The 114,944-nt window shown below is 62.7% G+C and carries 100 protein-coding genes (2 of these 100 only partly in view); 38 read left to right on the top strand and 62 right to left on the bottom strand.

Translation table 11 applies throughout. The features are described from left to right. The 8 genes from JAB6_RS15665 to JAB6_RS15635 form a co-directional block, all read right to left on the bottom strand. Positions 1-1,208 carry the 5' end (the start) of a FimV/HubP family polar landmark protein gene (locus JAB6_RS15665; RefSeq protein WP_254671648.1) on the bottom strand. Its footprint begins 1,255 nt before the window's first position, so 1,208 of the gene's 2,463 nt are visible here — the first part of the coding sequence; its start codon is at positions 1,206-1,208; its stop codon lies beyond the left edge, outside the window. A 244-nt stretch (positions 1,209-1,452) separates the two neighbouring features. Then, the gene (gene asd, locus JAB6_RS15660) at positions 1,453-2,580 is read right to left on the bottom strand and encodes an aspartate-semialdehyde dehydrogenase (protein WP_072452459.1); all 1,128 of its coding nucleotides are present in this window, start codon (positions 2,578-2,580) and stop codon (positions 1,453-1,455) included. 45 nt (positions 2,581-2,625) lie between these two features. Beyond that, the gene (leuB, locus tag JAB6_RS15655) at positions 2,626-3,696 is read right to left on the bottom strand and encodes a 3-isopropylmalate dehydrogenase (RefSeq protein WP_034750539.1); all 1,071 of its coding nucleotides are present in this window, start codon (positions 3,694-3,696) and stop codon (positions 2,626-2,628) included. Between the two features lie 11 nt (positions 3,697-3,707). Next, positions 3,708-4,355, bottom strand: a complete 648-nt coding sequence (gene leuD, locus JAB6_RS15650; RefSeq protein ID WP_070303554.1) for a 3-isopropylmalate dehydratase small subunit — start codon at positions 4,353-4,355, stop codon at positions 3,708-3,710. A 51-nt stretch (positions 4,356-4,406) separates the two neighbouring features. Continuing rightward, complete coding sequence (locus tag JAB6_RS28495) at positions 4,407-4,529, bottom strand: entericidin A/B family lipoprotein (protein ID WP_010400408.1); 123 nt, start codon at positions 4,527-4,529, stop codon at positions 4,407-4,409. A gap of 68 nt (positions 4,530-4,597) precedes the next feature. Then, positions 4,598-6,001, bottom strand: a complete 1,404-nt coding sequence (gene leuC, locus JAB6_RS15645; protein WP_070303553.1) for a 3-isopropylmalate dehydratase large subunit — start codon at positions 5,999-6,001, stop codon at positions 4,598-4,600. A gap of 277 nt (positions 6,002-6,278) precedes the next feature. Then, positions 6,279-8,174 carry a chemotaxis protein CheA gene (locus tag JAB6_RS15640; RefSeq protein WP_070303552.1) on the bottom strand — a complete coding sequence of 632 codons (1,896 nt, stop codon included), beginning with the start codon at positions 8,172-8,174 and terminating at the stop codon, positions 6,279-6,281. After that, positions 8,174-9,031, bottom strand: coding sequence for a protein phosphatase CheZ (locus JAB6_RS15635; protein ID WP_034750552.1), 858 nt, complete (start codon positions 9,029-9,031; stop codon positions 8,174-8,176). The genes JAB6_RS15640 and JAB6_RS15635 overlap by 1 nt, the downstream gene beginning before the upstream one ends. A 467-nt stretch (positions 9,032-9,498) precedes the next feature. Between JAB6_RS15635 and JAB6_RS15630 the strand changes: the two genes are divergently transcribed. The 6 genes from JAB6_RS15630 to JAB6_RS15605 all read left to right on the top strand — a co-directional run bounded on the left by JAB6_RS15630 (position 9,499) and on the right by JAB6_RS15605 (position 14,039). Next, the gene (locus tag JAB6_RS15630; protein WP_034750554.1) at positions 9,499-9,966 is read left to right on the top strand and encodes a universal stress protein; all 468 of its coding nucleotides are present in this window, start codon (positions 9,499-9,501) and stop codon (positions 9,964-9,966) included. A 155-nt stretch (positions 9,967-10,121) separates the two neighbouring features. Further along, complete coding sequence (locus tag JAB6_RS15625; protein ID WP_034750556.1) at positions 10,122-10,766, top strand: response regulator transcription factor; 645 nt, start codon at positions 10,122-10,124, stop codon at positions 10,764-10,766. A gap of 337 nt (positions 10,767-11,103) precedes the next feature. Beyond that, on the top strand, positions 11,104-11,910 hold the full coding sequence (locus tag JAB6_RS15620; RefSeq protein WP_070221155.1) for a Crp/Fnr family transcriptional regulator: 807 nt from the start codon (positions 11,104-11,106) through the stop codon (positions 11,908-11,910). A gap of 251 nt (positions 11,911-12,161) precedes the next feature. Next, the gene (gene hemP / locus JAB6_RS15615; protein ID WP_034750559.1) at positions 12,162-12,359 is read left to right on the top strand and encodes a hemin uptake protein HemP; all 198 of its coding nucleotides are present in this window, start codon (positions 12,162-12,164) and stop codon (positions 12,357-12,359) included. An 85-nt stretch (positions 12,360-12,444) separates the two neighbouring features. Continuing rightward, a complete protein-coding gene (locus tag JAB6_RS15610; RefSeq protein WP_034750562.1) occupies positions 12,445-12,771 on the top strand; it encodes a hypothetical protein in 327 nt (108 codons plus the stop codon). A 38-nt stretch (positions 12,772-12,809) separates the two neighbouring features. Next, positions 12,810-14,039 carry a DUF2325 domain-containing protein gene (locus JAB6_RS15605; protein ID WP_083292745.1) on the top strand — a complete coding sequence of 410 codons (1,230 nt, stop codon included), beginning with the start codon at positions 12,810-12,812 and terminating at the stop codon, positions 14,037-14,039. A gap of 14 nt (positions 14,040-14,053) precedes the next feature. Here the strand turns inward: JAB6_RS15605 and JAB6_RS15600 are convergent, their stop codons facing one another. The 5 genes from JAB6_RS15600 to JAB6_RS15580 are packed head-to-tail and all read right to left on the bottom strand — an operon-like array spanning position 14,054 to position 18,516. Continuing rightward, on the bottom strand, positions 14,054-15,418 hold the full coding sequence (locus JAB6_RS15600) for a sulfite reductase subunit alpha (RefSeq protein ID WP_070303551.1): 1,365 nt from the start codon (positions 15,416-15,418) through the stop codon (positions 14,054-14,056). A gap of 12 nt (positions 15,419-15,430) precedes the next feature. Further along, positions 15,431-16,459, bottom strand: coding sequence for an FAD:protein FMN transferase (locus tag JAB6_RS15595; RefSeq protein ID WP_070303550.1), 1,029 nt, complete (start codon positions 16,457-16,459; stop codon positions 15,431-15,433). Between the two features lie 26 nt (positions 16,460-16,485). Then, a complete protein-coding gene (locus JAB6_RS15590) occupies positions 16,486-17,310 on the bottom strand; it encodes a DUF4198 domain-containing protein (RefSeq protein WP_070303549.1) in 825 nt (274 codons plus the stop codon). A 10-nt stretch (positions 17,311-17,320) separates the two neighbouring features. Next, complete coding sequence (locus JAB6_RS15585) at positions 17,321-17,836, bottom strand: DUF2271 domain-containing protein (RefSeq protein WP_070303571.1); 516 nt, start codon at positions 17,834-17,836, stop codon at positions 17,321-17,323. 26 nt (positions 17,837-17,862) lie between these two features. After that, positions 17,863-18,516: a PepSY-associated TM helix domain-containing protein gene (locus JAB6_RS15580; RefSeq protein ID WP_070303548.1), complete on the bottom strand. Its 654-nt coding sequence runs from the start codon at positions 18,514-18,516 to the stop codon at positions 17,863-17,865. A gap of 263 nt (positions 18,517-18,779) precedes the next feature. Here JAB6_RS15580 and JAB6_RS15575 point away from each other — a divergent pair, with 263 nt between their 5' ends. After that, on the top strand, positions 18,780-19,277 hold the full coding sequence (locus tag JAB6_RS15575; protein ID WP_070303547.1) for a pyridoxamine 5'-phosphate oxidase family protein: 498 nt from the start codon (positions 18,780-18,782) through the stop codon (positions 19,275-19,277). 84 nt (positions 19,278-19,361) lie between these two features. After that, the gene (locus tag JAB6_RS15570; RefSeq protein WP_070303546.1) at positions 19,362-19,955 is read left to right on the top strand and encodes a DUF2239 family protein; all 594 of its coding nucleotides are present in this window, start codon (positions 19,362-19,364) and stop codon (positions 19,953-19,955) included. Positions 19,956-19,970: 15 nt separating this feature from the next. Here JAB6_RS15570 and JAB6_RS15565 read toward each other — a convergent pair whose 3' ends face one another. The 12 genes from JAB6_RS15565 to JAB6_RS15510 all read right to left on the bottom strand — a co-directional run bounded on the left by JAB6_RS15565 (position 19,971) and on the right by JAB6_RS15510 (position 35,228). Then, positions 19,971-20,234 (bottom strand): hypothetical protein, encoded by a 264-nt coding sequence (locus JAB6_RS15565; protein ID WP_139091562.1) that lies wholly within the window; start codon positions 20,232-20,234, stop codon positions 19,971-19,973. Positions 20,235-20,454: 220 nt separating this feature from the next. After that, entirely contained in the window at positions 20,455-20,814 is a 360-nt protein-coding gene (locus tag JAB6_RS15560) for a KGG domain-containing protein (RefSeq protein ID WP_070303570.1), read from the bottom strand. A gap of 205 nt (positions 20,815-21,019) precedes the next feature. Next, complete coding sequence (pdeM, locus tag JAB6_RS15555) at positions 21,020-21,709, bottom strand: ligase-associated DNA damage response endonuclease PdeM (RefSeq protein ID WP_070303544.1); 690 nt, start codon at positions 21,707-21,709, stop codon at positions 21,020-21,022. Further along, positions 21,706-24,171 carry a ligase-associated DNA damage response DEXH box helicase gene (locus tag JAB6_RS15550; protein ID WP_070303543.1) on the bottom strand — a complete coding sequence of 822 codons (2,466 nt, stop codon included), beginning with the start codon at positions 24,169-24,171 and terminating at the stop codon, positions 21,706-21,708. The genes pdeM and JAB6_RS15550 overlap by 4 nt, the downstream gene beginning before the upstream one ends. A gap of 7 nt (positions 24,172-24,178) precedes the next feature. Next, positions 24,179-25,810, bottom strand: coding sequence for an ATP-dependent DNA ligase (locus JAB6_RS15545; protein WP_175444551.1), 1,632 nt, complete (start codon positions 25,808-25,810; stop codon positions 24,179-24,181). Beyond that, positions 25,803-26,843, bottom strand: a complete 1,041-nt coding sequence (locus JAB6_RS15540; RefSeq protein ID WP_070303541.1) for a ligase-associated DNA damage response exonuclease — start codon at positions 26,841-26,843, stop codon at positions 25,803-25,805. Before JAB6_RS15540 ends, JAB6_RS15545 begins: the two co-directional genes overlap by 8 nt. 89 nt (positions 26,844-26,932) lie before the next feature. Then, positions 26,933-28,606: an ATP-dependent DNA helicase RecQ gene (locus JAB6_RS15535; protein WP_254671646.1), complete on the bottom strand. Its 1,674-nt coding sequence runs from the start codon at positions 28,604-28,606 to the stop codon at positions 26,933-26,935. A gap of 112 nt (positions 28,607-28,718) precedes the next feature. Beyond that, positions 28,719-29,117: an MAPEG family protein gene (locus JAB6_RS15530; protein ID WP_070303540.1), complete on the bottom strand. Its 399-nt coding sequence runs from the start codon at positions 29,115-29,117 to the stop codon at positions 28,719-28,721. A 50-nt stretch (positions 29,118-29,167) separates the two neighbouring features. Beyond that, positions 29,168-32,566 carry a PAS domain S-box protein gene (locus JAB6_RS15525; protein ID WP_070303539.1) on the bottom strand — a complete coding sequence of 1,133 codons (3,399 nt, stop codon included), beginning with the start codon at positions 32,564-32,566 and terminating at the stop codon, positions 29,168-29,170. Further along, entirely contained in the window at positions 32,563-33,687 is a 1,125-nt protein-coding gene (locus JAB6_RS15520) for a hybrid sensor histidine kinase/response regulator (RefSeq protein ID WP_175444550.1), read from the bottom strand. The genes JAB6_RS15525 and JAB6_RS15520 overlap by 4 nt, the downstream gene beginning before the upstream one ends. Positions 33,688-33,793: 106 nt before the next feature. Continuing rightward, complete coding sequence (locus JAB6_RS15515) at positions 33,794-34,402, bottom strand: chemotaxis protein CheB (RefSeq protein WP_070303537.1); 609 nt, start codon at positions 34,400-34,402, stop codon at positions 33,794-33,796. 1 nt (position 34,403) lies between these two features. Next, positions 34,404-35,228 carry a protein-glutamate O-methyltransferase CheR gene (locus JAB6_RS15510; protein WP_200873008.1) on the bottom strand — a complete coding sequence of 275 codons (825 nt, stop codon included), beginning with the start codon at positions 35,226-35,228 and terminating at the stop codon, positions 34,404-34,406. A gap of 230 nt (positions 35,229-35,458) precedes the next feature. Here JAB6_RS15510 and JAB6_RS15505 point away from each other — a divergent pair, with 230 nt between their 5' ends. Continuing rightward, a complete protein-coding gene (locus tag JAB6_RS15505) occupies positions 35,459-36,427 on the top strand; it encodes an IS1595 family transposase (protein WP_070303535.1) in 969 nt (322 codons plus the stop codon). A gap of 7 nt (positions 36,428-36,434) precedes the next feature. Here JAB6_RS15505 and JAB6_RS15500 read toward each other — a convergent pair whose 3' ends face one another. Then, a complete protein-coding gene (locus JAB6_RS15500; RefSeq protein WP_070303534.1) occupies positions 36,435-37,421 on the bottom strand; it encodes an aldo/keto reductase in 987 nt (328 codons plus the stop codon). A gap of 89 nt (positions 37,422-37,510) precedes the next feature. Between JAB6_RS15500 and JAB6_RS15495 the strand changes: the two genes are divergently transcribed. Next, on the top strand, positions 37,511-38,401 hold the full coding sequence (locus JAB6_RS15495) for a LysR family transcriptional regulator (protein WP_070303533.1): 891 nt from the start codon (positions 37,511-37,513) through the stop codon (positions 38,399-38,401). A 68-nt stretch (positions 38,402-38,469) separates the two neighbouring features. Next, the gene (locus tag JAB6_RS15490) at positions 38,470-38,979 is read left to right on the top strand and encodes a GAF domain-containing protein (protein WP_070303532.1); all 510 of its coding nucleotides are present in this window, start codon (positions 38,470-38,472) and stop codon (positions 38,977-38,979) included. On the opposite strand, the gene JAB6_RS15485 is transcribed toward JAB6_RS15490, so the two are convergent. Together JAB6_RS15485 and JAB6_RS15480 are read right to left on the bottom strand one after the other, a co-directional pair. Next, positions 38,980-39,567 (bottom strand): O-methyltransferase, encoded by a 588-nt coding sequence (locus JAB6_RS15485; protein ID WP_070303531.1) that lies wholly within the window; start codon positions 39,565-39,567, stop codon positions 38,980-38,982. It lies immediately after the preceding gene. A 38-nt stretch (positions 39,568-39,605) separates the two neighbouring features. Further along, positions 39,606-40,496 carry a DMT family transporter gene (locus JAB6_RS15480; protein WP_070303530.1) on the bottom strand — a complete coding sequence of 297 codons (891 nt, stop codon included), beginning with the start codon at positions 40,494-40,496 and terminating at the stop codon, positions 39,606-39,608. Between the two features lie 101 nt (positions 40,497-40,597). On the opposite strand from JAB6_RS15480, the gene JAB6_RS15475 reads away from it, so the two are divergent. Together JAB6_RS15475 and JAB6_RS15470 are read left to right on the top strand one after the other, a co-directional pair. Then, the gene (locus JAB6_RS15475; RefSeq protein ID WP_070303529.1) at positions 40,598-41,377 is read left to right on the top strand and encodes a helix-turn-helix transcriptional regulator; all 780 of its coding nucleotides are present in this window, start codon (positions 40,598-40,600) and stop codon (positions 41,375-41,377) included. Positions 41,378-41,458: 81 nt separating this feature from the next. Continuing rightward, positions 41,459-43,921 (top strand): SEL1-like repeat protein, encoded by a 2,463-nt coding sequence (locus JAB6_RS15470; RefSeq protein WP_070303528.1) that lies wholly within the window; start codon positions 41,459-41,461, stop codon positions 43,919-43,921. Here JAB6_RS15470 and JAB6_RS15465 read toward each other — a convergent pair. From JAB6_RS15465 to JAB6_RS15450, 4 genes are read right to left on the bottom strand one after another with little or no spacing between them, the layout of a single operon-like run. Beyond that, positions 43,918-44,565: an FABP family protein gene (locus JAB6_RS15465; protein ID WP_070303527.1), complete on the bottom strand. Its 648-nt coding sequence runs from the start codon at positions 44,563-44,565 to the stop codon at positions 43,918-43,920. The two genes, JAB6_RS15470 and JAB6_RS15465, sit on opposite strands and share 4 nt — an antisense overlap. A 59-nt stretch (positions 44,566-44,624) precedes the next feature. Continuing rightward, entirely contained in the window at positions 44,625-45,149 is a 525-nt protein-coding gene (locus tag JAB6_RS15460; protein ID WP_070303526.1) for a hypothetical protein, read from the bottom strand. A gap of 2 nt (positions 45,150-45,151) precedes the next feature. After that, positions 45,152-45,955 (bottom strand): type I methionyl aminopeptidase, encoded by an 804-nt coding sequence (map, locus tag JAB6_RS15455; protein WP_051991081.1) that lies wholly within the window; start codon positions 45,953-45,955, stop codon positions 45,152-45,154. Between the two features lie 17 nt (positions 45,956-45,972). Next, positions 45,973-46,572, bottom strand: coding sequence for a TetR/AcrR family transcriptional regulator (locus JAB6_RS15450; protein ID WP_034750636.1), 600 nt, complete (start codon positions 46,570-46,572; stop codon positions 45,973-45,975). Positions 46,573-46,696: 124 nt separating this feature from the next. Here JAB6_RS15450 and JAB6_RS15445 point away from each other — a divergent pair, with 124 nt between their 5' ends. Both JAB6_RS15445 and JAB6_RS15440 read left to right on the top strand, forming a co-directional pair. Beyond that, the gene (locus tag JAB6_RS15445) at positions 46,697-48,211 is read left to right on the top strand and encodes an AMP nucleosidase (RefSeq protein WP_034750639.1); all 1,515 of its coding nucleotides are present in this window, start codon (positions 46,697-46,699) and stop codon (positions 48,209-48,211) included. Positions 48,212-48,622: 411 nt separating this feature from the next. Then, a complete protein-coding gene (locus JAB6_RS15440; protein WP_070303525.1) occupies positions 48,623-51,148 on the top strand; it encodes a TonB-dependent receptor in 2,526 nt (841 codons plus the stop codon). A 132-nt stretch (positions 51,149-51,280) separates the two neighbouring features. Here the strand turns inward: JAB6_RS15440 and JAB6_RS15435 are convergent, their stop codons facing one another. Together JAB6_RS15435 and JAB6_RS15430 are read right to left on the bottom strand one after the other, a co-directional pair. Beyond that, complete coding sequence (locus JAB6_RS15435; protein WP_034750645.1) at positions 51,281-51,751, bottom strand: DUF1854 domain-containing protein; 471 nt, start codon at positions 51,749-51,751, stop codon at positions 51,281-51,283. A 2-nt stretch (positions 51,752-51,753) separates the two neighbouring features. Next, positions 51,754-54,024, bottom strand: a complete 2,271-nt coding sequence (locus JAB6_RS15430; protein WP_080698525.1) for an ABC transporter ATP-binding protein — start codon at positions 54,022-54,024, stop codon at positions 51,754-51,756. A 467-nt stretch (positions 54,025-54,491) separates the two neighbouring features. Between JAB6_RS15430 and cphA (JAB6_RS15425) the strand changes: the two genes are divergently transcribed. Both cphA (JAB6_RS15425) and cphA (JAB6_RS15420) read left to right on the top strand, forming a co-directional pair. Then, positions 54,492-56,669 (top strand): cyanophycin synthetase, encoded by a 2,178-nt coding sequence (gene cphA, locus JAB6_RS15425; protein ID WP_070303524.1) that lies wholly within the window; start codon positions 54,492-54,494, stop codon positions 56,667-56,669. A gap of 65 nt (positions 56,670-56,734) precedes the next feature. Further along, a complete protein-coding gene (gene cphA / locus JAB6_RS15420) occupies positions 56,735-59,305 on the top strand; it encodes a cyanophycin synthetase (protein ID WP_070303523.1) in 2,571 nt (856 codons plus the stop codon). 58 nt (positions 59,306-59,363) lie between these two features. Here cphA (JAB6_RS15420) and JAB6_RS15415 read toward each other — a convergent pair whose 3' ends face one another. After that, entirely contained in the window at positions 59,364-59,798 is a 435-nt protein-coding gene (locus tag JAB6_RS15415; RefSeq protein WP_051991083.1) for a hypothetical protein, read from the bottom strand. A gap of 292 nt (positions 59,799-60,090) precedes the next feature. Between JAB6_RS15415 and JAB6_RS15410 the strand changes: the two genes are divergently transcribed. The 6 genes from JAB6_RS15410 to JAB6_RS15385 all read left to right on the top strand — a co-directional run bounded on the left by JAB6_RS15410 (position 60,091) and on the right by JAB6_RS15385 (position 68,655). Further along, complete coding sequence (locus tag JAB6_RS15410; protein ID WP_235194201.1) at positions 60,091-62,751, top strand: TonB-dependent receptor; 2,661 nt, start codon at positions 60,091-60,093, stop codon at positions 62,749-62,751. A gap of 299 nt (positions 62,752-63,050) precedes the next feature. Then, on the top strand, positions 63,051-63,335 hold the full coding sequence (locus JAB6_RS15405) for a hypothetical protein (protein ID WP_139143403.1): 285 nt from the start codon (positions 63,051-63,053) through the stop codon (positions 63,333-63,335). 44 nt (positions 63,336-63,379) lie between these two features. After that, the gene (locus JAB6_RS15400) at positions 63,380-64,267 is read left to right on the top strand and encodes a MurR/RpiR family transcriptional regulator (protein ID WP_070303521.1); all 888 of its coding nucleotides are present in this window, start codon (positions 63,380-63,382) and stop codon (positions 64,265-64,267) included. Between the two features lie 81 nt (positions 64,268-64,348). Next, positions 64,349-65,671 carry an aspartate aminotransferase family protein gene (locus tag JAB6_RS15395; RefSeq protein WP_070303520.1) on the top strand — a complete coding sequence of 441 codons (1,323 nt, stop codon included), beginning with the start codon at positions 64,349-64,351 and terminating at the stop codon, positions 65,669-65,671. A 201-nt stretch (positions 65,672-65,872) separates the two neighbouring features. Then, positions 65,873-68,101, top strand: coding sequence for a serine/threonine-protein kinase (locus JAB6_RS15390; RefSeq protein ID WP_070303519.1), 2,229 nt, complete (start codon positions 65,873-65,875; stop codon positions 68,099-68,101). Then, positions 68,098-68,655 carry a hypothetical protein gene (locus JAB6_RS15385; RefSeq protein ID WP_139143402.1) on the top strand — a complete coding sequence of 186 codons (558 nt, stop codon included), beginning with the start codon at positions 68,098-68,100 and terminating at the stop codon, positions 68,653-68,655. The genes JAB6_RS15390 and JAB6_RS15385 overlap by 4 nt, the downstream gene beginning before the upstream one ends. 47 nt (positions 68,656-68,702) lie before the next feature. Here JAB6_RS15385 and JAB6_RS29350 read toward each other — a convergent pair whose 3' ends face one another. Further along, complete coding sequence (locus tag JAB6_RS29350; protein WP_175444549.1) at positions 68,703-69,050, bottom strand: hypothetical protein; 348 nt, start codon at positions 69,048-69,050, stop codon at positions 68,703-68,705. Here JAB6_RS29350 and mutS point away from each other — a divergent pair. Together mutS and JAB6_RS15375 are read left to right on the top strand one after the other, a co-directional pair. Beyond that, positions 68,956-71,649: a DNA mismatch repair protein MutS gene (gene mutS, locus JAB6_RS15380; RefSeq protein WP_070303517.1), complete on the top strand. Its 2,694-nt coding sequence runs from the start codon at positions 68,956-68,958 to the stop codon at positions 71,647-71,649. The two genes, JAB6_RS29350 and mutS, sit on opposite strands and share 95 nt — an antisense overlap. Further along, on the top strand, positions 71,646-72,683 hold the full coding sequence (locus JAB6_RS15375; RefSeq protein ID WP_070303516.1) for a hypothetical protein: 1,038 nt from the start codon (positions 71,646-71,648) through the stop codon (positions 72,681-72,683). The genes mutS and JAB6_RS15375 overlap by 4 nt, the downstream gene beginning before the upstream one ends. A gap of 47 nt (positions 72,684-72,730) precedes the next feature. On the opposite strand, the gene JAB6_RS15370 is transcribed toward JAB6_RS15375, so the two are convergent. After that, positions 72,731-73,276: a peptidylprolyl isomerase gene (locus tag JAB6_RS15370; RefSeq protein ID WP_070303515.1), complete on the bottom strand. Its 546-nt coding sequence runs from the start codon at positions 73,274-73,276 to the stop codon at positions 72,731-72,733. A gap of 93 nt (positions 73,277-73,369) precedes the next feature. On the opposite strand from JAB6_RS15370, the gene JAB6_RS15365 reads away from it, so the two are divergent. Together JAB6_RS15365 and JAB6_RS28490 are read left to right on the top strand one after the other, a co-directional pair. After that, on the top strand, positions 73,370-74,491 hold the full coding sequence (locus JAB6_RS15365) for a cupin domain-containing protein (protein ID WP_034750674.1): 1,122 nt from the start codon (positions 73,370-73,372) through the stop codon (positions 74,489-74,491). A 353-nt stretch (positions 74,492-74,844) separates the two neighbouring features. Further along, positions 74,845-75,099: a hypothetical protein gene (locus JAB6_RS28490; RefSeq protein ID WP_034783358.1), complete on the top strand. Its 255-nt coding sequence runs from the start codon at positions 74,845-74,847 to the stop codon at positions 75,097-75,099. Positions 75,100-75,380: 281 nt separating this feature from the next. Here the strand turns inward: JAB6_RS28490 and bamC are convergent, their stop codons facing one another. The 8 genes from bamC to JAB6_RS15325 form a co-directional block, all read right to left on the bottom strand. Beyond that, positions 75,381-76,574 carry an outer membrane protein assembly factor BamC gene (gene bamC / locus JAB6_RS15360; RefSeq protein WP_034750677.1) on the bottom strand — a complete coding sequence of 398 codons (1,194 nt, stop codon included), beginning with the start codon at positions 76,572-76,574 and terminating at the stop codon, positions 75,381-75,383. A gap of 81 nt (positions 76,575-76,655) precedes the next feature. Next, a complete protein-coding gene (dapA, locus tag JAB6_RS15355) occupies positions 76,656-77,534 on the bottom strand; it encodes a 4-hydroxy-tetrahydrodipicolinate synthase (RefSeq protein ID WP_070303514.1) in 879 nt (292 codons plus the stop codon). Between the two features lie 84 nt (positions 77,535-77,618). Beyond that, positions 77,619-78,191 (bottom strand): bifunctional 2-polyprenyl-6-hydroxyphenol methylase/3-demethylubiquinol 3-O-methyltransferase UbiG, encoded by a 573-nt coding sequence (locus tag JAB6_RS15350; protein ID WP_070303513.1) that lies wholly within the window; start codon positions 78,189-78,191, stop codon positions 77,619-77,621. A gap of 42 nt (positions 78,192-78,233) precedes the next feature. After that, complete coding sequence (locus JAB6_RS15345) at positions 78,234-78,911, bottom strand: site-2 protease family protein (RefSeq protein WP_034750684.1); 678 nt, start codon at positions 78,909-78,911, stop codon at positions 78,234-78,236. A gap of 94 nt (positions 78,912-79,005) precedes the next feature. Then, positions 79,006-79,629, bottom strand: coding sequence for an L-threonylcarbamoyladenylate synthase (locus JAB6_RS15340; protein ID WP_070303512.1), 624 nt, complete (start codon positions 79,627-79,629; stop codon positions 79,006-79,008). A 38-nt stretch (positions 79,630-79,667) separates the two neighbouring features. Beyond that, positions 79,668-80,552, bottom strand: a complete 885-nt coding sequence (gene htpX / locus JAB6_RS15335; protein WP_070303511.1) for a protease HtpX — start codon at positions 80,550-80,552, stop codon at positions 79,668-79,670. A gap of 82 nt (positions 80,553-80,634) precedes the next feature. Next, positions 80,635-81,468, bottom strand: coding sequence for a 3',5'-nucleoside bisphosphate phosphatase (locus tag JAB6_RS15330; RefSeq protein WP_034750693.1), 834 nt, complete (start codon positions 81,466-81,468; stop codon positions 80,635-80,637). Positions 81,469-81,558: 90 nt separating this feature from the next. Next, positions 81,559-82,443: an alpha/beta fold hydrolase gene (locus tag JAB6_RS15325; protein ID WP_070303510.1), complete on the bottom strand. Its 885-nt coding sequence runs from the start codon at positions 82,441-82,443 to the stop codon at positions 81,559-81,561. 197 nt (positions 82,444-82,640) lie between these two features. Here JAB6_RS15325 and JAB6_RS15320 point away from each other — a divergent pair, with 197 nt between their 5' ends. From JAB6_RS15320 to JAB6_RS15300, 5 genes are all read left to right on the top strand, one after another. Further along, complete coding sequence (locus tag JAB6_RS15320) at positions 82,641-83,165, top strand: gamma carbonic anhydrase family protein (RefSeq protein WP_070303509.1); 525 nt, start codon at positions 82,641-82,643, stop codon at positions 83,163-83,165. Between the two features lie 4 nt (positions 83,166-83,169). Then, positions 83,170-84,150 (top strand): Hsp33 family molecular chaperone HslO, encoded by a 981-nt coding sequence (gene hslO / locus JAB6_RS15315; RefSeq protein ID WP_070303508.1) that lies wholly within the window; start codon positions 83,170-83,172, stop codon positions 84,148-84,150. Positions 84,151-84,290: 140 nt separating this feature from the next. Then, on the top strand, positions 84,291-86,693 hold the full coding sequence (locus tag JAB6_RS15310; RefSeq protein WP_254671642.1) for a TonB-dependent receptor: 2,403 nt from the start codon (positions 84,291-84,293) through the stop codon (positions 86,691-86,693). Then, positions 86,693-87,823, top strand: coding sequence for a glycerophosphodiester phosphodiesterase (locus tag JAB6_RS15305; RefSeq protein WP_070303506.1), 1,131 nt, complete (start codon positions 86,693-86,695; stop codon positions 87,821-87,823). The genes JAB6_RS15310 and JAB6_RS15305 overlap by 1 nt, the downstream gene beginning before the upstream one ends. A 152-nt stretch (positions 87,824-87,975) precedes the next feature. Further along, positions 87,976-88,257 (top strand): hypothetical protein, encoded by a 282-nt coding sequence (locus tag JAB6_RS15300; protein WP_070303505.1) that lies wholly within the window; start codon positions 87,976-87,978, stop codon positions 88,255-88,257. A 230-nt stretch (positions 88,258-88,487) separates the two neighbouring features. Here JAB6_RS15300 and ftsB read toward each other — a convergent pair whose 3' ends face one another. The 3 genes from ftsB to JAB6_RS15285 form a co-directional block, all read right to left on the bottom strand. Further along, a complete protein-coding gene (gene ftsB, locus JAB6_RS15295) occupies positions 88,488-88,811 on the bottom strand; it encodes a cell division protein FtsB (protein ID WP_034750706.1) in 324 nt (107 codons plus the stop codon). 61 nt (positions 88,812-88,872) lie between these two features. After that, positions 88,873-90,156 (bottom strand): phosphopyruvate hydratase, encoded by a 1,284-nt coding sequence (gene eno / locus JAB6_RS15290; RefSeq protein WP_034750709.1) that lies wholly within the window; start codon positions 90,154-90,156, stop codon positions 88,873-88,875. 141 nt (positions 90,157-90,297) lie between these two features. Continuing rightward, entirely contained in the window at positions 90,298-91,950 is a 1,653-nt protein-coding gene (locus JAB6_RS15285; RefSeq protein ID WP_070303504.1) for a CTP synthase, read from the bottom strand. A gap of 246 nt (positions 91,951-92,196) precedes the next feature. Here JAB6_RS15285 and JAB6_RS15280 point away from each other — a divergent pair, with 246 nt between their 5' ends. Beyond that, positions 92,197-92,604, top strand: a complete 408-nt coding sequence (locus JAB6_RS15280; RefSeq protein WP_034750714.1) for a PRC-barrel domain-containing protein — start codon at positions 92,197-92,199, stop codon at positions 92,602-92,604. Positions 92,605-92,730: 126 nt separating this feature from the next. Here JAB6_RS15280 and JAB6_RS15275 read toward each other — a convergent pair whose 3' ends face one another. The 5 genes from JAB6_RS15275 to JAB6_RS15255 form a co-directional block, all read right to left on the bottom strand. Then, a complete protein-coding gene (locus JAB6_RS15275; protein WP_070303503.1) occupies positions 92,731-94,989 on the bottom strand; it encodes a TonB-dependent receptor in 2,259 nt (752 codons plus the stop codon). A gap of 30 nt (positions 94,990-95,019) precedes the next feature. Continuing rightward, positions 95,020-95,799, bottom strand: coding sequence for an energy transducer TonB (locus JAB6_RS15270; RefSeq protein ID WP_083292743.1), 780 nt, complete (start codon positions 95,797-95,799; stop codon positions 95,020-95,022). Continuing rightward, a complete protein-coding gene (gene exbD / locus JAB6_RS15265; RefSeq protein ID WP_070303502.1) occupies positions 95,796-96,221 on the bottom strand; it encodes a TonB system transport protein ExbD in 426 nt (141 codons plus the stop codon). Before exbD ends, JAB6_RS15270 begins: the two co-directional genes overlap by 4 nt. Positions 96,222-96,224: 3 nt before the next feature. Next, entirely contained in the window at positions 96,225-96,971 is a 747-nt protein-coding gene (exbB, locus tag JAB6_RS15260) for a tonB-system energizer ExbB (protein WP_070303501.1), read from the bottom strand. Between the two features lie 141 nt (positions 96,972-97,112). Beyond that, positions 97,113-98,030: a ChaN family lipoprotein gene (locus JAB6_RS15255; RefSeq protein ID WP_070303500.1), complete on the bottom strand. Its 918-nt coding sequence runs from the start codon at positions 98,028-98,030 to the stop codon at positions 97,113-97,115. Between the two features lie 275 nt (positions 98,031-98,305). On the opposite strand from JAB6_RS15255, the gene JAB6_RS15250 reads away from it, so the two are divergent. Continuing rightward, positions 98,306-99,622 (top strand): FAD-binding oxidoreductase, encoded by a 1,317-nt coding sequence (locus tag JAB6_RS15250; protein WP_175444553.1) that lies wholly within the window; start codon positions 98,306-98,308, stop codon positions 99,620-99,622. A 77-nt stretch (positions 99,623-99,699) separates the two neighbouring features. Here JAB6_RS15250 and JAB6_RS15245 read toward each other — a convergent pair whose 3' ends face one another. The 4 genes from JAB6_RS15245 to JAB6_RS15230 all read right to left on the bottom strand — a co-directional run bounded on the left by JAB6_RS15245 (position 99,700) and on the right by JAB6_RS15230 (position 104,181). Continuing rightward, positions 99,700-100,173, bottom strand: coding sequence for a GNAT family N-acetyltransferase (locus JAB6_RS15245; RefSeq protein WP_235194203.1), 474 nt, complete (start codon positions 100,171-100,173; stop codon positions 99,700-99,702). Between the two features lie 39 nt (positions 100,174-100,212). Further along, positions 100,213-103,356, bottom strand: coding sequence for an error-prone DNA polymerase (locus tag JAB6_RS15240; protein WP_070303498.1), 3,144 nt, complete (start codon positions 103,354-103,356; stop codon positions 100,213-100,215). 112 nt (positions 103,357-103,468) lie between these two features. After that, complete coding sequence (locus tag JAB6_RS15235; RefSeq protein ID WP_070303497.1) at positions 103,469-103,819, bottom strand: transcriptional regulator; 351 nt, start codon at positions 103,817-103,819, stop codon at positions 103,469-103,471. After that, positions 103,816-104,181 (bottom strand): DUF6516 family protein, encoded by a 366-nt coding sequence (locus JAB6_RS15230; protein ID WP_070303496.1) that lies wholly within the window; start codon positions 104,179-104,181, stop codon positions 103,816-103,818. The genes JAB6_RS15235 and JAB6_RS15230 overlap by 4 nt, the downstream gene beginning before the upstream one ends. Positions 104,182-104,325: 144 nt before the next feature. Between JAB6_RS15230 and JAB6_RS15225 the strand changes: the two genes are divergently transcribed. Continuing rightward, a complete protein-coding gene (locus JAB6_RS15225) occupies positions 104,326-105,111 on the top strand; it encodes a PhzF family phenazine biosynthesis protein (protein WP_070303495.1) in 786 nt (261 codons plus the stop codon). A 165-nt stretch (positions 105,112-105,276) separates the two neighbouring features. Then, positions 105,277-107,679 (top strand): TonB-dependent siderophore receptor, encoded by a 2,403-nt coding sequence (locus JAB6_RS15220; RefSeq protein ID WP_083292742.1) that lies wholly within the window; start codon positions 105,277-105,279, stop codon positions 107,677-107,679. Between the two features lie 73 nt (positions 107,680-107,752). On the opposite strand, the gene JAB6_RS15215 is transcribed toward JAB6_RS15220, so the two are convergent. Next, positions 107,753-108,142 carry a GNAT family N-acetyltransferase gene (locus JAB6_RS15215; protein ID WP_217494634.1) on the bottom strand — a complete coding sequence of 130 codons (390 nt, stop codon included), beginning with the start codon at positions 108,140-108,142 and terminating at the stop codon, positions 107,753-107,755. Between the two features lie 114 nt (positions 108,143-108,256). Then, positions 108,257-108,790, bottom strand: a complete 534-nt coding sequence (locus JAB6_RS15210; protein ID WP_070303492.1) for a histidine phosphatase family protein — start codon at positions 108,788-108,790, stop codon at positions 108,257-108,259. A gap of 163 nt (positions 108,791-108,953) precedes the next feature. Here JAB6_RS15210 and JAB6_RS15205 point away from each other — a divergent pair, with 163 nt between their 5' ends. Beyond that, positions 108,954-111,152: an OsmC domain/YcaO domain-containing protein gene (locus tag JAB6_RS15205; RefSeq protein ID WP_070303491.1), complete on the top strand. Its 2,199-nt coding sequence runs from the start codon at positions 108,954-108,956 to the stop codon at positions 111,150-111,152. Between the two features lie 23 nt (positions 111,153-111,175). Continuing rightward, positions 111,176-111,775, top strand: coding sequence for a 2-hydroxychromene-2-carboxylate isomerase (locus tag JAB6_RS15200; protein ID WP_070303490.1), 600 nt, complete (start codon positions 111,176-111,178; stop codon positions 111,773-111,775). A 2-nt stretch (positions 111,776-111,777) separates the two neighbouring features. On the opposite strand, the gene coaD is transcribed toward JAB6_RS15200, so the two are convergent. From coaD to JAB6_RS15185, 3 genes are all read right to left on the bottom strand, one after another. Then, the gene (gene coaD / locus JAB6_RS15195; protein WP_070303489.1) at positions 111,778-112,926 is read right to left on the bottom strand and encodes a pantetheine-phosphate adenylyltransferase; all 1,149 of its coding nucleotides are present in this window, start codon (positions 112,924-112,926) and stop codon (positions 111,778-111,780) included. 94 nt (positions 112,927-113,020) lie between these two features. Beyond that, entirely contained in the window at positions 113,021-114,355 is a 1,335-nt protein-coding gene (locus JAB6_RS15190; RefSeq protein ID WP_034750754.1) for an ATP-binding protein, read from the bottom strand. A gap of 2 nt (positions 114,356-114,357) precedes the next feature. Further along, positions 114,358-114,944 carry the 3' portion of a response regulator transcription factor gene (locus JAB6_RS15185; protein WP_034750756.1) on the bottom strand. 73 nt of this gene lie beyond the right edge of the window, so the window shows 587 of its 660 coding nt (coding positions 74-660); its start codon lies off the right edge, out of view; the stop codon is at positions 114,358-114,360.

The raw sequence follows: 114,944 nt of genomic DNA, 5'->3' as shown, positions 1-114,944 counted from the left end.
CCGATGCCGATGGCGCCCAGGTGGTCATTGATCTTGTCGGTGATGGTCGGTTCCAGCGGCGAAGGTTTTTTCACCAACGGCACCGGCTTCGCTTTGGGCACGGGAGGCTGGGCTTCGGCTGGCACGCTGGCAACAACCGGTGCGCTGGCGGCGACCTCGGCCGGTTTGGCGGGCGCCGGGGCGCTCTTGTCGGCCATGGCCTTGCTCTTGACCGCCATCAACTTTTCCAGGTCGCTGACGTTCTTTTCCAGCTCTTTGACGCGGGCAGCCGCTTCATCGACCTGCTTGGCCTTGGCGATCTTGTCTTCCTCGCTGGCCACCGCGCTCTTGCCGGCCGACTTGGCCGCCGGCTCCGCCTTCGACAGTTTCAGCTTGTCTTGCGACTCGCTCACGGCCGTCGGCTTTTCCTGTACCTTGGTCGCGCCGATCTTGCCGGCCGTGCTTTGCGTCGCTTCCGCCGCCTTGGCCGGCTTGCTTTGCGACACCTGGCCTGCCAGCTTGTTGCGGTAGGCTTCGAAATCGATGGCGTGCGCCGTCACGATGCCCTTCGCTTCGGCAGCGCCGGTGGCGCGCACGGTGTCCGCGCCCGGCACGGCCAGGATGCGCCCGGCCTGCATACGGTTCATGTTCTCGCCTTTGAAAGCGTCGGGATTGGCACGGTACAGGGCCACGAGCATCATGTCGAGCGACACGCCCGATGGCTTCAGTTCGCTGGCGATGCGGCTCAGGGTATCGCCCGTCTTGACCTTGTATTCGCCGGCCGGTTTTTTCGCCGCGGCTGGGGCAGCTTCAGCGGCCGCCTTGCCTTTGCCCGGTTCGGCCGGTGCCGTCACTTGCGCGCCGCGCGTCTGGCGCGCTTCCGGCGTGTCAAGCACGAACGCATATTCGCGCACCTGGCGTCCGCTCTTGCTGCTCAGTTCCAGCAGCAAGTCCACCATGGGCTCGGCCACCGGCTGCGCCGAGCTGATGCGGATGAAAGGCTTGCCATTGCGGTTTTCCACGGCAAACGTCAGCGCGTTCAACGCGGGATTGAATTCCACGTTGGCCTGGCGGTAGGCATCCGGCGGCGCCAGCTTGGCCAGCAAGCTCGATGCCTCGCCTGGCTTGATGGCCGATAATTCGACCTCGGCGCGCAGCGGCTGGCCGGCGGCGGACAGCACCGTGATCTTGCCCAGCTCGGCTGCGGATGCCGCCGGTGACAATAACACCGCACAGGCGACAGCGCTGCTGAGTGTTTTAATGGCAAGGGAGGCGACCCGGGGACGAGTGTGTACAGGCATAGTTGGCGGCATCTTAGTTGACATGGGAAAACTGTTACTTTTCCAGAGGTATCAACATATCATCATGCCCAGAGCTATGCAAGCTCCGCATGGTTGAGCCTTGACGGGCTCAGGAAGAAAAAAAAGCCGGGAAAACAGCCCCGGCTTGATCTTGATCAGCAATTTATGGCGGTTACGCGTCCAAGAGGATGCGCAGCATGCGGCGCAGCGGCTCGGCCGCACCCCACAGCAACTGGTCGCCCACGGTGAACGCGGACAGGTATTCGCCGCCCATGCTCATCTTGCGCACGCGGCCGACGGGTATCGTCAGGCTGCCCGTGACGGCGGCCGGCGACAGGTCGCGCACGGACGCTTCGCGCGTGTTCGGCACGAATTTCACCCATTCGTTGTTGCTGGCGATGATGTCGTTGATTTCATCGAGCGGCACGTCTTTTTTCAGCTTGATGGTCAAGGCTTGCGAATGGCAGCGCATGGCGCCGATGCGCACGCACAGACCGTCGACTGGAATTTCCTTGGTGCCGAAATCGAGGCCGCGGCCGAGGATCTTGTTCGTTTCCGCGCCCGCCTTCCACTCTTCCTTCGACTGGCCGTTGCCCAGATCCTTGTCGATCCACGGGATCAGGTTGCCGGCCAGCGGGGCGCCGAATTGCTTGATTTCATCCGGGGAATAGCCGTGCTGGGTGGCCAGCACCTGACGGTCGATTTCCAGGATAGCGGAAGCGGGGTTGTCCAGCAGCGCCTTGACGGAACCGTTGATGGTGCCGAACTGCGTCAGCAGTTCGCGCATGTGCTGCGCGCCGCCGCCCGATGCCGCCTGGTACGTCATCGACGTCATCCAGTCGATCAAATCGTGCTGGAACAGGCCGCCCAGGCCCATCATCATGCACGAGACGGTGCAATTGCCGCCGATGTAGTTCTTGACGCCCTTGCCCAGCGCATCCTTGATGACGTGCAGGTTGACGGGGTCGAGCACGATGACGGCGTCTTTTTCCATGCGCAAGGTCGAGGCCGCATCGATCCAATAGCCATTCCAGCCGCTGGCGCGCAGCTGCGGGAAGACAGCGCTCGTGTAGTCGCCGCCCTGGCAGGAAATAATGATGTCGCACTTGGACAGTTCGGCGATGTTGTTGGCATCCTTGAGGATGGTTTCATTCTTCGCCATGGCCGGCGCCGAGCCGCCCGTGTTCGAAGTCGTGAAAAACACCGGTTCGATATGGGCGAAATCGCCCTCTTCCTGCATGCGTTGCATCAGGACCGAACCGACCATACCGCGCCAACCTACCAAGCCAACTAATTTCATTACCATTCCTCAAGATGAGACGGCGACTGCCGTCATTAGACTATTTTATCCCAGTGCTTTTACAACTGCATCACCCATGGCCTCGGTACCGACCAAAGTCGTGCCCGCTTCATGGATGTCGGCCGTGCGCAAGCCCTGCGCCAGCACCTGCTTGACGGCGCCCTCGATACGGTTTGCCTGCTCTTCGCGGTTCAGCGAATAGCGCAGCATCATGGCGGCCGACAAGATCGTCGCCAGCGGATTGGCGATGCCCTTGCCCGCGATATCGGGCGCCGAACCGTGCGATGGCTCGTACAAGCCCTTGTTGTTGGCATCCAGCGAGGCCGACGGCAGCATGCCGATCGAGCCCGTCAGCATGGCGGCCGCATCCGACAGGATGTCGCCGAACATATTGCCGGTCACCATGACGTCGAATTTCTTCGGCGCCCGCACCAGCTGCATGGCCGCGTTATCGACGTACATGTGGTCGAGCGCCACGTCCGGGTATTCCTTGTGCACGTCGGTGACGATGTCTTTCCAGAACTGGAAGGTTTCCAGCACGTTCGCCTTGTCCACGCTGGTCAGGCGCTTGTCGCGTTTTTGCGCAGCCTGGAAAGCCACGTGGGCGATGCGGCGGATTTCGCCTTCCGCATAGCGCATGGTGTCGAAGCCTTCGCGCTGGCCCTTGAACGGACCGTCCGGGCACTCGCGCACGCCGCGGGGCTGGCCGAAATAGATGTCGCCCGTCAATTCGCGGATGATCAAAATGTCCAGGCCGGACACCACTTCCGGCTTCAGGGTCGAGGCGCCCGCCAGTTCCGGATACAGAATGGCCGGGCGCAGGTTGGCGAACAGGCCCAGGTTCTTGCGCAAGCCCAGAATCGCCTGCTCGGGGCGGAACTGGCGCTCCAGATTGTCATATTTGTAGTCGCCCACGGCGCCGAACAGCACGGCATCGGCCGCTTTTGCCAGCGCCAGGGTGGCTTCCGGCAAAGGATGGCCATGGGCCGCATAGCCGGCGCCGCCCACGGGCGCCGTTTCCAGTTCGAACGATTCGCCCAGCACATGCAAGACCTTGACGGCTTGCGCGACGATTTCAGGACCGATACCGTCGCCGGGTAAGATTGCAATTTTCATATTTTTATCGATTAGATGACGTTGGCGAGCCAGGGTTGATTATGCAGATGCCGCTCTTCGAAGGCGCGGATATCGTCGGAGTGGCGCAGGGTCAGGCCGATATCGTCGAGGCCATTCATCAGGCAATATTTGCGGAAGGCGTCGATCTCGAACGGATACGACACGGAACCATTGCTGGTGCGCACGCATTGCTGCTCCAGATCCACCACCAGCTTGTAGCCGGGGAAAGCCTTGACTTCATTGAACAGGTGCTCGACCTGGCTTTCCGACAGCACGATGGGCAGCAAGCCGTTCTTGTAGCAGTTGTTGAAGAAGATGTCGGCAAACGATGGCGCGATGATGGCGCGGAAGCCATATTGATCCAGTGCCCAAGGCGCGTGTTCGCGCGAGGAGCCGCAGCCGAAGTTCTTGCGTGTCAGCAAGATCGAAGCGCCCTGGTAGCGTGGCTCGTTGAGCACGAACTCGGGGTTCAGCGGGCGGCGGCTGTTGTCCTGGCCCGGCTCGCCATGGTCGAGGTAGCGCCATTCGTCGAACAGGTTGGGGCCAAAACCGCTGCGGTGGATCGATTTCAGGAATTGCTTCGGAATAATCGCGTCGGTGTCGACGTTGGCGCGGTCCAGCGGGGCGACCAGGCCTTCGTAAATCGTAAATTTATCCATGCTGTTTCTACTCGGTAAGACGCGCGGCGCAGTGCGCCCGCACGTCACGGTTTATTTTCCGCCGGCGCCAGTGACAACCTGGCCGACTTTCTGCACATCGCGGCCGATGCCGGAGACGGTGTTGCAGCCAGACAGGATGACGGTGGCGATGAGGAGGGCGAAGAGTTTTTTCATGATGAGTTCTCGATAAGAAAGATGGGACTGATACCGCTAGTGTAAACCAGCGGCGCCAGTCCCTGCCGTCATCGCAATCCCCGCACGTCGACAAAGTGGCCGGCGATACCCGCCGCGGCCGCCATCGCGGGCGACACCAGGTGGGTACGGCCGCCCTGCCCTTGCCGGCCTTCGAAGTTGCGGTTCGACGTGGAAGCGCAGCGTTCGCCCGGCTCCAAACGATCCGCATTCATGGCCAGGCACATGGAGCAGCCTGGCTCGCGCCATTCGAAGCCGGCATCCTTGAAGATGCGGTCCAGGCCTTCGCGCTCGGCCAGGTCCTTGACGAGGCCGGAACCTGGCACCACCAGCGCCAGGGTGACGTTCGAGGCGCGGTACTTGCCACGCACCACGGCGGCGGCCGCGCGCAAATCTTCAATGCGCGAATTGGTGCAGGAACCGATGAAGACCTTGTCGATGCGGATGTCTTCGATGGCCGTGTTCGGCTTGAGGTTCATGTAGACGAGCGCCTTTTCCATCGCATCGCGCTTGACGCTGTCTTTTTCCTGGTCAGGGTCAGGCACGCGGCCATCGACGCCGACCACCATTTCGGGCGACGTGCCCCAGGTCACTTGCGGCACGATCTCGGCCGCATTGAGGGTGACGACGAGGTCGAAGCGGGCGCCCGGATCCGAATGCAGGGTGCGCCAGTAAGCCACGGCGCGCTCCCAGTGCGGACCGGCCGGCGAAAACGGACGCCCCTTGACGTAATTGATGGTGGTGTCGTCCACGCCGATGATGCCGGCGCGCGCGCCCGCCTCGATGGCCATGTTGCACACCGTCATGCGGCCTTCCATCGACAGGGCGCGGATGGCCGAGCCGCCGAACTCGATACAGTAACCCGTGCCGCCGGCCGTGCCGATCTTGCCGATGATGGCCAGCACGATATCCTTGGCCGTCACGCCGGCCGGCAGCGCGCCGTCGACTTGCACCAGCATGGATTTGGATTTCTTTTGCAGCAAGGTTTGCGTGGCCAGCACGTGTTCCACTTCGGACGTGCCGATGCCGTGCGCCAGCGCGCCGAAGGCGCCATGCGTGGACGTGTGCGAGTCGCCGCAGACGACCGTCATGCCGGGCAGGGTCGCACCCTGTTCAGGGCCGATCACGTGCACGATACCCTGGCGCTTGTCGTTCATGTTGAAGTAGGTCAAGCCGTAGTGCTTGGCGTTCCTGTCCAGGGTTTCCACCTGCAGGCGCGAGACCGGATCGGCAATGCCGTCCACGCGGCTGGTGGTCGGCACGTTATGGTCGGCCACGGCCAGGTTGGCGGAAATGCGCCATGGCTGGCGGCCCGCCACGCTGAGGCCATCGAAGGCTTGCGGGCTGGTAACTTCGTGCAGCAGGTGCCGGTCGATGTACAAAATTGTCGTGCCATCATCTTCGGCCCGAACAACGTGGGATTCCCAGAGTTTGTCGTAAAGCGTCTTCATCATGATTTATGCAGCGTTGCCACAGCCTGTAGTAAGTGATCTGTCGTACTGATCGAAGGGATCGGCAATGATTATGCCATATATTGTGCAATGCAGAACCAAAAGCCGCTCCAGCGTGGGATAGGCGATACAAAATTTGGCATGCCTTGTGGATATGACGAAAAAATTGCTGATACGAAAATCCGCCAAAATGCCGGCGGGGCGAATAAAAATCGAAAAAAGCCGAAAAAAAAGCCCGCTGCAGAGGTCTGCAGCGGGCTTGGTGTCAGTGCCGGTGTTTCTAGGCAGCCATGCGCACACTTCCCCTGCAACCATCCATCAGGAAAGATAGGCCCACGACTAGCACCAGCTCGCCTTCGGCCGAGCGGGCAGTACCGGTAATGCCTTCCACGGTGATGGCCGTCATCGGCTTGATCACGAGGTCGGCCGTGCCATCGACGGCTTCCACGGCCAGAATATAAGGCTGTGGCGCGGCGACAACGATGCCGACGCGCTCGCTGCACGATTCGTAGCCCAGCGAGCCGGCCAGCGACCGCACGGGCAATGGACGGCCCTGGTCTTTCAGCACGGGCGCGCCGCCCACTTCCATGAAGGTTTCCGGCAATTCGACGACGCGCTGCACCACCGCCATCGGCAGCGCCAGTGCGGCGCCCGAGGTCGACACGAGCATGGTCGGCACGATCGACAATTCGATCGGCAGGCGGATGGCAAACTTCGTGCCCTTGCCCAGCGATGATTCGATGTGGATGGCGCCGCGGTTTTTCTCCACGGCCGTTTTCACCACGTCCATGCCCACGCCGCGCCCGGAAACGCTGGAGGCGACTTCCTTGGTCGAGAAGCCCGGCAGGAACACCAGCTGGAAGCATTCGTCGTTGCTCAGTTGCGCGTTTTCGCTGATCAAGCCCTTTTGCTGGGCCTTGCTGCGCAGGAAGACCGGGTCCATGCCCTTGCCGTCATCCTGCAGCACGATCATGACGCTGTTCGCTTCCTGCCAGGCTTTCAGCGAAATATACGATTTGGCGGGCTTGCCGGCGGCCAGGCGCGCTTCCGGAGATTCGACGCCATGGTCGAGCGAGTTGCGCAGCATGTGCACGAGCGGATCGTACAGGCTGTCCACGACGACGCGGTCGACTTCCGTTTCCGCGCCTTCGATGGTCAGCTCGACATCCTTGCCCAGGTCTTTCGCCAGTTCGCGCACCAGGCGCGGGAATTTCTGGAACAGGCGGCCGACGGGCTGCATGCGCGTGGCCAGGGTGGCCCGCTGCAGTTCCGTCGAGTAGCGCGAAGCGCGTTCCAGGGTTTCCGCCAAGGTCGCCATCAGGGTGGCGGCCTGGCCTTCGAATTTGAATTGCAGCAAGCGTTCGAGCAGCACGGCAGCCTGGTTGGCGGCCTGCACGGATTCGCCGGCCACTTCCAGCAGCGCGTCGAGCTTGACGGCGTCGACGCGGATGCTGTCTTCCTTGACGGGCGCGGCATGGCGCACTTCCGGACGCTCTTCACGCCGTTCGGCGCCATCCCAATTCTTGCCGGCCGGTTTGGCGGCAGCAGCGGCAGGGGCAGCAGGTGCGGCGGCGGCCACGGCGGCAGGCGCAGCGGCGGCGGCGGACACCGGCGCGGCTGCGACCCGGCTACCTTCGGGCACGACGGCGTTGTACATGGCTTCCCAGTCCAGGCCATCGGCGCCGGCTGTGGCAACGGCAGCGGTCGGCGCGGCCACAACAACTTCGGCAACCTCGGCAACGGGCGCGGCCACTTCCGCCACGGCGGCGGCTGGCGCAGGCGCGTCCATGCCCTTGCCTTCGATGGCGTTCGTCAGGATGTGTTCCAGCTCTTCCGGCATGGCCGGCAAGCTTTCCGGCGCGGCGCCATTGGCCAGCTCCGTCAGCTGGTCGGCGACGAAACCGGACGCTTGCAGCGCCGCCTCGATGGCGATCGGGGTCACGGGCGCGGCGCCCGTGCGCAAGGCATCGAACAGGTTTTCCGTCAGATGGCAGGCCGCCACCAGCGCGGGCAAGCCCATGAAGCCGGCGCCGCCCTTGATGGTGTGGAAGGAACGAAACACGGCATTCAGTGTTTCCTTGTTGTCAGGATCGCGCTCGAGGCGCAACAAGTGCTCTTCAACATTAACCGCAAGATCCATCGCCTCAACGACGAAATCCTTGAGCATATCGTCCATTAGAATCCCAAATCCGCAAGAAGGTCGTCTACATTATCCTGGTCCAGCGCCACCGACGGCACGGACGGGCCCTGCATCAGCGGCACCGGCTTTTGCGCCAGTTTCTCGCGCACTTCGGCCGGCGCGTTGTCGCGCAGCAGCTGGGCCAGTTCGTTTTCCACCGTCTTGGTGATGTTGACCACTTTTTTGATCAGCTGGCCCGTGATGTCCTGGAAGTCCTGCGCCATCATGATTTCCAGCAAGCGCGCTTTTTCCGCTTCCGTTGCTTCGGAAACGGCTTGCGCGAACTGGCGCGAATCGCCGGCCAGGGCCTTGAATTCTTCCAGGCTCAGCTTGCCATCGAACAGGGCCGTCCAGCGGCTGTCCATGTCCTTGGCCTTCTTCGACAGCACATCTTGCGCCGGCATGCCTTCGTCGAGCGTGTTCAGAACCTTGTTGGCTGCCTGTTCGGTCAGGGTGGCGACGTATTCCAGGCGGTCCTGGGCGTCGACGATCTGCGACGACGCTTCCGTCAACGCCTTGTCGTAGCCCAGTTCGCGCAGCGAATCGTGCAGCAGGCGCACGATGCCGCCCAGGCGCTCGAACATCGGCTTGTCGGACTGGTCGACGGGATCGGCCGCGTCGCCAGGCGCATCGGCGCTGGCCACGGGCGCCGCTTCCGGCGCGGCTGGCGTTTCTGCCACGGCGGCCGCCGGCACGGCGGCGCTGGCCGACACGGAGTCGAACAGCGCGTCGAAATCGTCATCCGCAATCACGGCGGGAGCGGGCGCGGCGGCAGGTGCGGGCTGAGCCGCGGCCGCACTTTGCGCAGATACTTCATCGAATAATGCGTCGAAATCATCAGCGGCGTTGGTCATATCCCTGCTTCTCCATAATTTGTCAAAATTCCGCCTGAACTGTGCGTTTTACAGACTGATACCCACAATTTCTCGATTAAGATGATTTGAGGCAATACCGCTGCGATGGTGCGAGTGTAGCAGGGCGCCGCCCTGTTGGTAAATCTCAAAACGCGCTTCCTGGTGCAAAGCTGGTCCACAAGAGCTTTTCCACCAGGAAATAAGTGTTCCTGCTGTTGTATTTTGAAATACTACCATTGGCGTGGGTGCAAGACCACGCGCAGTACAACAAATCCTGCTTCCGGGCGCCCGCGCAACAGCGCAGTATGGACAGCGTTGCAGCTAAAACACGATCTTTCTGCCAATGTTGTCTATACTGAAGGTGCAGTTGTGTTGATAATTATCAAGTCTTTACATGAATACAATGCTGCCGCCGCGTCTACAATAAGAGGCGTTGCGCGCGCTCAGTCACCGTCAAAGGATCTGCCATGTATAAGAAAATTCTGATCGCCACGGACGGCTCCACCGTCTCCAACTTGACGGCCTGTGCCGGCGTTGCCTTTGCCGAACAGATGCACGCCGACATCCTTGCCGTGTACGTGGCGCCCGAATACCAGTACCCGGTATACATCGAGATCATTCCGCCAAGCTACCCCAGCGAGGAGGAGTACCGCATCGCCATGCGCAAGGCGGGCGCCGACCACTGGCAGCCCATCCTCGACGCGGCCGCCAAGCGGGGCCTGGAAGCGACGGGCTTGACGGCCTTTTCCGACAGCCCCGCCCTGAAAATCGTGGAAGTGGCGCAATTGCAGCATTGCGACCTGATTTTCATGGGCTCGCATGGCCGCAGCGGCTGGGGGCAATTGCTGCTGGGCAGCGTCACCAACAAGGTGCTGTCGCACTCAAAACTGCCGGTACTCGTGCATAGGCTGATCAAGGAACCACCGTCGGAATAAGGGGTCACATGGCCACGGAGGCCGCCGCTTCCGGCATATTAAGAAAAAGGCAAATTTTCGGCCGCGTCAGTTAAAATAGCAACGTTTCTCGTTTCTCAACATTTGATTGTCCGGTGACGGACAGAGCAGATTTCACGCATCCAGATTGCCCGCCTATGATACGTATTGTGATTGCCGACGACCACACCATCATGCGAGAAGGATTGAAGCGCATCCTTGACGGCGCGCCGGACATCGATATCGTGGGTGAAGCCATCGACGGCTTTGAAGTACTCAACCACGTACGCCAGGGCGGTTTCGACCTGCTGCTGCTTGACCTGTCGATGCCGGGCCGCAGCGGCGTCGACCTGATCCGGCAAATCCGCAGCGAGGCGCCGAAGCTGGCCATCCTGATCCTCACCATGCACGAGGAAGAACAATATGCGGTGCGCGCCATCCGCGCCGGCGCGCAAGGCTATCTGACCAAGGAAAGCGCGGGCACCCAGCTCGTGGGCGCCATCCACAAGGTGGCGTCGGGACGTCCGTATATCAGCGCCGAGGTGGCGGAGCAGCTCGTGCTCAACATCATGATGCCGAATGAAAGCTTGCTGCACAAACAGTTGTCGGACCGCGAGTTCGAAGTCTTTTCCCTGCTGGTGGCGGGCAAGTCGATCACGGAAATCGCCAACAATCTGCACCTGAGCGTCAAGACGGTGAGTACGCACAAGACGCGCATCATGCAAAAGATGGGCATGAGTTCGCTGTCGGAAATGGTCCAGTACGCCGTGGCGCACCGCCTCTTATCCCCCTTCAAGACTTGAGCACGGCGGCGCGCGCCCGCGCGTCGACCGTAGGAACAATCCTACCTCACCTACCACAGCTCCTACTGCCATATTCAGCCACTGCTGATATTAATTGGATACGGTTGTTGGCATACTGAAACCAGTAATCAAGTTGCTGGGAAGTTATTTCATCACACAGCAAGTCGTCAGCGAATTGAGCTCTACCTGCCTGGACGCGCGCCGCCCCTTCCCTGCCCGCCGTCCTGCGCACCCTGTTATTCAACTCTGAACTACCTGTCACCAGGAGATGAACATGCTGTCCACGCAAACGCCCGAAACCCGCGCCGCCTCCCCATCGCTGGCCCCCTCCTCTCCGATGGAAGCAGGGCGCCAGCGCCAGGGGCGGCTCTGGTCGAACCTGAAGGAGGTGTGCGACCTGCTGCATATCTCCAGCGCCTGCACCATCGCCGCCGATGAACTGCTGTTCCAGCACGTGCAATTCAAGACGGGCCAGCGCGTGCACACCATCGGCCAGCCGTTCGACACCCTGTACATCGTCAATTCGGGCTTCCTGAAAACCGTGCTCATCGATGAATTCGGCAATGAACAGGTACTGAGCTTTCCCATGAAGGGCGACATGCTGGGCGTCGATGGCATCCACTCGCGCCATTACTCCTCGGAAGCGGTGGCCCTGTCCGACTGCGACCTGATCCTGCTGCCGTTCAAGAAGCTGACGGCGCTGGGACGTGTTCACCTGGAACTGGAAAACGTCATGTACGGCGTGATGAGCCGTGAACTGGTGCGCGAACAGGCGATGATCGGCATGCTGGGCGCCTTGAGTGCCGAAGCTCGCGTGGCGCGCTTCCTCGTCTCGCTGGCCGACCGCTTCGCGCAGATGGGTTACTCGAGCAAGCTGTTCAACCTGCGCATGACGCGCCATGAAATCGGCAGCTACCTGGGCCTGACCCTGGAAACGGTGAGCCGCACCTTGTCCGCCTTCAATGAAATCGGCCTGATCTCGGTTGACCAGCGCACCATCGGCATCAAGGATCCGGACGCCCTGAAAACCCTGCGCCGCCTGCCACCTTCGCGCTCGCGCGCCAAGCAGCTGGCCGCCGCCAAGCTCAAGGCCGACACCACCGCTGCGGCGGCCGCCTCGGCCCAATTGCTGGCCACGATTTAACGCCATCCCGCTTTCTTCCAGCTTGGCACAGGCTTGACCCGGCCAAGGCGCGCACCGCCTTGCCGGGTCTTTTTTGCCGCCACCGCCCCTCCACGCCGCGCCAGCGGCCGCCTTTGAACGACCTCGTCGGCCAAGGCGTCGCGCTGCCATAAAAAAGCGCAGGTTCCGCACAAATAAGCCTTGCTTTTCGGGCCACATTCAACAATAATGCAAATACGAATCATTCTCAACTGAGATAAAGAAAGCCCAACATGCAAAGCTCAAAACCAGCCTTGATCCAGGATGCCGCTACTGCCCACGTCCGTCCTCCCGTCAGCATGGCCCAGCCGGCGCGCCGCATCACCAGCGAAGCGCTGCTGCAGCAGGGCCGCGAAGTGGAGATTGAGCACAGCGGCAAGATCTATCGCCTGCGCGTCACCCAATTGAACAAGCTGATCCTGACTGCCTGAAGCAGCACGGCAGCCAGTCACCACGCTCGCCAGCCAGTCGCGCCCCGTGCGCGCAGCCAGCCAAACCACCGCACAGGAGTGTTTGATGGCGCACGACCGACCTTCCCCGATGTTTTCTTCCCCGCAAAGCCAACAGCCTGAATTGCTGCTGTCGGCCGTGCTGCACCTGATGTCGCACTACCATGCGGGCAGTCCCTGCGAGAAACTGGCCGGTGTCATCGAACGCCATCTGCAAGCGCTGGCCGGCTCGCCCGGCCTGAGTCCCGTGCTACAAGCAACTTGCCAGCAACTGTCGCAGCAATGGGCCGCCCTGGTGGCGCTGCACCAGCCCGTGCCGCCGAAGACCACCTTGCTGGATCGCCTGGCACGCATGCTGAGCGCCAGGCGCCCCGCTTCGCCCCTGCCGCAATAGTTCTCTTCAACATCTCCACCGCCCAACAGGATACCGCCATGTGTGACAAAGACCAGTCCCTGCCCGTCATCAGCAATTGCGCCCACGCCGACACGGAAACGGCCGCGCTCGCTTCGCGCCGCCGCCGGCTGTGGGAACTGTCGCACACCTGCCATTGCCCGCTGGTGGGCGTGGGTTTGCCATTGGGCTACCTGCGCAAGCTGGTAGGCAAGATGACGGGCGGACGCGTGCTGGCCGACGACTACGAAGTGCACGTGGGCGCCGTGACGGAATGCGGCGCACGCAACCGCCTGTCCGAGGCGCTGCAAAAGGAACTCGAACGCCGCTACGCTCCCGTGATCCTGCGCTTTCGCGGCGCCAAGACGACGGAGCAGGTAGCGCAACTGTGGCGCACGGCCGTCGCCAACGGCGACGTGTCGGGCGCTTTCTGGGCCGGCCTGACGCACCCGCGCTGCGATGCCGAGCTGGAAGAGCAGATGTGCCGCGACTTGCACATGATCCAGCACCAGGCCGGCGCCTGCGTGCGCGCCGACATGGGTAAATTTACGGCCTTGCAAGAAGAAAACGCGCGCCTGACACAGGAACTGTCCAAGCTGCAACAACGCAGCCAGGCCGCCCTGATGGAAAAGACGGGCGAGCTGGAACGCCAGGAAGCCGTGCTGCTGCGCACGCGTGCCGAGGCCATCGGCAAGGATAGCGTGATCGACGGCTTGCGCGCGGAACTGGCGCAGTTGCAGGCCGCCATCCCCGCGCTGGAATCACGCACGCGCCTGGTCGAACGCCTGGCGCAAATGGATGAGCGCGAAAAGGAATTGCGCCAGCAAATCACGGAATTGAAACAGGCCCAGCCGCGCCCGGCCGCTGTCGCGCCGCCACCGGCGCCGAAGCTGGAAGTGCCGACCGGCGGCAAGCTCAAAATGCCGATCCGCCTCGTCGACCAAAGCGTCTTGTGCGTGGGCGGACGCAGCGGCAATGTCGCCACCTACCGCGCCCTGATCGAGCGGGTGGGCGCGCAGTTCGCCCACCACGACGGGGGCCTGGAAGACAATGCCAACCTGCTCGACTCGAGCCTGGCGGCGGCCGACCTGGTGATTTGCCAGACGGGCTGCATCAGCCACAGCGCCTACTGGCGCGTGAAGGATTATTGCAAGCGCACGGGCAAACGTTGCGTCTTCATCGACAACCCCAGCATCTCCAGCCTGGCGCGCGGCTTGCAGGAAGTGAGCGGCGAAATGGACACGGCGCCGCTGGCCGATATCCAGCCGTAAACAGTCCTTCTTTCTTAATACACGTCGCGCCGGTAGCGCCCTTCAGCTGCCAGCGCATCGAGCGCGGGCCGGCCCAGGATCTCTTGCAGCGCCTGGTCGACGCCGCCTGCCATGCCGGCCAGGCTGCCGCAAATATAGATGGCCGCGCCCTGCTCCAGCCACAGCTTGACTTCATCGGCATTGCCGCGCAGGCGGTCCTGCACATAGGTCCGTTCCACCTGGTCGCGCGAAAACGCCAGGTCCAGGCGCGGCAAGTCGCCGCTGGCGTGCCAGCCTTCAATCTCTTCGCGATAATGGAAATCGTGGGCCACATTGCGTTCGCCAAAGATCAGCCAATTGCGCCGCTGCCCTGCCAGCACGCGGCTTTTCAAATGTCCGCGCAAGCCGGCGATGCCGCTGCCGTTGCCGATCAAAATCAATGGCCGCTGGGCATTGTCTTCCAGACGGAAACGCCGGTGCTGGCGCAAACGCAGCTGCACCACGTCGCCGACCTTGGCCTGCGCCGTGAGCCAGCCCGAGGCCAGGCCCAGGCTGCCATCGGGATGCGCATGCTGGCGCACCAGCAAGTGCACGCCGCCATCGCGCGGGATCGAGGCGATCGAATATTCGCGCGGCTGCGATGGGTCGGCGGGCGCCGTCACCTGCACCAGGTCGCCCGACTGCCACTCCGGCAAGGCGCCCGCCACGGGCGCCAGTTCCACGTGATAAATGGCGCCGCCGGCGCTGCCAGGGTTGAGGTGGCGGCGCTGCGTCAGCCGCCAGTCGCCAAACGCGGGCGCGCTCCAGTCCGGCGCATCGCTGGTGCCGGCCAGGTGGCTCAGGTGCTGGAACCATTGCTCGATGGCGGCGCTGGCGCTGCGATCGACTTCGATGCGTTCGAACAGGCGCGACGCGCCCTGCGCCGCCAGCCAGGCATCGAGCGCGCGGCCGAAGCCGCAGAACTGGCCATAGCTGCGGTCGCCCAGGGCCAGCACGGCATAGTGCAATTGCGGCAGCGCAATCTCACCCGTCATCAAGCGGCCCATGAAGGCGGCCGCATTGTCGGGCGCATCGCCTTCGCCATACGTGCTGACCAGGAACAAGGCCCGTTCCGCCTGTTGCAGGTCAGCTGCCGTCACTTCCGCCAGCGCGCACAGGCGCACGGGGATGCCGGCCAGCTGCAGGCTCTGCGCCGTTTGCGTGGCCAGTTCCTCGGCATTACCCGTCTGGCTCGCATACGCCACCAGCCAGGGACGGCTGTTGGCCAGCGCCGCCTTGGCCACATCGGACGTGCGGCGCTTGGCGCGCGCGCGCAGCCAGGGCGCCAGGCACACGCCCGCATAACTGAGGGACAGGGCGGCCAGCAAGGCCAGCCGCGTCGTATCGTGCGTAAAAATCATGGAATTAATCGTTCATTCGTCGAGCATGGCCAGCATGTGGCTGCTCAGCGTTTCGTGGTAGCCGTGCCCGTCGCGCTGCAGGAAGCGCGCGGCCAGGCCCTGCTCTTCGGCCAGCGCCATGCCGGCCTCGACACCCAGCACGGTCAGGGCCGTCGACCAGGCGTCGGCCGCCATGCATTGCTCATGCACGACGGTGACGGAAGCGAGTTGATTGGCGATCGGCATGCCGCTGCGCGGATCGATGGTGTGCGAGAAACGCACCGTGCCGTCCTCGAAGAAACGCCGGTAATCGCCCGACGTCGCCACGGACAAGCCGTGCAGCGCCAGCAGCATTTCCGCCGGATGCCGCTCGGTATTGGCGCCATCGACCTGTTCCAGCATCACCCACCACGGCTGACCGTCGGGCTTGCTGCCAGCGCCGCGCAGTTCGCCGCCCACTTCGACCAGGTAATGGTGGATGCCCTGGCTGTCCAGGTAGCGGGCCAGGCGGTCCACGCCATAGCCCTTGGCGATGGCGGACAAATCGAGCTGCAAGCCGCCCGGCTGGCGCGCGCGGCGGGCCGGCAAGTCCAACTCCAGGCGGCGGCGCTGGCCTTGCGCCAGCAGCAGGGCCACGCTATCGTCTTTTGGCGGCAAAAAGCCCGGTTCATCGTAGCGATGGCGGGGACCGAAGCCCCACAGATTGACGAGGGCGCCCGCGCACGGGTCGTAGGCGCCGCCCGATGCTTGCGACACGTGCATGGCAAAGCCCAGCACCTCGCAAAACGCGGCGGGCAGGCTGTGCCAGCTACCAGGCTCGGCCCGGTTGAAGCGGCCCAGGTCGGACTCGTCGCTCCAGTGGCTCATTTGCGCCACGACCAGGTCCAGCTGCTGCTGCAAGCCCTGCTGCAGGTCGGCGCTGCCCGCGCGTCCCGGCATGGCGGACTCGAGCAGGCGCACCGACCAGCTGGTGCCCATGGACAAGCCGCGCAAGTCCCGGATCGCGGAGCCGGGCGGCGCGGCCTGATCGGAAATATGCTGCGGCAGCAGGACCCGGCGCATCGGCGCTCTCGTGACGATGCCGCCGCTTACTGCGGCAGCACTTCCACGGTGGCCGCGTACGTCATGCGGCGCTCGGGCATCACCGGCGGCTGGCCGGCCACGGCCGGTGCGGCCGCTGGCCAGGTGCTGCTCAGGTAATACATGCCGGCCGCCGGCACAGTGAACGTGATCTCGCCCTTGGCATCCGTGCTCTGGCGGATTTCACCGAGCACGCCACGGTAGCGCACGCCGCCTGGCACCAGGCTGAAGGCCTGGTTCGCCGCCGGCTTGCCATCGACGAGGAAGCGCCACGTGGCTTTCTCGCCCGCACGCAAATCGTTCGGGTGCGTCACGGGCACGAATTCCAGGCCCACGCCCGTCGGCTTGAACACTTCCGTGCTGGTTTCGCCATTGCTGAAGAAAGTTTCCAGGCGCGCTGCCGTGCGCGTGATTTTCAGCTCTTGCGCGTCGGCCGGCACTTCCTTCTTGAACGTCTCTTCGTTGCCGCGGAAACGTTTCTGCTCGCCATTGAGCTTGTAGCTGCCCATCACGTTTTGCGACACGATGGCCGCTTTATACGTGCCCGGCTTTTCCATTTTCACGTCGAAGACGCTGCGCAAACGGCCCGTGACCGTGTTCGCCGGCGTGACCTTCGCGCCATCCGGACCAATCACTTGCAGTGCATCCAGGCGCAGCGGCTGGTGGTCGATATCGAACAGGCCGTCGGAAACGGCCGCGTCCACCGTCACCCAGGCGTCCTTGCTTTCCACCATCGTGCTCGATGGCACCATCCAGCCGCGGTGGGCGTGGGCGTTCATGGCCAGGCCGGCCAGGGCCACGGCGATCAGGGTTTTGTTGAATTGCTTGAACATGATGTGCGCCTTATGGTTTGAGTTGGACGACGACATTGCCGAGTTCTTCCTTGCCTTTGGCAGGCACGGACTGGGCCGATTTCAGCGGCCACTGGAACGGTACGCGCACCAGTTCGCGTCCGCCCGCTTCGCGCGCCGCTTCCACGACCACCTGGTATTCGCCGGCCGGCAGCTTGTCGAGCAAGGCTTTGGCGCCGGGGAACGTCAAGGTATGTTCGCCGGGCGCGCGCGTGGCGCCGCTGACGCCGTCAACGGGCATGGCCAGGTCGCGGCCGCTCTTGCGCCACCATTGACGCATGTCCTTCAGCCATTTTTCACCGGCCTTGTCCTTCTTTTTCACGTCATACAGCACGGCCAGATTGCCAACGACCTTCTGGTCCGCCGTTTCCAGCCACGCCGCCACGTAGGGACGGTGGTATTCCGCCACGTTCAGTTGCGGCAGTTCAATCTTGAGGGACAGGTCGGCAGCCATCGCCGACGTACCGATCAGGGGAAGGCCAAGCGCCAGGGAGTAGCGTAATTTCATGGTGTGCCTGTAAAAAGGAAAAAACATCAGTGGATAAACAGCAAGGCGATCACGCAAGGTATCAAGATACCGAGGCCCACCATCGGCCAGGTAAATGGCCGGTTGGCTGCGTGGAACTTCAAAATCAACAAACCCGTCAGGCAAAACACGATGCAGGCGCCGGCAAAGATGTCGATGAACCAGCTCCAGGCCACGCCCGTGTTGCGGCCCTTGTGGACATCGTTGAGCCAGGACACCCAGCCCCGGTCCGTCAATTCATATTCGGCGGCCCCGTCTTCGAGGCCGATGCGCACCCAGGCGTCGCCGCCCGCCTTGGGCAGCGGCAGATACACTTCGTCGACCGACCATTCGGCGGGACGCCCGCCCGCATTGAGCGACCATTGCTGCTTGAGCCAGGCTTCGGCGGCGGCCGGCATCGGCGCATTGGCGCCATCGTGCTTGGCGGCATACGCGGCCAGTTCCGTGACGAGGGGTGCCGGCAGCTCGGCCTTCTGGCGTGTGATCGCCGGCTTGGCTTCGATCTGGCCGGCGTGGTTCAGGGTGATGCCGGTAATGGCGAACAGAAACATGCCCAGCAGACAAAGCGCCGAGCTGATCCAGTGCCATTGATGCAAGTTCTTCAGCCAGACGGCGCGGCTGGCGTTGTTCTTGACCTTGTCTGCGGCGCCCGCATCAGCCATTGAGCGCTCCCGGCAAGGAGCGGGCCAGGTGGCGCGACAAGTCAGTGTGCTTCATTCCCATCCTTCAATCAAAGTGCATGCTGATATTTTCAAACAAATGATAATGATTATCATTTATTAAGTCAATACATGGGGTGCCCCGCCGGGCCAGCGTTTTGTAACAGCTTTGAAACAAAGCTGGCCTGCTACGTAAGCTGCCGTACAGAGCCGCTTGCCGCACCCGCCTATGCTGTTGTTCAGGACAATCAAACAGGAGCAAGCACATGCAACAATATTCCAGCGAACAACTGGCCAACATCGCGGCCAAGATCAAGGACATCAAATTCGGCATGCTGACCACCAGCGACGACATGCGCACGCTCACCAGCCGGCCGTTGACGCAGCAGCAGGTCGACAGCGAAGGGCAAATCTGGTTTTTTGTCTCGGACGATGCCGCTTACACGCGCGACTTGCTGAACAATCCGCAAGTCAACGTCAGCTTTGTCGACACGGGCGACAGCCTGTATGTGTCCGTCTGCGGCCACGCGCAGCTGCTGAAAGACCGCGCCAAGGCGGAGGAATTGTGGAACCCGCTGGTCAAAGCGTGGTTCCCGGGCGGACTCGACGATCCGAAGCTGTCGCTGATCAAGGTCACGATACAGTCGGCCGAATATTGGGATAGCAGCGCCAGCAAGATGATGCAATTCTATGAAATGGCCAAGGCCGCCATCACGGGCGAGCCGCCGAAAGACATGGGCGAACACGGCCGGGTCGATCTGTAGCAGACTTTTTCTATTTTACCCGGGTGTTATTGACTTTCAATTTAACCCGGGTAAAATTGCCTGCATTCCCCCATGGAGGCAAACATGCATACCCTCGTAACACCCGAGCTCACCGCCTTCGCCGGCAAACGCAAAGTGGCCGACGGCACTTTGCACGCGGTCGCGCAATCATTGAAAGAACTGGTGACGCGCGAACCCGATGCGCAGATCCTGATTTTCGACGACGCCAGCGGCAGCCAGGTCGACCTGAACCTGCATGGCAGCCTGGCCGACGTGCTGCAGCGCCTGCCACGCGCGGCCACGCCAGCGCCGCAGGAAGACATTCCCGCGCGCACGGCGGGCCGGCCAAAACTGGGGGTGGTGGCGCGCGAAATCACCTTACTGCCCCGTCACTGGGAATGGCTGGCAACGCAGCCGGGTGGCGCTTCCGTGGCCTTGCGCAAACTGGTGGAACACGCGCAGCGCGGCAACAAGGCGCACGATGAGCAGCGCCAGGCACGCGAAGCGGCCTATAAAGTCATGAATGCGCTGGCCGGCGACGCGCCCGGCTTCGAGGAAGCGAGCCGCGCCCTGTTCGCCGGCAAGCAGCCGGCGTTCCTCGCGTGCGTGCAGGACTGGCCAGCCGACGTGCGCGAACACGTCTTGCAGCTGGCACAGCGGGGATGGTCCGAAGGTTAAGCTAAGGTTGGAAGATCAGACGCCCGTGCTGCCCGTGGTATCGGGCGCATCGTCGGCGCTCTGCCGGCTCTGCCCGGCGGAGCCGGCCTGGTGATGGGGCAAGCGGTCGGCGCGCCGCACCTCGCCGATGGAAAACAGATCGTCGCCGATATCGAGGCCTTGCTCGCTATCGACCAGCACAAAGTTTTCGCCCGAATCGGCCGTGCTTTGCTTGCTGCCCGCCGTGGCCGGCGTGCCACCCTGCTTATTGCCGGGCTGCGGCGTAGTGGAGTTACCCATCATCTTCTCCCTGATCATGAATCCGATTTGATTGCAGATTGACTATGCGTGGGCCGTGGCCGGCGCAGCTATTTCATCATAGTCCATGCCTGCTGCGATGCATCAGAATTTTTGCGCTAGCCAGCGGTAGCCAAACAAGCGCGGCCCTGGCCAGCGGCGTGCCTGCCTCCCGCCGGCCAGGGCCCATTGCTACTTGCAACGTGCTACTGCTTGCCAGTCACTACTTGTTGCGCGACCCCGAGCTGGAACCGGAACCGCCGCTTTGCTTGTTGCCACTGTCGCGGCCGCCATCCTGGTTCATGCTGGCATTGTCGCGCGAGCCGCTGGAGCTGGAGGCGCTTTGCCGGTTGCCATCGTTCTTGTGGCTTTGGCTGCCTGCGCGGCGGGCCTCTTCGGACGTGAATTCATGGGCCGTGCCTTTTTCATGTGCGGCCCGTCCGCCTTCACTGGCGATTTCACGCTGCTGGGCGGGGTCCATGGAAGCGAAACCCCGTTTGCTGGTATCGCTTTGCTTGTTGCCGCCGCTGCTACTGCTACTGGTTTTATTACCTTGCTGTTTATTGTCGCTCGATGTGGCCATGATGATCTCCTTGATCGATGGAATCAGAAACAATGCAAAAAACAATGCAAACCATGCAAATCTTCCCCCTCGCATGGCAAGGGAACCGTCATCTTAGTGCGCGCATGGGCCACAAGAAATAGGAGGATGGCAAGAGCGCATGTAGGATGAGTCCCGCCTACGGTAGCGTAGTTACTTTTAGTTTTCCACCAAAAGTACCAGACACTCAGCAGTTAGCGGGCAGCGGAAAAATCGCCGCGTCCGCCGTCACGTAGACGCGCTCGCCAACGGCTGGCCGCACCGCATGGCCGCCCGTGAAGGCGCCAAACGAGGGCAAAATGGCGCGATCCTGCCCCAGCAGGAAACACGGCAGGCGCAAGCCGCCGCCATGCAGTCCCGTCCCTGCTGCGCGCAAGTGGAACACGGGATGCACGTGGCCGGCCAGCACGTAGCCGGGCGCCACCGTATCCGGATGATGGCAGAACGACAGCTTGCCCACCTGGTGCGGTTCGTCGACCATGCGTATCCGCAGCGTGGCGCCCGGATCGCCCGCATGCGCATCGTGGTTGCCGCGCACCACCGTCAGGCGCACGTCCCGATGGCGCGCGCGCCAGGCCAGCATGGCCGCCACGGTGGCGGGCGCATGTGCGGCGCGCGCGTGCAGGAAGTCGCCGAGAAAGACGATTTCCTCGCAAGCGTAACTGGCCAGTAAGGCGTCGAGCGCCAGCAGGTTTTGCGTCGTGGTGCCGCGCGGCACGGGCACGCCCAGCGCACGGAACGCGGCCGCCTTGCCGAAATGGATGTCGGCGATGACCAGCACCTTGCGCGCCGGCCAATAGATGGCCTTGTGCGCCAGCAGCCAGACTATCTCGCCGACCAGTTCCACCACGCAGTGCGCTTGCTGCTGCCCGCTCATGCGGCCGCCTTTTCCAGCGCGCTGACCAGGCGCGCCACCCGGTCCGACAGCTTTTCCGTCGTCAGCTGTTCGCGGAAGCGCTCGACCATCAGGCCGAAGGCAAATGGCGATGCCCGCTCCAGCGCTTGCAGGGAAATGCGCCGCCCATGCAGCTCGCGCAAGGTGGCGCGCAAGCGCGTCAATTCCAGCTCCTGTTCCAGCACTTCGCGCTGCGCCTGCGTGAGCAGCAGATTGGCTGCATCGTGCTTGCGAAATACTTCAAAAAACAGCGAGGACGAGGCCTGCAACTGGCGCGCGCTTTTTGGCTGGCCCGGATAGCCCTGGAACACGAGGCCGGCGATGCGGGCGATTTCGCGGAAGCGCCGCTGCGACAATTCCGTCGCATTCAGGCTGGCCAGCACGTCCTCGAGCAGATTGTCCGTGCTGAACAGGGTAAGGTCGGCGCCGCTGGCGCCCGTCAACAGCGGCGCAAAATCGATGTCGTCCGCGCCCAGCAATTCAAAGCCGTAATCGTTGACGGCGATCGACAAGGTCGCCGGCTGCACGCGCGCGATGCGGTAGGCCAGCAAGGACGCCAGGCCCAGGTGCACGGAGCGTCCCGCAAACGGATACACGAACAAATGATGGCCTTCGCGGCTGGACAAGGTTTCCACCAACAGGGCCGCGCGCGTGGGCAGGCTCGACCATGCCTGCTGGATGGCCAGCAGCGGCGCCAGCGCGCGCATTTCCGGCCCGCTGGCCTTGCCTTCCTGCGCCAGTTGCAACTGGTCGAGCACGGCATGCGCGAGTTCCGACGACAGCGGCATCTTGCCACCCTGCCAGCGCGGCACGGCGCCGCGGCTGCCCGTGGCGCGCCGCACGTAGGCCGTCATTTCGTGCACACGCACGAATTCCAGGATGCGCCCGCCAAACAAAAAATGGTCGCCCTGCTTCAGGCGCGCGATGAACGATTCCTCGATGCTGCCGATGCGGCCGCCACCGAGGAACTTGACCTGGATCGCCGCCTCCGAGACGATCGTGCCGATGCTCATGCGGTGGCGCCGCGCCAGCGCCACGTCCGGCACGCGGTACACGCCCTCCTCGTCCGGCAGCACTCTGCGGTATTCCGGATACACGGTCAGGCTTTGCCCGCCGCGCGCGACGAAATCGAGCGCCCATTGCCACTCGTCCGGGGTCAGGTGGCGGTAGGACCAGGCCGCGCGCACTTCCGCGTACAGCTCGGCAGACTGGAAACCGCCGCCCAGCGCAATCGTCACCAGGTGCTGCACCAGCACGTCGAGCGGCTTGTCCGGCACGGGCCGCGCTTCCAGGTGGCCTTGCGCCAGGGCAGTGCGGGCAGCGGCCGCTTCCAGCAATTCCAGGCTGTTGGTGGGCACGAGGGTGACGCGCGAAATGCGGCCCGGCGCGTGGCCGCTGCGCCCGGCCCGCTGCACCAGGCGCGCGATGCCTTTCGCGCTACCCACCTGCAGCACCCGCTCGACGGGCAGGAAATCGACGCCCAGGTCCAGGCTGGACGTGCACACGACGGCTTTCAGCTCGCCCGTTTTCAGGTGCTGCTCGACCCACTCGCGCACTTCGCGGTCCAGCGAACCGTGGTGCAGGGCGATCAGTCCCGCCCAGTCGGGCCGCGCATCGAGCAGGTGCTGGTACCACAGCTCGGCCTGCGAACGCGTGTTGGTGAACACGAGGGTGGTGGCGCTGCCCTCGATCTCGGCGATCAACGGTTGCAGCATCTGGATGCCCAAATGCCCGCCCCAGGGAAAGCGCGTGGGGTTGACGGGAATCAGGCTGTCGACGAGGATGCGCTTTTTGACTTTGCCTTCGACCAGCACGCCGGTGCTTTCCTCGCCCAGCAAGACGTCCTGCGCCTGCTGCAAATTACCCAGGGTGGCCGACAGGCCCCACGTCATCAATGCGCCATTCCAGCGGCGCAAGCGAGCCAGCGCCAGCTGCACCTGCACGCCACGCTTGCTGCCCATCAATTCATGCCACTCATCGACGATCACGGTTTCCAGCAGGCTGAAGCGTTCGCGGGCATCCGCCTGGCTCAGCATCAAGGACAGGCTTTCCGGCGTCGTGACGAGCACCTCGGGCCAGGCCTTCGCCTGCCGCGCCCGCTGCGCGGCGCTCGTGTCGCCCGTACGCGCCTCGATGCGCCAGCCCGGTGCAAGCTCCGCGCCCGAGGCTTGCAGCGCGCGCACCGTGTCGGCCGCCAGCGCCCGCATGGGCGTGATCCACAGCACGCGCAAGCCCTGCTTTCGTCCCTTGCGTTGTAGTCGCTCGGCGCGCAGCAAGGCGCCGAACCAGACGGCGTAGGTCTTGCCGGAGCCCGTGCTCGCATGCAGCAAACCCGATTGCCCCTGTGCGGCCGCGCGCCAGACGGCGCGCTGGAATGGGAACACCGCCCAGCCGCGCGCGTCAAACCACGCATCAATGCGCTGCGCCAGCGCGCTTTTGCTCATCGCTTGCTCATGTGGCCTGGACCAGCATGGCCTTCAGCGTGGCCAGCGTGTCCGCATCGGCGATGGCCTTGTCGTCACGCCGGCGCAGGATGCGGGGAAAGCGCACGGCGATGCCCGCCTTGTGGCGGCTGGACGCGGCGATGCCCTCGAAGCCGATCTCGAACACCATCGTCGGCTTGACGCTGCGCACGGGGCCGAATTTTTCTATCGTCGTCTTGCGGATGGCGGCGTCGACTTGGCCGATCTCCGCATCCGTCAAGCCCGAATACGCCTTGGCGAACGGCACCAGCTTGCGCTCGCCTTCCTCAACGTCATCCCACACGGCAAACGTGTAATCCGTGTACAGCGACGCGCGCCGCCCGTGACCCGCCTGGGCATAGATCAGCACGGCGTCGATCGAATACGGGTCGATCTTCCATTTCCACCAGGTGCCCACGTCTTTCGTGCGGCCCACGCCATACGCGGCAGACCTGGCCTTGAGCATCATGCCCTCCACGCCGCGCGCCCGCGATTCGCTGCGGATGGCGGCCAGCGCCTCCCAGCTTGCCGCCGCTATGCGCGGCGACAAACGCAGCGCGGGAGCATTTACCTGCGCCACTACGCTTTCCAGCAGCGCGCGGCGCTCGAGCTGGGGCAGTTGCCGCACATCCAGGCCATCGAGTTCCAGCACATCATAGGCCACGAGTACGGCCGGCAGCTCGGCCAGCAGCTTGGGCGACACGCTCTTGCGCCCCATCCGTTGTTGCAGATCGGCAAATGGCGCCGGCACATCGCCCGGCTGCCAGATGAGGATTTCGCCATCGAGCACGGTGCCCTCGGGCAAGGCCAGCTGCGCCAGTTCGGGAAAGCGCTCCGTGATCAATTCCTCGCCGCGCGACCACAGCCAGTTCACGCCCTCTCGGCGCAGCAGCTGGGCACGCATGCCGTCGTATTTCCATTCGACCAGCCAGTCGCCGATGTCGCCGAGGCTCTGCGGCTCCGCCTGCAAGGGATGGGCGAGGAAAAACGGGTACGGCTGGCCGCCGCGCAGCGCATGTTCGCCATCGGACTGCGCGGCGATCAGCTTGAGAAAACCCGCGCCCGTGGGGCTGACCTTGCCATCGGTCCAGCCCATCAGGCGCTGGGCGATCAGCTTGCTGTCGACGGCGGCAATGGAGGCCAGCGCGCGCGTCACCAGCAGCTTTGACACGCCCACGCGAAAGCCGCCGCCGATCAGTTTGATCAGCAGGAAGCGTTCGCGCGTTTCCAGCTCCTCCCAGTAGGCCAGCAAGTCGGCGCGGATGGTCTCGGGCGGTGCACCGCGCAACGGCGCGATGCGCTGCTCGACCCACTCGGCCAGGCCGACATCGCTGCGCCTGGCGGGCGCGGGCAGGATCAGGGCGATGGTTTCGGCCAGGTCGCCGACGGCGTGATAGGCCTCGTCGAACAGCCAGGCATCGAGGCCCGCCCGCTCGGTCGCATACTCGCGCAGCAGCTTGGTAGGCACGGCCTGGCGCGGCTTGCCGCCGGCCAGGAAGTACACGGCCCAGGCCGCATTCTCGGGTGAGGCGCCGCGAAAATACGCTTGCAGCGCCGCCAGCTTGCGGCTGGTGGAGGTGGTCTCGTCGAGTTCCGCGTACAGCCGGGCAAAGTCACGCATGGGCGACGTCCTCCGCTGCCGTGGACACTCCGGGCACGCCGTCATCGGCCTCGTCGTCGCCATACTCCGTCTCGAAGCCACCCGCCTGCCAGCCGTTCTGCTGCAGCCAGCGCACCATCACGGGAATCGAGCCGTGCGTGACGATGATGCGTTCGGCCTGCGTGGCCGTGATCGCTTGCATCAGGCCGGGCCAGTCGGCATGGTCGGACAGGACAAAACCCCGGTCCACGCCGCGCCGCCGGCGCGCGCCGCGCAACAGCATCCAGCCGCTGGCGAACGCATCGCTGTAGTCGCCGAAACGCTTCATCCACGGCGAACCGGCGGCCGACGGCGGCGCGATCACCATCGCTGTCTTCAGGGCCGCCTTGTCCGTCACGTCGCTCACCATGACGGTGGCGGGCAAGGACACGCCCGATTCGCGGTAGACCTGCGTCAACGCTTGCGCCGCGCCATGACAGATGATGGGACCGATGGAAGGGTCGAGCCCGGCCAGGATGCGCTGCGCCTTGCCGAAGGCATAGCAGAACAGCACGCTGGTGCGCCCTTCGGCCGCATTCCTGCGCCACCACTGGTTGATGTCGTCATAAACTTCCTGCGGCGCCTGCCAGCGGTAGATGGGCAGGCCGAAGGTCGATTCCGTAATAAAGGTATCGCAGCGCACGGGCTCGAACGGTACGCCCGTGGGGTCCGCCTGCAGCTTGTAGTCGCCCGACGCTACCCACACTTGGCCGCCCACTTCCATGCGCACCTGGGCCGAGCCCAGCACGTGGCCGGCCGGGTGCAGCGACACTCGCACGCCATGGTGTTCGATGGTCTCGCCATACGCGAGGCCCTGGATGGACACGGCGCCCAGGCGCGCGCGCAGCACTTGCTCGCCGGGCGCGGCGCACAGGTAATGCCGGTGCCCGACACGCGCATGGTCGGCATGCGCATGCGTGATGATGGCGCGCTCGACGGGACGCCACGGGTCGATGTAGAACTGCCCCGGCACACAGTACAAGCCTTCCTTGCGCACCACCACCATGTCTGCCATGCCCTGCCCCCTGCCTTAAAAAAGCGCGTTGGAATGGGCTGATTCTAGCGCGCTTGCGCCAAATCACTGTTCGGCAGCGCACCATGGCTTCACGCGGGAACGACGAACTCGGCCATGAAGGTACGCGTGGTGTTTTCCGGAAAGGCAATGGTGACCTGGTCGCCCGCCACGGACAGCACGGTGCCGATCTGGTAGCGCGGTACGCGCACGCGGCTGCCGACGGCGATCTGGGGTGCCGGCGCTGGCGGTGGCGTTTCAGCAGGCGCGGGCGGGAACTCGTCAAGGCTGATGGGCGCGGCCAGCGCGGGCGGCGACTGGCAATTGTCGCAAGTGCAGCAGCGCTCGAAATCGCCGGCATCGCCAAAATAATCGAGCAGCAGTTTCCAGCGGCACAGGCCGCTTTGCGCATACGCCACCATCTGCTCGAGCGCCTGCTTGTCGCGCTCCTGCTTGTCGACATAGATCTGCGCCAGCTGCGCATACGCAGGCGTGGCGGCCGACTGGGCTGTCAAGCGGTAGCCGAGCTTGCGGTCCTGGCGCAGCAGCTTGCCGTCTTTTAACAGTTTCAGGCACACCTTCAAGTGGCCGTCGGAAAACTCGGGCAGGCGCGCTACCAGCGCGGCGAACGCAAACGTGGCTGGTAATTCTTGCGCGGCCGCCACGATGGCGGCCAGTTCTTCGGCCGTGGGATAGTGCTTGGCCAGGAAAAATTGCTGCACCCGCTTGTCTTCCTGGAAGTACAGCAAGGTGCAGTCGGCGGGCAAGCCGTCGCGCCCTGCCCGGCCCGATTCCTGGTAATACGCTTCCAGATTGGCCGGCACCTGCAAGTGGATGACGAAGCGCGTGTCGGGCTTGTCGATGCCCATGCCGAACGCGTTGGTGGCGACCATGATGCGGCGCTCGCCATTCATGAACAAGTCCTGGTTATGCTTGCGCTCGCGCGCCGCCAGCTTGCCGTGGTAGCACGTGACGCTCTCGCCCAATTCGCCCAGCCGCGCCGCCAGGTCCTCGACAGCTCTGACGGTGGCCGCATACACGATGCCCACGCCTGGCGTCTCGCGCAGCAGGCGCAAGACTTCGTCCTGTTTCTCTCCCGCATTCGTGACCTGGATCACGCGGTAGCGCAAATTGGCGCGGTAGATGCCCGTATTGATGACCTGCAGCTTGCGCGCTTCGAGCTGCGCGTCGATATCGGCTATCACTTCCCCGGTGGCCGTGGCCGTCAGCGCCACCACGGGCGGACGGCCCAGCGCGCGCAGGGCGGCCGCGATTTCCAGGTAGGCGGGACGGAAGTCGTGGCCCCACTGGGAAATGCAATGGGCTTCATCGATGACGACCAGGCTGGGCGGCGCGCTGGCCAGCAAGGACAGGAACTCGGGCATCGCCAGGCGTTCCGGCGTGCAAAAAATGATGAGCCTGCCGCCCTGGGCGATGCGGGCGATGGCGTCGTCCTCTTCGGCGCGCGACAGGCTGCTGTTGAGCTGCACGGCCGTGATGCCCAGTTCGTGCAGCTTTTCCAGCTGGTCCTTCATCAGCGAAATCAGCGGCGACACGACCAGGGTCGTGCCCGGCAACAGGGCGGCGGGCAGCTGGTAGCACAGGGACTTGCCGCTGCCGGTGGGCATGATGGCCAGGGTGTCGCGCCCGGCCAGCACGCTGTCGATGACTTCCTGCTGGCCCGTGCGCAGCCGCGCCACGCCGAAGACCGAGCGCAGCAGGCGCTGGATGTGTCGACCAGACTTGTTCAGCGAAGCAAGCATCATTGCCATCCTAAAAGTAAAAGCACCATGCCGGCGCCCCTGCGCCAAGGTGAGTTACTTTACGGCCGGGCCCGGCGCACCGCCATAGGACGGGCGCCACAGCTGGCGTAGGAATTCAGGAAGCAAACAGGATGGCCCAGAACAGCATCAACAAACCGGCAATCGACACGCACCACACGAGCGTGCGCACGACGGGCACGCCAAACGCGTACAGGGGCAGGTACAGCACGCGCGCGGCCAGGTACAGGGCGGCGCCGTACAGGGTCAGCGCGCTTTCCTGCGCCGTCACGTGGGCGATCAGCACGGCGGCGGCGAACAGGGGCAGGGTTTCGAACAGGTTCGCCTGGGCCCGCCGCAAGCGGGCCGTGATCTTGCCCACAGGCGGCCCGTCGCCGTCGCGCGCGCTCACGTTATAGGCCGTGCCCGTTTCGCGCGTGCGGAACAGGGCGGGAAGCAGGATTTGCACCAGCGCCAGCACGAGGGTACAGGCCAGCATCGTCAGTTCAGGAGTCATCCATTTGCCTCTGCAGGGTGAGACGGGCAAGCCGTGCCGGCGCGTGCCCGTCAGGGTTGATCGAGTGCCGCTTGCAACTCCAGCAAATCATAGGGCTTGCGCAAGACGCTGGCGGAAAAGCCCAGTTCATCCATCGACTCCTTGCCATAGCCCGTGGAAAAGATAATGCGCATATCAGGTTTATCGCGCAGCACCATGCGCGCCAGCGCGATGCCGGACATGCCGGGCAGGCTGACATCCGTAAACAGGATATCGAAGTCTTGCTCGTTGAGCAATTTCCACGCCGCCTCGCCATCGGACACGCCGCTGACCGTGTGGCCCAGCATACCCACCAGTTCGCACACCATCAGCTGCGAATCGAGATTGTCTTCCACCACGAGTATCTTCATCGATGTCGGCATGTCCCCCTGCGGTTCTGGCGCATGCCCCGTCAAGTCCAGCCCCGGCGTGCCGCCTGCCAGCACGCTGGCCGCCAGGCCGCCACCCGCTTGCGTGCCGGCCACCGGTGCGCCGGACCGTTCAAACTGGCGCGCGCGCATTTGCTGCTGGCGGTTGGCCAGCACATGGCGCAGCTTGCGCGCCAGCTCTTCGCGCCGGTACGGTTTGCTGAGCAATTCCACTCCCGCGTCGAGTCTGCCTTCGTGCACGATGACATCCTGCGCGTAGCCCGACGTAAACAAGACGGCGATATCGGGCTGCAACTCGCGTGCTTGGCGCGCCATCTCCGTGCTGCTGACGGGACCGGGCATGATCACGTCCGTAAACAGCAAGTCGATCTGCGCACCGCTGTGCAGCACGGCCAGCGCGCTTTCGCCATCCTCGGCCTTGAGCACCTTGTAGCCGAGCGCGCCCAGCATATCGACCACGGTGGTGCGCACGCCCACATCGTCTTCCACCACAAGCACCGTTTCCGTGCCGCCCGTGACGACGCCGCTCAATTCCAGTTCCTCGTCCGCTTCCGCCATCAGGGAACGGGGCAAATAGATTTTGACTCCCGTGCCCACGCCAGGTTCACTGTAAATACGGATATGGCCGCGGCTTTGCGTGACAAAGCCATACGCCATCGACAAGCCCAAGCCCGTGCCCGCGCCTTCCGGCTTGGTGGTGAAGAACGGCTCGAACGCGCGCTGCAGCACGGGGCCGCTCATGCCACGGCCCGTGTCCGTCACCGACAGCATCACGTACTGGCCGGCAGGCACGTCGACCAGGTTGTGCACATACTGCTCGTCGAGTACGACGTTGCCCAGCTCGATGGTCAGCTTGCCCACGCCATCCATGGCGTCGCGCGCATTGATGGCCAGGTTCAGGATGACGTTCTCGATCTGGCCGCGGTCGACCAGGGTATTCCACAACCCGCCGCCGCCCACCAGCACGATGTCGATCGCTTCGCCCAGGGCGCGCCGCAGCAGCGCATCCATGTTGCGCACCACGCGCGCCAGGTCGGCCACCACCGGCTGCAAAGGCTGGCGCCGCGCAAACGCCAGCAGATGCGACGACAGCTTGGCGCCCCGCTCGACGGCGGCAATCGCCGTATCGAGGCGCTGGCGCATGACGCCATCCGTGCCCGTCAAATGCTGCAGCAAATGCAAATTGCCGGAAATGATTTGCAGCACATTATTGAAATCGTGCGCGATGCCGCCCGTCAGCTGGCCCACGGCTTCCATCTTTTGCGCCTGGCGCAAGGCGTCTTCCGCCTTCGTGCGCTCACCGACTTCCTGTTCGACCCGGTGCTCGAGCGTTTCGTTCAATTCATGCAGCGCTTTTTCCACGCGGCGCCGGTCCGTGATATCCGTCTTGACGGCGATCAAGGAGCGCGTCTGTCCCTGTTCATCGACCAGGCGGCTGACATTGCTCGACACCCACACTTGCGAGCCGTCGGGCTTCAGGTAGCGCTTTTCCAGCGAGAACGATTCGCCCGTTTCCACCAGGCGCTGGAACAGCACGCTGTTGCCGGGCACGTCCGCCGGATGCATGATGTCGTTCATGTTTAGGCTCAGCAGCTCTTCGGCCGAGCGGCCCAGCATGCAGCACAGGGCGCCGTTGACCCTCTGGAAACTGCCGTCGAGGCCCAGCTCGGACAAGCCCACCGAGGCCTGGCCGAAAATAGCGGCCATACGCTCCTGGCTGGCGTTCAGTTCATCCTCGATCTGGCGCCGCTCCGTCACATCGAACGACACGCCCACGTAGCGGCGCTGGCCCGGCACGCGGCCGGCCACCACCTCGCCCTGGCGCGCGATCCAGCGCAGCGCGCCATCGGCCGGGCGGCGGATGCGGTACTCCACGTATTCGAGGGGATTGGGCGCCACAGCAAGCTTGCTCGGTCCGACCTTTTGCTGGTCGCGCGCATCGACCAGGCTCACCAGCAAGCGTTCCGTCACTTCCACCTCGTCGGCAATGCCCCACAGGCGGCGGAAGGTGGGCGACACCAGCATCGCGCCCGTCTCGGGGAACCATTCGAAGGTGCCGATGCCGCCCGCCTGCTGAGCCAGGCGCAAGCGCTCCTCGCCTTCCATGCGTTCGGTGACGTCGATGCCTTCGACGAGGATACCCGTGACAGTACCCTCGTCATCCTTGATGGGCTGGTAGACGAAGTCGATCTGGCGCTGCCCCGTCTGCCCGTCCGCCGTCTGCAAATCCACCTTCACCTGGCGTCCCTCGTACGGTTCGCCCGTGCGGTAGACCTGGTCGAGCAGTTCGATGAATCCTTGCTCCTTGACTTCAGGCAAGGCCGCTTCGACTGTCTTGCCCAGCAGATCGCGGTGACCGACCAGGCGCAGATAATGTTCATTCGCCAGCTCGAACACGTGCCGCGGCCCGCGCAGCATGGCCATGAAGCTGGGCGCCTGCTGGAACAGGGCGCGCAGCAGCGCGCGTTCCTCGCCCAGGCGGCGGTTGGCCGCGCGCACGGCCTCGCTCTCGGCCTGCAAGGTCGTGTTGAGTTTGCCCAGCTCGGCCGTGGCCAGCTTCAGCTGGCGCCCTTCTTCCATGCGCGCCGTCAATTCCAGTGCCGTGCACAGCACGCCGTCCACCTGGCCCTCGTCGCCATGCACGGGCGTATAAAACAGGTCGAAGCAGACGTCGGTGCGCTGTCCGCCGCGCAACAGCGGCAAGCAGCATTCTCGGTGCACCTGTGTTTCCCCGCGCAATCCCGTTTCGAGGATGCGCGCATTCCAGTCCCAGATTTCAGGCCAGATGGCCGGCACCGTGCCGCCCAGCGCGGCCGGATGGCGCTCGCCTGCGATCTGGATGTAATCGTCGTTGTAAATCATCACGTGCTGCGGGCCCCACATCAGCACCATCGCCATCGGCGAATTGAGCACGATGTCGACGCTGGTGCGCAAATGGGCGGGCCAGCCATCGAGCGGGCCCAGGCTGGTGGCGGACCAGTCGCGCTGGCGCACCAGCTCGCCCATGTTGCCGCCGCCGCGCGGCCAGGCTGGCGCGCTCATGTAACCAATCCCGCTTGCACGCGCACCTGGCACTGGCGCGGGATGCGCACGGTCGCCAGCGTGCCCTGCGCGGCCGTCGAACTGATCTCGACCGTGCCGCCGTGGGCCTTGACGAACATGTTGACCGTGTACAAGCCCAGCCCCAGGCCCTGCCCCGTCCTGCGCTTCTCGCCCGCCTGCTGGAACGGCTCGAACAGGGTCGGCAGCAAGGCGGCCGGGATGACGCCGCGATTGGCGATGCGCAACTCGATATGGTCGGCGGCCCGTCCATCGAGGTCCAGTTGCACGGGCGTGCCCGGCTCGCCATGTGTGATGGCATTGTTTAACAGATTCGAAATGACTTGCGACAGCAAGCCCGCATCGCATTGCCCGTGCAGATTACCCGCGCTGCCGACCTCGACCAGCGGCGCCTGGCCGGCCGTCTCGAATTCCTCGACGATGGCGCGCGCCAGCGCCAGGTAGTCGTGCGTGCTGCTGCGCAACTCCATCGTACCCGAGCGGATGCGCGCCAGGTCCAGCAGCTGGTCGACCATGCGCCCCATGCGCTTGGCGCTGCTTTCGATGCGCTGCGCCGTGACGATCACCTTCGGGTGGTCGCTCATCATCGGCAGCAGCATGGCGCCGTTCATCACCACCGACAAGGGCGTGCGCAAGTCGTGGCCCAGCACGGCCGTGAACAGTTCGTTCAGGTGCAAGGCATGCTTGAGCTCGTCGAGCTGGGCCGACAATTCGCGTTTCTGCTGGTACAGCTGGACCAGCACGGCCACCTTGCTTTGCAAGGCCTTCACGTCGATGGGCTTGTAGAGAAAGTCGACGGCGCCCGCCTCGTAGCCGCGGAAGCTGTAGCTCGGTTCGCGCGACGCCGCCGTCAGGAAGATCAGGGGAATGCTGCGCGTGCGCTCGCTGCCGCGTATCAACTCGGCCAGCTCGAAACCATCCATGTGCGGCATTTGCACGTCAATCAGGGCCAGCGCCACTTCATGCGTCAACAGCAATTCCAGCGCTTGCGCGCCCGAGCTTGCTTTCAGGATGACAATACCGGGCCGTGCCAGCACGGCTTCGGCGGCGACCAGGTTTTGCGCGATGTCGTCAACGACGAGGATATGGATAGGTGCGGTCACGGAATCATCTTCAGGCATCGCAACGGCAAGATGCCATCGTGTTTCGATATGAACATCAACATTGTTTCAATTCTCACATATATTACACGCACTACACCACTCTCATTCACTTGTGTTCGCCATCGCCGAGCAATGCCAGGCTGGCGGCCATCTGCGGCAAATCGAGCACGCGGTCGGCGCCCGCCAGCTTGAGCGCGGCCGCCGGCATGATGCCACAACTGGCCCGCTGCGGGTCTTGCACCCAGGCACTACCGCCCAGCTGCCGCACGCGCGCCAGGCCCGCCGCGCCATCGGCCGAAGCGCCCGTCAGGATAATGGCCAGCATGGTTCGCCGGTAAGCCAGCGCCGCCGTTTCCAGCAAGACATCGATGGACGGGCGCGAAAAATACACGGGCGCTTCCTGCGACAGGGAAAAACAGCCATCGGGCTCGACTTGCAGGTGGTAGTCGGGCGGCGCGAAATACACGACGCCCGCTTGCAGCGGTTCCTTGTCCTGCGCCTCGCGCAAAGGCAGCTGGCAACGTTCCGCATACAGCTGCGGCAACTGGCTCGAGCGGCCCGGCGCCAGATGCAGCACCACCACGACGGCCGCGCGGCAGGTGGCGGGCAAGGCGCGCAGCACGATGCCCAGCGCTTCCACGCCGCCGGCCGAGGCGCCGATGGCGATCAGGCGCAGGCCGGCGGGCGGTGCCGCGACGTCGCAGCCTGGCAGCATGTCAGGCACGCTGGAAGATGCGTTCGGCCGGGCTCAGCTCGTTGAAGCTGTCCGCATGGCGGCTGAAATGCAGGCTTTCCTTCATGCCCAGACCCAGGAAGCCCCGGTTCACCAGCGCTTCGTGGAACAGGCCCAGGCTGCGGTCTTGCAAGTCTTTGTTGAAGTAAATCATGACGTTACGGCAGGAAACCATATGCACCTCCGAAAACACGCTGTCCGTCGCCAGGCTGTGGTCGGCGAAGACGAACTGGCGCCGCAAGCGCCGGTCAAAGATGGCGCCCTTGTAGGCGGCCGTGTAATAGTCGGACAGCGAGCGCTTGCCGCCCGCCAGCTGGTAATTCTCGCTGAACTGGGCGATGCGTTCGATGGGATAGATGCCCGCTTCGGCGGCGGCCAGCGCTTCCACATTGATGTCGGTCGCATAAATCATGCTGCGCTCGAGCAAGCCTTCCTCTTCCAGTAAGATGGCCAGCGACCATACCTCTTCGCCGCTGCTGCAGCCGGCCACCCAGATCTTGATCGAGGGATAGGTATGCAGGATGGGCACGACTTTTTCGCGCAGGGCACGAAAATACGCGGGATCGCGGAACATCTCGCTCACTTGCACCGTGAAAAACTGCAGCATCTGCGCGAACATGGCCGGCTCGTGCAAGATGCGGTCCTGCAATTGCGACAGGCTGGCGCAGCCGAAGCGCTCCATGGCCTGGCGCATGCGCCGGCGCAGGGAGGCCACGGAATAATCGCGGAAATCGTGCTGATAGCGCAGCAGTATTCCCTCAAGCAATAACTTCAGTTCTATATCGAAAATATCGTCATCTAACAACATCCACCTCATCGGATACCTGACCATTGAACAGCGTGCAAAGCGCAGCGCGCAGTCACTGCCAAATGCTAGCAGATCGCCGGCAATTATCCTGCAGAGAAAGTTTCAGTTAGGTACGCTGGCGTACACTCACGCGTTTTTTTCGGCTCTGTCCTCGACAAGTAGGGGAATTCCGGGAATCTTCCCGTGTCCCTGCTGTCTGACTGAGCATCGCAGACAAGCGGGAGCCTTCCATGCAGCCAGCCCAATGGAAAACCTTCATCGCCCAGTTCGCCGAACTGAACCGCCGCCAGCGCCTGGCGGGCATCGCCCTGCTGCACGGGGCCGCATCGCAAGACGTCGCCGTGGCATTGATCGAAAGCGTGGCCCGCCAACAACCGCACTGTCCGGTTTGCAACAGCAACCATGCTCACCGGCACGGCCATGCACACGGACTGCAGCGCTACCGTTGCGTGCCTTGCGGCCGCACCTTCAATGCACTCACCGGCACGCCGCTTGCCCGCTTGCGCCACAAGGCGCTGTGGCTTGAGTATGCCCATTGCATGCTGACATCGGATTCCGTGCGTAAGGCGGCGTTACAGCTGGGCGTGCACCGCAATACCACGTTTCGCTGGCGCCACCGGTTTTTATCATTGGCAAAAACGGACCGGCCCCATCGCCTGCATGGCATCGCCGAAGCGGACGAGCTGTATGTACTGGAATCGGAGAAGGGATCGCGGCATTTGACGCGCCCGGCGCGGCGCCGTGGTGGTCATGCCTTTAAACGTGGCATATCGAATGAGCAAGTCTGCATCCTGGTGGCGCGTGACCGCACTGGGCAAACCCTCGATTTCGTCACGGGAAAAGGAGCACTGACCAAGGCACAGCTACATGCTTGCCTGCCACCCGTCATCGACAAGGATATCTTGCTGGTCACCGATGGTCATGCCGCCTACCGCGCCTTCGCCCATGAAGCAGGGGTCAGCCACCAGGCCGTCAACTTGCGTGCCGGCATCCGCGTGCGGGGCGCCGCCCACGTGCAAAACGTCAATGCGTATCACAGCCGCTTGCGGGATTGGCTACGGCCGTTTCACGGCGTAGCCACACGCTACCTGTCGAATTACCTGGGCTGGCGCTGGATACTCGACGCCGGGCGCATCCGCTCGCCAGAAACATTATTGAAGGCAACACTAGGAGCATTCCCACATCTAACGGTGACATAGCCTTTTTTCAGGCATCCACGCCCTTCATGCCTTCTTCCGTATAGCGCGCGCCCGCCGCCATGCCCAAAGGAAAGGCCGCGTTCATCGCCGCCAGTTCCGCCCCGTCCAGCCGCACGGCCAGCGCGCCGAGGTTGTCGTACAAATACGCGATGCGCTTGGTGCCGGGAATGGGAATGATGTCGTCGCCTTGCGCCAGCAGCCAGGCCAGCGCCAGCTGGGCCGGCGTGCAGCCTTTTGCGCGCGCGATGTCCCTCACTTGCGCGACGATGGCCTGATTGCGCGCCAGGTTATCGGCGGCAAAGCGGGGATTGAACTGGCGAAAGTCGCCCGCGTCGAGGCTGGCCGCATCGGCAATGGCGCCCGTCAAAAATCCCCGGCCCAGCGGACTGTAGGCAAAGAAGCTGGCGCCCACGTCGCGGCAGGCGCCCAGCACGCCCTGCTCCGGTTCGCGCGTCCACAGCGAGTATTCGCTCTGCACGGCGTCCACGGGGCAGATCGCCGCCGCGCGCCGCAAGGTGGCGGCGCTCACCTCGCACAGGCCCACGGCGCGGATCTTGCCCTCTTGCCGCAGTTGCGCCAGCGCGCCCATCGATTCCTCAAGTGGCGTCTCGAGATTCAGGCGGTGCAGATAGAACAGGTCGATGGCCTCCACGCCCAGGCGCGCCAGCGACGCTTCGCACGCCTGGCGGATGTAAGCGGGGGAATTGTCGACGCGGCGCGCATAACTGCCCGCCTCGCGCGCCAGCCCGCACTTGGTGGCGATCAGGGCCTGGCCGCGATGGCTGGCCAAAAAGCGCCCCAGCAACTGCTCGTTGTGGCCGAAACCGTAGGCGTCGGCCGTGTCGAACAGGGTCACGCCCGCCGCCAGGGCCGCTTCCAGGGTGGCCAGGGATTGCGCCTCGTCCGTGGCGCCATAGAATTCCGACATGCCCATGCAGCCCAGGCCCAATGCCGAACTGGTCAAACCGCTATTGCCGATGTGTCGCTGTTGCATGCTGCTCTCCTCAGTTGTTGACTCGATGCCGCCAGTGTGGACCGCGCCAGCTGGCAAGGGAATGCCCGATTTCGTGATACCTTTCTGGTATGAGAGCCCTCGATACCCATGCCTTGACCCTGTTTTGCGCCGTCGCCCGCTGCCTGAACTTCCGCCAGGCGGCGGAGCAATTGCACATGACCCAGCCACCATTGTCGCGCGCCATCAAGGGGCTGGAAGACAAGCTGGGCGCGCGCCTGTTCGAGCGCGACACGCAGGGCGTGGCCTTGACGCAAGCGGGCCGTACCCTGCTGCCGCAGGCGCTGCACATCCTCGATTTGCTGGAGATGGCGCAGCAATCGCTGCGGCAAGACAGCGCACCCGCGCGCCTGCGCCTGGGCTTGACCAGTTCCGTGGCGGCAGGCCTGTTCCGTCCTTTGCTGGCGGCGCTGGAGGAGCAACTGGGCAATGTCCGCCTGGAATTGACGGCGGCCCCGTCGCCGCGCCTGGTCGCCGCCGTGCGCAAGGGCCAGCTCGATGCAGCCCTGCTTGCCTTGCCCAGCGCCACGTTCGAGCTAGCCGTGCAGCCGCTGGCGCGCCAGCCCATGATGCTGGCCCTGCCCGCCGGGCACCGGCTGGCGAAGAAGCGCAAGCTCAGCCTTGCTGACATCGCCCAGGAACCCATCTACTGGTTCGAACGGGTGCGCCAGCCCGCCTTTTTCGACCATTGCCAGCAAGTGTTCCGCCGGCATGATTTCGCGCCGCATTTCCTGCGCGAAGCACCCGACCACCATGTGCTGCTCGGCGACGTGGCCGCAGGCAAAGGTATGGCGCTGCTGGCCGACTCGTTCCGCGCGCTGCGCATGGATGGCGTGATCTACCGGCCATTGGCGGAAGGCGAGGAATTGGCGGCCGGCATCGGCCTGGCATGGCAGGCCGATCACGGCCATGCGGCCCTGCACCTGCTGCGCCAGCTGGCGCAGGAATATCTGAAACAGTGACGGCCGCGCGCGGATGCGCCAGACGCGCTACCATATCGCCTTCCCCATTTTCAAGCGCCACCACGACCATGACGTTTACCATCAGCGACGCCGCCTACGGCACCGATACCCCCGCCGCCAAGCAAGCCATGTATGCGGACTTGCGCTCGCAGCTGCAAGGCTTGCTGTCAGGCGAGACCGACTTCATCGCCAATACGGCCAACTTCAGTTCGCTGGTCTTCAACACCATGCCGGGCCTCAACTGGGCCGGCTTTTATTTCCTCAAGGGCGAGGAATTGGTGTTGGGACCGTTCCAGGGCAAGCCCGCCTGCATCCGCATCAAGAAGGGGCGCGGCGTGTGCGGCACCACGGTGGTCGAAGGCAAGTCCATCGTCGTGCAGGACGTGCATGCATTTCCCGGCCACATCGCCTGCGACGTCAATTCCCGCTCGGAACTGGTGGTGCCCGTGTTTGCGCACGGCCAGATCATCGGCGTGTTCGACCTCGACAGCCCGTTGATTGGCCGTTTCGACGACGTCGACGCGCAAGGCGTCGAATCCTTGGTGCGCGTGCTGGAAGCGGCTATCGTTGCTGAATAACTAGTTGCCCGCCTTGACGGCGATGAATTCGCCCTTGCCGACCGTCGCCAGGCACGTCGTGTAGCGGCTGTCGGCGCGGATGGTTTCGATGAAGCCGGCCATGTCCGCGTAGTGCGAACTGGCGTTGTCGACCACCAGCACGCCGCCAGCCGCCAGCGCGCGGTCCAGCTGCGGCCACCACTGCGCGTATTGCTGGCGCGCGGAATCGAGGAAGATGAAATCGTAGGCGCCGTCCGCCGCATCGCGCAGCACGTCGCCCGCGTCCGCCAGCAGCTGGCCGATCACGCCCTGCAATTGCGCGCGCACAAAGTTGTCGTGCGCCATGTCGAACTTGTCCTGCGCCTTTTCCACCGTCACCACCTTGCCGCCCAGCGCCTGCACGGCGCGCGCCAGCCACAGGGTGGAATAGCCGTTCGACGTGCCGATTTCCAGCACCCGCCGGGCGCCGCGCGCGTGCACCATCACGGCCAGCAATTCGCCCGTGTCGCGCGTGATATTGAGCATGCGGCTGGCGCGCGCCGTGTGCGCCGCATCATTGGTGTTACCGAATGCTTCGAGTTCACTCAACAGAGTATCGATGCTGGGCATGGCGCCTCCTTGTTCAAAACACCAGCATAGCAAAAAAACTATGCCGGTGCGCGGCGCAGCGGACGTTTCAGATACTGCACCATCACCACGCCCAGCAGGGTCACGCCGCCACCGATCACATCGTAGCTGTGCAAGGTTTCGCCAAGGAACAGCATGGCGATGATCACCGTGAATACGGGCAGCAAGTTCATCAAGGTCGTCGCGCGGCTCGGTCCCAGCTTGGCCAGGCCATGCATCCACAAGAACGGCGCGATGATGGAGGCGGGGATGCCGGCAAACAGCACCAGCGGCAGGCCGGCGCTGGTGACGGGCGGCGCGGACTGGCTCAGGTAGTACACGAACAGCACGGGCACGGCGCACCAGACCTGGATCAGCAGCGAATGCCAGTTATTCAGGGGAATCTTCCAGCGCTTGAGCAGCACGCCATAGCCCGCATACGACAGGCACGCCAGCAGCATCAGCGCGTCGCCCACGGCTGCTCCATGGGCCAGCAGGGCGGCCGGGTCGCCATGGCTGAGCAAATAAGCGAGTCCCAGCAGCGACACGAGGCCGCCAAACACGCCGCCCACGGTGGGCGCCTCGCCCAGCAGCAGCACGGACAGGCCCACGGCCAGCAGCGGCATCATCGATGCGAGGATGCCCATATTGGTGGCCGTCGTCGTTTGCGCGGCGATGTAGGCGAGGCACTGGTACATGACCATGCCCAACATACCCAGCACAAACAGTTTGCCCAGATACGGTCGCACCACGGAGCGCTGCTTCCACACGGGACGGGCAAACACGAGCGCCAGCAGCACGCCGGCCAGCAGCCAGCGGTAGAACGAGATGGCGGCCGGATCGATCACGCCCACGGCCATCTTGCTGACAATGGTATTGATGGCCCAGATCAGCACGGCGATCACGGGTAACAGATAGTGCTTCACTTGCATGCGGCGTACTCCAGTATTCAAGACCGCCATTTTCGCACGGTCCGATTCCATGGATATAATGCATAGCGGACAATCGATGCGAAGAACAGGACAAAGACACCATGGCCAGCAACCAGCATTTCCCCGCCGTTTCCGACACCCTGCCCTATCCTGTGTATTTCCGCCTCGACGATTACCGCGCGCACCAGCAGTTCGATTACCAGAGCCATCCTTGGGGCCAGCTCACGTATTGCTCCACGGGCGTGATGGAAATCATGGTCGCGGGCCAGCGCTACCTGTCGCCGCCCCAGTACGCCGTGTGGATACCGCCCGAGACTTTGCACGACGGCTATATCCGCCAGGATGTCGTGTTTCACTCGGCCTACATCGACGCCAGCCTGTGCGCGCAGCTGCCGGCCCAGCCGTGCGCGCTGGTATTGAGTCCTTTGCTCAAAGCCATACTAGGCGACTTTGCCGGGCGCAACGTCACCACGCCCGCCACCGAAGCCGACCAGCGCCTGGCGCAGGTGCTGGTCGACCAGCTGCAGCTGGCGCCGTGCAGCCGCAACTATCTGCCTGGCAGCGACGAGCCCGTCATTGCGGCGCTGCTGGCGGCCCTGCAGGCGGAGCCTGGCAGTAACCGCTCACTGGCCGAGTGGGCCGCGCAATTGCACGTGACGGAGCGCACCTTGGCGCGCCGCTGCCAGCGCGAACTGGGCATGCCGTTCGGCGAATGGCGCCAGCGCCAGCGCTTCCTGGCCGCCCTGCCCCTGCTGGAACAAGGAGACACCGTGCAGGCGATCGCGCTGGAACTGGGCTACAGCACGGCCTCCGCTTTCATCGCCATGTTTCGCCGGCAAAGCGGCGGCACGCCTGACCAGTTCCGTCGCGGCCTGCGCTGAAAAAGCGGGTCCGCTTTGTCATGGTTTGTCATATTGGGATGCTAAAATTCAAACATCTTTCCAGAGAGCAAAAGGACGCGCATGAACCCCAGCACCGAGACGGCCACCGATACCCAAGGCAACGAGGACATGCCCCAGGCATCAGCAACGGCCGTGACGGCGCCAGCGCCCCTCAAGCTCGACAAGGAAGAGATACCGACGGTGCTGGGCAAGCTGCGCACCCTGGTGCAGGACAAGACGCGTTTCGAACCGCACGACATCACGCCGCTGGACGAAGAAGACGTGCTGCAGGAGTTTTCGCTGCAAGCGAACTACGCGCTCGAGGCGCGCTTCGAGCAGCGCGTCATCAATGGCTATTTCACGCCAGCGGGCAATGACTGCCGCTGTGGCTCCCACGAGGTGGGAGCGCTCGCTCACGCGCAGGAGAAGGAACGGCTGCGCCGCGCGGCGAGCAGGCTCGACAATGCCTTGCGCCAGGCGGGCCAGGCCTACAACGGCGTCGAGGCGGGCGTCTACCTGCCGCACGCCGTCAAGTACTGGCACCTCGATACCTGCAACAACTGCACCGGCAGCGGCCGCATCAACTGCCACACCTGCTACGGCGCGACGACGGAAACATGCTGGAACTGCCACGGCGGGCGCACCGTCAGCTGCGACGCGTATGGCTGCTACGGCAGCGGCAAGGTGTCGTGCTCGTATTGCAGCGGCAGCGGCACGGTCTCCGAACAAGTCACCGACTACATCACGGTGCAAGTGCCCACTACCACCTACAGCAACGGCAGCTCGCACACCAGCTACCACAGCGAGACGCGGCCCCAATACCGCACCGAGTACCGCTCTTGCTACCATTGCAGCTACGGCAAGGTCAGCTGTAACACTTGCCACGGTTCCGGCAACATCAATTGCGGCACCTGCCGCGCCAGCGGCAAGGTCACGTGCCGCACCTGCAGCGGCGTGGGCGACTTGCGCTGCAACCCGTGCGGCGGTTCCGGCAAGGTGGGCAAGGCGGCCTGGGTCGACGTGCATGTGACGCCCGGCTACAGCGTCAGCCTGCCCAAGCAGGCGCCCGACGATGCGCGCCGCATCCGCGACAAGGAGAGCGTGCACTCACTGGCAGCCATTGCCAGCAGCCTGGCCCTGGCGAAAGTGAGCATTTACAATGAAGACCAGCCGCAGGAAGTCGACGCCCTGTATGCGGCCAAGCTGCGCATCGTGCGCCTCGATGCATCGTGCAACGCGGAAAAGCACCACCTGGTCGCATACGGTACGGACTTGCGCTGGCTGACCCTGGACGACATCGTGGAAAAGCTGCTGCGCGGCGACCTCAAGGCGCTCAGCGACGCGCTGGCCGGCAGCGCCGACGACGGCCTGTTCTCGGCCCACGTGCAAGGTTTGCTGACGCCGCTGCGCGACGTGGCCGCCTCGGAACTGAACTCGGACGTGATCGAGTCCGTCCTCAGCGGCGACGCGGATCACGCGCACGTCGATGTCGTCTCCGCCGACTATGCCAACAATGTACGTACCTGCGTGCTCGGCGCCCTGCGCCAGGTCTACACGCGGCTGGCCAAACAATTCTGGTGGAAAAGCGCGCTGGCCGCGCTGGCCGCCGCCATCGCCACCTGGTTCTTCGCCGGGCGCGGTGCGGCCGCCGTCGCAGGCTTGCTCGTCACGGGCGCCGGCTACTGGCTGTTCAACCGCAAGGTGAAAGCCGTGCTGAGCGAAGCGCTGGGCGGCGAGCGGCAAGCCGAACGGGCCATGGGCATCGCCGGCAAGGGCCGCCGCAACCAGCTGGCGCAAGTGCTGATCCTCGCGCCCGCGAGCGTGGCCGTGCTGGCCGCCAGCTATGGCTTGCCCGTGCGTGTGCGCCCGGCGGCTCCACCGCCGCAAACGGCCATCGCGTCGGCGCCCATCGCGCCCCATGCGCCAGCCGTTGTGCCGGCAGATGCGAGCAGCGCCAAGGCCGTCAAGCTGTACGAAAATGGCGACAAGGTGCAGGCGCTGGCCATGCTGGAAAGCCTGGTCGGCAAGGGCGACGCCGGCGCGTATGGCCTGTATGGCTGGATGCTGCTGATGGGCGAAGGCAAGCCGGGCCCCATCACGGCGCCAACGGCGCAGCAGCGCGAAGCGCGCCAGGTGGCCGCCAAGCCCCTGATCGGCAAGGGCCTCGTGAAAAACGACAGCTATGCGCTGGCGGCGAAAGGCGTGATGCTGGCCGAAGGCTGGCAGGAACCGCGCAACATGGCGCGCGGCCTCGACTTGCTGAAACAGGCCGCGAACAAGGGCAATGCGCAAGCCATGCACTTATTGGGCCTGTACCACGTGCGCGGCTACCAGATTCCCGTCAACCACAAGGAAGCGCGCAAATGGTTCACCCTCGCCGCCGACAAGGGCAGCGCGGGCGACATCTACAACCTGGGACTGATGGACTGGGAAGGCGCGGGCTTGAAACGCCCCGACCGCGCCAGCGCCATGCAGCGCTGGAAGATAGCGGCCGCCATGGGCGAGGAGCGCGCGATCAAGGCGGTGGCGCAAGGCAAACCTTAAGCTGCCGCCGCCAGTGCCTGCAAGGCCATCGGGTTCGGCGTCGGCTCGGCGATTTTCGTCAGCAGGTTGCGGTCCGTGTGGTGGAACGGTTCGTCCTTGCCGCGGATGAGCATGACCGTGTCCTCGTCGTAGCCCCACGTGCCATCGGGGTGGATATCGACCTTGATCCGATATTCGACGGTGGTGAACGCATGTTCGAGGAAGGGGTTCGAGCAGATGCCGTACGCCGTCGAATCGCGCTTGGCCACCAGTTCGAAACTGGTGGCGTCCGCCGTCGCCGTGCCGGACGCCATGGCGATCTGGCCACGCGGAATGGCCAGGGTCTGGATCACGGCGCCCGTGGCCGGCTCCCACAGCCAGTAGCCCACCTGCTCATGGTACGTTTTGACTTGATCCGGCTTGGTGATGTGGATGTAGTAGCGCAAGCCGTAGAACAGTTGCGGGCCGTTGGTGACGGGGTCGATCGGCTGCAGTTCGATGCGCTCGACGAAGGCCTGCTTGCGCGGGCCGTCCGCTTTCGGCTTGACGTCCAGGCCGCGCGTGCCCGTCCAGATGCCGGCCATGCCCGTCAAGGGGCCCAGGTTGTTCAGGGTATGCACGTCGGCGGACGGCTCGGTGTAGATATCTTCGGGAAAATCGCTCATGCGGAAGTCTTCAAAATGGGGCAACAGTGCTTGCCGCCATTGTAAGACGCAGGGCACTCTCAGGGAAAGAGCGCGATGTGGCGTTCGATGAACAGCAGAGCGGCGGCTGCCAGCGCGGGGCGCTGCGCTTCGAACACCGTTTCGTCGCGCGTTTGCAGCAGATTGGCGGCCACCTCGGGCAGGTACAATGCGCCGGCGATGATCGCCGCCACCGCGTCGATATTCGCGTACAGGGCGCTGTCGTAGCCTTCCCAGTCCACATAGGCCAGCCATTCGGCCAGCATCACCATGCCGGCGACGGGCGGCGCCAGGGCCGCGATGCGCTCCGCGCGCAGCACGCTGTCGCTGCCGATGCCTTCCTGCTGCAGCACGGCCAGCGCCACGTGCTGCAGCGCGTCTTCCGGATCGCGCCGGTACTTGTTCAGCAGACGCTGCGTCAGCGTATAACATTCGGCATCGATGCCGCGCAAGGCGGCCGCCACGTCGCCATCGTGCAACGCCAGGTGGCGCGCCGCGCAAGCGACATCCACGCCGGCTTTCGCGGCGACAATATCGGTGAGCTGCTGCCGGCGCGCGTCATCCATGCTTACACCAGCGGCTCGGTCGAACCGGTCAGGGTAAAGATTTCAAAGCCCGTTTCCGTCACGGCCAGCGAGTGCTCGAACTGCGCCGACAGCGAGCGGTCCTTCGTCACCGTCGTCCATTTGTCGGGCAAGACCTTGACCTGGTAGCTGCCCACGTTGAGCATCGGTTCGATCGTGAAGATCATGCCCGGTTCCAGCACGATGCCCGTGCCGGCGCGGCCGTAATGCAGCACTTGCGGCGTGTCGTGGAAGACCTGGCCCACGCCATGGCCGCAGAAGTCGCGCACGGAGGAAAAGCCCTGCGCCTTGGCTACCGCTTCGATGGCGGCGCCCACGTCGCCGAGGGTCGCGCCGGGACGCACGGTGTGGATACCGGCCATCATGGCGTCATACGCCGTGTTGACGAGGCGGTTGGCCAGGATGGAGACGGCGCCCACCTTGAAGGTGCGGCTGGTGTCGCCGAACCAGCCGTTGAACTTCGGCGTCACGTCGATGTTGAGGATGTCGCCCACTTTGAGGATCTTGGTCTCGGACGGGATGCCGTGCGTGACCACGTTATTGACGGAGATGCAGCTGGCGTGCTTGTAGCCGTGGTAGTCGATGGTGCCGGGGATGGCGCCGGCCGCGCGCATGAATTCTTCGCACAGGGCGTCGAGCTTGGCCGTCGAGACGCCCGGCTTCACGAAAGGCGCGATGTAGTCGAGCGTGTCGGCGGCGATGCGGCCGGCCGCGCGCATGCCGATGAAACCTTCTTCGTCGTGCAGCGGGATTTTCTTGCCGTGTTCAAGCTGGGTGGAATAGCGCATGGGGATTCTTTTCTTTGTTAGTGTGAAGTGGTATGGGCGGCCCAGCCGCGCACGGCGTCGTGCGAGGCGCGCAGCATGGCGTCGACGCTGGCCGGTATCGGCCGCTCCTGGGTCAGGTAAGGCTTGACGACGGCCACGGGCGCATCGATCAGCACGAATTTGAGCAGCATGTGATCGAGGTCAAGCTCCGCGGTGGCGGGCATGGCTTCGGCGCATCGGACAAAGCAGGCGTCGAGCGCGGCCTGCTCCTCTTCCACGGCGGCCAGCAATTCCTCGCTGAGGCCACTGTTGAAATCGGGGCTATCCGCGCATTGCAGCAGGAAGCGCGCATATACGGGCTTGCGCCGGCACCAGTCCAGCAAGCCATGCACGCCGGCCCAGGTGTCGCCGCCGAGCCAGCGGCTGGCCACTTCCTCGCGGAAGTCGCTTTTTACGCGCAGCCACGCGCGCGCCAGGATGGCGTTGCGCGAATCGAAGCGGTGATACACGGAGCCGATGGGCGCGCCGGCCTTGACGGCGATGGCGGCCATCGAGACGGCGCCCACGCCGCACTGGGCGGCGACGGCGATCGCGCTGTCGATGAAGTTGTTTTCGTTGAATTTAGCTAGTCTGACCATTCAAATAGAATACAGATTCTATTTGAATTCGTCAAGCACCCAACCATGGACCCACACGAGCGGCAACACGACTGGCCCTGCTGCCTTACAATGGTATGCACGAACCGCCACAAGGAGAATCCGCTTGCTTACGCCCCCCTTCATCGCCTCCTCCCGCTTCGACGATCCACGCCTGGCGCTGGAACAGGTGCAAGCCATTTACCGCAGCAGCATCGAACACTTGCGCGATGCGCTGCAGCGCTTTGTCGCCGGCGAAGACATGCACGAACGTGTGCGTGCCTGCTACCCCTTCGTGCGCATCCAGACGGACACCGTGGCGCGCGCCGACTCGCCGCTGGCCTACGGTTTTGTCGCCGGCCCCGGTGTGTTTGAAACCACCTTGACGCGCCCCGACCTGTTCGGCGATTACTACCTGGACCAGTTCACCCTGCTGCTGAAAAACCATAACAGCGGCCAGAAAGTGCACCTGGAAGTGGGCGTGAGCGCCCAGCCCATCCCCGTGCATTTCTCGTTCGCCGAGCATGACCATATCGAAGGCAATATGGATGCGGGCCGCCGCCTGGCCATGCGCGACCTGTTCGACCTGCCCGACCTGTCGGCCATGGACGACGGCATCGCCAACGGCACGCACGAACCGGCGCATGGCGAAGCGCAGCCGCTGTCGCTGTTCACGGGACCGCGCGTCGATTATTCGCTGCAGCGCTTGCGCCATTACAGCGGCACGTCGCCGCAGCACTTCCAGAACTTCGTCCTGTTCACCAATTACCAGTTCTACATCGACGAATTCATCCGCCTGGGCCACGCCATGATGGACCGCGCGCCCGATGCGGCCGCGCCCTCGGACGACGACGGCTACATCGCCTTTGTCGAACCGGGCAACGTGGTCACGCGCCGGGTCGGCCAGACGGTCGAAAGCGAGGATGCGCTGGGCGCCGCGCCGCCGCGCCTGCCGCAGATGCCCGCCTACCATTTGCTGCGCGCGGACGGCAGCGGCATCACCATGGTCAATATCGGCGTGGGACCGGCCAATGCGAAGACCATCACCGACCATATCGCCGTGCTGCGTCCGCACGCCTGGCTGATGCTCGGTCATTGCGCCGGCTTGCGCACCACGCAAAGCCTGGGCGACTACGTGCTGGCGCATGCGTATGTACGTGAAGACCACGTGCTCGACGAAGACTTGCCGCTGTGGGTGCCGATCCCGCCGCTGGCGGAAATCCAGCAGGCGCTGCAAACGGCCGTGGCGGAAATCACCCAGCTGACGGGGCATGACTTGAAACACATCATGCGCACGGGAACCGTGGCCAGCACGGACAACCGCAACTGGGAATTGCTGCCGCAGCGCACGCCGGAGCGCCGTTTCAGCCAGAGCCGCGCCATCGCGCTGGATATGGAGAGCGCGACGATCGCCGCCAACGGCTTCCGTTTCCGCGTCCCCTACGGCACCCTGCTGTGCGTGAGCGACAAGCCGCTGCACGGCGAAATCAAGCTGCCCGGCATGGCCAATCACTTCTACCGCGAGCGCGTCGACCAGCATCTGCGCATCGGCATCCGTGCCGTGGAACTGCTGCGCCGCCAGGGCGTGGACAGGCTGCACAGCCGGAAATTGCGCAGCTTTGCGGAAGTGGCGTTTCAGTAACAAGCGCCTTTCCCAGCGCCAGCCGCCCCTGCCGGGCGGCTTTTTTTTGTCCTGCTGCCCGCCTTGTTCACCCCCGACATTGTCACAAAAAAACCACAGCTGTCTAGACAGGCGATCAGCAAAGACCAAACTTTCAATGATAATTGAACATAATTGCAAATTTAATTTATTTAACAATTGAAATTTAATACTTTCCTGCTTGCCACAAATAAAATTCATCCACCTTCATTCTGCCTCGTGCCATGCACCTGAACAAATACCCGGCAGTTCTTGACAGTCAAGATCAAAAAATGGTCTGATGAATTGCAAATTTAAAATACTAAATTTGTAAACATAGTCATTTTGAAAATACTTTCAAATAGCTACATAAAACCCTAAGGAAACTAAAGTTTCCTAGTTGGAGGATGGACAATGATTGAAAAGAAATTGAGCAAATCCTTGCGCATGATGTTTGCCGGCACTTTGGTCATGAGCGCAGGTTTCATGCACCAGGCCGTCCAGGCGCAGGAAGCCAAGGCTGGCGAGGAAAAAGTGCAGCGTGTGGTCGTCACCGGTTCCGCCATCAAGCGCGTGGATGCCGAAACGGCCGCACCGGTGGAAATCTACAGCAAGAAAGATATCGAGCGCACGGGCGCCACCAGCGTCGCTGAACTGGTGCGCAACCTGGCTTCCATCGACATCAATGACCAGGGCGAACTGAGCGCCAGCTCGCCTTCCGGTTCCGGCACCACCAACATCAAGATGCGCGGCTTGAGCGAACGCAACGTGCTGATCCTGTTGAACGGCCGCCGCCTGCCGACCAATGCGCTGGCTGACGGTTCGGGCGCGGGCGCCGCGGTCGACGTCAACGCCATCCCGCTGAGCGCGCTGGAACGCATTGAAATCCTGAAGGATGGCGGTTCGGCCATTTATGGCGCCGATGCCGTTGCCGGCGTGATGAACTTCATCACCAAAAAGAATTACCAGGGCCTGGAAGCGAAAACCAGCTACGGCCAAAGCTCGCGCTCGGACGCAAAGGAAAAGACGGCCAACCTCGTGTACGGTTTTGGCGACTATGACACCCAGGGCTTCAACGTGCTGGCTACGGTCGACATCTTCAAGCGCGATCCGATCTACCGCAAGGACCGCGACCTGACCCGTTCGGCCGACTTCCGCCGCTTTGGCGGCCCGGATGGCCGCAGTGGCTATCATCCTAGCGGCAATATCGTCGGCGGCGGCACCCTGGTGCCATGCCCACCTGACGATTTGAGCGACGGTTCCTGCCGTTTCGACGTCAACAAGACCTTGCTGACCTCGACCAACGGCGCCGACCGCGCCAGCGGCATGCTGATCGGCAGCCTGAAAATCAGCGACAGCATTCGCGCGTTCGCGGAATTTACCTATTCCGAAAGCAAGGATGACTTCTCGTCCCAGCCTGCGCCAGGCAACTTCAAGGTCGGCAACCAGACCGTTGCCGGCCGCTTCATGCAAATGGGCCCGCGCCAGACCAACCGCAAGGGCACGATGACCCAGTTCTCGACGGGCCTGGAAGGCACGACGCGCGGCATCGACTGGGACGTCGCCATCGGCAAGGGCGTGAGCAAGGCTACCAACCGCGATTCGAACTACGCACACTACGACCTGTTCAACGAAGCGATCGAGAATGGCACGATCAACCCGACCCGCACCGACAACCCGCAGGCCGCCGTCGACAAGATTCGCCTCACGCCTACGCGCGCCGGCAAGTCGGAACTGACCTTCTTCAACGCCAAGGCATCGGCGCCGATCATGGACATGGCAGGCGGCGCGATGGCTTACGCCGTCGGCGTGTCGTACAACAAGGAAACGCTGAGCGACCAGCCCGACCAGAACCAGATCGATGGCCTGGTCTTCGGCAGCATCCAGCAGGCTGCCGTCAAGGCGGACCGCAATTCCAAGGGCATCTTTGGCGAACTGTCGATTCCATTCCTGAAAAACGTCGAAGCGCAAGTGGCCGTGCGCTACGACGACATCTCGAATGTCGGCAGCAAAACCAGCCCGAAACTGGCCTTGCGCTATCAGCCCCTGAACAACCTGATGTTCCGTGGTTCGTATGCGGGCAGCTACTTGGCGCCATCGCTGAAACAGATGTATGGCGGCGTCGATGCGGGCGCCTATACGACGAATGACAAGGAAATCTGCGATGCATTCCCTTCGATCGCCGGCAACTGCAAAAACTTCGCCTACTACCAGGTCTCCGGCTCCAACAAGGACTTGAAACCTGAAACGGGCAAGACCTACAACCTGGGCATGGTGTTCTCGCCAGTGAACTCGCTGACGGTCAGCATCGACTACTTCAAGATCGACAAGAAGAACGAGATCGGCACCCTGACGGAAACCAAGGCGATCGAGCGCGGCAATGTCGAAATCAAGAACGGCGACGCACGCATCCTGCTGAACAACCAGAACCTGGCCACCACCGAAGTACGCGGTTTCGATACGGACCTGCGCTACACCTCGCCGCAAACGATGTTCGGCAAATTCACGATCCGCAATGCGTCCACCATCTACACCCGCATGGAAACGCAGGATACGGAAACCGATCCGGTGCAAAGCACGCTGAAGACGTTCATGAATCCGAAGTACCGCAACACGTTCACTGCCAGCCTGGAAAAGGACAATATGTCCGGCTCCCTGGTCATCCGTACGACGGGCGACATGATCGACTCGGACTTGCGCCGCGACGAAATCAAGCCGGGCACCCGCACGATTCCTTCGCACACGGAAGTGGATCTGACTGGCCAGTACGTGGCGATGCAAAACCTGACCTTCACGGCCGGCATCAAGAACCTGTTCGACAAGATGCCACCGTTTAGCGCGATGGGCGCCGGCAACCAGTACGGCACCCTGGGCTTTGCCCAGCTGTACAACGTGCGCGGCCGTTACTTCTACATCGGCGCAGGCTACAAGTTCATGTAATGCAGCGCCATCCCGGCGGCCTGAAATGGTTGCCGGTGCTACCCACGAAAGCCGCACTCCTGTGCGGCTTTTTCATGCCCGGCAGACGAAAAAAAACCGCTGCAGGCAGCGGTTTTCAAGGTAGGGAAACGCTTACAGGAAACGGTCGAGTATCTTGCGCGTCGTCTTGTCGATATTGAACATGTCGCGTATCAGAAAGTGGATGCCGTGGTTATCGGCGATCAGGAGCGACGTGGCGCCGATGCGGCGGATGTCTTCCTCGCCTTTCAGCACGAATTGCGTCTCGCCCCGGTCCGTGTCCACGTACCACGTGCACGGCGTGGCGAAGCTGCTCACGCTTTTCACGCGCGCGATCTCGGGCATGAATTCGCGCCCTTCCAGCTCTTCCTGCAGCAGGCTGCGCGCCGGTTCCGGCAAGGCGTCGAGGCGGTCGATCCACGCGACTTCCTTGCCATTGCCCAGCACCAGCGAAATGCCTTCGTCGGGCGACTGGATGGGGAAGGCGCGCACGGGCGCCACGCCTTCAAAGACCTGGCCGTCCGCGTCCGTCATCACCAGCTTGCCGAAGGTGTCGCGGCTTAATGTAAAAGTTGTACTGGCCATGCTTATTCCTTGTCATCCAGGGCGAGTTCGTTGTTGCGCGCCTGTGCTTCGTAGAGGCGGAAATAGGCGCCCTCTTTCGCCATCAGTTCATCGTGACTGCCCACTTCGACGACCTGGCCGCGGTCCAGCACCACCAGGCGGTCGGCGCGGTGCAAGGTTGACAGCCTGTGCGCGATGGCGATCGTCGTACGGCCCTGCACCAGGTTGTCGAGCGCCTTTTGAATCTCTTTTTCCGTTTCCGAGTCCACCGACGATGTCGCTTCATCCATGATCAGGATGCGCGGGTCGATCAGCAGTGCGCGGGCGATCGAGATGCGCTGGCGTTCGCCGCCGGACAAGCCTTGGCCACGCTCGCCCACCATCGAATCGTAGCCTTGCGGCAGGCGCAGAATGAATTCGTGCGCATGCGCGGCGCGCGCGGCGGCGATGATGTCCTGGCGCGTCGCGTGCGGCTTGCCGTAGGCGATGTTTTCCGCGATGGTACCGAAGAACAGGAACGGCTCCTGCAGCACCAGGCCGATATTGCGCCGGTAGTCGGACACGGCGAACGAGCGGATGTCGACGCCGTCGAGCAGGATCGCGCCTTCCGACACGTCGTAGAAACGGCAGATCAGGTTGACCAGGGTGCTCTTGCCCGAGCCGCTGTGGCCCACCAGACCGATCATCTCGCCCGCCTTGATGTTCAGGGTGATGCCGCGGTTGACGGCCCGGTTGCCATAGCGGAAACCGACTTCGCGCAGGTCGATCCTGCCTTCGATCTTGTCCAGTTTCACGGGCTGCGCCGGTTCCGGCACGCTCGACACGTGGTCGAGGATGTCGAAGATGCGCTTGGCGGCCGACGCCGATTTCTGCGTCACGGAGACGATGCGGCTCATCGAGTCGAGACGGCCATAGAAACGCGTGCTGTAGGCGATGAAGGCGGTCAGCACGCCGACGGTGATTTCGCCGCGCGACAGCTGCCAGATGCCGAAGCACCAGATGACCAATAAACCCATCTCCGTCAGGAAGGACACGGTCGGCGAGAACAGCGACCAGACCTTGTTCAGTTTATCGTTGACGGCCAGGTTGTGCGCATTGGCGTCGCGGAAGCGGGCCGCTTCGCGTTTTTCCTGCGCAAACGCCTTCACCACGCGGATGCCGGGAATCGTATCGGCCAGCACGTTGGTCACTTCGCTCCACACGCGGTCGATCTTTTCAAAGCCCGTGCGCAAGCGGTCGCGCACCAGGTGGATCATCCAGGCGATGAAGGGCAATGGCGCCAGGGTCATGATGGCCAGCCACGGATTCATCGACCACAGGATCACACCCGTCATGATGATCATCAGCACGTCGGAAGCGAAATCGAGCAGATGCAGCGACAGGAAGACGCAGATGCGGTCGCTGCCGCTGCCGATGCGCGCCATCAGGTCGCCCGTGCGCTTGCCGCCAAAGAATTCCAGCGACAGTTTCATCAGGTGTTCATACGTGGCCGAGCGCAAATCGGCGCCCATGCGTTCGGACACCAGGGCCAGCACATAGGTCTTGCCCCAGCCCAGCAGCCAGGCCAGCAGGGCCGAACCGAGCAAGCCGCTCATGTAATACACGACCAGCCACGGGTCGATATGCTTGCCGTTTTGATACGGGATCAGCACATTGTCCATCAGCGGCGCCGTCAGATACGGTGGAATCATGTGCGCGGCCGTGCTCAGCAGCATCAGCATGAAGCCCAGGGCCAGCTGGCCACGGTAGGGATGGGCGAAGCGCCACAGGCGGAACAGGGTCCAGGTCGATGGCGGCGTGTGCAGCACCTTGGCGCAGATCGGGCATTCTTCCTGTTCCGGCTCCAAAGGCGCCTTGCAGCTGGGGCACACTTCCTGCTCCGCTTCCAGCACGGGCTGGCCCGTCAGGTGGCTGTCGAGGCGCTCGACGAACTGTTCCAGCACGCGGATCGCATGCAGGTTCTGGCCCAGGGTAAAACGCCACGACGCCAGGCGGCCGTGGTCGTCAAACAGTTCCAGGTGGCCGACGCCCGCGTGGTCGTGGTGCGTCAGGCGCAATCCGTGGCGGAAAGACCAACTTTTCCAGGTGGTATCGCCCGGCGAACGGGCCAGCAAACGCTTCTCGGTGACAACTATTATGCCTTTTGTGAAACGTAATCGCGCATCGAGGTCAACCTCAACGCTACTTAAAACGTTCTCCCCTGGAGAAAGGTTGCTCTCCACTTCCGCCAGCCAGTGTTCCGGCAGCGATGTGAGGGGAATAGTTGTTGCAGGAACACTCAGTTCAGTTGTCATCGTAAAGCATACTCCGGCTCGAGGCCAAGCCCTTCAGGGCGGGATTTGGGGGATGGGGCAGACGCCCGATCAATGTTTGTGTACTGCGCGATGGCGAGGTGGATGCACCAGTGGCAATTTCCTGTATTGTATCGAATGGATGCCTGCCGGTAAGGAATGATGGCAAAACGGCGCAAAAAAATCAGCGTCCGTCGTACGGGAGCAAGTATACAACAGCCCGCTGTTGCGCAAATGCTCCAGCTTTAAGCAGAGTCGGTATCTTTATAACAAGTATGGCAACAATTAGTAACAATTAGAATGACAACACCAGCAGAATAAGGGCAGCAAACGCGACAAGAGGCCGCTAAAAGTGGCACACTGCGCATACCCGGGATAAAGAACCAAGCACGAGCCTGAAAAGACTCTGTAGAGCCAACATAAAGTATCTGGCGCCCAGACGCCTGGCTTGTTATCAAGAAACCACTTACATGATCAAGAAGAAGAACATCGAATTTGCCCGCGTCACCCACTTGCGCGGCCCCAACATCTGGACTTACCGCCCGGTGATTGAAGCCTGGGTCGACATCGGCGAACTGGAAGACTATCCATCCAATACCCTGCCGGGCCTGTACGAACGCCTGGTGGCGTGGCTGCCCGGCATGATCGAGCACCGCTGCGGCGTGGGCGAACGGGGCGGCTTTTTCGAACGCCTGCGCGAAGGCACGTGGGCGGCCCACATCCTCGAGCACGTGGTGCTGGAGCTGCAAAACCTGGCAGGCATGCGTACGGGCTTCGGCCAGACGCGCTCGACCAGCCAGCGCGGCGTCTACAAGATGGCCTTCCGCACGCGCGAAGAGCACGTGGGGCGCGCCGCCCTGGCCGCCGCGCGCACACTGCTGATGGCCGCCATCAACGATGAAGCCTATGACCTGGAAGCGGCGCTGGCGCCCCTGCGCGACATGGTCGACTCGCGCTGCCTGGGTCCGAGCACGGCCAGCATCGTCGATGCGGCCACCGAGCGCCGCATCCCTTCGCTGCGCCTGAACGACGGCAACCTGGTGCAACTGGGCCACGGCGCGGCGCAGCGCCGCATCTGGACGGCCGAAACGGACCGCACCAGCGCGATCGCCGAAGGCATCGCCAGCGACAAGGATCTGACCAAATTCCTGCTCAAATCGTGCGGCGTGCGCGTCCCTGAAGGCAGCCTGGTGCGCAGCGCCGAAGCGGCTTGGGAAGAAGCGCAGGACATCGGCGTGCCCGTCGTCGTCAAGCCGTATGACGGCAACCATGGCCGCGGCGTGTCGCTGAACCTGATGACGGAAAGCGACGTGAAGGCCGCCTACGAGCTGGCCGCGCGCAAGGGCGACAGCTCGGCCGTGCTGGTGGAAAGCTTCATCACGGGCGACGAACACCGTTTGCTCGTCGTCGGCAACAAGCTGATCGCGGCCGCCAAGGGCGAATCGCTGTGGGTCGACGGCGACGGCGTCTCGACCGTGCTGGAACTGGTGAACACGCAGATCAATACCGACCCGCGCCGCGGCGAAGGCGAAGATTTCCCATTGGGCACCGTCAAGCCGCACGAGTCGGGCGAAATCGTGCTGGAACTGCAGCGCCAGGGCATGACCGCCCTGTCCGTGCCGCAGGCCGGCCAAAAAGTGCTGATCCAGCCGAACGGCAACGTGGCCATCGACGTCACGGACGACGTGCACCCATCCGTCGTGCATGCGGCCCTGCTGGCCGCGCGCGTGGTCGGCCTAGATATCGCCGGCATCGACCTGGTCACCACCGACATCACGCGTCCGCTGGAAGAACAGCGCGGCGCCATCATCGAAGTCAATGCCAGCCCTGGCTTGCTGGCGCACATCAAGCCGGGCGTGGGCCAGCCCCGCCCTGTCGGCGCGGCCATCGTCGACCACCTGTTCGCGCCCGAGGAAACGGGCCGCATTCCGCTGATCGGCGTGACGGGCACGCGCGGCGCCAGCCTGATCGTGCGCATGCTGTGCAAGCTGCTCAACCTGTCGGGCCTGCACACGGGCGCCGTCTGCAGCGAAGGCATGTACCTGGACCAGCGCCGTGTCGTCAGCAGCGATTGCGTGAACTGGGACGCGGGCCAGCGTTTGCTGCTCAACCGCACCGTGCAGACGGCCCTGTTCGAGAGCAATCCGCGCATGATCCTGGCCGAAGGCCTGGCCTACGACAAATGCCAGATCGGCGTCGTCACGGACATGGGCAGCCTCGATAGCGTGAAGGATTTCGACGTGCTGGACGAAGCGGGCCTGTACAAGGCCGTGCGCAGCCAGGTTGACGTGGTGGTGCCGACGGGCGTCGCCGTGCTCAACGCCGCCAACGCGCACGTGCTGGAACTGGCCGAACTGTGCGACGGCACCGTGACCCTGTATGCGCAGGATGGCGGCTTGGCAGCCATCGCGGCGCAACTGGCCACCGGCCAGCGCGCCGTGTTCGTGCGCGGCAACCACATCGTGCTGGCCGAAGGCGGCATCGAAACGGTCCTGCTGTGCCTGGACCTGCTGAAACCGGCCACGGCCGGCAATGTCGACAGCGTGCTGGCCGTCGCCGCCGCCGCCTGGGCCCTGAACCTGCCCGTCGACCTGATTTGCGCAGGATTGCGCACGTTTGACGCCGCGCCCGGCTGCATCGGGAATTAAGACAGCACTCAAGCCCGGCCAGGACGGCCGGGCCCACAAGAACACAACAGGATTACGGTTTAATTATGGAAGTATCTCGCGTACGGGCCTTGCGGGGCCCTAACCTCTGGAGCCACGACACCGCCGTGGAAGCCATTGTTTCCTGCACCACGCAGGAACTCGACATCGCCCAGCTGCCCGGCTTCGAAGCCCGCCTGCGCGCCCTCTTCCCGCAACTGAGCCCGCTGCAACCGCTGGGCAACTACAACGCCGCGCCGATGGCGCAGGTGCTGGAACTGGCGGCGCTGGGCCTGCAAGCGCAAGCCGGCTGCCCCGTCACCTTCAGCCGCACCACGCCGACCCTGGAAACGGGCATCTTCCAGGTCGTCGTCGAATACTCGGAAGAAGCCGTCGGCCGCCTGGCGCTGGAACTGGCGCAGCAGCTGTGCCAGGCCGCGCTCGACAATGCGCCGTTCGACCTGGCCGGCGCCCTGCACCAGTTGCAGGAACTCGATGAGGACGTGCGCCTCGGTCCATCGACGGGCGCCATCGTCAACGCCGCCGTGGCGCGCAACATCCCGTTCCGCCGCCTGACCGAAGGCAGCCTGGTGACGTTCGGCTGGGGCAGCAAGCAGCGCAAGATCCAGGCCGCCGAAATGGACGGCACCAGCGCGATCGCCGAAGCCATCGCGCAAGATAAGGAACTGACCAAGAAGCTGCTGGACTCGGCCGGCGTGCCCGTGCCGCAAGGCCGCGTCGCCGTCGATGCGGACGATGCCTGGGCCGCCGCTTGCGAGATCGGCCTGCCCGTCGTCGTGAAGCCAAAAGATGGCAACCAGGGCAAGGGCGTCACCGTCAACGTCACCACGCGCGAACAGCTGACGGCCGGCTTCCTCGCGGCGCAGGAATTCCGCGACGATATCCTCGTCGAACGCTATCTGCCGGGCCACGATTTCCGCTTGCTCGTCATCGGCAACAAGATGGTGGCAGCGGCCCGCCGCGACCCGCCGCAAGTGGTGGGCGACGGCCAGCACACGGTGCGCGAACTGGTCGACCAGGTCAACCTGGATCCGCGCCGCGGCAGCGGCCACGCCACCTCGCTGACGAAGATCCGCTTCGACGACATCGCTCTGGCCAGCCTGGCCAAGCAGGGCTATGTGGCCGACTCCGTGCCGCCGGTCGGCAAGCGCGTCATCCTGCGCAATAACGCCAACCTGTCGACAGGCGGCTCGGCCACCGATGTCACCGTCGACGTGCATCCGGAAGTGGCGGCGCGCGCCGTCGCGGCCGCGCACATGGTGGGCCTCGATATCTGCGGCGTGGACGTCGTCTCCGACAGCATTTTGAAACCGCTGGAAGAGCAGAACGCCGGCATCGTCGAAGTGAACGCCGCACCGGGCCTGCGCATGCATTTGGCGCCGTCGTTCGGCAAGCCGCGCCCCGTCGGCGAAGCCATCATCGCCGCCATGTTCGCCGAGGGCGACGATGGCCGCATTCCCGTCGTTGCCGTCACCGGCACCAACGGCAAGACCACCACCGTGCGCCTGATCGCCCACCTGCTGACGGCTTCCGGCCTGCGCACGGGCATGACCAATACCGATGGCGTGTACATCGAAGGACGCCAGATCGACAGCGGCGACTGCAGCGGCCCGCGCAGCGCGCGCAACGTGCTGCTGCATCCGGACGTGGACGCGGCCGTATTTGAAACGGCGCGCGGCGGCATGCTGCGCGAAGGCCTGGCCTTCGACCGCTGCCAGGTCGCCGTGGTGACCAACATCGGCGCGGGCGATCACCTGGGCCTGAACTACATCACCACCGTGGAAGACCTGGCGGTATTAAAACGCGTGATCGTGCAGAACGTGGCCGACAGCGGCGTGGCCGTGTTGAACGCCACCGATCCGGCCGTGGCCCGCATGGCCAAGAATTGCAGCGGCACGGTGACCTTCTTCGCCGCCGACAAGACGCACCCTGTGATGGCCACGCACCGCGCGCAGGGCAACCGCGTCGTGTACGTGGAGGACGGCAAGCTGGTCGCGGCGCAAGGCAAGGAGCGCCACGAAATCCCCCTGTCGCAGGTGCCAATCACGCGCAACGGCGCCATTGGCTTCCAGGTCGACAACGTCATGGCGTCGCTGGCCGCCGCCTGGGCCGTGGGCCTGGACTGGAAAACCATCGCGCTGGGCCTGAAAACCTTTGCCAATGAAGCCGACAATGCGCCAGGCCGCTTCAACGTGTTCGACTACAAGGGCGCCACCCTGATCGCCGACTACGGCCACAATCCGGACGCCATCCTGGCGCTGGTGCAGGCCGTGGAAAGCATGCCGGCCAAGCGCCGCTCGGTGGTCATCAGCGGCGCCGGCGACCGCCGCGACGAAGACATCCGCCAGCAGACGGAAATCCTCGGCGCCGCCTTCGACGACGTGCTGCTGTACCAGGATCAATGCCAGCGCGGCCGCGCCGACGGCGAAGTCGTGGCATTGCTGCGCCAGGGCTTGAACGGCGCCAAGCGCACCAGCCATATCGATGAAATCAACGGCGAATTCGTCGCCATCGACAAGGCCCTGGCGCGCCTCGGCGAAGGCGATCTGTGCCTGATCCTGATCGACCAGGTGGAAGAAGCGCTGGCGCACATCGCCAAGCGCGTCGCCGAAGCCTAAGCGCAGCCTGACGGCATACGAGGGCGGCCTGCGGGCCGCCCTTTTTCATCCCTGCGCCTCAGTCGGCGCCGGCTTTCCCGATCGCCTGCGCGGCCAACGCGCCGGCCCGCATCTCGCTGGCAAACAGCGTCGCCGCATGCGCGATGGCGCGGGTGGCACGCGCGAGGAAATGCGTCCAGTGCTGCTGCTCGAGCAGCAGCATCTCGATGCAGAACCATACCTGACCGCGCTGCACATGGCCTTTCACCAGCTTGATGCGGCGGTTGACTTCATCGAGCGCGGCACGCACGCGCAGCAACTCTTCCGGCGTATCGATGGTCCACACATTCGGCAACAGCAGTTTCCCAAATTGCGCGTCATCGGCGTCAAAGCACAGGACATAGCCCATGCCTTCGAAACGGAAGACGATATCGCCATCGCTGTCGATCTGCGCCTGATATCCGTCCGCTTGCAAGTGCCGCAGCAACGGTTCGGTGATAGTGGATGCCAACATGGTGCTTCCTTTCATTGAGTGAGATGGCGACGCCCCATCTGGTGCCGCTGCATCGCTACCTCAACGCCGTCACCGGCAAAAAATACAAAACTATTTTCGCCACGTGTGGAGAGCGGGCAAGGCCGGCAGGTGCATGAATGCGGCAGGGATACCGGAATTGATATGGACATCGCAAAAGAAGTCATTTGTGGCGCAAAGTCATTCGCCCCTACCATGCTTCCTGAGCCAGTTCCAGCTCTGGCGGCGACTGCCGCAGCGTTCTCAACATAACTAAAATACAGGTGGAGACAAGATGATGCAATTGATGGCAACGGGCACCCGCACGCCCCGACAAAATACACGCTTGACCTTGAAGGCGACGGTGGCCGCCCTGGCCGGCGCAGGCCTGCTGAGCAGCGCCTCCGTCTGGGCGCAGCAAGCGCCCGCCGTGGAAACACCAGTGGCAGAAGCGGCACCGGCAGCAGCGCCAGCCGACAATGGCGGCATCGCCGTCGTCGCCGTTACGGGCGTGCGCAGGGCGGCGCAAAGCGCGCAGACGATCAAGAAAAACAGCGACCAGGTGGTCGACTCCATCGTCGCCGATGAAATCGGCAAATTCCCCGACAAGAACGTGGCTGAAATCCTCGGCCGCGTGACGGGCGTGCAGGTCCGCCGCGAAGGCGGCGAAGCCGGTACCGTCATCATCCGCGGCTTGCCTGGCGTGGTGACCTTGCTCAACGGCCGCGAAATGTTCACCTCCGTGGGCCGCAGCCTGTACCTGGCCGATATTCCGACGGCCATGCTGCAGCGCGTGGACGTCTATAAATCGCAGGGCGCCGACATGGTCGAAGGCGGCACGGCCGGCGTGATCGACGTGCGCACCAACCGCCCGTTCGACTTCAAGGGCTTTACGGCATCGGGCAACGTGCGCGCCGAACACCGCGACAAGTCCGGCTCGACGGACCCGAACGTCAGCGGCATGGTCTCGAACCGCTGGAAGACCCAATACGGCGAATTCGGCGCCCTGCTCGGCCTGTCCTACCAGCGCGGCAGATACTATGACGAGACGATCTGGAACGCCGAACCCGTCAAGCGCCCGGAAGCGGGCAACATCACGGGCCCCGATTCCGTCGGCATGATCCCGACCGTGGGCGACCGCAAGCGCTACGCGGCCAACGCCGCCTTCCAGTGGCGCCCGAACTCGCAGGTGGAAGTGTATGCGGAAGGCATGTCGACCCTGATCAAGCACGCGTTCGACAGCCAGTTCTTCGTCGGTTCGCTGCCGTGGGGCCAGAACCCGGACATCACCCTGATCCCCGGCACCAATCAGGCGGCCACGGTGGGCAAGATCGACGGCCCATGGTCGCCGTTCACGCTGGGCTCGACCCAGGCGCGGCGTGACCGCTCGATCGGATCGCAAGGCGCCATCGGCGCGCGCTGGGACATCACGCCGCAGCTGCGCGCCACGACGGAACTGGCGCGCACGGTCAGCAACTTCGAGCGCGAATTCCCCATCCTCGACTTCCTCGCCCATCCGACCAGCGTGATCGGCAGCACGAACGTGAACGGCGGAGCGCAGATCAGCTACCCCGGCTACAACATGCTGGATCCGAAGAACTACACCTTGCTCGGCTTCTACGACAATCACAGCCACGACGAAGGCAGCTCGACCGACTGGCGCGGCGACGTCACCTATGACATGGACAGCACGGGCTTCTTCCGCGAATTTTCGGGCGGCGTGCGCCTGGCCAAGCGCAAGGCCGAATCGATCCGCGAAAAAAATGGCCAGGGCGGGCTGGCGTCGGTCATGACTGCGGACGCGATCCCCGGCCTGGCGTGCGCCTCGCACGACAACACGGGCAACTTCGGCCTGCAAAGCTGGCTCACGCCATGCCGCGACTTCATGCTCAACAACACGGCCGCGCTGCGCCAGCTGTTTACGGGCAGCAGCGAACGCAGCCCCGACGATCCGATGACCCACTACAAGGACGTGGAAAAAACCAATGCCGTCTACGGCAAGGCGCGCATCGGCTTTGACCTGGCGCAGGTACCGGTCGACGGCACCTTGGGCGTGCGCGTGGTGCAGACCAAGCAGGACTTGCAAGGCAATTCCTCGCAAAACGGCATCATCACGCCCGTGCGCGTAAAAACCTCGGATACGGACGTGCTGCCCAGCATGACCTTGAAAGCCATGCTGCGCCAGGACCTGGTCGCCCGCATGACGGCAGGCAAGGCAGTACAGCGCCCGAACTTCGCCGACTTCAACCCCGGCGTGAGCCTGGGCCAGAGCCTGGAGATGGTGCGTCCGACGGGCAGCGGCGGCAATCCCGACCTGAAACCCGTGGAAGGCAAGAACCTCGACGTGGCGCTGGAATGGTATTTCGCGCAGACGGGTTCCGTCACGGCCACCGTGTTCCGCCACAACTTCAAGAACTACATCCTGTCCGGTTCGGCCAAGGAAACGTATGGCGGCATCGAGTACGACATCACGCGCCCGCGCAACACGTCGAAGGGCCATCTGCAAGGCCTGGAAATGGCGTACCAGCAGTTCTACGACAAGCTGCCCGGCTGGATGAGCGGCCTGGGCCTGCAGGCGAACGCCACCTACATGACGGGCGAGCTGGAAGAATTGAATGGCAGCGTGCATCCATTCACGGGCATGTCGAAGTGGTCGGCCAATATCGTCGGCCTGTACGAGCAGGGACCGTGGTCGGCACGCCTGGCCTACAGCTGGCGCGACAAATACGTCGACGACTACAACTACCGCGGCAAGGGCATCCACCTGACCGTGGCGCCCACCAAGACCCTGGACGCGTCGATCTCGTACAAGCTCAATCCGAACACCACGGTGACCCTGGACGCGAACAACCTGCTCGACTCGACCTACCGCGACTACCACGACACGCCGGACTATGTGCGCGACGTGCGGCGCTATGACAAGGTCGTAGGTTTATCAGTACGCTGGAGCTTGTGATGGACACCTGACCAAACCGGCTGCGCGGCGCGCTTTGCGGCCGGCGATGCTCACGGCACTACAGTGCCGATGCGCTTCTCGGCCACAAATCACTGCCGCTCGCGATGGTTTTGTCAGGCGTCGAAACGTTGTTGGAATACATGTCTTCTTCCTTGAGGAGTTTCAGCGCCAGCCGGTGACGGTTGGCGTTTTTTTTGCCTTGTGGAATCTATCCGACACAGGAATTGATTTAACGCAAAGTGACGGCGCCGGGGCGCTTTTATGCTGGCAGTCTGACCATCGAACCCGGCGGGGACAGCATGCGCGAGGCACGGCACGTCGACACACAGTTATTTCAACCCGACATCCCGGTGCGGCTCGACATGCGCACAGCGGCGCTGGTCGAACATGCGCTGGCCTTGCAGGAAATGGCCGGCACGGGCGCCGCCGCCCTGTTTTTGCACTGCCACGACGTGCCGCTGCCCACGGCCTTGCGCGTGCTGACGACGGGACCGCACCGCAAACCTGCCGGGCCGCACCTGTTTGCCCGGCTGCGCCCGCGCACGGCCGCCCTGGCGCATGGCGCGCCGCTACCGGCCCGCTGACGAATCCTGTACCATCGCCGCAACCTATTCAATGAGGCACGGCGATGCAGGCAGCGACACCCCACGATTCCTATGCGGCACTGATGGACCTGATCAAGGCGCGCCATGCGGAACTGAGCCCGCAATTCCAGGCCGGCGCCCGCTACCTGGCCGACCATCCGGACGAAGTGGCCGTCTCGTCGATGCGCAGCATCGCCGCGCGCGCGCAGGTACAATCGGCCGCCCTCGTGCGCCTGGCGCAGCAGCTGGGCTTTGCCGGCTGGCCGGAGCTGAAAGCCATCTTTGTCGAACGCCTGCGCGCGGGACCGGCCGGCTATGCGGAAAAAGCCGGCGCGCTGGCCGGCAAGGAGGGCAATCTGGTCACCGAAGTGTTCATGGTGCAGCAGCGCAACCTGGCCGCCACGGAAAGCGCCAACCACGCCGCCCTGGATGCGGCCGCCAACCTGCTGCAGACGGCGCCCCGCGTGCACGTGGCCGGCTTTCGCGCCGCCCACCCTATCGCCTACACCCTGCATTATCTGTACCGGCTGCTGCGCCCCAGCGTGCAGCTGCTGAGCGGCCAGGGCGGCACCCTGGAAATGGACTTGCGCGCCCTGCAGGCGGGCGAAGCCGTCGTCGTCGTCAGCTTCGCGCCGTACTCGAGCGAAGCGCTGCTGGTGGCGCAGGCGGCGCGCCAGGGCGGCTGCCAGGTGGTCGCCATCAGCGACAGCGCCATGTCGCCGCTGGCCCTTCAGGCCGATGCCAGCATCGTCATCGCCGTCGACAGCCCCTCGTTCTTCCCCTCCATCGTGGCCGGCGTCGCGGCCGTGGAAAGCCTGGTGGAACTGCTGGTGGCGCGCGCGGGGCCCGATGCCGTCACGGCCATCGGCGCGGCGGAAAACCAGCTGCGAACGCTGGGGGCCTATGTCAAAACATCAAACGATGTAAATTAAAAACAAATACATCATTCGTTGCATTGCGGCGCAACGCCTCCTATAATCGGCCATCCCACTTGTCGATAAGAAAGCGATGCCATGAGCCATGTCTTCCACCGCAGCCTGACCGCCAGCTATCCCGTCGCCGTGGGCGGCGACGGCCCCTACCTGATCGATGCCGATGGCAAGCGCTACCTGGACGCCTGCGGCGGCGCGGCCGTCTCCTGCCTCGGCCATTCGGATGCGGCCGTGATCGCCGCCGTGCAGCGGCAGATTGCCACGCTGGCGTACGCGCACAGCTCCTTCTTTACCAGCGAACCGATGGAGCAGCTGGCCGATTTTCTCGTCGCTCGGGCGCCAGCCGGCATCGACAGCGTGTATTTCGTCTCGGGCGGTTCCGAAGCGGTGGAAAGCGCGCTCAAGATGGCGCGCCAGTATTTCGTCGAGCGGGGCCAGCCGCAGCGCCGCCACGTCATCGCACGTCGCCAGAGCTACCACGGCAATACGCTGGGCGCGCTGGCCACGGGCGGCAACGCCTGGCGCCGCCAGCAGTTCGAACCGCTGCTGATCGGCGTGACCCACGTGTCCCCGTGCTACGCCTGGCGCGACCAGCAGGCGCATGAAACGGATGGCGACTACGTGGCGCGCCTGGGCCAGGAGCTGGAAGACCATATCGCCGCACTGGGCGCGGACAACGTCATGGCCTTCATCGCCGAACCCGTCGTCGGCGCCACGGCCGGCGCCCTGCCCGCCGTGGCCGGCTATTTTGCGCGCATGCGCGAGATCTGCCAGCGCCACGGCATCCTGCTGATCCTCGACGAAGTCATGTGCGGCATGGGCCGCACGGGCAGCCTGTTCGCCTGCGAGCAGGAAGGCATTACGGCCGACCTGGTCTGCATCGCCAAGGGCCTCGGCGCCGGCTACCAGCCCATCGGCGCCGTCATGGTATCGACAGATATCCGCGACACCATCCGCGCCGGCACGGGCTTCTTCCAGCACGGCCACACGTATATCGGCCACGCCACAGCCTGCGCCGCCGCCCTGGCCGTGCAGCGGCAGATCGAGGAGCGCGATTTACTGGCCAACGTGCGCGCCATGGGCGGCTTGCTGCAAGAGCGGCTGCGCCAGCGTTTCGATAGCCATGCGCACGTGGGCGACATCCGCGGCCGCGGCCTGTTCCTGGGACTGGAACTGGTGCGGGACCGCAATACCAAACAGCCGTTCGACCCTGCCCGTCGCCTGCACGCGCACATCAAGACGCAAGCCATGCAAAACGGACTGATGTGCTATCCCATGGGCGGCACCGTCGACGGCCTGCACGGCGACCACATCCTGCTGGCGCCGCCCTACATCATCGACGCCAGCCACGTCGATGAGATTGTCGACAAGCTGGGCGCGGCCATCGATGCCTGTGTGGCGTAGCCGCGCATGCCTGCGGCAGAAACGCGCAAAGGCGACTGCCAGCAATTTCTGTTCACTCCTTGTCAATATTAATTGACTTATTTTAAACAATCGTTTTAAATCAGGAAGTTACTCAAAATCAATCATCTTGGGCATTCAATCATCGCATTACCCCTTTTCGATGCTTGACGCCCACGTTGATGCACTCTGAAGCCAAGGTATATGGAACTGCTCGACTCCCTGCGTCAGCCCCCTCTGCAAGACGACACGATCAGCGGGCACTATGAAGTGCGCCGCTTGCTGGGCGAAGGCGGTTTCGGCCATGTATTCGAAGCTTGGGATGCCAAGCTGTGCCGTAGCGTGGCGCTGAAACGCCTGAAACCGCAAGCCGACGTGCTGCATCCGGAAAAACTGATCAATGAAGCGCGCCTGGCCGCTTCGCTCAAGCATGCGGCCTTCGTGCGCATCTTCGCCATCGAGGGCCAGGGCACGGGCCAGTCCATCATCATGGAACTGGTCGAAGGCCAGACCCTGGGACAGTTCATGCACAGCGGCAAGGCGGACCTGCAAACGGCGCTCGACGTCGCCTACCAGATCGCCGACGCGATGGACGAGGCGCACGCCATGGATCTCGTCCACGGCGACCTGAAACCGTCGAACCTGATGCTGGAAGCGGACGGTCACGTGCGCATCCTCGATTTCGGCCTGGCCCGCCACATCGACCCGCAAGCCACGCAAACGACCACTCTGTGCGACCTGCAAGGCACCATCGCCTACATGGCGCCCGAGCGCCTGATGGGCCGGCTGCCCGACACGCGCGGCGACGTCTACGCGCTGGGCGCCATGCTGTACGAAATGCTGGCCGGCCAGCGCCACTTCGCCCACCTGAACGGCCTGGCCCTGGCCGCCGCCCACATGCAGGCGACGGAACCGTGGCCCGACCTGCCCGACTCCGTCCCGCCCGCCATCAACGCCCTCGTGCGCGCGATGACGGCGCACGACCCGGCCGAACGGCCACGCACCATGCGCGCTGTGCGCGAGGCGCTAGGTGGGCAGCAAATATCTGCGGCAACAGCGACCGCCCTCGACGCCGACAGCAAACCCGCTCAGCCTGCCAAGCCGCCGGCTTCGATCGCTATCCGGCTGCAGGTGCCCGTCAAGCGTACCATGCTGGCGGCAGGAGCCTTCTTATTACTAGGCTTGAGTGTCTTGCAAGGGCCCGATTTGGTGGCTAGGTTGCGCGGCACTACAGGCGCGCCGGCGTACTCGGAAATTGCGTCCATGAAGGCTGGCATGGATGCCTTACGTACGTTTGACCGCGATAGCAGCCAGAAGCAGGCCTTTGCGCACTTCTCGACAGTGCTGCAACACAATCCTCATAATGCGGCTGCAGCGGCAGGCCTGTCGCTGGCAGCAAGCCTCCGCTATATCAGTGATGGCCGCGATGACACCTGGCTGCAACGGGCCGATGTCAGCGCACGACAGGCACTAGTGGCAGACGACCAATTGGCCCTCGCCCATGTAGCACAGGCAGCAGTACATGAGCTACACGGAAAGCGTGACGAAGCACAGCACGCAATCAATACTGCGCTGAACTTGGAACCGAATAATTTGCTAGCCTTGTATGGCAAGGCCCGCCTATTTATAGTTGGTCATCAGTTCGATTCGGCGAAAAAAATATTAGATCAAGCCATCGCCACTTATCCAAGTGAGCATGTATTTGTCGCCCAACTTGGAATCATGCGTTACAAGCAAGGCGACTACATTGGTGCTGAAAAAGCATTCCGCAAAAGCATAAGTATGGATCCGCAATCACCCGGCACTTACGCCTACTTGAACGCCGCGCTGTTACGACAAAATCGCAACGACGAAGCACTGCAAGTACTGCAGCAAGGGTTGCAGATCAGCCCGTATTGGGAACTGTATACGAACCTCGGCACATCACTGTTTGCGAAGGGGGACTATCTTGGCGCAGTACAAGCGTTTGAAAATGCCGTCTCTGAAACCAAGGGTAGTCCCAACATGTATATGTTGTGGGCTAACCTAGCTGATGCACAGCGTTGGATACCAGCGCAGATTCAGGCATCAAAACAGTCCTATCTACGCGCTATTACCCTGCTGCGGCCAATACTTCAACGCATGCCAAACGATGGCACCGTCAATTCCCGCATGGCACTCTATTTGGCTTATGTAGGAGAAAAACAGGCAGCGCTGGCTAGCATGCGACAAGCGCTGAATCTGGCACCGCGAGCGGCCGACGTGCAATTCCGTGCCGCCCTCACGCACGAACTAATTGGCAATCGCAGTGACGCATTGGCTTCACTTTTACAAGCCAGCAAGCTTGGCTACCCTCTCAATCTGATCGAATCAGCCCCCGATCTGTTGAACCTGCGGCGAGATGCCCGCTACCAACAACTTCTCATCAACCTGGAAAGAGACAGTAAAAAATGACGCCTGTAAGCCCTTGGATGAAGTTATCCGTGCATTTTGATGCAGACCAGATTACCAATCAGCTTGACTACAATTTCACCTCCTGCGACGGCACAGCCGATCCTCGCCATGGCCCCTACATGGGCGGCGTGCACTTCCAGAAAGGTCAGCATGTCTATCTCGACGTTACTTGCTGCGGCTCCAAGGATAGCGGCTTCACCTCATTCCAGATCATCGACTGCTGCATCGTCACCGTGCCGCAACTGACACAAATCGGCCCGAAAGTGCCGACCATTTATTCACCGCCATCACCATTCCTCCAGGCAGTAGGTGCAACCTATCATTTGCCTCTGGACTTCGAAATCCAGCAACTGCTGGGTGAGCCAGACCAGATGCCACTGCACCGCATCCGTCAGGAATGGAAACACAATTTGGACGTAGGTCATACCTCTGGACGCTGGGAATTGTCCTTCGTCATGACGGTACGCATCATGCGCGGCGAAGACGTTCAACCGGAACTACGCGTCTTTTCCTTCGACCCGGAAAGCTCGGTGGGTGGCAGCACTACCATGTAGAGAGTGGTATTGCCGACTATATCGGCAATGCAATGCAAAAGTAACCATCACTGCACGTCCTGGCCTGCCGATGCCATCCACTGCGCCTCGCCAGCGGGCGAAATGCGCCAAGCCACGTCAATTCCATCGACGTGGCTTTTTTCCATCCGCACGCAATACGCCGCCCTGCCCGCCGAAAGCGGTAAAATGACGGCCTTGAACCCAAGCTCCGCCACATGGCGCGGCCTTGAATGCACACAGCACCACACACAGCCCGGCAGGCATGCCTTTCCCTGCTGCCGGACCAACGACAAAGAACACATGACCACCGTCCCAAAAGAAATCAACGCCGCCGCGGCAAAGAAAAATTCGGCTGAAAAGCTCACTCCCATGATGCAGCAATATTTAGGCATCAAGGAGAACCATCCGACGATGTTGGTCTTCTACCGCATGGGCGATTTCTACGAGCTGTTTTTCGAGGATGCGGAAAAAGCATCGCGCCTGCTGGGCATTACCCTGACGGCGCGCGGTGTGGCCAGCGGCAATCCGATCAAGATGTGCGGCGTGCCCTTTCATTCGCTGGACGGCTATCTGGCCAAGCTGGTCAAGCTGGGCGAGTCGGTGGCCATTTGCGAACAGATCGGCGACCCGGCTACCAGCAAGGGACCCGTCGAACGCAAGGTCATGCGCGTCGTCACGCCCGGCACCTTGACGGATGCGGACTTGCTGCCGGAGAAGGCCGAGCGCCCGCTGCTGGCCATGTGCAGCATCACACAGCGCAAGACGGTGACCACGGGCCTGGCCTGGCTGTCGCTGGCCAGCGGTGCCTTGAAACTGATGGAGTTTTCCGGCGACAGCAGCACCGTGGCCGTGCGCTTGCAGCAGGAACTGGAACGCATCGTGCCGGCAGAGATCCTGAGCGGCGACAATGGCAACCTGTTCGACGATTACGCGGGCACGCACATCAACCGGGTGCCGGACTGGCATTTCGACGTGGTGGGCGGCCACAAGGCCCTGCTCGACCAGTTGGGCGTGGCGACCTTGACGGGCTTTGGCGCCGATGGCCTCGGTGCCGCGTTCGGTGCGGCCGGTGCGCTGCTGCGCTATGCGCAATCGACGCAGGGACGCGGTCTGCAGCACGTGCGTTCGCTGACGACGGAAACGGAAAGTGAATTCATCGGCCTGGATGCGGCCACGCGCCGCAACCTCGAATTGACGGAAACCATCCGCGGCCAGGAATCGCCGACCTTGTTCTCCCTGCTCGATCATTGCCGCACCGCCATGGGTTCGCGCATGCTGCGCCACTGGCTGCACCATGCGCGGCGCGACCAGAAGGTGGCGCGCGCGCGCCATGAGGCGATCGCCGCACTGGCGCAAAGCGAAGCGGCCGGTCCGCTCGCAGCCACCCTGGCGCAAGTGCCCGATATCGAACGCATCACCACGCGCATCGCGCTGCTGTCGGCGCGTCCGCGCGACCTGGCCGCCCTGCGCGACGGCCTGCTGCAACTGCCGGCCCTGCGCGGCGACGTCGTGCGTTGCTATGGCCCTGGCCAGGGCGGCGAAACCGGCTTGCTGGCCGCCATCCACACGGCCTTGGCCACGCCTGTTGCCTGCCTGGACTTGCTGGTGCGCGCCGTGGCGCAGGAACCGGCCGCGATGGTGCGCGACGGCGGCGTGTTTGCCACCGGTTTCGATGCCGAACTCGACGAATTGCGCGCGCTGTCGGAAAACGCGGGGCAGTTCCTGCTTGACCTGGAAACGCGCGAACGGGCGCGCACGGGCATCGCCAATCTGCGCGTGGAATACAACAAGGTGCACGGCTTCTATATTGAAGTCACGCACGGCCAGACAGACAAGGTGCCGGACGACTACCGCCGCCGCCAGACCCTGAAAAACGCCGAACGCTATATCACGCCGGAATTGAAGGTATTCGAAGACAAGGCCCTGTCGGCGCAAGACAAGGCCCTCGTGCGCGAAAAGATGCTGTACGACCTGCTGCTGGCCGACCTGGCGCCGCACATCGGCACCTTGCAGACGATCTCGCAGGGCCTGGCCCAGCTCGACACCTTGAACGCGTTGACGGAACATGCGCAGCAGCACAACTGGGCTGCGCCGCAACTGGTCGACGAGCCGTGCATCAACATCGTCGAAGGCCGCCACCCCGTGGTGGAAAAGCAGATTGAGCGCTTCATCGCCAACGACTGCCGCTTCGTCAACGAACGCCGCCTGCTCTTGATTACCGGTCCGAACATGGGCGGTAAATCGACCTTCATGCGCCAGGTGGCCCTGATCACCCTGCTGGCCTACGTGGGCAGCTACGTGCCGGCCGCTTCCGCCACCATCGGCCCCATCGACCGCATCTTCACGCGTATCGGCGCCACCGACGACCTGGCGGGCGGACGCTCGACCTTCATGGTGGAAATGACGGAATCGGCAGCGATTTTGAACGGCGCCACCGAGCACTCGCTGGTGCTGATGGATGAAGTCGGCCGCGGCACCTCGACTTTCGACGGCCTGGCGCTGGCATGGGCCATCGCGCGCCATCTGATCGATACGAGCCGCAGCTTCACCCTGTTCGCCACGCATTACTTTGAGCTGACGCAATTGCCGGACAGCCACCCGAGCGCTGCCAACGTGCATCTGTCGGCCGTTGAACACAAGGACAGCATCGTCTTCCTGCACGCCGTGCAGCCGGGCCCTGCCTCGCAAAGCTACGGCTTGCAGGTGGCGCAACTGGCCGGCGTGCCGCAGCCCGTGATCAAGGCCGCGCGCAAACACCTGGCACGCCTGGAAGCGCAAGCGCTCGACGCCACGCCGCAGCGCGACCTGTTCGCCGGGCCCGCAGCCGATCCGTATGCGCAAGAGGAAGAAGAGGACGCGGCGGCGCCGCTGGCCGCGCTGAACGCGGCGCAGCAAGCCTTGCTCGACGCCATCGCCGACCTCGATCCCGATGCGCTCACGCCACGCGATGCGCTCGAGCAACTGTATCAGTTGAAACGGCTGGCCGCCGCATGACCCTCCGGCGCGGCACGATCCACCTGCTGGCCGCCGGCTTGCTGGCTGCCAGCCTGCCATGGCAAGCGGCGCTGGCCGCCCAGAGCGACCAGGCCGGCTTCGAATTTGCCGTGCTGGGCCATTCCTTCAACGCCGGACCGGACGATGGCCCCCTGAAAAAAGCCATCGCCGACACGAGCGCCTTCAATGCATCTTTCGTCGTGGCCACCGGCATCAAGGCGGCCAGCGAATCGTGCAGCGACAAGCTGTACAGCCAGCGCAAGGACTTGCTCGACGCCAGCGGCCCGCCGCTGATCGTCTCGCTGTCGGCCAGCGATTGGGCCAACTGCCGCAACTCGCGCGGCAAAGTCAACGCCATCGAACGCCTGAACCGTTTGCGCGACTTGTATTTTGCCGACGACCAGAGCCTGGGCCAGCGCAAGTTGGCCCTGTCGCGGCTGTCATCGACGGCGAAGTTCCGCAGCTATGCGGAAAACGCCCACTGGGAATATGGCGGCGTGCTGTTTGCCACCATCAACCTGCCCGCGAATAACAACCATTTCCTGCCGGAAGCGGGACGCAACAGCGAATTCGAAGACCGTCTGGTCGCCAACCGTTCCTGGCTGCAGCGCCTGTTCGCCATGGCGCAGCGCAAGAAACTCGACGGCATCGTGCTGTTTTCCGATGGCGACATGGGTGTGCTCGATGAAGACGACAATTCGCTGCTGCCCAGCTTCAGCTCAAAACAGGACGGCTTTGCCGGACCGCGCAAGCAGGTCCGTACCCTGGCGAAGAAGTTCAGCGGCAAAGTGTTGCTGGTCGATACGCAGCGCGATGGCGACGCGGACGGCAAGGAAGGGAAGAGTAAAAAGGCCGCGGCCAAGGCAGGCGGGCCGAAAATCAGCTGGAAAGGCAACCTGGGCCACGTCAGCATCGACAACGACTGGTCCGCCATCGCCGTACGGCCAGGCAAGACGCCATTCTTTGAGGTGCGTCAACGTGCCGTCAGGCCATCGGCGCAAGCGCGCGCCAAGGCGTCGACTGTACGCCGCTAGCGCATCAGCAAACAGGCCGGCATGTAGCCGGCCTGGAACAAGCGATATTAGTGAATCGGATGCGAACGGAAGTGATCGCCTTCGTCACCCTCTTCTTCATCATCACCATGGTCATGGCCGTGTGCGCCATGCACGTGGCCATGGGCGATTTCTTCGTCGGTGGCGGCGCGCACGTCAGCGACGGTCAGCGAGAAGCGCAGCGCGATGCCGGCCAGAGGATGGTTACCATCCAGCACGACTTTGTCGTCGGCGATATCGGTGACCGTGAAGATCATCGCTTCTTCGTCCGGCGAATCGCTTTCCGGCATGCCTTCGAACTGCATGCCCACTTCCAGCGGCTCAGGCAGGCGATTGCGCGGCTCGACCTTGACCAGGGCGGGATCGTATTCACCGAAAGCATCATCCGGTTCGATCTGGATCGTGTTGGAATAGCCGACTTCCTTGCCGTCGAGCTCTTCTTCGATCTTCGGCAGGGTGTTTTCATAATCACCGTGCAGGTAGACCATCGGCTGACGGCCGTCTTCGATCAGATTGTCTTGCGCGTCTGACAGTTTGTAGTTGACAGTCACGACCGTATTTTTGGCAATCTTCATTATGCTTCCTTTCATTGTATAAGCTGGCAAATTATACCTTCACGCCGCCAACGGCAGGCGCATTCCTGCATTTCCGGTTGTTATAATGGGCGCATGAAAACATTAACTCTCCTCGGCGATATCACGCCGGCGCAATTCCTGCGCGACTACTGGCATAAAAAGCCCCTGTTGATCCGTCAAGCCGTACCGGGCTTCAAGGCGCTGTTCGATTTCAAGGCCCTGGCCGAGCTGGCTACCCTCGATCACGTTGAATCGCGCCTGGTCAGCCATGCGGATGGCCACTGGAACATGCAGCAAGGTCCGCTGACCAGCCTGCCTTCGCTGAAACAGAAGGAATGGACTCTGCTGGTGCAGGGCGCCAACCTGCACAGCGCCAAGGCCGACGCCCTGCTGCGCCAGTTCCGTTTCCTGCCGGACGCGCGCCTGGACGACCTGATGGTCAGCTTTGCCACCGATGGCGGCGGCGTGGGCCCGCATTTCGATTCCTATGACGTGTTCCTGCTGCAAGGCCAGGGCAAGCGCCACTGGCGCATCGGCGCGCAGAAAGACCTGAGCCTGATCGACGGCTTGCCGCTGAAAATCCTCAGCAATTTCACGCCCGACGAAGAATTTACCCTGGAACCGGGCGACATGCTGTATTTGCCGCCCCACTATGCGCACGACGGCGTGGCCATCGGTGACTGCCAGACGTATTCGATCGGCTTCCGCTCGCCTTCGTTCCAGGAACTGGGCGAAGCTTTCCTGCAATTCATGGCCGACTCGATCGACTTGCCGGGCATTTACAGCGATCCGGACCTGAAAGCGTCGGGCAAGCCGGCCGAAATCCCCCGTGAAATGCTCAGCACCATCGCGGAAGAACTGAACAAGGTGCGCTTCACGGAAGAAGACGTCACCATTTTCCTCGGCGAACACCTGTCGGAACCGAAGCACAATGTGTTTTTCACGCCGCTGTCCAAGCCGCTGACGGTGGGCCGCTTCGCGGACGCCGCACAGAAAAAAGGTGTCGTGTTGTCGCGCAAGACGCTGATGCTGTATCGTGGCAAGAATGTCTTCATCAATGGCGAATCGTTTGCCATTGGCAAGGCCGACAAAGCGGCCCTGGAAACCCTGGCCAACGAACGCGCCCTCGATGGCGCCGCCGTGGCCCTGGCTTCCGATGACGTGATGGATGCCTTATATACCTGGTATCAGGATGGCTGGATCGAACTGGCTTGAATGGGTGCAGCGTAGCAAAGTGGTATTACAGTAAGCAAAATAACATCTTCTGCGCCACCGCAAAGAAAGATATTATTTTTATATCGTTTTGTCGCGCTTTCGCAAAACACTTACACTTGCTTGCAATTTGCTTCGGCAAATATTGCGATATCACAAAATAGTTGCGAATTTGCCTCTTGCTCCTATTGCGACGCACCAAAAATCGCTATAATATTCGGTTAGGAAGTTTCCGTTGTCTGGCAGGCACCACCTGGTACGAAAAGCCTTCGAAGACGACCTAACGAGCGATAATTACCGGTAATTATTCATCGCAACAATGTTGATTTATTTTTTGAAATAATTAAGGAAAACAAATGAAAAAATCCCTGCTGATCGCCTCCCTGATGGTTGTTGCTCTGGCTGCTTGCAGCAAAAAAGAAGAAGCTCCTGCACCAGCACCAGTAGTTGAAACCCCAGCACCAGCACCAGCAGTTGAAGCTGCTCCAGCTGCTGCTGCTGACGCTGCTGCTTCGGCCGCTACCGACGCTGCTGCTGCTGCTTCGGCTGCCGCTTCGGCCGCTACCGACGCTGCTTCGGCTGCTTCGGCTGCTGCATCGGCTGCTAAGTAATTTAGCACCCTGCACTAGAGAAAGCCGGCCTTAGGGCCGGCTTTTTTGTTGGGTAAACACCCAACCAAACCTACTGCGCGCCGCGCTTTGCGGCCTGCGATGCTCACCGTACTAAAGTACGGCTGCGCTTCTTAGCCACAAATCACTGGCGCTCGCTACGGTTTTGCTGGGCGTCGCAAGCATCTATTGCGTACCCAAAATAAAAAGGCTGTCCCGGTTTGCACCGGGCCAGCCTTTTTTATGATGCGTGGCAGCTTTTGATCGCCGCCACTCAGTGAACCTTATTTCAACTGATCGTTCAGCAGGCCCAGGATCTTCTCTGCCACTGGCGAGGTATCTGGCTGGCCTTCGTTGCTGAGGATGCTGACCAGGCTGGTCGAGCCCGTGCCGGCCTTGACGAGGACGCGGTAGCGCTGCGCTTCCTTGTCCTTGTCGGACGACGAACCCCAGCTGAACAGTTTCGAGAAGAAACCGTCTTTCTTGACCGCGTCCGGATCGACGTAACGCACGAAATACGTGCCTTGCGTGCGGTCGCGGTCTTCCACGGTGAAGCCAACGCGGTCCAGCGCCAGGCCGACACGGCGCCAGGCGCGGTCGAAACCTTCATCGACTTCGATTGCGCGCGCCGGCGTGGCGGCGTCGCCGACCAGCTTGGCGTGCTGCGGCTGCACGATGGCGGCATCGACAGCCGTCTTCGCTTGCGCATCGTCGCTGGCCGCGCCCAGGCGCGTCATCAGCTTGGCCAGGAATTGCGCTTCCAGGCCCGGATCGTTCGGGCGAGCGGTCCAGGTGGTGGTTTCCTTGTCGCGGCCCGTGACAACCTCTTCCACGCCACGGTGGCTGACGTAGATCTCGGTCGAGCCATCGGCCAGGCGCTCCACGCGGGTACGGAACTTGTCTTTTTCACCGGTCGAGTACAGCGAATCGAAGGCCTTGCCGATGGTGCTGCGGATAAAGTCTTGCGGCACCTTGGCGCGGTTTTCATTCCACTCGGTTTCCATGATGCCAGCCGTCGGCTGGTCGACGGCAATGGTAAAGCCCGAATCTTCCCAGAACTGCTTCAGTTGCGGCCACAGCACTTCAGGCGACTGCTTGACGACCAGCCAGCGCTGGTTGCCCGCGCGCTCGACCTTCACGCCGCCTGCCGTGACCGGCACGACACCGACCACGCCGTCGGCGCCCACGACGACTGGCGTACCGGCCGTGGCGTTGCGCTGCGCGTTGTAGCCGGAAGCCGTGGCCACGCCGTTTTTCGCATCCGGCAGCGAGTAGCGGTTGTCCTGCTGCAATTGCGTCAGGTCAGGCGGCACGTCCAGGGTGCCGGCTTTCTTGACCGACTTGTAGTCGACCTTGTCGCCGCCGACTACCGAACTGATCATGCCGCAGCCCGCGAGGCTGGCTGCGATGGCGCCGATGACGATGCCGCGGACGGCGATGGTGGCAGGCGCCGATTGGTTTTTCTTGCAATTAGTCATGTCGTAACTGGATAAGAAGCTAAGTAGCAGCTGGAATCAGGGAAGGTCCGGACTGGTCAAGTCCGGGCTTGAAGTTCGGTCTTAAGACAGGATGCCGGCGTCGCGCAAGGCATCGCGCACGGTCGCATGGCAGTTTTCAGCCAGCGGCACCAGTGGCAAGCGTATGCCGGCAGGCATCAGGCCCATTTCGGCCATCGCCCATTTGACGGGCACCGGGTTGGGCTCGACAAACAGCTTCTGGTGCAGAGGGAAAACCTTGTTATTGATGGCGATTGCCGTGGCGCGCTCGCCCGCCATGGCCGCGGCGCACAGTTCGTGCATGGCGCGCGGCGCGACGTTGGCCGTCACGGAGATATTGCCGTGGCCGCCGCAGAACATCAGCGCCATAGCGGTCGGATCGTCGCCCGAGTACACGGCGAAGTCCGCTGGAACCAAACGCAGCAGGTCGATGCCACGGCCGATATTGCCGGTCGCATCTTTCACGCCGACGATATTCGGGATGGCGGACAGGCGCACGATGGTCTCGTTGCTCATGTCGGCAACCGTACGGCCCGGTACGTTGTACAGGATGACGGGGATGTCGACGGCTTCGGCGATGGCCTTGAAGTGCTGGTACATGCCTTCCTGGGTAGGACGGTTGTAATACGGCACCACTTGCAAGACAGCATCGGCGCCCGCTTCTTTCGCGTAGCGCGTCAGTTTGATGGCCTCGGCCGTGGAGTTGCCTCCGGCGCCGGCGATGATAGGAATGCGTCCCTTGGCATGTTCGACGGTCAACTGGATCAGTTCGCAGTGTTCTTCCACGCTGACTGTTGCCGATTCGCCCGTTGTGCCAACGATGACGATGCCGTCCGTACCCTCGGCGATATGCCAGTCGATCAGCTTGCGCAGACCTGGAAAGTCCAGACTGCCGTCTGCGTGCATCGGGGTGACGATTGCTACAATGCTGCCCTTGATCATAGTAAGTTTATAGCGCCGATAAATAAAACAACGATTGTAGCGGATAGCCCGCGCCTGTGGTGCATTCTGACATAGTATGGCCGCTCAAAACGTCGGCAGCAGCGCTGCCAACCGTGGAAAATCCGGCCGGACGGTACAAATTCGTTGCACCAGAGCAGCTTTTGGCTGTTCCACGCGCCCATCCTCATACGCTACCACACGCAATCCCTGCTGCACCGCCCAGGCCAGCATTTCGCCTTCCTTCAGCAAAAATTTCGGATTCGATGGCTTGCCGAACTGCTCATTGCCCTCGGCAAACGTTTCATACAGCAGCACGCCATCGGGTGCCAGGCTGGCAACCATAGCGTCCAGCAGCGGCCGGTGCAGATAATTGGTGACGACGATGCCGGCAAAGCGGCCGGGCGCGAAGGGCCATACGGCGCCCGGCGCTTCCAGATCCACCAGCGAGGTGGTGATGCCCGTGCCGGCCGCTTTTTCCAGCATTTCCGGGTCATGGTCGAGTGCGATCACGGGGTGGCCCAGGCTCACCAGGTGGCGCGCATGGCGGCCTGCGCCGCAGGCCAGGTCCAGCACTTCACCGCCCGGGATCAGCGGCGCCCAGCGGCGCAGCCAGCCGGAAATCGCTTCGGTTTCTACTGTTGGTTCAATTGCTTGCATCGGTACTTCCATCAATTATTTGCGACCATCCGGTTGCTTGTATCACGTCAACAGGGCCGTCAGGGGCGTGACCATGGTGACAAAAATGCCTATGACAAATTCGATTGCCGCCAGCAAGGCGCGGTTCAGTACGCCCGTATACATCAGCAGCACCAGGGCACCGAACACATACAGGCTGTAGCGCTCGATGCTGGCGTAAGGGCGCGCCAGCTGCATCGGCAGCAAGCCTGTCATGATGCGTCCGCCATCGAGCGGTGGCACGGGAATCAGGTTAAAGACGAACATGGCCGCATTCACGCTGACGCCGGCGCCCGCCATCTTGCGGAAAAACATGCCCATTTCCGTCGGCGGCATAACGCTGAGCACGACAAAGGCGATCATCCAGCCCAGGCCCATGACGAAATTGGCGCCAGGCCCGGCAAACGCCACCCAGGCCATCTGCTTCTTCGGATTGCGCAGGCGGCTGAAATCGACGGGCACCGGCTTGGCATAGCCGAACGGTACCTGGATTGCGAAATACAGCATCAAGGGCAGCAAGATCGTGCCGAAAGGATCGATGTGCCGGATGGGATTGAGGCTCAGCCTGCCCTCGTTCGAAGCCGTGGGGTCGCCGAAATAGCGGGCAACGTAGCCATGCGCCGCCTCATGCAGGGAAATGGCAAACAGCACCGGTACCAGGTACACCGCAATGGTCTGGACTATCGTATTGAAATCGCTCATGACCGCGATTCTACCAGAGGCGCCACAGCCTCTTTCTTACGTTGTCATTAAGAACAGGTGAAGACCGGCGCGGCAACAGGTGCGCCCTGCCCCTCTACAAACCCAGCACGGCCGGGTCGCCGCGGCCCACGCGCACCACTTCCGCCTCCGGTCCCGTCAGGTCGATCACGGTGCTGGGGCCATGCGCACAGACGCCGCCATCAATGATCAGGTCGACCAGTTTTTCCAGGCGTTCGCGGATGGTGTCGGCATCGGTCAGGCTCTCTTCATCGCCGGGCAGAGTCAATGTCGCGCCCAGCAGGGGCTGGCCCAGCTCTTCCAGCAGACATTGCACGATGCGGTGCTGCGGCACGCGCAGGCCGATGGTTTTGCGCGACGGGTGGCTGAGGCGGCGCGGCACTTCCTTCGTCGCTTCCAGGATGAAGGTATAGGCGCCCGGCGTGGCCGCCTTGAGCAGGCGGAACTGGCGGTTGTCCACGCGGGCGTACACGCCCAGCTCGCTCAAGTCGCGGCACAGCAAGGTGAGATGGTGCTTTTCATCCACGCCACGGATGCGGCGCAGGCGCTCGACGGCGCCCTTGTCGTCAAGCTGGCATACGAGCGCATAGCAGGAATCCGTAGGCAGGGCCACGACGCCGCCGGACTGGATGATCTGCGCAGCCTGCTTGATCAGGCGCAATTGCGGATTGTCGGGGTGAATCTGGAAAAATTGACTCATGTGTAAGCGTTCTGGCGAACCAGCTTGTTAAGTTAGCATTATTGTACGCCGCGCAGCGCGGCGATGCGTTGTTCGATCGGCGGATGGGTGGCGAACAGCGCGCCCCAACCGCCATTGCCGCCGCTGATGCCCAGCGCCTGCATCGATTGCGGCAGCTCGCCCGGCGGCACGCCGCCCAGGCGGGCCAGCGCATGCATCATCGGCGTGGGGCTGCCCAGCAGCTTGGCCGAACCGGCATCGGCGCGGAATTCGCGCTGGCGGGAGAACCAGGCAACGATGATGGAAGCGAGCAAGCCGAAGATCACTTCGCACACCATCACGGTGACGAAATAGCCGATGCCCCGTCCGCCGCCTTCGCGGTTGTTATTTTTCAGCAGCACATTGTCGACAAAGAAACCCACGACGCGCGCCATGAAGACGACAAAGGTATTCACCACACCCTGGATCAGGGTCAAGGTCACCATGTCGCCATTCGCGACGTGGGCGATCTCGTGGCCCAGCACGGCTTCGACTTCATCGCGGTTCATGCTTTGCAACAAGCCGGTCGAGACAGCCACCAGCGCCGAATTTTTAAAAGCGCCCGTGGCGAACGCATTCGCGTCGCCTTCGTACACGGCCACCTCCGGCATGCCGATGCCGGCCCGCTCGGACAGCGCGCGCACGGTATTGACCAGCCACAATTCCGTCGACGACGTCGGGTTGTCGATCACGCGCGCGCCCGTGCTCCACTTGGCCATCGGTTTGCTGATCAACAGGGAAAAGATCGATCCCGTGAAGCCCACCACCAGCGAAAACACCAGCAGGCTACCCAGGTTCAAGGTACTGCCACGCGCCGGATTGCCCACGCCCAGCAAACTGAGCACGAGCGACAGCACCAGCATCACGGCCAGATTGGTTGCAATAAAAAGGACGATACGTTTCATGGGCGTTGGCTCCGGAAAACAGAATAGCTAAAAGATAAGTGTGCAGTCGCGACTTTTCAAGCCCGCGCAGGCCAGCCGCGCCCTAGAACCAGTCGTGCCAGATCGGGGTCACGTTGGCAGGTAAAGGCGGCAACTTGGCAAAATCCACGCGCGATTCGCCCGGCGCATGGAAATCCGTGCCGCGCGAAGCGAGGAAGCCGTAGGCGTTGGCCAGCTGCGCGTATTCGGGATACTGGTCCGGGCTATGGCTGCCCGTGACGACTTCGATGGCCACGCCGCCGAGTTGCTTGAATTCATCGAACAGCACGCCTTGCGCCATGTCGCTGAAGCGGTAGCGGCCCGGATGGGCGATGACGGCCACGCCGCCCGCGCCGCGTATCCAGCCCACCGCTTCGGCCAGGGTGGCCCAGCGGTGCTCGACATAACCGGGCTTGCCTTCCGACAGGTATTTCTTGAACACGTCGGGAATGTTCGCGCACTTCCCCATTTCCACGATGTAGCGGGCAAAGTGCGTGCGTGACATCAGGTCCGGGTTGCCGACGAATTTCAAGGCCCCTTCATAGGCGTCGGGAATACCGGCCAGGTCCAGCTGGCGGGCGATCTCGCGGCCGCGCGCGTCGCGCCCAGAGCGCGTCTGGTGCAAGCCCTGCACGAGACCGGGATTGTTTTCATCGACTTGCAAGCCAACAATGTGCACGGTTTCGCCGGCCCACGTGATGGAAATTTCCACGCCGGCCACGAAACGCATGCCCAGGTCCAGCGCGGCCGCGCGCGCGGCGGCAACACCGGACACCTCATCGTGGTCCGTCAGCGCCCACACATCGACGCCGGCCTTGCGTGCGTACGCAGCCACGGCGGCGGGCGCGAGCACGCCGTCGGAGATATTCGAATGACAATGCAGGTCGACTTTAAGCATGTGAAAACAATACCCTGCACGGGCTCAGCATGGAAGAAGTTTTCATTGTACGCTGCTTGTCAAATCGCGCTGCGGCGTTCCCGTCACACATCAGGCCAAAAAGGCTTCCACGAGCCGCGCCAGTGCCGCCGGCTGGTCATGATGCAGCATGTGGCCCGCATCGCGCATCATCTCGCAGCGCACATCCTTGATGCAGGCCAAGCGCCGGTCGATCTCGATGCGTGCCTGTTCCTTGGGCCCCATCCATTGCCACATATTCGTGTCATCGGCCTCCACCCACAGCACGGGCGCCGTGATGCGGCGCCAGCACGCCATCACTTCCTCCACCTGGTACAGGATGGGATTGACCCGCTTGTGCTGCGGGTCGCCCATGATGTCCCACTCGCCCGCCTCGTTCTGCGCCGACCAGTGCTCGGCCAGAAACGCCGCGCGCTCGTCCGGCAGGCGCGGGTTGGTCTTTTGCAGGCGTTCGGCCACGGCCTTTTGCGTGGGATAGCTGCGCATGGCGGGCGGCTCGCGCAATTCATCGAGCCACTTGGCGTAGCGGCCCGGCGCCTGCTCCGGTTTTGTTGCCATCATGCCGAAGCCTTCCAGGTTGATGAAGCGGCTGATGCGCTCGGGCCGCACGCCTGCGTACAGGCCGGCCACGTTGGCGCCCATGCTGTGGCCCAGCAGATTGACGGGTGCGTCCGGCGAGTAATGCAGCAGCATGGCGTCCAGGTCGGCCAGGTAGTCGGGGAACCAGTAGGTGTCCGATTGCGTGTAGTCGCTCAGGCCAAAGCCGCGCCAGTCGGGCGCGATCACGTGCCAGTCGCCGGCCAGCTCGTCGACGACGAACTGGAACGAGGCGGCCACGTCCATCCAGCCGTGCACCATGAACAGGATGGGCGCCCCTTCGCGGCCCCAGTGGCGCACGTGCGTGCGGGCGCCGCGGATGTTGATGAATTCGGAACGGGAAAGTTTCAGGGGTTTCATCGCATGCCTGCCTTGAAAGTGGCGCGAATGGCGCCACATGCTGTGTCTGTAGATAGTGCGGACATAAAAGTACGACCGTTCGATAATTATACCGGATTGGCGGTCGGCGCTCGGACTTGCCCTGCAACAGCGTAAAATAGCGCAAAACTTCCGCGTCCGGCCGCGCCCGGCGCTTCCACCACCGCCACAGGCTAACGATGACACTCTACCAATTGGGCGCCGATGCGCCGCAGATTGATGCTTCCGCTTTTGTTGCCGACACGGCCAACGTGATCGGCAAAGTGACCCTGGAAGCGAATACGTCCGTATGGTTTGGCGCCACGATTCGCGGCGACAACGAACGCATCACCGTGGGCGTCAACAGCAACGTGCAGGAAGGCGCCGTGCTGCACACGGACCCGGGCTACCCGCTCGACATCGGCCAGAACGTGACCATCGGCCACCAGGCAATGTTGCATGGCTGCACGATCGGCGATGGCGCCCTGATCGGCATCCAGGCCGTGATCCTGAATGGCGCGAAGATCGGCAAGAACTGCCTGGTCGGCGCGGGCGCGCTGGTCACGGAAGGCAAGGAATTTCCCGACAATATGCTGATCCTCGGCTCACCGGCGAAAGCCGTGCGGGCCCTGATGGCAGACGATATCACCAGGTTACAAGGCAACGCCGTGAACTATGTACAGCGCGGCCAGCTATTTAATACGCAACTCAAGAAGATTGGATAAAAGAATGACGACTGAAACCACGGGCGCCGTCAGCGCAGCCGCTACCGGCCAGGATACCCTGCAAAAATTTATTTTCGACAACGCCGCCGTGCGCGGCCAGTTCATCGACGTGTCCCACACCTGGCAGGAAGTGGTGTCGCGCCACGCCTATCCGACGGCCGTGAAAAAAGTGCTGGGCGAAATGGTGGCTGCCGCCGCCCTGCTGTCGGCCAACCTGAAATTCAACGGCTCCATCATCATGCAAATCCATGGTGACGGTCCCGTGCGCCTAATGGTGGTCGAGTGCGACTCCGACCTGCGCCTGCGCGCCACGGCCAAGCTCGACCCGGACGCCATCATCGCCGACGTGGCCACCGTGCCGCAATTGCTCAACGCCACGGGCAAGGGCCGCTTCATCATCACCCTGGACCCGGCCGACAAAGTGCCAGGCCAGCAACCGTACCAGGGCATCGTGCCGCTGGACGGCGACGACATGGCGACCGTGATCGAAAACTACATGTTGCGCTCGGAACAGCTCGACACGCGTCTGTGGCTGGCCACGGACGACACCGTCTCGCGCGGCCTGCTGCTGCAAAAGCTGCCCCACCATGGCGGCAAGGCCGAAGCGACGCCCGTGTCGGAAGAAGATGCGCTCGACACGTGGAACCGCGCCGTGATGCTGGCCTCGACCCTGAAAGAGGCGGAAATCCTGTCGACGGACATCGAGACCCTGATGCAGCGTTTGTTCTGGGAAGAAACGATCCGCGTCTTCGACCCGCTGCACCCGAGCTTCCATTGCAGCTGCACGCGCGAAAAAGTCGGCAATATGCTCAAGATGCTGGGCGAGGAAGAAGTCAACAGCACCCTGGAAGAAGTGGGACAAGTGGGCGTGAACTGCGATTTCTGCGGCCAGCACTACGAGTTCGACAAGGTCGATTGCGCGCAGCTGTTCGTCACGGATGCGCCGGCAGAGGTGCTCATACCACCCGCAGCCAGCATCAACTAATTGTAATATTCTTCGCGCCGCCCTTGAGGTGGCGCTTTTGTTTCTGCTGTCATCTTCCCGTCATCAGTTCGTCATCAGCCCGTCACGCGCCGCCGTTACGCTGCGCAGCTTGTATTCCTCCCAATACTTTCCACAGGCTGATGATGAACACCCACTTGACGCTGGCCCTGCGCCGCCATTCCTTCCACGTGTTGCTGGGCGCTTGCGCCGCAGGCTTGAGTTTGCCTGCCCTGGCGCAAACGGCCGTCGCCGCCGCCGTGGCTTCGGCCACTACCGACATGGCCGCCGCCGCTGATGACGGCGCACCGATGGCCACCGTGGAGATTTCCTCGCGCAAGACGCGCTCTTCCGTCGCCCTGAGCAAGAATGAAATCCAGAAGATCCTGCCCGGCACGAATCCCCTGAAAGCCTTGCAGACCTTGCCGGGCGTCAGCTTCCAGACGGCCGACCCGTGGGGCAACAACGAACAGAACCTGTCACTGTTCGTGCATGGTTTTTCGGGCCAGCAACTGGGCTACACCATGGATGGCGTGCCGCTGGGTGACCAGCAGTACGGCAACTACAACGGCCTGTCGCCGCAGCGTGCCGTCATCAGCGAAAACGTGCGCAGCGTCGTGCTGTCGTCGGGTGCGGGCGACCTGGCCACGGCCTCGACCAGCAACCTAGGCGGCACCATCGAAACCTATTCCAGCGACCCGCTGGCCACGCAGGGCGCCAGCGTGCAGCAAACGGTGGGCAGCCACCGCACCTCGCGCACGTTTGCCCGCTACGACACGGGCGCCTTCGGCGACGGCAGCAGCGCCTACTTTTCCATTCTGCACCACGAAGCGCGGGCCTGGGACTTCGATGCGCGCCAGGGCGGCGACCAGTTCAACGCCAAATACGTCAACCGCAGCGACGCGGGCAAGCTGACCCTGTTCTTCAATTACTCGGACAAGATCGAGCCGAATGAAGACAGCACCGTGCACGTGGCCGGCGAAACGAGCGCGCCGTACACGCGCCCCTTCCTGTATCCGGACTTCAAGGCGGCCCTCAATTACCTGTCGCCGACGGGCGCGACGCCCGCCGCGGACGGCAACAATTACCGCAATTACTACAGCGATGCGCAGCGCACCGATTACCTGGCCTACGCCAAGTTCGACGCCAACTTGTCCGAAGGCATGACCTGGTCCAACCAGGTGTATTACCACAAGGATGACGGCGCGGGCGTGGTGGCCGGCCCCATCGGCGTGGCCGGCTTGCCGGGCCTGTTCAGCGTGTACTATCCGAAGCAGAACCTGAAGGAAGTCTTCGGCAACTCGGGCTACGCCGTGCGCACGACGGAATACGACATCAAGCGCGGCGGCTTCATTTCCACCCTGCGCAAGGAAATCGGCAATCACCAGCTCGAAGCGGGCCTGTGGCTGGAACAGAACCGCTCGTCCGCCTACCGCCGCTGGTATGCGCTCGACGTCAACAACCCGACCTCGCCGTACGACCGCCCGAGCAATCCCTTGATCACGCAATACGGCAGCGAGATCGACAACAAGGTGGTGCAGCTGCACTTGCAGGATGAATGGCGCATCCGCCCCGATATCGCCCTGCAAGCCGGCTTCAAGTCCAGCCTGCAGTTTGCCGATGGCCAATTCCCCGTACAGCCGGCCAAGGGCGCCATCGCCGGTGGTTCGACGGCCTTGCCGGTCGGCACCATCAACACGAAAAAATGGTTCCTGCCGCAAGTGGGCGCGCGCTGGGATGTCACGCCGCAAGACCAGCTGTATTTCAATATCCAGAAAAACATGCGCCAGTTCGTCACCTATGGCGGTGGCGGCGCCTCGCCGTGGAGCTTGTCGAGCCAGGCCGCTTTTGATTTGTTCAAGCGTGACGCCAAGCCGGAAACGGCCCTCACCTATGAAGTGGGCGTGCGCGGCAGCCATCCATTGAACCTGGGCGCCATCACGGCCATCGATGGGCAAGTCAACGTCTACCACGTCGACTTCAGCAACCGCTTGCTGCAGATCAGCCCGACCCCCGTGATTTCCTCTATCATCGGCGGCAACCCCGTGCTGGCCAACGTGGGCAGCGTGCGCACGGACGGCATCGATATCGCCGGCACCGTTCACTTCGGCAACAATTTTTCTTTCTACAATGCCCTGTCGTACAACCGTTCGCAGTACGCGGACAATTACAACAATGGCGCCGCGCTGGTCTTGACTGCTGGCAAGAACGTGCCCGGCTCGCCCGAGTGGCTGAACAAGTTCGTGGCCTCGGCGACGTTTGGCGATATCGAAGTACAGCTGACGGGAGACTATGTGGGCAAGCGCTACGCGACGTACACCAACGATTTGTCCGTGCCCAGCTATTTCCTGATGGGCCTGGGCGTGTCGGGCAAGCTGCCGGCCATGGCCAGCTGGCTGAAGAACCCGCGCTGGAGACTCAACGTCAGCAACCTGGCCAACCGCGCGGGATCGCTGAACGTGGTCGTGGGTGCGGCCGACAAGACGTACAACACCTTCCCGATCGCCCCGCGCCAGGGCTTCCTGACCTTGACGGCGGACTTCTGATGCGCACTCCAATCTTGCCGCAACGGCATTTTTCGCGCCGCAGCTTCGTCCGGGCGGCCGCTGGCGGCCTGGCGCTGGCCGCCGCGCCGGGCTTTGCGGCCGGCCTGCTGGCTCCGCCACCTGCCCGTCCGCTCGTGTTCGCCCACCGGGGCGCCAGCGCCCTGCGTCCCGAGCATACCTTGGCGTCGTACGCCAAGGCCATCCTCGACGGCGCCGACTACGTGGAGCCGGACCTGGTCGCCACGCGCGACGGCATCCTCGTGGCGCGCCATGAAAGCAATCTGATCGACACCACCGACGTGGCGCGCCGTCCTGAATTTTCCAGCCGGCGCGGCAAGAAGATGGTCGACGGCGAATGGCACGAAGGCTGGTTCGTCGATGACTTTACGCTGGCGGAATTGAAAACCCTGCGCGCCATCGAACGGCTGCCGAAAGTACGCACCGGCAATACCTTGTACGATGGACAATTCCAGATCCCCACGTGGGAAGAAATCATCGATTTTGTTGCAGCGCAATCAGCCGCCAGCGGCCGCATCATCGGCCTCGTGCCCGAGCTGAAAAGCTCGACCTACTTCCGCGATGCGGGCCTGGCGCTGGAAGACCGTTTCCTCTCAACCATGCTGGCGCACGAGTACACGCGCCGCGCACCGATCGAAATCCAGTCCTTCGAAGTGGCGAACCTGAAGTACCTACGCGAGAAGCTGGGACGGCGCGCCAACGTGCGCCTGATGCAACTGGTGGTGGGCGGCGATATCCGCCCGATGGACATGGCCAAGGTGGGCGGCAAGCTGACGTTCGGGCAGATGACGACGCCGGCCGGCCTGCGCGACATCGCCGCCTATGCGGACGTGGTGGCGCCGCCAACGCGAGCAATCATCCCACTGGGCGCCGACCAGCGCCTGGCCAAGCCCTCGTCCATCGTCGACGATGCGCACCAGGCGGGCTTGCTGCTGCACACGTGGACCTTCCGTCCGGAAAACCGTTTCCTGGCGGCCGACTTCCGCGATGGCAATGGTGAAAACGCGCGCAACGAAGCGGGATCCGTGGCGGAAATGCGGCGCTATATCGAGACGGGACTGGACGGCTTTTTCAGCGACGATCCGGGTTTGGGACGCATCGCCGCCGGATAAACATTTCGTAACAAATTCTTTTTCAGGGCGTGGCCGGCGGCTACGCCCTTATTATTCGCTTCCTGAATTTCTGAAATTGGAATTTGGAATTAGACATATATTGCCAACTCCATTATTGTGCAATGCAACAACAGACCATTCATGGAGGGCATATGTCCACTTTTACCAACACCTACAGCAACGACAACGACAACTACTTCAGCAACCTGGGCCGCGCCACGCGCGCCTTCCTGGGCGCCCTGCTCGCTTCCAAGCCATACAGCGACCTGGCCCAGAAGGAAGTCATCGCCAGCGCGACGACCAGCGCTGACGACGAGCGCTATGTACGCCCCAGCAAGCACGATTTCGCCCTGCTGAACTCGGAAGCGAACCGCTACGAAAAGCTGATGCCTAACCTCGCAGCCGAGTTGCGTTTCTTGGCCTCGCGCGGCTAACTAAATACTGAAAGGATTTTTATATGATGATTCTCGAAACCGCACTGATCGCCGTCGCCGTCGTCGTTACCGGCATCCATTTCTACCTGATCTCGACCGGCAAGGCCCGTTTCTGATCAGCAAACAGCAAGACAGTCGTGCATAGCAGTAGAAAGTAAGAAGTACCAGGTAGCAATAAAGCTGTGATATGTCAGCCTGGCAATCGGTCCAGGCTGGCAAGTGGGAAGTACTCAGTGCGGCGCGGCAGCGTCCACCGGCGTTTCCTGCAGTGGCGGGGTTTGTCCCTTGCGCACGATCTGCACGAAAATCTCATTCTGTTTGACCATGCCCAGCTCATAGCGGGCACGCTCCTCGACGGCGCCCGTACCATCTTTCAGGTCGCGCACTTCGGATTCGAGCTTGGCGTTTCGCGCCTTCAATTCCACATTCTTTTTATTCGCCACCGCCACTTGGGCTTCCATGTCGGCAACGCGCAGCCAGCCGCCTTTACCCAGCCAGAGGGGAAATTGGATCAGCAGCAGCAGGGCTGCCAGGGCGAGCGTAATCAGGCGCATGGGGTAGTCGGTTAACAAACCGGCCGGATATCTCCGGCCGGCCAGTGGGTTTTACATCAGCTTACTTCAGATTATAGAACGCATCGCGGCCAGGGTAGCTGGCGATGTCGCCCAGGTCTTCCTCGATACGCAGCAGCTGGTTGTACTTGGCCATGCGGTCCGAGCGCGACATCGAGCCGGTCTTGATCTGCAGGGCGTTCGTGGCAACGGCGATATCGGCGATGGTCGAGTCTTCGGTTTCGCCCGAGCGGTGCGAAATGACGGCCGTGTAGCCGGCGCGCTTGGCCATTTCGATGGCGGCGAAGGTTTCCGTCAGGGTGCCGATCTGGTTGATCTTGATCAGGATCGAGTTGGCGATGCCTTTCGAGATGCCTTCTTTCAGGATCTTGGTGTTGGTGACATACAGATCGTCGCCGACCAGTTGCACTTTCTTGCCCAGTTCCGCCGTCAGGATCGCCCAGCCGTCCCAGTCGCCTTCGTGCATCGCGTCTTCGATCGAGATGATCGGGTACTTGTCGCACCAGGTCGCCAGCAGGTTGGTGAACTCGGTGGCCGTCAGGCTCAGGCCTTCGCCTTCCATTTCGTACTTGCCGTTCTTGTAGAACTCGGACGCGGCGCAATCGAGGCCGATGGCGATCTGCGTGCCTGGCTCGTAGCCCGCTTCTTCGATGGCCTGGATGATCAGCTTGATGGCTTCTTCATGGTTGGCCAAGGATGGCGCGAAACCGCCTTCGTCGCCCACGTTGGTGTTCAGGCCCTTCTTGTGCAGGATCTTTTTCAGCGTGTGGAACACTTCCGCGCCGTAGCGGACGGCTTCCTTGAACGACGGGGCGCCCACGGGAATGATCATGAATTCCTGGATGTCCAGGTTGTTGTCGGCGTGTGCGCCGCCATTGATGACGTTCATCATCGGCACTGGCATCTGCATGGCGCCCGAACCGCCGAAATAGCGGTACAGCGGCAAGCCCGCTTCTTCGGCGGCAGCCTTGGCGACAGCCATGGAGACGGCCAGGATGGCGTTGGCGCCCAGGCGCGATTTGTTTTCCGTGCCGTCCAGGTCGATCAGGGTACGGTCGAGGAAAGCCTGTTCATTGGCGTCCAGGCCCATGATGGCTTCGGAGATTTCGGTATTGATGTTTTCGCATGCTTGCAACACGCCCTTGCCGAAGTAGCGCTTGGCATCGCCATCGCGCAATTCCACGGCTTCGCGCGAACCGGTCGAGGCACCCGACGGTACGGCCGCACGGCCCATCACGCCCGATTCCAGCAACACATCGCATTCGACGGTCGGGTTACCGCGCGAGTCCAGGATTTCGCGACCGATAATATCAACAATAGCACTCATGTCATTCTCCAAAGTTAAGCGTAACAGGGGCTGCACACTGCGTTCTGATGCGCAATTGCACAAAGGGGGCAAAGAAACTCCCGGCGGGAACCATCAGGCCGGGAGCTGTCTTACGGGTAATACTGTCGCGATCGACCGGCGTTATTCAGCGACGGCGTTGGCTTCTTTGTGCGCCAGCGCTGCCTTGATGAACGAGGTAAACAACGGATGGCCGGTGCGTGGCGTCGACTTGAACTCGGGATGGTATTGCACGCCCATATACCATGGGTGGGCATTTTCACCCGTGCGTGGCAATTCCATGATTTCGCACAAATCTTCGCTCGGCGTACGGGCCGAAACGATCAGGCCAGCCGCTTCGACACGGGCCAGGTAGTGATTATTGGCTTCGTAGCGATGACGGTGACGCTCGGTCACCACGCTGCCGTAGATCTCGGCGGCGAGGGTGCCCGGATTGACGGCGCAGGTCTGCGCGCCCAGGCGCATGGTACCGCCTAGGTCCGAGTTTTCATCGCGCAACTCGACTTTACCATCGTGGTTTTGCCACTCATTGATCAGTGCAACGACAGGTTGATCCGTATCAAGGTCGAACTCGGTCGAATTCGCGTTCGGCATGTCTGCCTTGTTGCGCGCGTATTCGATCAGAGCCACTTGCATGCCCAGGCAGATGCCCAGGTAAGGGATCTTGTTTTCACGGGCGAACTGGGCCGCCTTGATCTTGCCTTCCACGCCGCGCTTGCCGAAGCCGCCCGGTACCAGGATGGCATCGTACTTGCCCAGGCCGTCGCAGCCGGTCGTTTCGATTTCTTCCGAATCGATGTACTCGATGTTGACGCGGCTTTCCGTGTGGATGCCGGCGTGGCGCAGCGCTTCGATCAGCGACTTGTACGACTCGGTCAGCTCGACATACTTACCGACCATGCCGACGGTCACTTCCGCCTTCGGGTGTTCCATCGTGTAGATCAGCTTGCTCCAGATCGACAGGTCGGCCGGTGCGGGATCGAGGTCCAGCGCATCGCAGATGATCTTGTCGAGACCCTGGTCGTGCAGCATTTGCGGCACTTTGTAGATGGTGTCGACATCCCACACGGAAATGACGGCGTCTTCCTCGATGTTCGAGAACAGCGAGATTTTCGCGCGCTCGTCTTCCGGGATGGCGCGGTCGGCGCGGCACAGCAGCGCGTTTGGCAAGATGCCGATTTCGCGCAGCTTTTGCACCGAGTGCTGGGTCGGCTTGGTCTTCAGTTCACCGGCCGAGGCGATGTAAGGCACCAAGGTCAGGTGGACGAAGGCCGTGTTCTTGCGGCCGGCGCGCAGGCTCAGCTGACGCGCCGCTTCCAGGAATGGCAACGATTCGATATCGCCGACGGTGCCGCCGATTTCGCACAGGGCCACGTCGTAGCCTTCGGCGCCACGGCGGATGTAATCCTGGATTTCATTGGTGATATGCGGAATCACCTGCACGGTCTTGCCCAGATATTCGCCCCGGCGTTCCTTGCGGATCACCGATTCATAGATCTGGCCAGTGGTGAAGTTATTCACCTTTTTCATGCGGGTGGAAATGAAGCGCTCGTAGTGACCGAGGTCGAGGTCGGTTTCGGCCCCGTCGTCGGTGACGAATACTTCACCGTGTTGCATAGGGCTCATCGTGCCAGGATCGACGTTGATATACGGGTCGAGCTTGAGCATGGTGACTTTAAGGCCGCGCGATTCGAGGATCGCGGCGAGGGAGGCGGCGGCAATCCCTTTTCCAAGGGAAGACACAACGCCACCAGTGACGAAGACAAATTTGGTCATTGCAGATGGTGCCGAACGGCACGTGCGGGAAATTGAAATTATACACTAAAGCCCGCCTGCGTCGCCTCCCGCGCGCGGAAATTTGCGCCAAATACCGACTATCCCTCCCCCTCCTGCTGTCTACGCACAACAAAATTGCAAGCTAGCAATAACTGAAATATTTCCAATTCCATACTTTATGTGGGAGAGCGAACAGACCCTGCCGCACCCTGGCGGCACACTGGCATTTTCAACAGGAGGTCCATCATGAGCTACGAAGAACGCGACGCCTACGGCATGTATGTCAACCGCGGCCACAAAGGTCCCGGCCCTGAACTGATGGGTGCAGACACCCTGATCGGCGACCATGTGCACAACGCCAAGGATGAACATCTGGGTGAAATCAAGGAAATCATGATCGACATGCGCAGCGGCAAAATCGCCTACGCCGTCATGTCGCACGGTGGCGTGTTCACCATCGGCGAAAAACTGTTCGCCGTGCCGTGGGAAGCGCTGCTGCTCGACACCGTCAACAAGCGCTTCACCCTCAACGTCGACAAGGAACGCATCGAAAACGCACCCGGCTTCGACACCGATAACTGGCCGAACATGGCGGACCAAGCCTGGGCGACGTCGATCCATAGCTATTATGGAACGACGCCGCGCGAGTATTAAGCGAGTATTAATTAACCCAAAACGAAGAGCTGGGGTCGTACCCTGCAGGGGGAATCCGGCCCAATGGGCCGGATTCCGATTCCGAAGGAAACGACCCCGGTGCTTGTACCGGGTACCGGGGTTTATTTAAAACCGGCACTCCAGCCCCGCCACATACGTCCTGCCCCGCGCCGTACTCATCGGCGTGTTGTCCTGTGACTGCGACGGCATCGAGTTCAGCCGGTTCAGCGCTTCCGAATAATTCTTGTCCATGGCGTTCTGCACCGACAGGCGCAGGAACAGGTTTTTCGTCACTTGCCAGCTCGCATACAAATCGATCACGGCCGGGATCTTCGGATTGTCCACCTTCGCCACTTCCCCCGTCACCGCATCGGCTTCATTGTCCGGCGACAGGCGGCGGTTCGATCCCGTGTGCTTGATGATGGCGCCCACCTCCATTTTATTGTCCAGCAAGCGCGTGCCCACGTCGAGGTTGTAGTAGGTGCTGGGCAGCTCGCTGATGTCGGACGCGCCAAACCACGCGCTGGCGATCGAGGTGGGCTGGCTGGTCTTTTCACGCGTGTACGACAGCCGCGCAAAAGCCGGGCCCAGCTGATACTGGGCTTCCAGTTCCCAGCCGCGCGTGCGTACGGGCGTGGCCGAGTTGATGTAGATATACATATTGGTCACGTATTCGTCGACAGTCTCCCAGTCCGTGGCGATCACTTCCGAGATATTGCACTTGCGCCCGTTGTCACAGACGAGGAAGGACTGGCTGGTGATATAGCCGTCGATCTTGCTCTTGAAATACAGCGCCTTGAAGTTCAGCGCATCGTTGGCGCTCAGCAAACCGTGCAGGCTGGAATTGAAGCCCAGCTGATAGGTCGTCGCTTTCTCGCCCTTCAAAAACGGGTTCATCGACGCGCCGCCGTCATTCGAAAAAAACACTTCCTGCGGATTCGGCCCGCGCATGGTGCGCTCGGCGCTGGCAAACGGCTGGAACCATGGCGTGACCTGCGCGGAAACGAGCAGCGAAGGATTGATCCCGTGTTCCTTCAGCGCGATATTCGCCTCCCCTTGCGGGAAGCATTTCACGCGCTCGTCACAGGCCGGCTTGTAGCCCGTCAATTCAAAACGCGTGTAATTGAGCCCGGCATTGACCTGATAGATGCCGCGGTTGTATTGCAGGCCCGCATACAGGCTGTCGATCTTTTGCTTGCCGACCGGGCCAAAGGTATTGTTTTCAATCGATTGCCGGTTCGCGTCCGGATTGTCGGGATCGTCGACGAGGCTTTCCACGTGCTTGCTGTATTGATTGCGCATCAGCTTGCCGCCCACGGTCACCAGCGCATCGCCGCCCGCCAGCTTGAAGCTGCTCGTGTTGTTGATGTCAAAGGCGTCGGCGCGGTTGGCCGTGCTCGTGTTGACGAAATTGATCAAGGCTTCCGGCATGTATTTCTGCTTGCCACGGCTGCTGCTGGCCGTCACACTCAGATCGATCAATTCCGAAAACGGCGTGTAGTGATATTTCACATAGTAATCATCGCTCTGGATATCGCGGCGCGTAAACGTATTGCGGTAATCGCGCGCCGACAGTTCCAGCACATGGAAGTCGCTCAGTTTGAGGTCCAGCTTGAGCAATTGCGACTTCGGCTTTTGTTGATAGAAACGGTTGTAGCCGAAGCCGAATTGCTCGCTATCCATGCCCTTGCCGTTCTTGTAGTTGTTGCCGATCACGCTCGCGCTCGTGGCCGCCATGAAACCGACGCTGCCGCCATCGAAGGCGGGGTTTTTCATGGCCACGGCCAGCATGGCGCTGCGTCCCACGCCGTTATTGCCAGCGGACATTTTCGTGCGCGCGCCCACCTTCTCGCCCGCAAACACCACGTCATCGACGCCGATGGTGCGGAAGTTGGCGCTGCCGCCCAGCGCATTGACGCCGTCGCCACCGACGACATTACCGCGCGACACGTCCACGCCGATGATGAAATTCGGGTCGATCAGGGCGCCGAACTGGCTGCTTGGCACGCTACCATGCGCCACTTCCGACGGTGCGCTGCCATAGTAATTCTGCGTCACGCCATCGACCATGGTGTTGACCCGGCCAAAGCCGGACAGGCCGCGGATGTTGACGCTGACGGCGCCCTGCGCCGGATCGATCTGGGTAAACGTGCCCGGCATACCGCGCAGTATCTGGTCGACCGGCTGCAAGCGCGTATCAGCGCCGCGCGCACTGACGGCGCCCGGTTTTTCCAGCGCCTGCTGTTCCGCCGACACAGCCTCGCCCGATACGTTCAGCGGCGAAAACACGACCTTGCCACTTTCTTGTGCCTGTTGCGCCCATCCCTGCTGCGCGAGCAAAGCCATGCAGATGCCCACGGCCTGCGTCATTGTCTTGATATGCATACACCCTCGATTTCTTATGTGATTGAAAATTCAGCTGGCGCCGTGGCCGCTCTCGGCGTCGAGCTTGAACGACACGGGCAAGGTCACTGTCACCGTGCCCTGGTGCAGGACGTTGTCGGGCGGCGCCGGCAGCGGCTGCGCGCGCTGCAGCACTTGCAGCGCTTCGCGGTCGAGCAGCACCGTGCCCGATGAGGTGACCAGTTCGCTGGCCAGCAGCTTGCCGTCGCGGTCCACCTGGAAACGTACCCAGGCGGCGCCGGCCCGCTTGCGCTGGCGCGCGTCGCCCGGATAGCGCTTGAAATGGGCCAGATGGCCCAGCACGCGGCTTTGCCAGCTGACGGGCGCGGCATTGGTCGACGGCGTATCGCTATCGAATGGCGCCGCCTGCGGACCGCGCACGGCGGCCGGCGCCGGCGTGGCGCTGCTGCTCGCTTGCGCGGGCACGGACGCTTCCTTCGCGGCATCCTTGCCAGAATCTGTTGACGGGCTGGGCGTTGTCTTTTCCTCTTTTTCAGCGGCGACAATCTCCGGCGCGGCGGCGCGCGCCAGCACGGGAAGCGCCTCTTGCCTGGCCGTGCTCTTTTTGGGTTGGGCGGCACTGGACGCCGCCGAGTGGCGCGCCCCTGCCGCTGCCGCTTGCCGTGTTTCCGGCGACATCGCTTGCGCGGCAAACACCACCATCACGCTGGCGGCCGGATTGGCGGGCGCCACGCTGACGGGCCGCCAGCCGGCCCACAGCAGCAGCGCCAGCACGGCGGCCACTACCAGCGACGTGGCGATGCCCCAGCTCAATATCGGACGCGGATTCACCCGCCCTCCCGGCCCACCAGGCCCACTTTCAGGTAGCCGGCCTGGCGCAGGGCATCCATCACGCCCAGCACGTCTTCATACGCCGCTTGCTTGTCGGCCTGGAAAAACAGGGTGCGCTGGCGGTCACCGCCCGTCTGCGCGTCGAGCAGGCTGCCCAATTGCTCGCGCGCCACGGGTGCCTCGCCCAAGTACAGGCTGTGGTCCGCTTTCAGGAAAACGAACAGGGGCTTGTCGGGGCGCGGTTCCGGCTTGGCCGTGGCGGCCGGCAAGTCGATTTTCAGGTCGACGGTGGCCAATGGCGAGACCACCATGAAGATGATCAACAGCACCAGCATCACGTCGATGAAGGGGGTGACATTGATCTCGCAGAGTTCCGGCATGTCGGCCGTGTCGTCATCCGGCGTAGGGAACAGGGAAGCCATGGCTCAGGCCTGCTTGCGCGCGTCGAGGTCGCGGCTCAGCATCAGCAGCACTTGTGCGGAAGCGGCGCGCAGCTGCGCCTTGTACTGGTTGATGCCCCGGCTCAAGACGTTGTAGATGACGACGGCGGGAATCGCCGCCACCAGGCCCAGGGCGGTGGCCAGCAAGGCTTCCGCAATGCCGGGCGCGACTGTCGCCAAATTCGTGCTCTGGCTGACGGCGATGCCGATGAAACTGTTCATGATGCCCCACACGGTGCCGAACAGGCCGACGAACGGCGCCACGGCGCCGATGCTGGCGAGCAGGCCGATGCCTTGCGTCATGGCGCGTACCTGCTGCGCAATGAACTGTTCCTGGCGAAAGCCGGCCCGCTCCTTCAGGGCCGCCGCCGGCGCGCTGGCGTGCGACAGAGTCAGTTCCTGCTGCACGTCGCCGAGCAGCTGTTGCGCCAGCACGGACGCCCCGCTCTTTGCTGCCGCGTCCGGCAAAGAAGTCGCCGTCTTCAGCACGGCGACGGCTTGCGCCGCCGTGCGCCGGGCTTGCAGCAAACTGGCGCCCTTCACCAGCAAGACCACCCAGGTGGCCAGCGCGGCGACCAGCAAGCCGATGAGTACGCTTTTGACGACCTGGTCGGCAGCGAAAAACATGCCCAGCGGCGACATGTCGTGCGGCAAGGTGGACGCTTGCGCCTTGGCATGCAACACGGAAAGAACGACGCCGCAGGTAGCGGCTTTGAGACAGGAGATACGCATGGAAGCTTCAACAGGTAACAGGCATGGCTGCGCCAACGGCGCGCACGCGCATGCAAAAAAATCGGACGAACTACCTGGCTGCTGCGAAGAAGCTTGCTGGGGGAGAATGCCGGGCTGAACGCCCGGCGGAGGTAAAACGGTTTACTTGGCGCTGGCGACGGCGGGCGCAACAACCGGCGTGAACCAGACGAAATCGGCCTGCGGCGCCTGGACGGCCGCGCCCTGCTGCGCCAGGACCAGCACCAGCGGCGCGGGGCCGCCCGTCAAGTCCTGTACGTGCAGCGGCACGCCCAGGTCCTTGTGTGCATGGTAGGCGCCGGCGATCAGCACGGCAGGCGTGGGTGCGGCCAGCAGGCGCTCGGCCATGCGGCGGTCGCGCTGCTGCTGCACCGACAGCATGGCGGCCAGGCGCGGTTCGTCGATCTGGTTGTCGTGCATGACGCGGATGATGTCTTTCAATTTGTCATGCACCTTGCCATCGTTGGCCAGGTTCGAATGCTTGCCCTGCACGGCCGGCTTCTCGATAAACATTTGCTTGATCTCGCTGCGGTCCAGGTTGGCCGACCAGACGGGATACGGCGCGCGCATCACGGTCATGACCAGGTCGCCATATTGCGCCCACTTCCAGTTCGGCTGCCAGGCCACCAGCTCGGCCACGTGTTCGGGGCGCACGACGGGGTCCGTCTGCAGCCACGGCTTGACCTTGTCCACCTTGGCTTGCTGGTCCGGGTTCAGCATTTCCAGCAACACGCTGCCTTGCGGACGCTGGCCCTGCAACTGCTGCAACAGCCATTGCTCGATCTGGTGATGGCTGAGCTGGTCATGCTGCTCGCCCACGATGACACGCGGCGCGGCGGCCAGCTGGGCCAGCAATTGCTCGGCAGTCACGCGCTTGCCGCTGCGCAGGTCAACGATCTCGCCCAGCTGGCGCACGTCTTGCGCAACGGCAGGCGCAACCGCGGTGGCGCCGGCACCGGTGACGGGTGCGACGCTGCTGCAAGCGCTCAGGGCCAGTACGCAGGCGGGCAGGACGGCGGCGAGGGACAGGGGGAATCTCATGGGCATGGCCTTTCGGGTTGAAGCACGCATTGCAAAATAACTACTGGCGGGCATTTTAATAGAAATGATTCTCATTTACAACCACCGCGCGGCGCATCATGTGGAATTTTTTACAACTGGCAAAAATAGTGCTTCGGTAAAATCTCCAGGTGCGGGGTAGAATAAAAAAACGGAGGACTTGCGTGAATCAAACTGACCAGTTGGCGGTACTGAAAAAACCGCTGTCAGACTCTCTTGCTGCCGTACTTTCCCTGATCTTTGCCGACCGCTTTTCCATGACGCAAGCCATGCGCGAACACCATGGACGCGACGAGTCGAGCTATCCCCCCATGCTGCCAGACGCCGTCATCTTCGCCCATTCCACCGAGGAAGTGGCGGCCGCCGTCAAGCTGTGCAGCGCGCACGACGTGCCCATCATCGCCTACGGCAGCGGCACCTCGCTCGAAGGCCACGTACTGGCCCTGCATGGCGGCGTGACGATTGATCTGTCGCAAATGAATCAGATGGTCGCCGTGCATGGTGAAGACTTGACGGCCACCGTGCAGGCAGGCGTAACGCGCAAGCAGCTCAATGAAGAAATCCGCGACACTGGCCTGTTCTTCCCCATCGACCCGGGCGCCAATGCGTCTTTGGGCGGCATGGCGGCCACGCGCGCCTCGGGCACGAACGCCGTGCGCTATGGCACCATGCGCGAAAACGTACTGGCCCTGACCGTGGTGACGGCCGATGGCCGCATCATCAAGACGGGAACGAGGGCGAAAAAATCGTCGGCCGGCTACGACCTGACGCGCTTGTTCGTCGGCAGCGAAGGGACGTTGGGCATCATCACGGAAGTGACCGTGAAACTGTATCCGCTGCCGGAAGCGATCTCGGCGGCCGTGTGTTCGTTCCCCGGCACGGGCGAAGCCGTCAGCGCCGTGATCCAGACCATCCAGATGGGCATTCCTGTGGCGCGGGTCGAGTTTCTCGATGAAAATGGCGTGAAAGCCATCAATGCCTACGACAAGATGGCGCTGCCGCAAAAGCCGCTGTTGCTGTTTGAATTCCACGGCACGCCGGCCAGCGTGGCCGAGCAGGCGCAGCTGGTGCAAGCCATCACGGCCGAACACGGCGCCAGCGATTTCGAATGGGCCAGCCGCCCCGAAGACCGCTCGCGCCTATGGGCCGCGCGCCACAACGCGTATTTCGCCCTGCTGCAGATGCGCCCCGGCAGCCGCGCCATTTCCACCGATTGCTGCGTGCCGATTTCGCGCCTGGCCGAATGCATCCTCGCCACCAAGGCCGATTGCGAAGCACAGGGCCTCGTCTACGCCATCATCGGCCACGTGGGCGACGGCAATTTCCACGTGCAGATGCTGGTCGACCCGGACGATCCGGCCGACATCGCGCGCGCGGAAAAGGTCAACAGCGACATGGTCACGCGCGCCATCGGCATGGATGGCACGTGCACGGGCGAGCACGGCGTGGGCATGCACAAGATGGCGTTCCTCGTGGAAGAACATGGTGTAGGCGCCATCGACACCATGCGTGCCTTGAAACATGCGCTGGATCCGAAGAACATCATGAACCCGGGGAAGATCGTGCGCTGGTAATCAATACCAACCCAAAAAGCAAATGCCGGGGTCGTACCCTGAGGGTACGCCCCCAGTCCTTGTCGTTGGGGTGATTTTTACAATTCCATGCGCATCGGCACGAAGGCGATGCCGCCCTCTTCCACCTTCGGCCCCGTGGCGACAAAGCCCAGGCTCGTGTACAGGGGCAAGGCATACAGCGAGGAGTTGACGGTAAAGGCCGTCACATCGCCCCTGGCCAGCGACGCATCGCGGGCTGCCTGCCACAAACGGCGCGCCATGCCGCGCCGGTGCAGGGCGCGCGGCACGAACATGTGGAACAGATGCGTGTTGTCGCGCATGGCCACGACGCCGGCCAGCTCGCCGCCGATATGCGCGAGCTGATACGCGTAGCGCGACTGTGACAGATAGCCTTCAATGGCTGGCTGGCGGCAGTGTTCGATGAATTTTTCCGCTCCGGCACCATCCGGATGCAGGGTCAAAAAGGGCATCAGGTCGTCGATCAGGGCAACGATGGCGGGCGCGTCGGCGACGAGGGCGGGACGCAGTGTCGGTTCGGGTAATGTTGTCATTCTTAAATAATGCCATGCCCTCCTCCCCGCCTGCAACTCTCAACAGAAATCCCGGCTGCTGGTGCGCAAGCGTCCCAGCAGATGCGACATGTCGACCAGGCGCTTGGCCACCAGGTTGAGCACGATGCCCTCGCGCTGCCACACGCCGTACACGCCCAGCAGTGGCGCACTCAGCACTTCGCGCCGCTGGCTTTCCACCAGGTCGGGCCAGACGATGACGTTGACGGTGCCCGTCTCGTCTTCCAGGGTCATGAAGATCACGCCCTTGGCCGTGCCCGGCCGCTGGCGCACGGTGACGATGCCGCAGGCGCGCGCCACTTGCCCGCTCGTGTACGTCATCAGCGTGGACGCCGGCATGAAACGCTGTTCCAGCAATTGCCTGCGCAGCAGCGCCAGCGGGTGACGGCCCAGGGTCAGGCCTTGCGCGCGGTAGTCGCTGACGATGCTCTCGCCTTCCGTCGGCGCGGCCAGCATGGGCAAGCCTTCCTCTTGCGTCGTGGCGCGCAGCAAATCCCTGTCGGGCACGGCGCCGGCCGCCTGCCACAGCGCTTCGCGCCGGTGCCCGGCCAGCGCGTGCAGGGCGTTGCCGGCGGCCAGCACCTGCAAATCATGACGGTCCAGGCCGCCACGCAGGGCCAGGTCGGCCACGTCGACAAAAGCGGCAATGGCGCGCGCATCCTCGATACGCTGGGCGGCCTCGGCACGCATGCCGAACAGGCTGTTCAAGCCCAGGCGCACGGCGGGCGCGGCCCCTTCCACAGTCTCTTCCAACGTCGCTTCCCAGGCGCTGATGGCCACGTCGACAGGCAGCACCTGCACGCCATGCCGGCGACCATCCTGCACCAGTTGCGAGGGACTGTAAAAGCCCATGGGCTGGCTGTTGAGCAAGGCGCACAGGAAGGCGGCCGGTTCGTGGCATTTCAGCCAGGAACTGGCGTACGTCAACAGGGCGAAACTGGCCGCGTGCGACTCGGGAAAGCCGTATTCGCCAAAGCCCTCGATCTGGCTGAAGATGGCCTCGGCAAACTTTTTCTCATAGCCATTGTCCACCATGGCATTGACGATGCGGTCATGGTAATTGTTCATGCCACCCTTGCGTTTCCAGGCCGCCATGGCGCGCCGCAACTGGTCCGCTTCGCCGGGCGTGAAATCGGCGGCGATGATGGCCACCTGCATCACTTGCTCCTGGAAAATGGGAATGCCGAGGGTGCGTCCCAGCGCCTTTTCCAGGCCTTTCGGATACTCGACCAGTTCCTTCTGCTGGCGGCGCTGCAGATACGGATGCACCATGCCACCCTGGATGGGGCCGGGGCGCACGAGCGCCACTTCGATGACGAGGTCGTAGAATTCACGGGGCCGCAGCCGGGGCAGCATGCTCATCTGCGCGCGCGACTCGATCTGGAACACACCGATGGTGTCGGCCTCGCACATCATGTCGTAGGTGGCCGGGTCTTCGCGGGGAATATCCTGCAGGCGGAACTCTTCGCCGCGCCGCGCACCGACCAGTTCCAAAGCGCGGCGCAGGGCCGACAGCATGCCCAGCGCCAGCACGTCGACCTTCATCAAGCCCAGCTCCTCGAGGTCGTTCTTGTCCCACTCGATGACGCTGCGCTCGGCCATGGTGGCGTTTTCAATCGGCACCAGGCGCGACAATTTTCCATGCGCAATGACGAAGCCGCCCGGATGCTGCGACAGATGGCGGGGAAAGCCCAGCAGCTGCTGCGCCAGGCCGGCCCACTGCTGCGACAATGCCGCTTCCGGGTCGAGCCCGCATTCGGCAAGGCGCTCCAACAGATCGCGCTTGCCGTCGAACCAGCGGTGCGCCTTGGCCACTTTTTCCACGATGGCCAGGTCGATCCCCAGCGCCCGGCCGCTGTCGCGCAAGGCGCTTTTCGGACGGTAGCTGATCACCACGGCGGCCAGCGCAGCCCGCTCGCGCCCATATTTTCCGTAGATATATTGAATCACCTCTTCGCGCCGCTGGTGCTCGAAGTCGACGTCGATGTCGGGCGGCTCGTTGCGCTCGCGCGACATGAAGCGCCCGACCAGCGAATTGCCGCGTGCCGGGTCCACTTCCGTGATGTGCAGGCAATAGCAGACGGCCGAATTGGCGGCCGAGCCCCTGCCCTGGCACAGGATGTTTTGCGAGCGGGCAAAGCGCACGATATCGTACACGGTCAAAAAGTACGCTTCATACGACAGCTCGGCGATCAGATCCAGCTCCTGCTCGATCTGTTCCTGCACGTTGGCCGGAATGCCCAACGGAAAGCGGAGACGCGCGCCCGCATATGTTTCCTCGCGCAGATAGGTCGCCGGCGTGTGGCCGCCCGGCACCAGTTCGTCGGGATAGTCATAGTGCAGGCTGTCGAGGGAAAATTCGCACATCTTGGCGATGCGCAAGGTTTCCGCCAGCGCTTGCGGCGGATACACATTGGCCAGGCGCAGGCGCGCGCGCAAATGCTGCTCCGCATTTTGCGCCAGCGCATAGCCGCATTCGCCCACGGGCTTGCCCACGCGAATCGCGCACAAAGTGTCGAGCAGGGGCTTGCGCGAACGCACGTGCATGCACACGTGGCCGACGGCCACCACGGGCAAACCCTGCGCCTGCGCCGCCTCTTGCACGGCGCTGCGGTGCGCGTCATCCTGCGCCCGCTGCAGCAGGTTCAGGCCGATCCAGCTGCGCTCGCCGCCAAAGGTGGCCGCCATCCACGCCCCCTGTGCGCGCACGGTTTCCGGCTGGGCCGGATAGCTGGGCAGCAAGATCATCAGACAGCCGGGCAGCCCCTGCAAATGCGCAAACTCGGCCGAAGGCGCCGCAAAATCGTCGGGCGTCAGCAAATAGCGCCCCTTGGCCGCCCGCGTGCGCGCCATGGTAATCAGTTCCGACAAATTGCCATAACCGTCGATGTCCCGCACCAGCGCCAGCAAGGACAGGGCCGGACTGCCGTCGGCCTGCGTCAAATGAAAATGCGCGCCGATAATCAGCGGAAAACCGGCCCGCTTGGCCGTCGCATGGGCACGCACGACACCCGCCAGCGAGCACTCGTCGGTGATGGCCAGCCCCTTGTACCCGAGCTGGACGGCGCGCGCCACCAGTTCTTCCGCATGCGAGGCTCCATGCAGGAAGCTGAAATTGCTCAAGCAGTACAGCTCAGCATACTCGGGTAAGACGGCGCCCCACATGATCTACCTCAATACTGTATATAAACACAGTATATTATACGCATCTGGAAGAGGTGGCCGAGAAGCGCAACAGCTGTTGATTTAGAAAGTCAAAAGCTGAGAGCATGAAAAGTCAATGCGCGACAATACGAAACTCAGTTGCGGTGGCGATGGGACGAACTTGATTGCGCTCCCGTTTCAATTCCACGATGCCGTAGTTGGACATGGTTTTCAGTGTCCGCGACAGATTGCTCGGTTTACGGCCCGTTGTCTCAGCCAAGGCCGAGATGGATTCCGGTTGCGTTTCCAGAATCACGTGCAGCAATGCCCGGTTTTCGTCGCTCAGGACTTCCGCCAGCGATTTGATGGAAGTGAACCAGACTTTGGGTTCGTTCAGCTTCGGTTTATAGGTACCACGAGCGATGGCGAGCACGCGTTCGCGGATTTTCTCTTGCGGCATGATGCCAATAAAAATCGGTTTCATTGCTTTTTTACCTCCAGCAAAATGCGGTCCACGTCAGCAAAGAAATCATTGATCAGATGCTGTGCGTCCTTGAATTCGTATGGCACTCCCTGATCTGAGGGATGACGGTGTTTATGGTCAAAAGTCACGATACGTCCCGCATATTTGAATTTCTTTGGCGGCTTCACCATATGGGCATTGTCGTAACCGAGGATGCGTTTGCCATACGGTTCGTGCAACGTCAGCGAGTAGCGTATGCCATGGGGGATCTCATCCGATGCCTTTGTCCGCCTGGCTTCTATCTTGATCCAATAGCCGCCATCCTGGTCGAGTATGGAACCGTCGAGGTCCAGCAATGTATCAATGGCAGGATCGATCCACATGCGGCAAAGTATATCATCAGTTGATATGCAGCTTCCACGAAGGCGTCAATAAGCAGAGCCTTGTCGCTACAGGCTGGCAGGATTGCAAGAGGCGTTGCGCATATTTTCGTTTATGCTCGTGTTTTACCTTATGCCTCGCCCACCATGATCGTCCACTTCTTAAAATGTTTCGGCGCCGCACCCGGTGGCGGCAATGCGGCGCTGGTCGTGGAAAACGACGACAACAGCGAAACGGCGCGCCAGCAATTTGCCCGCGAACGCCAGGTCAGCGCCTGCGTCTTCCTCGACCGGCAAGCGGACGGAGGCGTCGTGCTCGACTATTTTTATCCGCACACGCGCAGTCCCCTGTGCCTGCATGCCACCCTGGCGGCCGCGCATGTGCTGCTGACGGCGCCTGGCGCACCGGCAGCCTTGACGGTGACCACGGCCATGCGCGGGCAAGCCTTGCAGCTGGTGCGCCGCGCGGAAGGTCTATTCATCGGCCTGACACCGCAACCGGCGCCTGCCGTCATGGTGGAAAAATATGTGCCGTCGGAACTGATGGGCCAGCACATGCACTTGCTGTCGCCGCCCGTGATCGCCTCCGTCGGCAGCCCGAAGCTGCTGCTGGAAGTGGCAGACCGCACCACCCTGCGCGCGCTGCGGCCGAACCTGGAACTGATCGCCGACTGGAGCGCCTTGCATCAAGTCAACGGCTGCTATGCATATTGCCGCACGGGCGAGCACGAGTACGAGGGACGCAACTTCAACCACCTCGACCCGGCGCTGGAAGACAGCGCCACGGGCGTGGCGGCGGGCGCGCTGTCAGCGCATTGGCAGCAGTCGCTGCGCCTGCATCAGGGCCACGTGACGCAGCAGCCTTGTTTGATCGAGGTGCAATACAGCGCGCAAGCAATCTGGGTGGGCGGCATGGTGCAACGCAGCACCTGAACGGGGCATGCCGCACCAGTACAAGGCAAGCCGGGCAGCGGCGAAAAGATAATCAACCAGGAAACAACAGTTACTACAAATTTGTAATAACAAAACAAAGTATCGCTGGTGAATGATGAAATGATGGCACTAGAATCAAGTCACAATACCACTTGGAGATACTGCGTGCCGACCCTCACCACCTTGCGTAAAGCAGTCCTCATCAGCCTGTACGGCAGCGCCGCCCTGGCCGCCTTCAGTCCCGCCGCCATGGCGCAGAGCAACGACCCTGCGGCCACAGAAGGCCCCGTACAAACGGTCAGCGTGGTCGGCTCGCGCAGGGTCGCCAGTTCCTCCACCGATACGATGGTGCCGGTCGATATCATTCCGATTTCCAAGGTGGCCGAGCAAGGCGGCCAATTCGACCTGGCGCAATCGCTGCAATACATCTCGCCCTCGTTCAATTCCACGCGCCAGACGGGCGCCGACGGGGCCGACCTGATCGATTCAGCAGCCCTGCGCGGCCTCGGTTCCGACCAGACCTTGGTGCTGGTCAACGGCAAGCGGCGCCACACGACGGCCCTCGTCAACCTGTTTGGCGCGCGCAACCGCGGCAACACGGGCACGGACATGAATGCGATTCCCTTGTTGGCGATCAAGAACGTGCAAGTGCTGCGCGACGGCGCCGCCGCCCAGTACGGCTCGGACGCCATTGCCGGCGTGATCGACATCGAACTGAAGAAAAGCCTGGGCTGCGAAGCGGTGGCCGGCTACAGCCAGTATTCGGAAGGCGACGGCAAGAATTACATGACCTCGGCCTACTGCGGCATCGCGCTGGGCGACAAGGGCACCCTGGCCATCACCGGCGAATACCTGGACCGGGGCCGCTCGAACCGGGCCGATTCCGACAGCATGCGCATCATCGGCGACACCAAATCCAAAAATAAAACCCTGTACGTGAATGGCGACTACGCCACCAGCGGCACGGGCAAGCTGTACTTCACTGCCGGCGCGCAGACACGCGACGCCTCGAGCGCCGCATTTGGCCGGGGCGGCATCGGCAGCGATGACATCCCGTCGCGCAATTCGGCCGCCATGTACCCGGACGGTTTCGTGCCTTTCATTAACGGCAAGATCGACGATCAGTACGCCACCATCGGCCACCGCAGCCAGATCGGCGAATGGCATGCGGACTTTTCGCAAACCTATGGCTACAACAAGATGCGCTACGACATCAGCAATACGCTGAACGCCTCGATCGCCAACCTCGACTTGATGAACGGCGGCAAGGGCGTCAGCGCCAGCAGCTACGACGCGGGCGGCTTCTCGTTCCAGCAGCTGACCAGCAACGCCGACTTCAGCCGCTACTATGACACGGTGATGCGCGGCATGAACGTGGCCTTCGGTGCCGAATACCGCAGCGAGGAATACAAGATCATGGCCGGCGAACCGGGCTCCTACAACGACGCCGACGGCGTGGGCGTGGGCGGCAATGCGGGCAGCCAGGGCTTCCCCGGCTTCCAGCCCGGCGACGCCACCAAGGCCAAGCGCCACAGCATCGCCGCGTATGGCGACGTGGAACTGGAATGGACGGAACGCCTGAAAACCCAGGCAGCCTTGCGCTATGAAAAATTCAGCGACTTCGGCTCCACCGTGACGGGCAAGCTGGCCGGCAGCTACAAGCTGGCGCCAAACGTGCTGCTGCGCGGTTCGGCCAGCACGGGTTTCCGCGCGCCATCGTTGCAGCAAGTGTATTTCTCGTCCACCTTCACCGACTTCATCGGCGGCGTGCCCACCGACGTGGTGCTGGCGCCGAACGGCGGCACCGTCGCCAACGCGGCCGGCATTCCCAAGTTGAAAGAGGAAAAATCCACCAGCTTTACCTTGGGCACCACCTGGACGCCGACGCAAGCCATCTCCGTCACGGCCGACCTGTACAACATCAAGATCAAGGACCGCATCGTGCTGTCGGGCCGCTTCAATGCCGACAATTACCCTGACCTGGCCGCGCGCCTGGCCCTGTTGGGCGTGGGCGAGGCGCAATTCTTCGTCAACTCCATCGACACGCGCACGCGCGGCCTGGACCTGACGGCTTCGCACAAGGGCGAGCTGGCCGGCAACCGCCTGAATACCTTCGTGGCCTTGAACTTGAGCAAGACGGAAGTGACGAAAGTCAAGACGCCCGCCTCGCTGACGGGCTTCGAAGATGTCTTGCTGTCCGAGCGCGAACGCCTGTTCATCGAACAGGGCGGCCCGCGCGCGAAAGCCACGCTGGGCTTCGACTACATCACGGGCAAGCTGGAATCGGATCTGCGCATCATCTATTTTGGCCCGCAAACCCTGGGCACCTTCAGCGGCACGGCCGAAGGCGTACCGAACGCCCGCTACAAGACCAAGACCTCGGCCGACCTGAGCTTTACCTACAGCATCAGCAAGAACACCAAGCTGACTTTCGGCGGCAACAACATCTTCAACGTCAAGCCCACCACGCAAAACGCGGATGAGACGGATAACGGCTTCAAATACGACAGCGTGCAGTTCGGCCTGAACGGCGCTTCGTATTTCGGACGGCTGTGGGTAAAGTTCTGACCACCGTATCCACCTAAAAAAACAGCGGCTGCGCCAGCATGGGCAGCCGCTGTTTTTATGTCGGCATCACCATTCAATGCTCATCGCCCGCATAGATCCACATGGGCTCTGTTTTCCCGGCACGAACAAATCCCACGGATTCGTAGAACGCGATGGCCTTGCCGTCCGCCGTCAGCATTTGCTGGTGAAATCCCGCATATTTTTCCAGCATGGCCGCCATCATCTTTCTGCCGACGCCCTGGCCCTGCGCCATCGGATCGACGAGCATATGCGGAAAGTAAACAACCAGATGGCCATCGGAAATGGCATTGCCGATGCCAATCAGTTTGCCATCGGCACGGGCCGTCACCAGGCTGTGGGAATTGCGCAGCGCAGCCATCAGCTCTTTGGGCTTTTCCGCGGACGACCAGTGATTGGCCTTGTAGAGGGCTATCACTTCTTGCTCGGTGATCACATCATTCATGGAAATTTGCATCGGCACGGCCTTCTTTATGGATGACGCTGACCTTCGCAATGGGAAGGTCCAAGCGTTTCGATCACATCACCATCTATTGTATCGATCCACGCCCCGCCAGTTTCACAACTCGTAGACGCCCATGCTCCAGTACCGGCTGCCTTGCCTGTTGCGGGCAAGCCAACCCAATGCCTGCAGTTCCCTGCCGATCAAACGATTCATGATGCCATGTCCGACCAGCAGCACAGGCCCCTTGGCGGCAAGCGCAACAAGCCGCTCGGCGGCGGCCCTGGCACGCTGCCGGGTGAGCGTCAGCGAGTCCGAACCGCGCGCATAACCGCAAAGCCACAGCAGGCGGAAAATCACTGCCCAGGCTTGAGGCGGCAACCAGGGCGCTTTCCAGAGCGCAAAGGGAAGCTCCGCTTCCGTGAAAATCGCCTCTTGCGTGAATGGCAAGTCGCCCAGCACCCTGGCCGTCGAGCATGCCCTGGGTGCCGTGCTGGCCACGATGGTCGACGCGGAAAGCGCTGCCACGGGGCACTCCGCAGGGATACTGCCCTCCTTGATCAGCGATTGATTGTAGAGATCAATCCACTGTCCCATTTGCATGGGCGCTATCCAGCCGCCCTTGGCGAGTTGCGGCTCGCCGTGACGCATCAGTGTTATTCGCATGTTCAGTTCGGTCGCCTCGCATATTTATCAGCCTGCCTCATTGCCCCGACGGTGCCCGGCCAGCACGGCCGCAGTGAACAATGTTTGCCCTGCGGCAGAAAGCACGGATAATAGCGCCTAACTCATAAGCACTGTATTGGATTACCTCATGGAAATTAAAGTCAACTTTCTCGACAAGCTGCGTCTCGAAGCCAAGTTCGACGATTTTACGGTCATCGCCGACCAGCCCATCCGCTACAAGGGCGATGGCTCGGCGCCTGGCCCGTTCGATTACTTTTTGGCATCATCGGCACTGTGCGCGGCCTACTTCGTGAAGTTGTATTGCGATACGCGCAATATTTCCACCGAAAACATCCGCCTGTCGCAAAACAATATTGTTGATCCAGAAAACCGTTATCAGCAGATTTTCAAGATCCAGGTCGAGCTGCCGGCCGATATCTCGGCCAAGGACCGCCAGGGCATCTTGCGCTCGATCGACCGTTGCACGGTCAAGAAAGTGGTACAAACGGGGCCCGAGTTCGTGATTGAAGAAGTGGAGAACCTGGACGCCGACGCCCAGGCTTTGCTGGCCTTGAATCCGGCCCCTGGCGCGAGCACCTATATCGTCGGCAAGGATTTACCGCTGGAACAGACCATCGCCAATATGTCGGGCCTGCTGGCGGGCCTGGGCATCAAGATTGAAATCGCCTCGTGGCGCAACATCATTCCGAATGTCTGGTCGCTGCATATCCGCGATGCGCATTCGCCCATGTGTTTCACCAACGGCAAGGGCGCGACCAAGGAAAGCGCGCTGGCGTCGGCCCTGGGCGAGTACATCGAGCGGCTCAGCAACAACCATTTCTACGCCGGTTCGTTCTGGGGCGAGGACATCGCCAACGCGCCATTCGTCCACTACCCGAACGAGCGCTGGTTCAAGCCGGGCCGCAAGGATGCGTTGCCGAAAGAGATACTCGATGAGTATTGCCTGGACATCTACAATCCCGATGGCGAGCTGCGCGGCTCGCACCTGATCGACACCAACTCCGGCAATGCCGAGCGCGGCATCTGCTCGCTGCCGTATATGCGGCATTCGGATGGCGAAATCGTGTACTTCCCCTCGAACCTGATCGAAAACCTGTACGTCAGCAATGGCATGAGCGCCGGCAATACGCTGGTTGAAGCACAGGTGCAATGTCTGTCGGAAATTTTTGAACGGGCCGTCAAGCGCGAAATTCTCGAAGGCGAAATCGCCCTGCCCGACGTGCCGCATGAAGTGCTGGCGAAATACCCGGGCATCGTGGCCGGCATCGCCGGCCTGGAAGAGCAAGGTTTCCCCGTGCTGGTCAAGGATGCGTCGCTGGGCGGCGTGTACCCGGTGATGTGCGTCACCCTGATGAACCCGCGCACGGGCGGCGTGTTCGCCTCGTTCGGCGCGCACCCGAGCCTGGAAGTGGCGCTCGAGCGCAGTCTGACGGAATTGCTGCAGGGCCGCAGCTTTGAAGGCCTCAACGACTTGCCGCAGCCCACGTTTGCCAGCGAAGCCGTCACCGAGCCGAATAACTTCGTCGAACACTTCATCGATTCGAGCGGCATCGTCTCATGGCGCTTCTTCAGCGCCAAGGCCGATTACGATTTCGTCGAGTGGGATTTTTCCGGCCACGGCGAGAACTCGAATGCCGAGGAAGCGGCGACGCTGTTCGGCATCCTCGCCGGCATGGGCAAGGAAGTGTACACGGCCGAGTACGACCAGCTGGGCGCCACGGCCTGCCGCATCCTCGTGCCCGGGTATTCGGAAGTGTATCCAGTCGAAGATCTGATCTGGGACAACACCAACAAGGCGCTGCTGTTTCGCGCCGATATCCTGAACCTGCATAAGCTGGACGATGCCGGCCTGGAAGACTTGCTCGACCGCCTGGAAAACAGCGAGCTCGACGAATACGGCGACATCGCCACCCTGATCGGCATCGAATTTGACGAAAATACGGTCTGGGGCCAGCTGACGACCCTGGAATTGAAACTGCTGATCCATCTCGCCCTGCAGCAGTTCGAGGAGGCGAAAGAGCTGGTGGAAACCTTCCTGCAGTACAACGACAACACGCTCGAGCGCAAACTGTTTTACCAGGCCATGAACGTGGTGCTGGAAGTGGAACTCGATGACGCGCTGGAACTGGACGACTACGTCGTCAATTTCCGCCGCATGTTTGGCAACGAACGCATGGACGCGGTGCTGGGCTCGGTGGAAGGCAGCGTGCGCTTCTTCGGCCTGACCCCGACCAGCATGCAGCTGGAAGGCCTCGACAGGCATCAGCGCCTGATCGACAGCTTCAAGAAGCTGCACGCGGCGCGCGCCAAGGCGGCGGCTCGCTAGCACCACCACTTGGAAGCGATGCCATGGCCACACTGGAATTCTGGTTCGATTTCGGCAGCAACTACAGCTACCTGAGCGCCATGCGCATCGAAGCGCTGGCGCATGAAAAGAAGGTACATGTGATCTGGAAACCCTTCCTGCTGGGCGTCGTCTTCAAGGCGCTGGGCTGGCAGACATCGCCCTTCATCTTGCAAAAACTCAAGGGCGACTACACGTGGCGCGACATGGCGCGCCAGTGCGAAAAGTACGCGTTGCCATGGCAGCAGCCGGGTTCCTTTCCCCGCACGGCCCTGTTGCCCATGCGTGTGGCCTTGATCGGCGCGGACCAGGGCTGGATTGCGCCGTTTGCGCGCCGCATGATGGCGATGAATTTTGCCGCGGACCGCGATATCGACAACATCGAGGCCGTCAGCGAAGCCTTGGCGGAACTGGGCCTTGATGCGCGCGCCGTGCTGGCGCTGGCTTTGACACAAGATAACAAGCTGCGGCTGCGCCGCCAGACCGAGCAGGCACAAGCGCTGAACCTGTTCGGCGCCCCCAGCTTCATCAGCGCAGGGGAATTATTCTGGGGCAATGACCGGCTCGAGGATGCACTGCTGCATGCAGCAGCCAGCCGCCGCTAAACTCAACTCCCCGCCAGCGCCGCGATCTCTTTGCGCATATTGTCTATCGCCCGCTCGTTGTACTGGTCGGCGAAATACGCATCGCCAAACAGCTGGCCCGCCTGCGCCTTGGCGCTCAGGTGCTGCAGGGCCAGGCCCCGCTGTTCGTTGAAGCGCACGGGGTCCACGTGCGCGTATTCTCTTCCGATCGCTTGCGTATACGCTTGATACACTTCTTCATCCTGCCCCAGGATGGCCAGGTCGGCGCTGAGCATGGCGTCCTTCAGCGCATGGCTGATGCCGGGTCCCTGGAAGTGATCGGTGGCGCGTATCAATTGCGCCACATCCAGGTTGTCGCCCGCATCGAGGCCGCTGGCCAGCCACAGCTGGGCGCTCGCCTCTTCGCTCGAATACAGGGCATCGTCGTCGTGGCTGTAGACGGCGTCGTGGAACCAAAACGCCTTCTTGACCAGCGCGCTGTCGCGCTTGGGCGCAAAGGTATTGTCGGCCCACACCCGGATCTCGGACAGGCCATGCACCAGATGGTCGAGGTTGTGATAGTGGCGGTCCGCGCCGCCATACGCCTGCGGTCCCGTCAGGTGCGCGAACCAGTGGTCCGCCAGTGCGATGTCATCTTGCGAGGCGGTCGCATAGTTCCACAGCGCTTCCCACTCCTTGCGCAGGCAGTCGAGTATCCATGCCTGGTAGGCGGGACCGGGGACGAATTTCTTCATGGTCCAGTTCCAGCCCACAGGGCCTTCCAGCGCCTTGACGAAGCTGGAACTGACGGAGCCGAGGTCGCGCGGCGGCATCACGAAGATGGTCTTGGCGCCCTGCAGCACGTCCACGTTCGTTTGCTGAATCAGGTTTTCATAGTCGAAATCGGCCGTTGTGCGGATGCCGCGGATCAGGTAGTCGCAGCCGTGCTTTTTCGCCGCGCGGGCCGTGTAGTCGCCCTTGACGATGACCACCTGCACATTGTCCCAGCCGCACTCGCGCGCGCTCTGTTCGATGATGCGCTTGCGGTCTTCGGCGGGAAATTGGGGACGTTTTGCGGGGTTTTGCGACAGGAACACGATCACCTCGTCGGCGAGCGAACGCGCTTCGCCGATCACCCACATATGGCCGTTGGTGATGGGGTCGAGGGTTCCTGAAAAGCCGATCTTCTGCATGCTGCGCTCCGTTTGCTTGATTGCTTATTGCGCAGACAATATATGCCAGCGGCGCGCGCGTCAATGCAACATGCCAAAGATCATGATCAAAACGCTATTTTTTCACGGCTTGCGGGAATTCCACGCGCACGCACAAACCACCCAGGCGCTCGGATTTATCGAGCACCAGGCGCGCGCCGTGGCGCTCGGCGATGGCCTTGATGATGGCCAGGCCCAGGCCGCTGCCGTTGGCGTCCGTGCCGGGCACGCGGTAGAAGCGGCTGAAGACACGCTCGCGCTCCTCGGGCGGGATGCCGGGGCCGCTGTCTTCCACGGACAAGGTCACGCCGACGGGGCTGGCTCGCAGGTCGATATCGACCGTGCCGCCCTGCGGCGTGTACTTGATGGCGTTGTCGACCAGGTTGCGCAGCATGATGTTGAGCGCATCGGCCTGCCCCGCCACCTTGGCCGCATCCATGTGATGCAGGCCCAGGTCGATCTTGCGCGCCTGCGCGATGCCGGCCATGTCGCCCAGCGCGCGCTTGACGACGTCGTTCAAGTCCACCGCCTGCAACTGGTCGCCGCTGGCGGCGCTCGCTTCCTGGCGCGCCAGCACCAGCAACTGCTCGACCAGGCGCGTGGCCCGTTCGATGCCGGCGCTCACGCGAGAGATCGCCAGGCTGCGCTTTTCCTGCGATTCGGCCCGCTCCAGGCTCAATACCTGCAGTTTCAAGGCCGCCAGCGGCGTGCGCAATTCATGGGCGGCGTCGGCAACGAAATGCTGCTGCGCGTCGAACGCCGTTTTGACGCGGCCGAACAGCAAGTTCAGCTCATGCACCAGCGGGCGCACTTCGTCGGGCAAGCCCGCTTCCGAAACGGGCGACAGATCGTCCGCCTGGCGCGCCGCCACCTGTTTGCGCACGCGCGAAACGGGCGCCAGCGAACCGCTGACGACCCACCAGACGACGAGCATCAAAATCGGCGCCATCAGCGCGATGGGCCCCACCGTGCGCAGCGCCAGGCTGCCGGCCATGCGCTTGCGCACGGCCATGTCCTGGGCGATCTGCACGGTCTGGGAACTGGTTTGCACGGAGAAGATGCGGTAGGTCGTGCCGTTCGCCTTCACGTTCGAAAAGCCCAGCACGGCGCGCTGCGGCAGTTCCGCGCGCGTGATCGAACGGAACACCTGCACGCCGTCCGGCGTCCACACCTGCACCACCATGTCGTTGTTGACGGGGTCTGCCGGCAAGGCTTGCGCATGGTTGGCCAGCGGCGCGCCGGAGCGCAGCGACAAAGCCATCTGCTGCATGTGGTAATCGAAGATCTGATCGGCGTCGTACAAGGCGCTGCGGTAGGCGATCGACGCTTGCGCCAGGGCAGCCATGATAATGGCCGCTAGCAAAAACCACAGCAGGCGGCCGCGCAGCGAATGCGTCACCGTGACCTTCATCCTCATGCCTTGGGCACCATGTAGCCGAGGCCGCGCACGTTCTGGATCAAGTCGCTGCCCAGCTTCTTGCGCAAGCCATGGATATACACTTCCACGGCATTGCTGTTGACTTCATCCTTCCAGCTGTACAGTTTTTCTTCCAGCTGCGCGCGCGACAGCACGATGCCGGGGCGCGCGATCAAGGCTTCCAGCACGGCCCATTCGCGCGCCGACAGATTGACGGGATGCCCTTCGGCGATCACTTCGCGCGTCAGCGGATTGATGGAAACGCCCTGGTGTTCGAAGACCGGTTCCGGCCGCCCCGAGGCGCGCCGCAGCAAGGCACGGATGCGCGCCAGCAGTTCGTCAAGGTCATACGGCTTCAAGACGTAATCGTCGGCGCCCGCGTCGAGGCCGGCGATGCGCTGCTCGATGGCGTCGCGCGCCGTGGCTACCAGCACGGGCGTGTCGAGTTTGCGCAAGCGCATCGAGCGCAGCACGTCGAGGCCATCCTTGCGCGGCAAGCCCAGGTCCAGCAATACCAGGTCATAGGTCTGCGTCTGCAGGGCCGTATCGGCCATATCGCCATCCTTGACCCAGTCCACTGCGT

It is taken from the genome of Janthinobacterium sp. HH104 (assembly GCF_001758715.1).
Lineage (GTDB): Bacteria > Pseudomonadota > Gammaproteobacteria > Burkholderiales > Burkholderiaceae_D > Janthinobacterium > Janthinobacterium aestuarii.
Note: the sequence above shows the minus strand (reverse complement) of the source record. Positions and strands in the feature narration are given on the sequence as shown.

Bases quoted from the DNA above. Each gene is read 5' to 3' on its own strand.
- asd (WP_072452459.1), bottom strand. From the start codon at position 2,580: ATGAAATTAGTTGGCTTGGTAGGTTGGCGCGGTATGGTCGGTTCGGTC.
- leuB (WP_034750539.1), bottom strand. From the start codon at position 3,696: ATGAAAATTGCAATCTTACCCGGCGACGGTATCGGTCCTGAAATCGTC.
- leuD (WP_070303554.1), bottom strand. From the start codon at position 4,355: ATGGATAAATTTACGATTTACGAAGGCCTGGTCGCCCCGCTGGACCGC.
- JAB6_RS28495 (WP_010400408.1), bottom strand. From the start codon at position 4,529: ATGAAAAAACTCTTCGCCCTCCTCATCGCCACCGTCATCCTGTCTGGC.
- leuC (WP_070303553.1), bottom strand. From the start codon at position 6,001: ATGATGAAGACGCTTTACGACAAACTCTGGGAATCCCACGTTGTTCGG.
- JAB6_RS15640 (WP_070303552.1), bottom strand. From the start codon at position 8,174: ATGGACGATATGCTCAAGGATTTCGTCGTTGAGGCGATGGATCTTGCG.
- JAB6_RS15635 (WP_034750552.1), bottom strand. From the start codon at position 9,031: ATGACCAACGCCGCTGATGATTTCGACGCATTATTCGATGAAGTATCT.
- JAB6_RS15630 (WP_034750554.1), top strand. From the start codon at position 9,499: ATGTATAAGAAAATTCTGATCGCCACGGACGGCTCCACCGTCTCCAAC.
- JAB6_RS15625 (WP_034750556.1), top strand. From the start codon at position 10,122: ATGATACGTATTGTGATTGCCGACGACCACACCATCATGCGAGAAGGA.
- JAB6_RS15620 (WP_070221155.1), top strand. From the start codon at position 11,104: ATGGAAGCAGGGCGCCAGCGCCAGGGGCGGCTCTGGTCGAACCTGAAG.
- hemP (WP_034750559.1), top strand. From the start codon at position 12,162: ATGCAAAGCTCAAAACCAGCCTTGATCCAGGATGCCGCTACTGCCCAC.
- JAB6_RS15610 (WP_034750562.1), top strand. From the start codon at position 12,445: ATGGCGCACGACCGACCTTCCCCGATGTTTTCTTCCCCGCAAAGCCAA.
- JAB6_RS15605 (WP_083292745.1), top strand. From the start codon at position 12,810: ATGTGTGACAAAGACCAGTCCCTGCCCGTCATCAGCAATTGCGCCCAC.
- JAB6_RS15600 (WP_070303551.1), bottom strand. From the start codon at position 15,418: ATGATTTTTACGCACGATACGACGCGGCTGGCCTTGCTGGCCGCCCTG.
- JAB6_RS15595 (WP_070303550.1), bottom strand. From the start codon at position 16,459: ATGCGCCGGGTCCTGCTGCCGCAGCATATTTCCGATCAGGCCGCGCCG.
- JAB6_RS15590 (WP_070303549.1), bottom strand. From the start codon at position 17,310: ATGTTCAAGCAATTCAACAAAACCCTGATCGCCGTGGCCCTGGCCGGC.
- JAB6_RS15585 (WP_070303571.1), bottom strand. From the start codon at position 17,836: ATGAAATTACGCTACTCCCTGGCGCTTGGCCTTCCCCTGATCGGTACG.
- JAB6_RS15580 (WP_070303548.1), bottom strand. From the start codon at position 18,516: ATGGCTGATGCGGGCGCCGCAGACAAGGTCAAGAACAACGCCAGCCGC.
- JAB6_RS15575 (WP_070303547.1), top strand. From the start codon at position 18,780: ATGCAACAATATTCCAGCGAACAACTGGCCAACATCGCGGCCAAGATC.
- JAB6_RS15570 (WP_070303546.1), top strand. From the start codon at position 19,362: ATGCATACCCTCGTAACACCCGAGCTCACCGCCTTCGCCGGCAAACGC.
- JAB6_RS15565 (WP_139091562.1), bottom strand. From the start codon at position 20,234: ATGGGTAACTCCACTACGCCGCAGCCCGGCAATAAGCAGGGTGGCACG.
- JAB6_RS15560 (WP_070303570.1), bottom strand. From the start codon at position 20,814: ATGGCCACATCGAGCGACAATAAACAGCAAGGTAATAAAACCAGTAGC.
- pdeM (WP_070303544.1), bottom strand. From the start codon at position 21,709: ATGAGCGGGCAGCAGCAAGCGCACTGCGTGGTGGAACTGGTCGGCGAG.
- JAB6_RS15550 (WP_070303543.1), bottom strand. From the start codon at position 24,171: ATGAGCAAAAGCGCGCTGGCGCAGCGCATTGATGCGTGGTTTGACGCG.
- JAB6_RS15545 (WP_175444551.1), bottom strand. From the start codon at position 25,810: ATGCGTGACTTTGCCCGGCTGTACGCGGAACTCGACGAGACCACCTCC.
- JAB6_RS15540 (WP_070303541.1), bottom strand. From the start codon at position 26,843: ATGGCAGACATGGTGGTGGTGCGCAAGGAAGGCTTGTACTGTGTGCCG.
- JAB6_RS15535 (WP_254671646.1), bottom strand. From the start codon at position 28,606: ATGATGCTTGCTTCGCTGAACAAGTCTGGTCGACACATCCAGCGCCTG.
- JAB6_RS15530 (WP_070303540.1), bottom strand. From the start codon at position 29,117: ATGACTCCTGAACTGACGATGCTGGCCTGTACCCTCGTGCTGGCGCTG.
- JAB6_RS15525 (WP_070303539.1), bottom strand. From the start codon at position 32,566: ATGAGCGCGCCAGCCTGGCCGCGCGGCGGCGGCAACATGGGCGAGCTG.
- JAB6_RS15515 (WP_070303537.1), bottom strand. From the start codon at position 34,402: ATGCTGCCAGGCTGCGACGTCGCGGCACCGCCCGCCGGCCTGCGCCTG.
- JAB6_RS15510 (WP_200873008.1), bottom strand. From the start codon at position 35,228: ATGTTGTTAGATGACGATATTTTCGATATAGAACTGAAGTTATTGCTT.
- JAB6_RS15505 (WP_070303535.1), top strand. From the start codon at position 35,459: ATGCAGCCAGCCCAATGGAAAACCTTCATCGCCCAGTTCGCCGAACTG.
- JAB6_RS15500 (WP_070303534.1), bottom strand. From the start codon at position 37,421: ATGCAACAGCGACACATCGGCAATAGCGGTTTGACCAGTTCGGCATTG.
- JAB6_RS15495 (WP_070303533.1), top strand. From the start codon at position 37,511: ATGAGAGCCCTCGATACCCATGCCTTGACCCTGTTTTGCGCCGTCGCC.
- JAB6_RS15490 (WP_070303532.1), top strand. From the start codon at position 38,470: ATGACGTTTACCATCAGCGACGCCGCCTACGGCACCGATACCCCCGCC.
- JAB6_RS15485 (WP_070303531.1), bottom strand. From the start codon at position 39,567: ATGCCCAGCATCGATACTCTGTTGAGTGAACTCGAAGCATTCGGTAAC.
- JAB6_RS15480 (WP_070303530.1), bottom strand. From the start codon at position 40,496: ATGCAAGTGAAGCACTATCTGTTACCCGTGATCGCCGTGCTGATCTGG.
- JAB6_RS15475 (WP_070303529.1), top strand. From the start codon at position 40,598: ATGGCCAGCAACCAGCATTTCCCCGCCGTTTCCGACACCCTGCCCTAT.
- JAB6_RS15470 (WP_070303528.1), top strand. From the start codon at position 41,459: ATGAACCCCAGCACCGAGACGGCCACCGATACCCAAGGCAACGAGGAC.
- JAB6_RS15465 (WP_070303527.1), bottom strand. From the start codon at position 44,565: ATGAGCGATTTTCCCGAAGATATCTACACCGAGCCGTCCGCCGACGTG.
- JAB6_RS15460 (WP_070303526.1), bottom strand. From the start codon at position 45,149: ATGGATGACGCGCGCCGGCAGCAGCTCACCGATATTGTCGCCGCGAAA.
- map (WP_051991081.1), bottom strand. From the start codon at position 45,955: ATGCGCTATTCCACCCAGCTTGAACACGGCAAGAAAATCCCGCTGCAC.
- JAB6_RS15450 (WP_034750636.1), bottom strand. From the start codon at position 46,572: ATGGTCAGACTAGCTAAATTCAACGAAAACAACTTCATCGACAGCGCG.
- JAB6_RS15440 (WP_070303525.1), top strand. From the start codon at position 48,623: ATGATTGAAAAGAAATTGAGCAAATCCTTGCGCATGATGTTTGCCGGC.
- JAB6_RS15435 (WP_034750645.1), bottom strand. From the start codon at position 51,751: ATGGCCAGTACAACTTTTACATTAAGCCGCGACACCTTCGGCAAGCTG.
- JAB6_RS15430 (WP_080698525.1), bottom strand. From the start codon at position 54,024: ATGACAACTGAACTGAGTGTTCCTGCAACAACTATTCCCCTCACATCG.
- cphA (WP_070303524.1), top strand. From the start codon at position 54,492: ATGATCAAGAAGAAGAACATCGAATTTGCCCGCGTCACCCACTTGCGC.
- cphA (WP_070303523.1), top strand. From the start codon at position 56,735: ATGGAAGTATCTCGCGTACGGGCCTTGCGGGGCCCTAACCTCTGGAGC.
- JAB6_RS15415 (WP_051991083.1), bottom strand. From the start codon at position 59,798: ATGTTGGCATCCACTATCACCGAACCGTTGCTGCGGCACTTGCAAGCG.
- JAB6_RS15410 (WP_235194201.1), top strand. From the start codon at position 60,091: ATGATGCAATTGATGGCAACGGGCACCCGCACGCCCCGACAAAATACA.
- JAB6_RS15405 (WP_139143403.1), top strand. From the start codon at position 63,051: ATGCGCGAGGCACGGCACGTCGACACACAGTTATTTCAACCCGACATC.
- JAB6_RS15400 (WP_070303521.1), top strand. From the start codon at position 63,380: ATGCAGGCAGCGACACCCCACGATTCCTATGCGGCACTGATGGACCTG.
- JAB6_RS15395 (WP_070303520.1), top strand. From the start codon at position 64,349: ATGAGCCATGTCTTCCACCGCAGCCTGACCGCCAGCTATCCCGTCGCC.
- JAB6_RS15390 (WP_070303519.1), top strand. From the start codon at position 65,873: ATGGAACTGCTCGACTCCCTGCGTCAGCCCCCTCTGCAAGACGACACG.
- JAB6_RS15385 (WP_139143402.1), top strand. From the start codon at position 68,098: ATGACGCCTGTAAGCCCTTGGATGAAGTTATCCGTGCATTTTGATGCA.
- mutS (WP_070303517.1), top strand. From the start codon at position 68,956: ATGACCACCGTCCCAAAAGAAATCAACGCCGCCGCGGCAAAGAAAAAT.
- JAB6_RS15375 (WP_070303516.1), top strand. From the start codon at position 71,646: ATGACCCTCCGGCGCGGCACGATCCACCTGCTGGCCGCCGGCTTGCTG.
- JAB6_RS15370 (WP_070303515.1), bottom strand. From the start codon at position 73,276: ATGAAGATTGCCAAAAATACGGTCGTGACTGTCAACTACAAACTGTCA.
- JAB6_RS15365 (WP_034750674.1), top strand. From the start codon at position 73,370: ATGAAAACATTAACTCTCCTCGGCGATATCACGCCGGCGCAATTCCTG.
- JAB6_RS28490 (WP_034783358.1), top strand. From the start codon at position 74,845: ATGAAAAAATCCCTGCTGATCGCCTCCCTGATGGTTGTTGCTCTGGCT.
- bamC (WP_034750677.1), bottom strand. From the start codon at position 76,574: ATGACTAATTGCAAGAAAAACCAATCGGCGCCTGCCACCATCGCCGTC.
- dapA (WP_070303514.1), bottom strand. From the start codon at position 77,534: ATGATCAAGGGCAGCATTGTAGCAATCGTCACCCCGATGCACGCAGAC.
- JAB6_RS15350 (WP_070303513.1), bottom strand. From the start codon at position 78,191: ATGCAAGCAATTGAACCAACAGTAGAAACCGAAGCGATTTCCGGCTGG.
- JAB6_RS15345 (WP_034750684.1), bottom strand. From the start codon at position 78,911: ATGAGCGATTTCAATACGATAGTCCAGACCATTGCGGTGTACCTGGTA.
- JAB6_RS15340 (WP_070303512.1), bottom strand. From the start codon at position 79,629: ATGAGTCAATTTTTCCAGATTCACCCCGACAATCCGCAATTGCGCCTG.
- htpX (WP_070303511.1), bottom strand. From the start codon at position 80,552: ATGAAACGTATCGTCCTTTTTATTGCAACCAATCTGGCCGTGATGCTG.
- JAB6_RS15330 (WP_034750693.1), bottom strand. From the start codon at position 81,468: ATGCTTAAAGTCGACCTGCATTGTCATTCGAATATCTCCGACGGCGTG.
- JAB6_RS15325 (WP_070303510.1), bottom strand. From the start codon at position 82,443: ATGAAACCCCTGAAACTTTCCCGTTCCGAATTCATCAACATCCGCGGC.
- JAB6_RS15320 (WP_070303509.1), top strand. From the start codon at position 82,641: ATGACACTCTACCAATTGGGCGCCGATGCGCCGCAGATTGATGCTTCC.
- hslO (WP_070303508.1), top strand. From the start codon at position 83,170: ATGACGACTGAAACCACGGGCGCCGTCAGCGCAGCCGCTACCGGCCAG.
- JAB6_RS15310 (WP_254671642.1), top strand. From the start codon at position 84,291: ATGATGAACACCCACTTGACGCTGGCCCTGCGCCGCCATTCCTTCCAC.
- JAB6_RS15305 (WP_070303506.1), top strand. From the start codon at position 86,693: ATGCGCACTCCAATCTTGCCGCAACGGCATTTTTCGCGCCGCAGCTTC.
- JAB6_RS15300 (WP_070303505.1), top strand. From the start codon at position 87,976: ATGTCCACTTTTACCAACACCTACAGCAACGACAACGACAACTACTTC.
- ftsB (WP_034750706.1), bottom strand. From the start codon at position 88,811: ATGCGCCTGATTACGCTCGCCCTGGCAGCCCTGCTGCTGCTGATCCAA.
- eno (WP_034750709.1), bottom strand. From the start codon at position 90,156: ATGAGTGCTATTGTTGATATTATCGGTCGCGAAATCCTGGACTCGCGC.
- JAB6_RS15285 (WP_070303504.1), bottom strand. From the start codon at position 91,950: ATGACCAAATTTGTCTTCGTCACTGGTGGCGTTGTGTCTTCCCTTGGA.
- JAB6_RS15280 (WP_034750714.1), top strand. From the start codon at position 92,197: ATGAGCTACGAAGAACGCGACGCCTACGGCATGTATGTCAACCGCGGC.
- JAB6_RS15275 (WP_070303503.1), bottom strand. From the start codon at position 94,989: ATGCATATCAAGACAATGACGCAGGCCGTGGGCATCTGCATGGCTTTG.
- exbD (WP_070303502.1), bottom strand. From the start codon at position 96,221: ATGGCTTCCCTGTTCCCTACGCCGGATGACGACACGGCCGACATGCCG.
- exbB (WP_070303501.1), bottom strand. From the start codon at position 96,971: ATGCGTATCTCCTGTCTCAAAGCCGCTACCTGCGGCGTCGTTCTTTCC.
- JAB6_RS15255 (WP_070303500.1), bottom strand. From the start codon at position 98,030: ATGAGATTCCCCCTGTCCCTCGCCGCCGTCCTGCCCGCCTGCGTACTG.
- JAB6_RS15250 (WP_175444553.1), top strand. From the start codon at position 98,306: ATGACGCAAGCCATGCGCGAACACCATGGACGCGACGAGTCGAGCTAT.
- JAB6_RS15245 (WP_235194203.1), bottom strand. From the start codon at position 100,173: ATGACAACATTACCCGAACCGACACTGCGTCCCGCCCTCGTCGCCGAC.
- JAB6_RS15240 (WP_070303498.1), bottom strand. From the start codon at position 103,356: ATGTGGGGCGCCGTCTTACCCGAGTATGCTGAGCTGTACTGCTTGAGC.
- JAB6_RS15235 (WP_070303497.1), bottom strand. From the start codon at position 103,819: ATGAAACCGATTTTTATTGGCATCATGCCGCAAGAGAAAATCCGCGAA.
- JAB6_RS15230 (WP_070303496.1), bottom strand. From the start codon at position 104,181: ATGTGGATCGATCCTGCCATTGATACATTGCTGGACCTCGACGGTTCC.
- JAB6_RS15225 (WP_070303495.1), top strand. From the start codon at position 104,326: ATGATCGTCCACTTCTTAAAATGTTTCGGCGCCGCACCCGGTGGCGGC.
- JAB6_RS15215 (WP_217494634.1), bottom strand. From the start codon at position 108,142: ATGAATGATGTGATCACCGAGCAAGAAGTGATAGCCCTCTACAAGGCC.
- JAB6_RS15210 (WP_070303492.1), bottom strand. From the start codon at position 108,790: ATGCGTCACGGCGAGCCGCAACTCGCCAAGGGCGGCTGGATAGCGCCC.
- JAB6_RS15205 (WP_070303491.1), top strand. From the start codon at position 108,954: ATGGAAATTAAAGTCAACTTTCTCGACAAGCTGCGTCTCGAAGCCAAG.
- JAB6_RS15200 (WP_070303490.1), top strand. From the start codon at position 111,176: ATGGCCACACTGGAATTCTGGTTCGATTTCGGCAGCAACTACAGCTAC.
- coaD (WP_070303489.1), bottom strand. From the start codon at position 112,926: ATGCAGAAGATCGGCTTTTCAGGAACCCTCGACCCCATCACCAACGGC.
- JAB6_RS15190 (WP_034750754.1), bottom strand. From the start codon at position 114,355: ATGAAGGTCACGGTGACGCATTCGCTGCGCGGCCGCCTGCTGTGGTTT.